Genomic DNA, 115,343 nt, shown 5'->3' on the forward strand with positions numbered 1-115,343 from the left:
AGGATGAAATCATCAATCTCTGGGCACTCGAACCTAAATAACCTAATCGCTCACTACAAACGAAAAAAGAGCGGCGGATGCGCTGATCGATTCAGCCTGTCCGTCGCTCTTATGTTGTATAGAACTATTCGTCAATACTCGCTTATGGGAATTCAATCTCAATATTATCTGTTAACACGTCGGTGTAGCTGAAGCAGACACGTTCGAATTTATTCTCGTGCTGATCCAACTCCACCACAAACACTGCCGGGTAAATCTCGCTCAACACACCGTGACGCGTCGTAATGCGGCGACGTCCCGTTTGCTGAGTTACTGCGATACTTTGACCTTTCTTGTCACTCAAACTTGCTTTAATTGATGCAATTGTCTGTGGCATGGCACTCACTCCCTGTATAACAGTATACCAGCCACTTGTCAACCTGTCAATACCATTAAACAAGCATCATGTCAATAACTCTTTTTGCATTATTTTCAAAAAAATGAGTGTCCAAAAGCCTCGCGATTAGCCGACTATTGTCTTCGTGTAGAGGTAATCCATATCGTGCGGACCATCTGGGAGTTCGCGAACTTTTTCATAACCGTATTTCTCATACAAACCTTCATGTTGCGTCATCAGATGCGCTTCTTTTTCACCTTCAGACAACAAGTACGCTTCAGCAGCTGTGATGAACGCTTGCGATAAGTGACGGCCACGATAATTTGGATCGACGTATAACATCGAGATGAATTTATCGTATTCAGCGACTTCGATGTAGTCCTTCTCCGTCAAGTTGAAGAAGCCAACGAAATTGTCACCTTCGACAGCATAGAACGGGCGCGAACTTTCACCGAATTTTTCGTAGTAGGTATCCGTCGATAATGTCTTATACAACATCTTAGCGGCACCCCAGTCGATGGTCGATAAATATTCTAAATACGCTTTGTCTGTTTCTTTATCTTGAAATTCTTTGATATCCATTCAAAAGCCTCCTATCGCTTCAGAAATGCGATCTGATGTTTGCCAGTCACGTTTGCTAGCGTCGCAAAATCCTGGATAGAGAGACGTTCAGCGCGCAATTTTGGATCAATGGTTGCCTCTTCCAGCGCTGTACGGAGCGTTTCTTCTTGCGCTTTGTCAGTCAGACCACTGCGCAAGTTATTCCAGAGTGTCTTTCTGCGATGTGCAAACGCTGTGTATACCATGTTAATGAAGTGCGCTGGATTGTCAACAGAAACTATCGGCTCTTGGCGACGTTTCAAGACGAGAATCGCTGAAGTTACCTTCGGACGCGGTTTGAAAACCGTCACTGGTACACGCTGTGCGATATGCGCTTCACAGTAGTAGTTCATGATCACTGTGAGCGAGCCGTACGCTTTGCTGCCGGGTTCTGCGGTCAATCGATCGGCAACTTCCGACTGCATCATCAATGCGAACGTGTCGATCTTATCCGTCGCCTCCAACAAGTGGAAAATGATCGGCGTCGTGATGTAATACGGCAAATTGCTGACGACAGCGAGTGGCCGTCCGGGATCGAATTGTTCTTGAATATCCGTAGCGACATCGGCTTTGAGGATGTCCTGATGTTTCACGGTGAGATTGTCGAAGTCAGCGAGTTCGTTTTCGAGTACGGGAAGGAGACGCTGATCGACTTCATAGGCGAGCACTTGATGTGCGTTCAAACAGAGCATTTCAGTCAAAGCGCCGATCCCCGGACCGATTTCAATCACGTTGGTCTCCCGATCGACTCCGGCTGCTTCGATCATATCGATCAAAATCTGCGGTTCCATCAAGAAATTCTGCCCCAAACTCTTCTTTGCATCTAAGTCATAGCGCGAAAGAATTGCATTCGTTCGTGATGGTGTCGCGATATATTTCTGTGGTTTCATGATGCATCAACCCCCTCGTCGTAATGTGCCATGATAGCCTCTACTTTCGCCCATTCAATCTGGAAGAGATAGAGGCGTTTCGCCAACTGTTTGCCGTTTGTATGCCCGATATGCAGCGCCTCACAGAGGTAATCGCGACGGCGTTGTGCGTCGGGTAGCCCTAAGAGCCCCAAGTGATAGAGCTGTTGTGTCGTCGGTGCGGGAACGAGGCGATCGTCTGGTGAAATGACATCGTAGACGTCAGCGAGTGCGCGCTGTATGGCTGCATCTGAGGCATGTTCGACACCGAGACTCCCCTGATGCGCCGGTCTGGCTTCTTCCGACGTGAGAAAGGCGTGCTTCGCTTCTGGAACGACGTCAGCGATCTTGCGTCTGAGTTTTGTTCCTGAAACGTCCGGATCAGTAAAAATAATAATCCCAAAGCGATCGGCCGCCATTTCAATTTCTTCGAGCACTTCATCGGATAAGGCGGAACCACGCGTTTCGATCGTCATCACATCGTACAATTCCAAGAGGCGACGCGTATCGTCTCGCCCTTCAACAACGATCACTTCGCGGATTTTCGGCTTCTCAGTCATCGTTTCGGACAAATCCTTTCTCCTCGTCGTAGTAAATCTTGAACAGATCGCAAGCATTCTTGTACGTCAGTGCTGCGATGTCTTCATAGCTGGTATCACGAAGGTCAGCGAGCAAGTTGCAGACGAAGCGCACGTTAGCTGACGTATTGCGTTTACCACGTTTCGGTTCAGGTGAGAGGTACGGTGAATCGGTTTCGATCAAGAGACGATCAGCCGGCACGATTTTAGCTGCTTCTCTGATGGCTTTTGATTTCTTGAACGTTAGTACCCCACTGAATGAAATGTGCATGTTGAGATCGAGGAATTTCTTCGCCCATTCTGGGTCATCACCGAACGTATGCATGGTTCCGCCGATCTCTTCGACGTGTTCATCTTTCAAAATGCGATAGGTATCGTCGTTCGCATCGCGTGTGTGGATGATAATCGGCAGATGACGTTCGCGCGCCATCGCAATCTGACGACGCATGACACGTTCCTGAACATCATGCGGTGCCGCCTCCCAGTGATAGTCGAGGCCGAATTCACCGAGCGCCACGACCTTTTCCGAGTCGAGATATTCTTCTAGCATTTTCTCAATTTCAGCATTATAGTCCCCAGCAACTTCCGGGTGCCAGCCGTACGATGCGACCATGTCTTTATTTTGGTGGACGAGTTCGCGCGCACCGGGCAAGGTATCGGTGTCGAAACCGATAATGTTCATCCCAGATACTCCGGCATTGCGTGCGCTTTGTATGACTTCCTCGCGGTCTTCATCGAAATCGTGCGCGTTAAAGTGCGTATGCGTATCAAATAACATTTTCTGATTAATTCTCCTTAGATAAAACGAAAACCGGAACAAACGCCCGGTTTTCAGTGCTTATTCGTATTTAGTTTACCCAAGACGGCTACCGTTCGGCAAGTTATCTGGAACAATCACAACGCGAACATCATCGCCATCTTCGATTGAAAGGATCATCCCTTGAGAGATTTCACCACGCATTTTACGCGGTTTCAAGTTACCCACAATGATAACTTTCTTCCCAATCAATGCGGATGGGTCCGGATACCACTGACGGATACCGGAGAGAATTTGACGATCCTGGTTATCGCCAGCGTCGAGACGGAATTTCAAGAGCTTATCCGCACCTTCGACGGTATCTGCATCTTTAACTTCAGCAACACGGAGTTCTACTTTGTCGAAGTCATCGTACTTGATCGCTTTGAGGTCAGCGTCGAGCCATTCGGTATCTTCCGGATCCCAGTCATCTGCGACTTCTTCGTTCGCGGGGTTTACCGTCATCTGGCTCTGGATGTAGGCCACCTCTTCTTCCGTATCGAGACGTGGGAAAATCGGTACACCTTTAGAAACAACCTGCGTGCCTTTAGGATATAGACCAATTTCAGCCTGATCCAGCGCAGAGTTTTCCGCTTCGAAGTCGAGACCTAATTGTTCAAAAATCTGTTTTGGCGTTTCGATTAGGACCGGCTGAATCAAGATCGCAACGATACGCAATGCATCGACGAGGTGATACATAACATCAGCGAGTTTGTCCTTGTCGTCTTCGTTCTTCGCAAGTACCCAAGGCGTGGTTTCGTCGATGTACTTGTTGGTGCGGGTAATAATCTTCCACACGTTATCCAAAGCGTCCGTAAACTGTAAGTTATCCATACCTGCACGGTAAGCAGCGACACTTTCTTTGATGACTGCTTCGAGTGCTTCATCTTCCGGTGTTAATTCACCATCGTAGCCGATCACCTGACCATCGAAGTATTTGTTGATCATGGATACGGTACGGTTTAACAAGTTACCGAGGTCGTTGGCGAGATCGTAGTTGATGCGGTTGATGAAGTTTTCAGGGGTGAAGACACCGTCCTGACCGAAGCGGACTTCGCGAACGAGGTAGTAGCGTACTGCGTCCAAGCCGTAGCGTTCCACTAACATTTCTGGGTAGACGACGTTCCCTTTAGATTTAGACATTTTACCGTCTTTCATCAAGAGCCAACCGTGACCGAAGACTTGTTTCGGCAATGGCAAGTCGAGTGCCATTAAGAGAATTGGCCAGTAAATGGTGTGGAAACGTACAATTTCCTTACCTACGATGTGGAGATCGGCTGGCCAGAATTTCTGATAGTTGGTGTCGTCGTCCTGCCAGAAGCCGAGTGCGGTGATATAGTTCACCAATGCGTCGATCCAGACGTAAACCACGTGTTTCGGATTAGATGGAATTGGAATTCCCCAGTCGAAACTGGTACGTGTGACGGAGAGATCTTCGAGTCCCGGTTTGATGAAGTTCGTGATCATTTCTTTCTTACGAACTTCTGGTTGAATGAAGTCTGGATGTTCTTCGTAGTATTTAAGCAGACGATCCGCATACTTGCTCATCTTGAAGAAGTAGGACTCTTCCTTCACGAGTTCAACTTCGTGTCCGGATGGTGCGACCCCACCGATCACGTTACCGTCATCATCACGGTAGACTTCTGCCAATTGTGATTCCGTGAAGTACTCTTCGTCTGATACGGAGTACCACCCTTCATATTCACCGAGGTAGATATCGCCTTTTTCAACTAAATATTCAAAGATCTTCTGAACGGTTTTTTCGTGGTAGTCATCCGTCGTACGTAAGAATTTGTCGTAGGAGATGCCCATCGTTTTCCAGAGTTCTTTGATGCCGACAGCCATTTCGTCGACGTATTCTTTCGGAGTGACGCCTTTTTCTTCGGCTTTCTGTTCAATCTTCAGTCCGTGCTCGTCCGTTCCTGTGAGGAAGAACACGTCATAACCCGTCAAACGTTTGTAGCGGGCGATGGTGTCCGCAATCACCGTTGTATAGGTATTACCGATGTGTAATTTACCGCTTGGATAGTAGATCGGTGTTGTTAAATAATAAGTTTTTTTGTCAGCCACGAATGAGTGCCCCTTTCTCTGATATACGATAGTCAAATTATAGCATACTGTCACGCCGACACAGCATGGATTATCGTTCGCTGGCGATCATTTTTCACGAAAAAAAGCCGAGAATGTACTCTCGACTTTTGTTAGTTGATTAATCGTTGTCTGTTAAGGTCATCAAGAAATATTTCTTCTTCCCGCGACGGACGACGAAGTATTGGTTTTCGATCGCTTGATCAGCAGTCACTTCGAAATCAGTGTCTGTGATACGCTCCCCGTTCAACGCGATAGCACCGTTCGTAATATCTTCGCGCGCTTGGCGTTTGGATGAAGATACGCCGTAGTTCACGAGGAAGTCGACGAGTGATGTTGTTTCGCGCGGTACGGTAGCGCCCGGCATGTTGCCGAAGCCTTCCTTGATCTGACTCGCGGTCAAGGACTTGATGTCACCAGAGAACAATGCCTCCGTAATCGTCAACGCTTCCTGTAAACCTTCTTCACCGTGAATGAAGCGTGTCATCTCTTCTGCGAGACGTTTCTGTGCTTCACGTTTCCACGGTTCGTTCTCGACTTTTTCAGCGAGCGCGTCGATTTCATCCTTTGTGAGGAAAGTGAAGTATTTCAAGTAGCGAATGACGTCGCTGTCGAGCTGGTTCACCCAGAATTGGTAGAATTCGTACGGTGAAGTCTTCTCTGGATCTAACCAAACTGCACCGCCTTCTGTTTTACCGAATTTAGTGCCGTCTGATTTCAAGAGTAACGGAATCGTTAGACCGTATGCCGGCGCATCGCTACCTTCCACCTTGTGGATCAAGTCGATACCTGCCGTGATATTTCCCCATTGATCTGCACCACCGATCTGAAGTCTAACATCCTTTTCTTGGTAAAGGTGTAAGAAGTCGATCGACTGGAGGATCTGGTAAGTAAATTCGGTGTAAGAAATCCCCACCTCCAAACGGGAAGCGACGATTTCCTTATTCAACATGGTATTGACGTTGAATAATTTTCCGTAGTCACGCAAGAATTCCAATAGCGTCATACCTGCTGACCAGTCAAAGTTATTGACCATTTGGAAGTCACCCTCGTTACGCATGAAGAGTTTCTTCATCTGGGCGGTCAATTTATCCGCATTATGTTTAACTTGTTCGATCGATTGTAGTTTACGTTCTTGTTTTTTGCCGGAAGGATCCCCGATTGCACCGGTCAATCCACCGATCAAAATAATTGGGTGATGACCCGCAAGTTGGAAACGTTTGAGGATCATAAACGGAATCAAGTGACCAATGTGCAAGGAATCCCCTGTCGCATCGACACCACAATACAAGGTAATATCATGCTTCTCGATATAGTCGTACAATCCTTCGGCATCCGTCTGCTGATTGATTGCACCGCGCCATTCTAGCTCATCAATTATATTACTCATGTATGTTCCGCCTTTCATTATTCAATGTGTCAAGTATACGTAATCTGTCAGAATCTTGTCAATCAAGCATGGCTACCATTCTTCGTGGTTCCACATCATGCCATCGAGTTCGCCCTCCGCCTGTTTAATTCTTCGGTCGAGTTCCTGAATGAGACGCTCGGCCGCTTCGAGATAGGCGATGGTTTCGTAGTCATTCGCTTGCTGTTTCGCACGTTCGAGGAAGTCTCTGCGCCAATCGTTTGTCTCGCTCATTCTCCCGCCTCCTGCCATTTAATCTCTTCGCGTAAGTCATCGAGATGTTCGAGTTGATCCTGCATCGCTGTCGTGAAAGCACTCGCAATCATGGCCTGATCACCGAGCACTTCATCATCCAACGCATCGATGTGATCGAGTATCTGCGTGGCTTTTTGTTGGAAAGAGGGCTGGCGATCCAAGAGAAGGTGCTGGTGGAAAGCGACCAGTTTCTCACGACGCGCCTCATCCGTCATGTACATGTATTGGGAGAGGACAAACGGCGCGACATAATTGAAATGGAAGTGGTGTGCGATTGCTTCGAACGGTTTCAGAATCTCAGACAGGCTGAATCCCTCGCGTCCCCCCGCTCGATAAGCGGCTTCCGGTTGACCAACGCTAATAATGACACCGAAATCTTTCGCTGCATCCATCTGTCTGAGCTGACGTGTGAACGTTTCATCGAATACCGCCTCACACCACTCGGAAATCATTCCCGGCGCCTGATACCAATAGAGCGGAAACTCTAGAAATACACGATCCGACGCGAGAAACTGCTGTTGATAGTCTTGAATCTGCTCAGCTGTCGGTGATTTTTCGATTGCTATATAATCTACCGCTTTTGGTACGCTTGTCTTCAGGAATTGATGGCTCGCTGAATTTTCGATTTCTGGATGCCCACAAAAAATCGTGACACGCATGTTATGTTCCTCCTCTACTTTTCGTTCCTCCATCATAACAAAAAACGCACGGCGTGACCGTACGTTTTCATGCTAGGAGGATCGTTGAAGGCTTAATAATCAAAGACTGGTACTTGGTTATCTTTGGAAGCCTCTTTGATGATATCTGCGGTTTCTTTTGTTTGGAAAGCTTCGACGACTTTCTTGTAGTTTTCGTTATCTTTGTCGGCAGCACGTGTCGCAATGATGTTCCAGAACGGTTCGGTTCCTTCGCTCGGTTCAACGTAAACCGCATCCGTAATGGATAACCCCGCTTCAATGGCATAGTTATTGTTGATAGCTGCGAGCTGTACTTTTGGATCGGACTGTGTTTGTGGCACCTGTTGCGCTTCGATCGGTTGTAATACAAGGTTCTTCGGATTTTCGATCACGTCATCTGCAACGGTTGGGAATTGTGCATCCGGATTCAACTTGATCAAACCCGCTTTTTCCAAAACATGCAAGCCACGCGCTTCGTTTGTCTTGTCGTTTGGCAGGGTCACGGTTGCACCGTCTTCAAGATCATCGAGTGACTCGATCTTATCCGAATACAATCCCATCGGCTCAACGTGAGTGTCACCGATGCTCACTAAGTCATCGCCATATTCTTCGTTCCAGTTGTCCAGATATTGAACCGTCTGATACGCGTTGATATCCAATGAACCGTCAGCGAGCCCTTGGTTAGGTGAAACGTAGTCTGTGAACTTCACGATTTCGAGATTGATCCCCTGATCTTTCACGACGTCCTTCACGTGTTCCCATGCTTCCTGCTGATCGCCAACCACACCGACTTTAACAGTGGCTGAGTCGCCACCTGCCAAGCCACAAGCGGTCAAAACAAATACGGTAAGGGCGGTTAATAAGGTGAATAACAATTGCTTTTTGCGTTTCATGAGCGTTCCTTCTCTCTTTTGATATTGTGTAGTCATTCTATAGTGTTTTTCAGAGGTGTTTTATGCTAAATACGATCATGAATGATCAATTTTAACGATCATCACATTATTTCCTAATAATCAAATACAGGAATGCGGTTATTCTGTGAAGATTCTTTGATAATTTCCGCCGTTTCCTTCGTCTGGAACGCATCAATAACCTTTTTATACGTTTCATTGTCTTTATCTTCGGCGCGTGCAGCAATCACATTCCAGTATAGTTCAGTACCCTCGTCTGGTTCTACAAAAACGGCATCACTAATGGATAGTCCCGCCTCAATCGCATAATTATTGGTGATGACAGCGAGTTGGACTTTTGGATCAGACTTCGTTTGCGGTAATTGCTTCGCTTCAATCGGTCGCAAGTTCAAATTCTTCGGATTCTCAATGACATCGTTAGCTGCCGTTGGGAATGCTACCTCTGGATCTAATTTAATTAAGCCGGCTTTTTCTAACACTTGTAATCCACGTGCTTCATTCGATTTGTCATTTGGTAACGTGACTGTCGACCCCTCCGGCAAATCATCGAGTGAAGTCACTTGATCGGAATATATCGCCATTGGTGGAAAATGCGAGTATCCGAGGCTGATGAGATCATCACCATATTCCTCATTCCAGCTCTCTAGATAGGCACTGTGTTGGTATGAATTTAAATCCAACGAGCCGTCCGCGAGTCCTTGATTTGGCGACACATAGTCCGTAAATTTAACCAGTTCCAGATCAATTCCCTGATCTTTCAATACATCCTTCACATATTCCCATTCATCTTGTTGGTCACCGACTAAGCCGATTTTGACCGTTGCATTATTTGATAAGCCGCACGCTGTAAGTGTGACTAAAACAACAACTGAAAATAACAGAACAAATAATCTTTTCCCTCGCTTCATCATGATTCCTTCTCTCTATGGATAAATTTCTATCCATTTTAGCCAGTTTTGAAGGTCATATTTTCAATGAGTCCGATAACATTTGATCAATTTTTTCGATCAAAGAATTTCTGCTTTCACTCGTTAAATTTTTGTGTTACATTTTATAACATCAGAGAGGGACTTGGACTTTTTCTCTTGATTTTAATGTTAGAAACGAGGTCACTTATGGAAAAACATTTCACAGCCGACGATATCCGCAAACAATGTCAGGAAAAGAACGTACATTACGTGCGTCTCGCTTTTTCTGATGTGAACGGCACACTCAAAAACGTGGAAATTCCGATCAGTCAGTTGGACAAAGCACTCGACAATAAGCTCATGTTCGATGGGTCATCGATCGAAGGTTTCGTTCGTATCGAAGAATCGGATATGTATCTCGTCCCTGATTTAGACACGTTCCTCGTCTTCCCATGGATGGCGAGTGACGACCGCTCTATCGCCATGTTACTCTGCGATATCTATCTACCTGACGGTAAGCCGTTCCCGGGCGATCCGCGTGGTAATTTGAAGCGTATGGAGAAGAAATTACACGACAATGGGTTTACTGACTTCAATCTCGGACCGGAAGCTGAATTCTTCCTGTTCAAGTTGGATGAACACGGTGAACCGACCACAACGTTGAACGACTACGGCGATTACTTCGACCTCGCGCCTGTCGATCAGGCAGAAAACGTTCGTCGTGAAGTCGTCTTAACATTGGAGGAACTCGGATTTGAAGTCGAAGCTTCCCACCATGAAGCCGCATCCGGTCAGCACGAAATCGACTTTAAGTATGCGTCAGCCGTTGAAGCCTGCGATAAAATTCAGATCTTCAAATTGATCGTTCGTACCATCGCACGTCGTTTCAACTTACACGCAACCTTTATGCCGAAGCCGATCGGAAATATCGCTGGTTCTGGAATGCACTGTAATCTCTCCCTATTCACAGAGAAAGGTAACGCCTTCTACGATGAATCGAAGGAACAAGGGCTCTCGACCCTCTGTTATCAGGTGATGGCGGGGCTACTCGCACATGCTGAAGCGATTACGGCAGTTGGTAACCCAATCGTCAACTCCTACAAGCGTCTCGTTCCTGGTTACGAAGCGCCAGTTTACATCGCTTGGTCAACGCAGAACCGCTCACCGCTCTTGCGTGTGCCGTCTGCTCGTGGTGAATCCACACGTGTCGAAATCCGTTCCATCGATCCAAGTGCGAACCCATATCTCGTCATGGCTGCCTGCATCGGTGCGGCATTAGACGGTATCGAAAACAACATCCCTGTACCGGATGAAGTTGGCGACAATATCTACACTATGTCAGATACCGACCTCGAACAAGCTAACATTCGCCAGCTCCCACGTTCACTCGGTGAAGCAGTCATCGCACTAAAAGGTGATGAAACCATCAAAGCCTCACTCGGCAAACATATCACTTCGAACTTCTTAGTAGCGAAAGATATCGAGTACAAAGACTACCAGCAACAAGTCACTCAGTGGGAACTCGACCGCTACTTGAAACAATACTAATATTATCAACCTAACCCATACAAAAACTGCCGGACACATCACAACGATGCGCACGGCAGTTTTTTGTTTAGTCATTAAATTAACGGCGGTCGTTATTCCCAAACAGCACCACAACACGAAGCAGTGACAATAGGCTAGCAAAGACTGCCGCAACGTATGTCAACGCCGCCGCTCTGAGTACTTTGCGCGCATATGGTAATTCATCTTCTGCTAAGATGCCTTCTGATTCCAACACCTTCATCGCACGGCGAGAAGCGTTGAATTCCACTGGCAAGGTCAACACTTGGAAGACGAAACCGAGTGAGAATAAAACGATACCGATGTTGATCATGGTCTGATTCCAACCGAGCAATACCCCAAGCATGAGGATGATCCAGGATGACTGCGTCCCAAAGTTCACGAGCGGTACGAGACTATTTCTAAAACGCAGGAAGAAATAACCTTCGGCGTCCTGCATGGCGTGACCACATTCGTGGGCAGCCACACCGACTGCGGCGATTGACGTCGCACGTGCGGTTGACTGTGAGAGCTTCAACTGCTTATTGCGTGGATCATAGTAATCACTCAAGTTACCGCCAACCTGACTGACGCGAACATCCGTAATGCCGGCTGCTTGTAGCAGCTCTTCCGCAACATCTGTCCCGTTGTAGCCCGCGTTATTGGTGTACTGATCGTACTGATTGAATGTCCGATTCACATTCCAACTGGCAATCCCAGAAATAATCATACCGATCAGGATGAAAATCATTGTCGGATCAAAAAAGTAAAAAGGACTGATCATGTGTCTAATAACCTCCTTGATTCACCATTACATTATCTCAATAAACCATTATAGCATTTTTTGAAATCAGATAACCAATAGCACGTACGGTTTAACGTTTATTTAAGACTTAGCCGATAAGCACTTGAACCATCAACATCCCTAAGTTGAGCGCTCCGATCATGCCCATCAATGGCCAGATGAATTTCACCCAGCGGTCATAGGTAATATTAACCATCGCGAGTGATGCGAGAATCAATCCGGTTGGCGCAATGAAAGCGATGAGTCCCTGACCAAAGTTGTAGGCGGAAATGATCGCAGCAGTTGAAACGCCGACTGGTGCAGCGAGTGGTGCCATGATTGGGATCGAAAGCATCGCGAGTCCGGATGAAGATGAGATGAAGAACCCGAGCACGATAAAGATCAACAACATGAAGACAATGAACAAGATTGGATTCATGTTGTTCACGATATTACTGAAGAAGTAGAGAATCGTGTCGGATGCCATTCCCTGTTCGAGAACGATGTTGACCCCGCATGCTACCCCGATAACGAGTGCCACACTCAGCATGTCAGCAGCGCCGCTGACGTAGGCATCGATACCGCGTCCAGAGACGAAGATCATCACGATGGAGCTGGCGAGGAAGAGTGCGGTCATCGTGTCGAACAACCATTGATACATCACGAGGCCCCAGATGAGGATTAAGAATGTGATCGCAAAGGTCAATAGCGTTAATTTCATCGGACGCGTAAATTCGAGGTTAGCTGGATCATCTTGCTGAAATTCGGCCTGGTGCTCCTCATATTGGTCGTAACAGATCGAATTAGATGGATCCTCTTTAACCTTTTTCGCGTAACGAAGAACGTAAATAATGGAGATGATGACACCGAGCAGTAAGGCAATGCTTCGAATACCGAGACCTTCATTCAGACTGATCCCTGCCGCATTCGAGGCAATACCAACTGAGAAGGGATTAATGGTCGAATACATCGTTCCGATCATCGAGTCCAGGTACACTGTCGCGATACAGGTCATCACATCATATCCCGCGGTGAGGAAGAATGGCATGAGGATTGGGAACAAGGCGATGATTTCCTCGGCGAAACCGAATGATGTCGATACTGTCGTACACCCCGCTGATCGGCGCTTGTAGAAATTCTTTGATGCCTTGCGGTTGTTGATCGACCTATTCGTACGTATCAAGAATCGCGACGGCTTTGTTGATACTGCTGTCCAAAAACTTATCTAAACTCCCAGAACCCCCGAATTCATCGAGTGTTTCTTGAGTTGCCGGATGGTTCTCTGTCTCGCCATTCGGCTGTGTCACTTCAAATATTTCACTCTCTGCATCATACGCGAGCTTGGCATACGAACCCGCCGGAATGATCGCTGTGAGTAATGATGCGAAGACAAAAACAATGAATAATACCGTCAGCGCGGTCGGAAAACTGCGCTTTTTCTTCTTTTGTACTGCCATGTCTGGTTTCCTTTCTAAAAATTGACATACAAAAAGAGTCACTCTCTACCTCACTTTATTCAAGCCATTTCAGTATGCCTTTGTCAGTAAAAAGAGATATTTCTCTCATTATTAAAACTTCCGTTAAGTATAGCATGATGTGCCCTATATTGTCAGTATCTTTTGAAGGACGATCGATTGTTTAAATTTTCGTTTAATTATCGCACGTGACGGCGCTATTTCTTTACTGTTTCACAATATTTCGTTATATTGGAGAACGACTAGTTTTTTTAATAAGGGAGATATTATGAAGAAACGACTGCTTTTATTAATCGGTATGTCGACGCTCTTCCTAGGCGCATGTGGCGCACTAAAAAGCGGCGATATGCATTCAGATATCGATACAATTGCCCAGCAAATCAACTATATTCAAGCAAACGAACAAACGCTACAGCAGGATTTCGAAGCGGATATTGAATCCAATCCTGAACTGGAAACATTGGGGCGCGAGAATGCACGTGTCTACAAGAACCTCAATGAACGCCTAGACGCTGTGGCTAATGCCAACGAAAATTTGCAGGCGTTAAAAGAAACAACGGAACAAGTACAGAGTCAGAATTCGATGTTCAAATCCACTTCTCGTGATACCATTCGCGCGATCGAGGATTATTTAAAGAATTACCGTTCTCTACTCGACGAAGAACAGAAGTATTACCAGTCGCTCGCTGGTGATGAAGCGACCGCTGCAACGTTTGAGGACACTATTCAAACGTTGAATACCAAGCACAAAGATGTTCAAGAACAACTCAAGAAACTACAGAAAAAGATCGACAATCTGAGAGATGCGATCGCACGTGAGGAGGAAGCTCAGGATGCCTAATCAGAATAGTCCACGTCCACCGCGTCGTCATCAGAAACCGCTGCGTCCGAACGGTAAGCAACCACGACCGACGAAATCACAGCAGTCGAAACCGACAAATACCAAAAAACCACCGCGTCAGACACAACCGAAACAGCAGAAACAAAAGCGCCCGATTGTGTGGTGGCATGTCTTAATTCCCGTGCTGTTAATCTTGGCACTGATTACTGCGGTTGTCTTCGCGACAGAAAATCCAATCTCTAATCGCCTGATTGGACCAAAACCTGCGGATACGCCGCGCGCTAGCTCACTCTCTGAAACAGAGATTGCGGTCAATGAAGAACCCCTGCTAGCAGTGCCAGATCAAAAACCGACAAAATTCTATCATCCGAATGATGTGAATATCGCTTACCCTGAAGATGGTGTGAAGGGAATCTATCTCTCCGCTTACGGTATGGGTGTTCCTGAAGTCTTAGAGCGCAACCTCGACTTAGTATCCAACACTGGCTTAAACAGTGTCGTTATCGACGTGAAGAGTGACTGGGGGTCCATCGCCACCGACCTCGATGTCGATAATCCTGAAATCCAAAATAACGTCGATAAAACCTTCGATGGTAAAGAGATGTTGAAGCGTCTCGAACAGGATCAGATCTATCCGATCGCCCGTATTACGACGTTCAAAGACAACACGATCGTTGAAGACCATCCAGATTGGAGTTTTCGCGATAGTTCCGGTAACGTCTGGCAAGATGCAGGTGGTCAGAGCTTCTTGAATCCTTTCAATAAAGATGTCTGGAAATACATCGTCGAAGTCGCAAAAGGTGCCGCACAACTCGGTTTCCAAGATATTCAGTTCGACTACGTCCGCTTCCCTGAAGGTTTCGAAGGTCTAGCGACTGATCTCGATTACGATATGGGAGACTACGCCGAATACGGTAAGGATAGCGTTGAAGCACGCCAGCATGCGATCGCTGATTTCTTAAAATATGCGAATCAAGAACTCCGAAGCTACGGCGTACAGATTTCTGCCGACTTGTTCGGATACGTAGCGACGGCGAAGAGTGCACCGGGTATCGGTCAGAACTACCTCTGGATGGCCGATAACGTTGACCGTATTTCCGGAATGATCTATCCGAGTCACTGGCAGGCAGGCGACTTCGGGTTCGATGCACCGGACTTAGAGCCGTACGGTGTCGTCAATGAATACATTCAAGTCGAAAAAGCCGTCCTCAGTGAACTCGACGGCGACCAAACGCACAAGCCGCGTCCGTGGTTACAGTCGTTCACCGCAGACTATCTCCCGAGCGGTACGTACATGACCTATGATGAAAAAGCCGTTCAGGATCAGATCGACGCGCTCGCCGACAACGATGTTCACGAGTATCTCCTGTGGAATGCGAAGAATGAATACTTCCAGAATGTCGATTACGCTAAATAATCATTAACGATTTCAACTGAAACCGCACGTCCTAGGATGTGCGGTTTTCTTAATGTCTTCTTAAGGTTTTGCTAAGGAATTCCTAACCTTTAAAAATACAATCCATGATATACTATAAGTGGTTGGACACGGGTTCAACAGGAAAACTAAAAGGAGGTTATGATGATGACACAAACCAATCATCGCAGTCGTCGGTTCGCATGGCTCATCGGGTTGGTGGCATTGTTCGCCATGATCGTTTCACCTGTCGTTAAGGCCGATAAAGTCCAAATTCAGCCGATGTTTACGTACGGTGAGAGTTTGACTGCATCACAATTTGACGAAACCAAGCGCTTGTTGAAGGTAGAAAACGGTACGGAAGAAATTCAAGTTCGCATCAACGAATTGAATGACTTACTTCACGACAACTATCCATATAATCAAGTGTACTCGTCATCTTATATTACACCGGCTAACAACAACGGTGGCGTGACGGTGAACATTTTAACACCTGATACGATTACCGCCATTACACCGCGTCAATACGAGAATGCGGCAATTACAGCTGGTGCGGTTGACGTGAACATCGACGTCGCATCTGCTGTCCCTGTCGATGGTTCTGGTGCCCTCGCTGGTGTCTACAAAGCCTTTGCATCATCTGGACACGCACTCGATCAACAATCCGTCGAAGTCGCTCAGGATGAATTGGAAACCGCTGCACAGATTACCGAAGAGAACCAAGATAAAGACGGTTACTCTGACGAAAACTTGAACGCAGCGATCGCCGACATCAAAGGTCAGATCCAAGAATTCAAGGACCAAAACGGTGGCGATATCTCCATCGACCAGATCCAAGTCATTGTGAATAACGTTGTGAATAACTACAACTTGAACAACGTATTGAGTGATGAAAACATCGCACAGATTCAACAATTGATGCAACGCTTCAGCGAAATCGAATTATCAGACGAGCAGAAGAATGCCTTGAACCAATTAGGTGACCGCATTCGTAGCGCTGGTAACGACATCGCTGACAAAGCGCAACAAGCGTGGAACGACCTCGATGACTCCCAAAAACAAGAAATTAACGGTATTTGGGATCGCATCGTTCAAATCTTCCAGGACATCTGGAACAGCATTATTAGCATCTTTCAATAATTAACCAAAACAAAACGCACGTGCCTAAAATGACGCGTGCGTTTTTGTCAGCTTTTATTTATGATACGGTTCGTTGTTCATGATGCGGAACGCACGATAGACCTGTTCCGTTAAAATCAGTCGCATGAGCTGATGTGGATAAGTCATTTTTCCGAAACAGACCCTAACGTCCGCGCGCTGATTGACGGCTTCTGACGTTCCGAGCGAACCGCCGATAATAAAGTCAATCGTACTCTGTCCGTACGTCATACTGTCCTGGATTTCTTTCGCGAATTGTTCAGAAGTCATGAGCTTCCCATCAAGTGCGAGGAGCACCACCTTATCGCTCGGTTTGATGGCGTTGAGGATACGTTCCCCCTCCACATCCTTAATCTGCATCTCTTCCTTTTCGCTCGCATTCTCAGGCGTCGGCTCATCCTTCACCTCTACAATTTCGAATTTAGTATAGCGACTCAGGCGTTTACTATACTCCGCAATCCCTTGCTTGAGGTATTTTTCCTTCAATTTTCCCACGACAATCAAGCGTATTTTCATTTTACTCCCTCTCTTATTTTCTTCACAATGATTTATGCACAGGGTTATCAACAACTGTGGATTAAAAGTCCTATTCCGACGCATTTTCATAAATATTTTCATAAATAATCCACATTATCCACAATTTCACCACAAGTTATGCACACCTGTGATTAACTTTTAACCTTGATCTGATGCGATTTTGGTATTTTCATCCCATTTTCTGTGGATTCACAATCAAATCTGTGTATTATTATTCCACAACTGTGTACAAATAAAAAACCGAGTCATATGGCTCGGGTGTCACTTCATTGATCATTAACATTAATTCGCTTGACCAGTTGCTTCCTGCTGCATCGGTTCAAGCTTGACATCAACGGTCTCTTCCTTACCTTCACGGTAAAGCGTCAACTTAATCGTTGCATTACTATCCTGGCTGTAGAGTTTCTGACGCAATTGACGTGCGTCTTTGACTTCTTCGCCATCAACCTGTGTAATCACGTCGTAGTCCTGTAAGCCAGCTTTTTCGGCTGGTGATCCGGCCTGAATGTTGCGGATAACGACACCGTTCTTGATGTCCTGCGGCAAGTTGAGGACGCTCTCCTGTTCTCTCAACGGCACTTGGTAGAGACTCATCATGCTGATACCGAGCGCTGGACGGATCACACGTCCGTTCACTTCGAGCTGTTCGATGATACCGCGCGCTTCATTGATTGGAATTGCAAAGCCCATCCCTTCAACCTTATCGCTCGAGATCTTCATCGAGTTGATCCCGATCAACTGACCGGATGAGTTCACTAACGCCCCACCGGAGTTTCCTGGGTTGATGGCAGCGTCGGTTTGAATCGCTGTAGCCGTCCAATCTGAACGACCATCGCCATCGATATCGGTAGGCACCTGACGATCTAAACCAGAGATGATCCCGGTCGTGACAGTCGATGCGAAATCAGATCCGAGTGGCGAACCGATCGCAATCGCAGGTTCACCGACTCTGAGTGAATTACTGTCCCCAAAGTCAGCCACTGATTTGGCGTATTCTTCAGGAATCTTCATAACCGCTAAATCCGTCCATGGATCCGTACCGACTAATTCCGCACGGGTCTGTTCGCCATCTGCCAAGATAACCTCTAACGCATCACTACCGGAAACTACGTGATTGTTGGTGACGATATAGGCGTTGCCATTTTCAACCTTGTAGATGACCCCACTACCTTCAGATGCCGTCTGATAGTCAGTTTCACCGTTGTTGTTATCGCTATTGCCGTCTGGACGTACGAAACTGAAGAGATCATAGGCATCGCGGTTTTCGGAGAGGTTTTCAACTGAAACGACCGCACCGCTGACGCGATCGACAATACTTGAAACATCCGTTGTCACATCGAGCGCGACACTCTGACTGTTGCCGCCGTTACTGCCGTTTTGGTTATTCTTCAAACGATCGGCAATGAGCTGATCGATTTTTTCTTCCGATGGCATGTTCGGCTGCGTATAGTGTCCGACAGCGTAACCGCCACCGCCGACCAGTACCACACCGAGCAGTGCCCCGATTAATGCCGGTGTCCACTGTTTAACGTCATTCTTCTTTTGTTTTTTATCTTGATTATTGTTTTGGTTCATTGATTGTTCTGTTGTTTCTGAGTGTTGAGCATCTGTTTGTTTTTCAGGCTCAGTATTACGATTCGAATCTGCCATGTGGCTCTCCCCCTCATTGAAGATTTCTACTTTCTTATTCTACACATTTTCGATTAAAAAGCGATCGCTTCCGGCATTTTTCGCCAATACTTAACCGAAACTTTAAAATAAAAGAGGCGCTGAACGCCTCTTTGTACGTTGTTTACAGTGTGTAGAGTGCAGTCGGTGCCTCGGGATCCGTGTCGTATAGTTCGAGGGCATCACCCACTGCGATATCATGCTCCGCAAGCACACTGCTGACGGTCTGCGAAGCAATCTGTTTCATATTGTTTTCCTCGGATAGATGACCGAGATAGACGCGTTTCGTCTTGTCGCCGATCATTTCACTCAGTGCTTCCCCAGCATCCTCGTTGGAAAGATGACCGGTATCACTGAAGATACGCTGCTTCAAGTGCCATGGATAGCGTCCCATGCGAAGCATATCCGCATCGTGGTTACTTTCCATCAAGTAGGCATCACAGTTCTTGAGGAAACCTTCCAAGCGTTCGCTGACATAGCCGAGGTCGGTCAGCATGGCGAACTGCTTATTGTCTTTCTGGAAGCCGTAGAACTGCGCCTGTGCGGCATCGTGACTGACACCGAAACTCCAAATATCTAAGTCGCCGAGCGTCAATACTTCACCGGGAGAAAGGATTTCTTTCTGTTCCGGTGCGATCTTGCCGCATTTTTCACCAATGGCCTGCCAGGTCGGCCCATTCGCATAGATCGGCATCCCATAACGGCGTGCCATCACACCGAGCCCTTTGACGTGATCGGAGTGTTCATGCGTCACGAGAATGCCATCGATATCTTCGGGTTTACGGTCGATCTGACTGAGCAGATTTTCGATTTTCTTACCGCTCAATCCGGCATCGACGAGTAATTTTTGTTTTGGTGTCTCAATATAGGTTACATTTCCGGTACTACTCGATGCGAGCATCGATACCCGTATTGAAAAATCTTTTTGATCACTTGTATCCAAAGATCCTGCCCCCTATGTTGCGTGTTATTTCTTTTGATTGAGTTCTTTGAGTTGTTTATTGTGGATCGGCTCAAACATACTAATTGTCGGATGATGAGCGACAATCCCCAGTTTATCCATCATAGCATATTGCTTACGATTTGTATTGGTTGCCCAACTGTAGACGTAGTCCATCGCCCAACCTTTGATCGACTGCTGTTTCATTGGTAACTGCGCGAGATACTGCTGGAAGTGGCGTTTTAATTGAATACCGTTCGCAGTATAGATCGGGAAGAGGAACATCTTCCAAACGATCATCAACAACAACCATAATACTAAGACCAACGGCTGCCATACGCCCTGTCCTGCGGTTGTTGTGAGGATGAAGGCACTCACCAAACCAACCACAACAATCACCATCACGAGCCACCATAACGCCGCGTAGATGCGATTACCCGAGCGATCATAGACCTGTTGTTCCTGTAATTGCTGTTTGAGTTGACGCTTGATCGTCGTCATCAAACGGCGAAAAGCTTTCTGCGGTTTTTCGGCTGTGCGACTCCCGTAAACCATCTGTCGATAGGAAACTTCCTGCGCCCCTTCGAAACGATCGATGTATCGGAGTACGGACAGTTCCGGTGCGGTGTGGGTATTGCGATTGCGTACGCGGAAATAAGCATCAGAAATATTACCCACTGCATCATATTCGAAACGCATCACGATATTCTCTTCGGCCACTAATTGGAACAACAGTAACCAAAAGAGTGACGGTTCAGAATACTTACGACGTGAAATGTAAGGGAGGATCGCTGGCGTTTGCACATCCTGCTGATACTGCCACTGGTTGAATGCGTCATTGGCCGGACGGTGCTGTAGTTTGCGATGCCACAATAGAATGGTATACAGTCCCACAATCGCTGTTACCACCCAGAAAATAATCCGACTCACCGTAATCTGCCACTGCTTCTGATCAGCCGTTTCTTGATTCACATCCGCAATATGCTGTGCGATCTGCTCTCCTTTGGATTTTGGCCCTTCCGTTCGGCTATCCGGAATCAATGACGTCGGTGCGACAATCATCAATTCACCGTTCTGATCCGCTTTGACATCATAAGCCGTCACCTGAAGCGTCTGATCGTCTTTCCATTCGGCTTGGTAGTGGGCTAAGCCTTCGATGAGATAATCTTCTGGATTGACATCAATATCGCCGGGAAAATGGAAGGTAATCTGCGCTTCTCTCAGATCATACGGCAAGCTGAAAAAAGGATATTCGAGAATTGCTTTGTCATCGTATTTCACCCAAGCTGCCAGCCAATTGGTCTGATAGGTGACGGTCTGTGTTTCGTTCGCCATCGTGTTGTAGAGTGTAATGAGATAGTCGCGTCCCTGCTGTGTGGTATTGAACGTTCCCACCGCCGTATTCGTACTCTGCGCAAACGGAAACGCGTCCTGCTGCCCTGCCGCCTGCATCGCGACTGAGACGTCGGTCGCTTCCTGACTGTCATTCATCACGATCCGATGGGTGAGCTGATCGACTTCCTCATCGATCGTATAGGTCACTTTTTCGGTCAGTTTCAAGCTACCGTCTTTTGCCATTTCCACATTTGCCTGATAGCCATCCACCGTTTCGCCATTTGCGGTGAAATGTGCGGGTATCAACCAAAATAATCCCACTAACACTAAAAAGATTGACCATTGTTTTTTCTTCATATCTGTCACCCACCTTCCTAATCCGCTGTAATCTCTTCGTTCGCTTCTTCTGCTGCCTGTTCCGCATTCGTCGCTTCACTCGGATCGTTTTCGTTTCTCACGATATTACCCTTGATACCATCCACATAGAACTGGTTCATATTGCCATCTCTTTCGGTGCCAAGCAGTAACCAGACTGGACGATAAACGACGATATCATCGACTGTAAGCATGTCCTGATAGCCGCTCTTCGCCTGATACAGCGTCAGATCCTGCACAAAACGTCCAGATACTGAGAGATTATTGATCGCCTGCTGTGTGGTGACCATTGGCTGTTCGGGACCTTCCGACTTAATATCGGAAACGTGTGTCATCTCAAAACTGGTGATCCGTTTCTCATTATCAACATGGAAAATCAATTCTGCCGTCTGATCGAGGAATAGTTGCTGAGCATCGACTTTCTGGCCGTAATAGATACGGCCCTGTTGCTGGTCATAGAAACCGAAAACGTAATCTTCCGCATACGGAATATGGCCTGCTTGAATCCACTCATCGAGCGCTTCACGATCTGTTGCTTTTAACTGGTAGGGATCCTTGTCATCGGTACCGGACAACTGTAACGTATCATTGATCTGACCAGAGAGACGATAGTCGTCTTGTGAGGTTTCTACCTCATCAATGGCGCTATTTTCATAGTCGCCCGCTTCAAATGTATCACGTTGCGCCGAACGCATCGTAATCTCCGCGACGTCATCACTCGGATCGAACGCTAGATTGATATTTTCCGATAGCGAACTGTTCGTCAAACGCCCCTGACCATCGGATAGTAGCGACTGCTCACTGTCCTGATCCAACAAGACATACACTAGAAAAAGGTTCAACAGTAGGAAACCAATAATAAATAGATATTTAATTTTTTTGAGATCCATAATTTACTGCGCCTTCTTTTCTAAATTCGTGTCAATTGTCTGGCCGTTGTCGGTCGCTCGCGTCTGCAGATCGGTGCGTTGATTCAAATCGATCACATTACCTAATGTCTGATATTCGCCATCGATTGCAACGAGCCAGGTCGGAATCAGATCAATCAAACGGTCGGAAGCGGTACTCGGCTGCCAGAAATAGCCGATCGTCACATCTTCAATCTGATCATTGGTGTAGCCGTTACTATTAAGTGCGAGTAGTACATCCTTACCGGCAGGCAGCTCATAATCCACGGCCAAGTCACTGATCGGTGTTTGTACCGATAGTTTGGAGAATTTAATACTCAACACATTTTCCGATTCTGTCGCGATCGAAATTTTCGAAACGTTACGTTCCCCGAAAATCGGAATTCCATTGATCAACTGTCTGAAAATATCCGACTGCGACTGGCGGTCACGATCATCGAAATGCCAAGCCTGACCGGCAGAATGTACACGTTTAAGATTGGTTTCGGCTTCTGTGATGATCTCACGCTGTTGCGCCTCATCACCTTCGTTACGATACTCGACTTCGAGTGTATTATTATCGATCGTCAAATTGCGTTTATCGGCATAATATCTGGAAATCTGTGCATCGCTGTAATCGTGCACTTCTTCCTGCGTATCGAAGAACGTATTCAATAATTCCGAATTCGAACGCTGATCCATAATGTAACGCAACAATGGAATACGCTGCTGCTCCCGATGCAAATAAATGGTACGGCCTTTCAAAATTGCCTGATCGACCTCTTGGAAAGAGTCCGCATGATCCGTCACCGTCCCTAACCACTGGGCTGCCTCAGCTGGCGCATTGAACGTCAGTACCGAATCATCAATGTCATTGATCAAATACAGTTCCTGTCGACTCGGAAGGTAGCCCAAACGATTAAAAGTGCGATCGATCGATAAGGCATTATCGGCTTCATCATCCGTCTGTGCATCGCGGAAAGCAATTAAAGGCGTATCTTGTGAGAACTCCATCTCAATATAATCACTCTGATCGGCAATCGCGAGATGAAAATCTCCCACGCTATCTTCATTTCCAGAGGCTGTCAGCGGTTGATTGAGCACTTGACGTAAACCACCGTTCATTTTTTCGAGCAGTTCGGTGTCCATTGATTCCTCGAACACCCCGTTCGTATAGTAGACGATGCTGTCCGCCCCAAAAATCGTCGACAGTTCTTCCGCTTCGAACTGCGTCGTTTCTTGATTTTCAAAGACGCTAATATCGCCTGCCATCAGTGTACCGTCCGCCTCATTACGTCGGATAGGCACAATGGAGCGATGAAAAATTAAAAATGTCAGCGCTAAGCTCATCACAACTAATAAACAGAGGATGAGCATGGTTAATCGGTGCCATAATTTTTTCATTCTTTCCAATCGCCTCCTCCGACTGATGGATCATACGGTAGAGAAATGTAGAAGGTTGAACCGCGATTCTCGATACTGTTGACCCAGATCTTACCGCCGTGAAGTTCAACCACTTCCTTGGCGATCGAGAGCCCGAGTCCGGTGCCTCCTTGTGAGCGGGAGCGCGCCTTATCGATACGATAGAAACGATCAAAGACGTTAGGGATCTCCTGATGCGGAATCCCGAGCCCCTGATCCTGAATACTCAAGATTACTTCATTATGCGTAGTCATCAATCGTACGGTGATACGACCGCCATCCGGTGAATATTTCACCGCATTATTCATCAAGTTATCGATCACCTGCGTGAAATGGTCCTGATCGGCTTCAATCCAAACGGGATCATTGCTTAACTCGCGACTGAGTATATAATCACGCGTGCTGTATTCTTCGGTTTGAAGAATCATATCGAAGCGATCGAGAATATGGTCGACGAGTTGATTCAGATCCAATAGTTCAATATTCATCTGTTCGCGTCCGTCGTCGATACGCGACAAGCTCAGTAAGTCGTTAATCATACGAATCATACGATGCGTTTCAGTCTGAATTACATCGAGGAAACGTTTCGCCAACACTGGATTGTCAATCGCGCCGTCCTGCAGTGCCTCTGTATAACTGTTCACACTCGTCAACGGTGTCCGTAATTCGTGCGACACGTTCGATACGAACTGCCGGCGATCCGCTTCGATCTTCTGACGTTCGGTAACGTCCGTGAGTACCCAAACAACCCCGCTGATATAGCCGGAATCGCGTTGAATCACGGAGCATTCGCATTTAATAATCGAATCATTACCCTTGGCATCCTGCACATCGATCATGATTTCCTTATCATTATCCAAAAGCTCACTGTAGGTATAGATGCCTTTGAGATTTAAGGCATCGAGGATCGAACGTCCGGTGACTTCTTCTTCGGTTTTTTGTAGTAAGTCTAAGGCGCGGCTATTGGTCAGAATGACACGGTTACGACGGTTCGTCGCAATCACGCCGTCACTCATATGTTTCAAGACCGAATCGAGACGTTGGCGCTCGGATTCGGTGAGCTCGCGCGCTTCCTTGATACGGTATGCCAGATAATTGATCGCATTCCCCAACTGACCGATCTCATCGTTGCTGCGCACCTGAATGCGTTTGGAGTAGTCACCTTCTGCGATATATTCAATCTGCTTCATCTCTTCTTGGATCGGCTTCGTAATACCGCGCGAAACGAGAACGGTGATAATAATCATCGCCAAAATCGCCATCCCGGATACCGAAAGGAAGATGATAATGATTGAATTAACCTGATCGTAAATACTTTCGATATTAACCGTCAGTGAGATAACTCCGCTGACCATACTGATATTCTCTGGTGAAAAGACAGGCACGACGTATTTCTTCAAACGAATGCCCTGCTGTTCATCGAACACTTCTCGGCTCAGCTGGGTTCCGGAATAGATCGCCTGATCGACCATTCGATTGCCCGCATACTGACCGATTGCTGCGGGGTTCACCGAATTATCTGTCGCCAACAAAACACCGGTCGGATCGAGCACTTGGACTTCAATAATATTGTTAACGGTGAAGCGATTCACCGTATTGTTGAGCTGATCGACCTGATCATTCGACAACTGCCCCTCATTATCCGGCTCCATTAATGGTTGAATACTTTCCTCTAAGAAACCGAGCTGATTGTTTACCTGCGAGTCAAAATTATCGAGAATTTCGCGCTCCACTTCGCGCATGAAATATACGCCGAAGAATAACAGGATCAAAACGAGTAATAGAACGAAAATACCAGGGAGCTTGAAGGTCACCGAGTCGAAGAAGCGGATGCGTTTATTCTGACGCTCCGCTGCCATTAGTCTTCATCCTTCGCACTGGCATCCTGCATGTAGTAACCGACACCGCGGCGCGTCATCAATAACGTTGGATGACCGGGATCATCTTCGACTTTTTCACGGAGACGACGCATGGTCACATCGACGGTACGCACATCCCCGTAGTAATCGTATCCCCAAACCGTTTCTAATAGATCTTCACGTGAAATCACGGACCCGAGTTTCTGAGCGAGATAGTGTAAGAGCTCGTACTCACGATGTGTGAGTTCAATCTCCCGTCCATCCTTGATGGCGGTATAAGCATTCTCATCGATCACCAAGTTACCGATAACGATCTCATGGCTACCCTCTTCTTCCGCATTGGCCGCAGATTCCGTCTGCACGGTGTAACGACGCAAGTTCGCCTTCACACGTGCAGAAAGTTCACGATTGGAGAACGGCTTCGTCATATAATCGTCCGCACCCATCTCGAGGCCGAGCACTTTATCGATTTCTTCACCCTTTGCCGTCAACATGATGATCGGCACCTGGCTCACTTTTCGAATGTCACGACAGACTTCGAGGCCGTCCTTCTTCGGCAACATGACATCGAGTAAGACGAGGTCCGGTTGGTATTCCGCGAAGACTTCGAGTGCTTCCTCACCATCATAAGCTTTTCTAGTCTCATAACCTTCTTTTTCCAAATTAAACGCAATAATATCAGAGATGGCTTGTTCGTCATCCACGACTAATATTTTTCGCATATTTACACCTCGTTATTCGTTCTTCATTCTTTATTTTCACATTTTTTCGCTACTTACGCACTCTACATTCTACCGTAAATCAGAAAGATTGTGTACAGCGCTATCACTCGGCATTCAGCGTATACAAAAAAGCCGAAGCGTCCTGCTTCGACTTTCTGTTATTCAGTATCGTATCGGGGTAAATACAACATGAAACTATTATGACATGACTACAAGCGCATTGCGAATGTTGGTGTCCAACCGTTGTTGATGTTAGATACTTCGACAACGGATTGTGGGTTTGGTGCGTGGATGTAGTCGCCGTTACCCATAGCGATTGCTACGTGGTATGGGCTGTCTCCCCAGAAGTACAAGTCACCTGGTTGTACTTCATCAAAGCTGATACGTTGACCAACTGTTGCCTGTTCGTAAGTCGTACGTGGCAATTGAATACCGTGTTGTGCGTAAACGTACTGTACTAAACCTGAGCAGTCAAAACCAGTACCTGGTGTGCTACCGCCCCAAGCGTAACCCGTACCCAGGTATTGCATTGCTGTACCGACAACGCCACCTGCACTAGGTTGAGCCATTTGCTGTGCTTGTTGTTGAGCCTGAGCAGCGGCTTGAGCGGCTGCTGCTTCTGCTTCAGCGCGTGCTTGTTCTTCGGCACGTGCAGCGGCTTCTTGAGCTTCACGTTGTGCTTGAGCTTCTGCTTCTGCCTGAGCCTGTGCTTCGGCACGAGCGGCAGCTTCTTCTGCTTCACGTTGTGCTTGAGCTTCTGCTTCTGCTTGAGCCTGTGCTTCAGCACGAGCGGCAGCTTCTTCTGCTTCACGTTGTGCTTGAGCTTCTGCTTCTGCTTGAGCCTGTGCTTCAGCACGTGCAGCTGCTTCGGCTGCTTCGCGTTCAGTCTCTTCCTTAGCAGCTTGTTCTGCTTCTGCCTGAGCCTGTGCTTCGACTTCTGCTTCAGCATCGATTTCAGCTTGTGCAGCTGCTTCTTCAGCTTCTGTTGCGATCAAGTGCAAGTTCTGACCACTGAAGATGAAGTCGCTGATCAAGTTATTCAATTCACGTAATTTTTCAACAGAGATGTTGTAACGTTCTGCGATTGATGACAAGGAGTCACCTGGTTGTACAACGTATTCTTCAGAAACTTCTGCATCGTCAACAATAACGTCTTCAACTGGTGCTTCTTCTTCAACTTCTTCAGTTTCTTCGACTACTTCAGTGTCGTCAGCAACAACAGTTTCAACAACTTCTTCGTCTGCGTCTTCTTCAACAACTGTTTCTTCTGGTGCAGCTGCTGCTTCGATATGAGATTCTTCAACTAAAGCTTCAGAAGTGTTAGCGAAGCCTGCAGTCATTTCGCCTTTTTCAGGTGAAACGAGCAATTCCTGACCGACTAAGATCAAGTCGCCAGATAAACCATTCCATACTTGTAATTGTTGTACGGATACACCGAACTGTGCGCCGATCTTAGATAAAGTGTCACCAGCTTGGACAATATATGTACGTTGACCTTCAGTAACATCAGTCGTTGCTGATTGAACTTCAGCGACTGGTTCTACTGGTTCAACTTCTGGTGTGTTAACTTCTAATGTGTCACCAGCGATAATCCAGTTGATGTCTTCGATCTGGTTGTCATCGCGTAATGCTTCAACTGTTGTGTTGAATTGTTCTGCTAATTCAGAGAGTGTGTCACCAAATTTAATCGTGTACGTTTCAGCATTGGCGAAGTTTTCGCTCTGAGTTGCGGCTAAAGCGGCCACAGTTGCGAGTGACGTTCCTAATACTGTTTTTGTCGTGCGTTTCATATTCTTGCTTTACCCCCAAGTAAAAATATCTAAAGTGTATTATATAGAGTTGCATGCTAGCTGTGGTAACAGGAACATTACAAATTATTACAGTTCACCGCCCACTTATACGAAAAAAGTGCTAATTATTGTATTTTTTTATTATTTTCAACCAATTTAAAAGTTAAAATTTCTATAAACTTTGATATTAATAGATTTAGGGTGCGAACATATGTACGTAACTCTTACACCCTTTTCATCGACTTTGTTACCAAATTGTAATATTTAATAGCCAAAAAAAAACGCCGAGCCACTTTTTGCGGTTCGACGTTTTCACTTTATGGCGCTATGCCATGCTATTGGTTATCAATTATTTTCAGAATCATCAGTAATCACTGAATCATCGAGCTGTGCCTGTGCGCGTTTGTCTTCCAAACCGTGTGCTTCCAAGAAGTCTGCGAATGGTTTCAATCCTTGAGCGTCGTAACGTTCTTTAACTTCGTTAACCTCTTCATCAGGCGTCATACGAGGGTCTAATTTAAGAACGTGTTTGCCTTCCAATGGGATTGGACGTTCAGCAGCCACTTTCGCATCGATCAAGACAGTCTTGCCGGCTTTGCTGTCAGCAACAGCTTTCTCGAAGGTTTCTTTCAATTCAGAAATCTCAGTAACTGTGTAAGCAACTGCGCCCTGTGCTTCTGCCATCTTCGCGAAGTTTTCGTCTTCAAGGAATACACCGAAGAAGTTATCGTTTAAGTCTTCCTGTTCATCCCTAATAAATCCGAACTGTTTGTTAGTGAAGACAACGTTGATGATTGGCATCTTGTATTGAACCTGAGTCGTGATTGCTTGTGGAACCATCATAAATCCACCGTCACCGGACAAGCTCCATACCTGACGATCTGGGTTGTCGTACTGTGCAGCAATTGCACCTGGTGCCCCATTACCCATGGTTGCGAAGATACCAGACGTTGCCCAGCTGTTCTTCGGCGTCATGCGCAAGTGACGAACGGATGTCTGTGTGACGTTACCAACATCAACAGAGTACATTGCATCTTCATCGGCTACTTCGTTGATGGCATTGTATACGTTGAAGTATTTCAATGGACCATCGGACTTCGTTTCGATGTGGTCGAGGTATTCTTTCCAGTTCTTGATGTTGTCTACGTTAGCATCGTACCAGTCAGATTGTTCAACAGCATCAACTTTTTCAGTTAATTGACGCGTCACTTCACCAGCATCAGCGAGGAAGGCAATATCTACCTTCTGACGTTTACCAAGACGGTAAGGGTCAATATCTACCTGAATGACGTGTTTGAAGTTGTCGTACAAGTGCATTGCCTCAGTGAACGGGAAGTTGTTTCCGAGGATCAAGGCAACGTCAGCTTGAGGGAATGCTTCATTGGCTGGTTTCCAGCTGACACGCGCAGCAGACCCTAATAACGCTTCATAGTTGTAGTCGAAAGTATCAAAGTTAATCCCAGTAACGGCGATCGGTGCTTTAATCTTCTGTGACAATTTAACAACGTCTTCACCAGCGAATCGTGTCCCACGTCCAGCGTAGATGATTGGACGTTCAGCGTCGTTCAACATCTCAACAGCACGTGCTAAGTCGTCTTCGTCAACTTTGTACGTGACATTCTTTGGACGAGCGTTTGCGGAGGTAAAGAAGGAATCTTCGTCGATTTCTTCCCAACCAAAACTTACCGGTACTTCGACAACAGCTGGACCGCGGTTAGCGTAAGCCGCACGGATAGCTTCATCGAGGACTTTTGGTAACTGTTCAGCAAACATTACACGACGGTTGTAAACAGCAACGTCGACAAAGTAAGGGTTCTGGTTGAATTCTTGGAACCCATCTAAGTTTAATTCGCTCAATTTACGTTGACCAACGATAGCTAACATTGGTACACCATCGTATTTAGCATCGTACATTCCGTTGTACAAGTGTGTCGCACCAGGACCAGCTGATCCTAAAGCAACCCCGAGTTTACCAGAGAATTTGTACTGCATTGCGGCAGCTAAACCACCAATTTCTTCGTGACGAACTTGAATAAAGTCAATGCGGTCTTGTTCTTTTTCAAAAGCATCCATCAAGGAATTCAAAGAACCTGCTGGTAAACCGTAGACGCGTTCAACGCCCCAGTCTTCTAGGACACGTAAACCGGCAACCCATGCATCGATTTTTCCCATAACTCATACTCCTTTTCTGTTATCACTTACTTACCATGAAGTTTCATGATACGCTAATAGTACCAGAAATCTCACAATTGTGAAACCTTTACAGAATTACACAATTATCTAGGTAATTAACAGTGACGAGTATGCGCTTTAACCGTTAATTTGTCAAACTTTATCAATCGAGGAAGATATGGAATTACCAAAAACGTTCAAAAATAAATATTGTGAATTATTAGCAAGCGATTATGACATATTCGCTGATGGACTTCAAGCTGGCGATGTTGTCAGTGGCTTTCGCGTTAATCCGCTGAAACCCGACTGGCAGACGTTCGATCAACGGATGCAAGAGCGCTTCACTGCATCACCGTACGCCCCGCACAGTTACTACGGCAAAGTCAATGGTAATAGCCCCGAACATCGCGCGGGTTACGTCTACAGTCAGGAACCGAGCGCTTCACTCGTCGGTACTGTAGCCGACGCCAAACCGGGAGAGCGCGTGTTAGATCTCTGCGCAGCACCCGGCGGTAAAACAGCCGCCCTCGCCTTCGCCATGCAGGATAAAGGCTTGTTAGTAGCGAATGAAATCATCCCGAAACGTGCGAAAATACTGAGTGAGAACGTGGAACGTTTAGGACTGACACATACGATCGTTACGAACAACGATCCTAAGTCGCTGAGCGAAGCTTTTCCTGCGTTCTTCGACTGTATCGTTGTCGATGCGCCTTGCTCTGGCGAAGGGATGTTCCGAAAGAATCCAACTGCTGTGGATGAATGGTCACTAGAGAATGTAGCGTTGTGTGCAGCGCGTCAGTCCGATATCTTAGCCGATGCGATTAAGATGTTGAAACCGGGTGGTCGATTGATTTATTCGACCTGTACGTTTGCTCCGGAGGAAGATGAGCAACAGATCGATCAGCTATTGGATACGACCGGTCTCGTCTTAGAGGACATTGCACTCGACGATATCCCGCACGATCACGGTCGTCCGGAATGGGGCACACATGCCGAACTCAACAAAACGATTCGACTCTGGCCACATCGTCATCACGGTGAGGGGCATTTCATGGCGAAACTGCGTTTGCCGGATCATGGTGAGACTGTATCCGAACAGCCACGCTTTCAATCTGCGGCATTGAAACATCAGGAGCAAGCGCTCATCGATGACGTACTCGATGATCTGCATATCGCGCTCCCTGACCACAGCCACCTGCATCATCAGAAACAGCATGTCTACCTTATCCCTGATACCTTTGTCGACCTGCCAAAAGGGATTCGCGTGCGTCGTCTCGGACTCGAACTCGGTGAACTGAAGAAGAATCGCTTCGAACCGAGTTTTGCGTTCGCGATGGCGATTAAAGCGATCGATGCGGTCAATACTGTCGAACTTTCTTTTGACGAATGGAAACAGTACATTCACGGCGATGTTATCAAACATCCCGGTGATAAAGGTTGGCGCCTCCTAACCACTGGTGGTATGCCGGTGGGCTTTGCGAAACAGACTGATAAATTACTGAAAAACTTCTATCCAAAAGGGTTACGCACCCTCATTCAATAGCACACAAAAAGAGATGACGCACAATGCATCATCTCTTTTATTTTTCTTCAATAATAACGACCGCTTCAGCGGTAGTGTCGGTATGGGTCAAACTGATGTGCGCGACGTATTTGTCGTTGTCGATCAGTGTCGTCTCAAGCACTGGCGCACCGGAAGATTGATTCAACACGCTGACCTCTTGAAAGCCGTGATGCGGAAAGACACCTTTCTTGAGCGCTTTCCCAAACGCTTCCTTCACCGCCCAGCGTCCCGATAAATATTCGAAGCGACGTTTATCACTCTTGATGGTTTGGTAGTGTTGGTACTCTTGTTCAGACAATACGCGCTGTGGGAACGTTGGTTTACGTGTCACCATGTCCTGAATCCGCGCAATGTCGACTAAATCCACACCAATCCCTAAAATCGCCATGCTTTACGCCCCCTATTTGATCTTGAAGGATGCGCTCGCTTTTTTCGGACTCGACGTCTTCTTATTCTTGTTTGCCGGTTGTTTCTTCAACTGGTTGTTATGACTCGAGTGGTGGCGTTTTGGTTTATTTTTATTATTGTTGTGCTGTGGTTTATTGTTTTTCTTAAACGATGATTTCTTGCCGGATTTGCCTTTATGGTGCCCTTTACGCGCCATACGTTTCGGTTTCAATGGATGATCCGGTGAGATTTTAACTTCCTGCCCGTAATCTTTGATCAAACTGTGCAAGAGTGCCGTCGCTAATTCTTCATCCGTGTAGGCGTTCATCAAGGTATCGATCGCCTGTTCGTATTCGCGAACGTTCTCCCATTCGAGCAAACCCGCAACGTCCTGAATCGCCTGGATGACTTGTCCAGAGAGCGATTCATTTTCCGTCGGTGGACGCAATGGTGACATCTGTTGCTTGGTGAGTTCCTCGATCGTACGCAGGTACCCCATTTCCTGACGGTCAACGAAGGTGAGCGAGAGTCCGCTGTGCCCCGCACGCCCCGTACGTCCGATACGATGCACGTAACTTTCAGGATCTTGCGGGATGTCGTAGTTGTAGACGTGGGTCACACCGCTAATATCAAGACCACGAGCTGCCACATCCGTCGCAACCAGGATATTGAGTTTCTTCTCCTTGAACTGGGACATGACAGAATTGCGTTGGTGTTGATCTAAATCACCATGCAAGCTCGCTGCAGAATACCCGCGCGTTACGAGTCCTTGCGCAATCTCTGCCACGCGACGTTTCGTACGTGCGAAGACAATGGCGAGTTGCGGGTGATGCACATCGAGGAAACGAGCAAGCGTGTCGAATTTTTCCCATTCACGGCAACGTGTGTAGTACTGATTAATGTTTTCAGCCGTTAGCGTCTGCTTTTGAATCTTAACGTGGACAGGATCGGTCATGAACTGGTCGGTGAGGCTTTGAATTTCTTTTGGAATGGTTGCAGAGAATAGGAGTGTCTGGCGTTTCTCAGGCAACGCAGCCATAATTTTACGGATATCGTCGATGAATCCCATATCCAACATTTCATCCGCTTCGTCCAATACTAATGTCTCCACATGATTCAATTTCAATGCCCCACGTTCAATCAAATCGATCAAACGTCCCGGTGTTCCGACGACGACCTGTGTTTGGTGTTGCAATTGGTGGAGTTGTTTACGGATGTTAGCACCACCATAAACAGTTACGATGCGCACATCCTTCAAATGACCCAAGCGATAGAGTTCTTCGCCATTTTGGATCGCTAATTCACGCGTCGGTGCGATGACTAAGGCTTGTGGGTAGTCATTTTCAACGTCAATCTTTTCAAGTAATGGCAGACCGAAAGCGGCTGTTTTACCGGTTCCTGTCTGTGCTTGACCGAGAACATCGCGTCCGTCGAGTCCCGGCTGAATCGTCTGCGCCTGGATTGGGGTGGCTTCTTCAAACCCCATCTCATCCACGGCCTTTAATAATGGCTTTGAGAGTTCAAATTCCTTAAACTTCATACCATACTCCTCTCTGTTTGTTCTTTCTGATATTAAAAAGTCGAACATCCGCACATGTTCGACTTGTTTTCGTTGTTTTCATGGCTCAATACCAGTATACGCTAAATATGACTTTTTCGCTAAAGGGGTTTTAATATTCAACTGACCCACACTACGAATACCAGATAATCCTCCGATATCATCGATAATAAAATCGTGTGCTCTTACTACATACTCTAAACTAAAGTATTCCATTTTATTTATCTTTCAAGCGTTCAAAGACATCAATATTTTCCTCAATCTGCTGAATCAGCAGTCTATATTCACGTTCTTCGATACACAATTCTTCGTTAGTATGCGTTGTCTCTTCAGCCATTAAAACCTCCTAAATATGTGAGAATGGTTTTGTTATGCCTCGGATTGATCGATTTTTAAAGCTTCAACCACCGCAATTAAGTTCATACCGTGGCTGCCTTTAACTAAGACTTGATCGTATGGCTGGATATCGGACTGTAAATCTGCGATCAACTGATCGAGATCACTTTCATAATAGCGCAAAGCTTCTGTTGGGTATTGGCTGTCCAATAATTGTTCCGCTAGGGCGCGCATTTCGTGTCCGATGACATAGACACCCTGGAAACGATCGAAATCGATGTGATCACCGATTTCGCGGTGTAGCGACTCGCTGTATTCACCGAGTTCTAACATATCTCCAAGTACCAATAAACGACGACCGTTCGCCGCGCGTGTCGGCAATGTCGCAAAGGTATCGATAATCTGACGCATCGCCGATGGATTCGCATTATAGGTATCATTCAGAATTTCACTCTCGCGAATCCCTTCCACCCACTGCATGCGGTTCGCTGTCAATTTGAAGTTGCACAAGCTCTCCGTCACATTTTCGAGTGAAACACCTAACAAGTACGCCACTGCACAAGCTGACAAGGCGTTTTTAACGTTGTATTTACCGACTACCGGGATAGTTAATGTTTCCTCTGGTGACAAATTCACATTGAAGCGCGTCTCGAACTGATCATTATCGATGTTCATCGCATACACATCTTCATCCTCGTCGAGACCGACATGAAGCTGCTCAAACGGCTCATCGCGTTCCGGCATATATTTCGGAAGCAGTGGTTCATCACCTGGATAGATGAGCGTACCGCCCGGTTTCAACCCATCGACAATTTCGAGTTTCGCCTTCGCAATATTGTCACGCGAACCCAAGTATTCGATATGACTTTCCCCGATCATCGTAATAACGGCAATATCCGGTTCAGCGATTTTACTCAATTCACTAATTTCGTTTGGACCAGACATTCCCATCTCAAGCACCATCACTTCTGTTTCTTCTGGTGCTTGGAGGATCGTCATCGGTAGCCCGATTTCGTTGTTGTAGTTACCTTCTGTCTTGTGCACGTTAAATACACCGGACAAAGCGGCCGCTGTCATGTCTTTTGTGGTTGTTTTTCCAGCAGAGCCCGTGATGCCGACGACTTTTACGTCTAGCATTTGAATATACGCGTGTGCGAGATCCTGCAGGGCTTGCAAGGTATCGTCGACTTGAATCGCTGCAACACCAGTATTCATTTCCGAAAATTCGTGACTGAAAAGCACGGCTTTCGCACCATTCGCAATGGCACTGCCGATAAAATCATGGCCATCACGTTCGCCCATCAACGGCACGAATAAATCACCGGGTTGTACTTTTCTGGAGTCGAATTGAACACCTGTAATTTCATCGTGTGCGAGCGTTGATGTATAGTCAACGGCTTTGACGGCACGCGCAACGGTACATATTTCGAGCGGTTTCATTACTGTTTGCCCCCATCAAAACTGAGTTCGTGGTATGTTTCGTAACGTTCGAGTGCGAGGTCGATTAATTCATCCAAAATCCCTGCGTAAGTTTTGCCGGTTGCTTCCCAAAGCATTGGGAACATACTGATCGTCGTAAATCCTGGCAAAGTATTGACCTCATTGATGTAGATGGCATTACTCTTCGTCACGAAGAAGTCACAGCGAGAGAGTCCAGAACCGTCTAAAACGCGGAACGCGCGAGCAGCGTAGTCCTGCAACTTCTCAACCATCTCTTCAGGAAGATCAGCTGGAATTTGAATTTTAACGGTGTCGTCAACGTATTTGGATTCGTAATCGTAGAAGGCTTGTTCCTTCACGAGCTCACCAGGGACGGAAACTTGTACGTCGTCGTTACCCATTACAGCAAGTTCGATTTCGCGCGCATCAACACCCTGTTCGATCAATAAACGACGGTCGAACTTGAGCGCTTCTTCGATTCCTTCAGCGAGTTCTTCACGGTTGTTAACGACGGAAATACCGACACTGCTTCCCATGTTTGAAGGTTTCACGAACAATGGGTAAACGAGCTGTCCTTCGATACGTGTGATCGCCTGTTCGCGTTCAGTTTCCCACTGGTAGCGTGTCAAGGCAACGAATGGCACCTGTGGAATCTGTGCTTCACGGAATAGATATTTGGAGGTGATCTTATCCATACCTGCGGAACTTGCTAAGACGCCACACCCTACATAAGGTACGTCCAACGTCTCGAACAAGCCCTGAATCGTGCCGTCTTCACCATTTGGACCGTGCAACAATGGGAAGGCGATCGTTCCTTCAGTCAACACATCACCCGGCTTAACTAATTCACCGAAAGATACACCTTCGGATTCCTGACGATATGCCATGTGATCAGAAACTTCAAGGTAAAGGTTGGTATCTTCTTCGAGTGGCTGTTCTAAAACGTCACCGCGTAGCCATTCACCCTGCTTGGTGATATAGATCGGTTGAACGGTGTATTTTTCATAATTCAGATGTTGTTGTACAGACATTGCTGTTAAAACGGAAATTTCGTGTTCGGGGCTCTTGCCACCGTAGATCAAATTTAATTTCATGTTATCCTCCAAAATCGTCACCTTCGAACGTTGTTTCCAATTGCCATTCGCCACTCGTTGCATCATAGCTCAGATAGCCAATCTGTTCATTCTCCGCAATGGAATCCTCAAACAGATCCGCTGAGCGATCCGCCACGAGATACAACGGCATCGTTGTCACCGTTCGATAGTGTACATTCGAAAAGTCAATCACTATACCTTCACTGAGCAACGGTCTGAGCTGCTCCATCACTTCACGTCCCGGTCGTTTCACTTCCAGTTTTTTCTTCTGTCGATTGCCACCGATCAGACTGAAATAACGCGAAATACCTTCCGTCTCACGTGAGGCGACCATCTCTGCCAAACGATAAGACAACTGATTCAGAAATTCTGAAATGCGTCGATAATAGACTCTGAGCATATCATTCGGCTTCGGTAGGTAGGCATAATCATTGCGTAACTTATAAAAGAAAGGTGAATGCCAACTACGTGTCATATGTCTGAGATACAATAATTCAGCAATCTCAGCGGGCGTGAGTTGATGTAAGAGTTCGTCAGACACATAATCCACCCACTTGACCGACTGATCGGGATGTTCTAACTGGCGCCTGAAGAACGTAGACACTGCTGCCTCTCCACGAATCACAAAGAAACGTGTATATTCATCATACTCAGCTTCCGGTGCGTCACCCGACAACAATAAGATGTTCTTAATTGGTCGTTGCATCGCCCGTTGAAAATTGACTAATCCAATGCCCCGTGAATCAACTTGATTGGTTGAAAAATCAGCTAATACATATAGGTATTCCCGGGTCAATCGGTTCACCCCACTTTCCTATCTTTTTCATTCTATAATACCAGATTATTAAGAAATTTTTTCAAAAGATTTTCTAAAGAGTGTTATGATAGCATACGCAATCGATGAAGGAGGAATGATGTAGATGAAATTACATGGCTTACCTTTCCAAAAGCCTGAACATACACACCTCAGTAAACAGAATATTAAAGGACGCTATACGGTTGCTGAACTCCCGATCGCGTACCACAACCTATTAAATCAAACGCATAACGGCGGATATACTTCGCCGAGCATGGTCCTGACAAAACAACCGACCAAGGATAGCTTAAACGGACTCTATGTTCCCTATATTGCAGGACTCTACACAGAAACGCCGGATCAACCGTACCTGATCCCTAATCTACTCGATCAGCCGTCCTTTCGTTTTAACGACGCCGTATCAGAGAACGAAATTATCTTTTATGAGGATCACGATCGTGTGTTGACGTTGAACTACGCGGATGCGCCGCTCTCAAACATGCCGCGTGTGGACTACTATGAATTTTCAACGGGGCGTCATTTCGAAGTGGCGCCTACGTTCCAAGCGTTTCTCGATCAGTTTGAAGAGCGCTACTACCAGTTGCCACATCCGTCACTGGACTCGTATCATCGGGCGAACGCCGCCTTTATCCACTGTCACTCACACCAAGAATATGAGCGATTGCTTGACCGCTACGAAGGTAGTCACCTCAGCAGCGAGTGGCTCGATCTGTGGCAGCACACACATAAAAAAGCACCGACCTTATCGTAATGACGAAGCAGTCGGTGCTTTGTTTTAGTTATTATGCTTTTTCGAAACCTTCAATGACATCTTGTGGAGCTTCTTCGTATGGTGTGGTATCGACGAGTTCCGCTTGAACGATGTAGCGGAGCGAACCGTCCCAGTTACAGGTCATCAAGGTGACAATCGGATTACCGTCTGGCGATACCCGATTCATATTCACGAGATCGATACGTGTCGGCTGCACCATTTCAGCGAAATACGTTTTGTATTCGTATACTTTGTCGAGGTCGGTCAGGTAAACCTTGTCGCCAGCTTTGGTGTTATTTACCATATCTGTCAACAGGAGATGTGGCCCGACAATCGACATGTTATGAGAGGCAAGTGGATAGTTTCCTTCACCCATACGCTGTTCAGGATAGAACGTTCCGGCACCTGAGAGTAAGGCGCTCTGGCTGAGTCCGGCGATAATCGATACGGACGCTTCTTGCTCCGGCATGTAGACGGCACCGAGCACGTTTAATTGATCTTTACCGCTCTTGATACGTTCGCGCGACTCACGCACCTGTTCTGGTGTGGCGGTAACAACATCATTATGCGTATAGGACGCATTCGTAGCCTCCTCCGTATTCGCTGCAATCTGTTCTGTCGTGTAGTCTGTAATGGTCGTTTCACGTTGATTGAGCCAAACGTTGAAACCTGGGGTGAAGTTATAGATAATCATCCCAATACCGACCACCAACATCGCAATGCCGAGCCAATTATACCAACGCCATTTCTTCATAAAAAGATGTCCTCCTCTACTTACTTAAATACAGTATAGAGAAATCGATCAGATCTGCCAATAATTGTTACGCAATCTTAATCGTTTTGTTTCTTTTCGTGATCTTCCTTCTCTGTGAGGACGCCGTCTTTCATTTCTAAAACGCGGTCACAGTAGTCGACCAAACGAATATCGTGCGTAACCATGATAATGGCCTTGTTTTTGCTTTTGGCTTCTTCGGCCAAGATTTTTACCACTTCAAACGCGCGATCCGTGTCCAAGCTGGCAGTCGGTTCGTCCGCCAAGATGATGGCTGGATCGTGGTATAGTGCACGCGCAATGGCAACACGCTGACGTTCCCCACCGGAGAGATCTTCCGGGTATTTCTTCTTCAAGTGATCAATTTCTAATTCTTCAAATAAGTTGTTATCGTGTTCGTTTTTCTTATCGATTTTGTCGACCAGAACGAGCTGTTTTTCCACCGTTAAAAACGGAATCAAATTCGACGCTTGTAGAATAAAACCGAGCTCGTTGAATCGCATTTTGGTGCGTTCTTTGTTGCTCTTTTCGCTGAAATCGTGATCATTGATACGCACGGTCCCTTCAGATGGCGACTGCAAGCCACCAGCGATCGTGAGGAAGGTACTCTTTCCCGAACCGGATGGACCAATGATCGCAACGAATTCACCCGCTTCAACCTGAAGATTCGTTTCTTTCAACGCCTGAATGGTTTCGTCTCCATCTTTGAACGATTTGGTGACATTTTTGAATTCTATAGCACTCATCTTTTTCCTCCTATCCGATCGCATCGAGTGGATCGACTTTGACAACAGCGCGTACTGAGAATAAAGCACCGAGTACGGCAAACAGCACCATGATGACACTAACACCGAGCGCAAACATCATGTTCAAGTAGAACGGTACCGCCGCTGGTAACACGGCGCTCGTTCCAATCGTCAATAAGAAGCCGAGTGCAACACCTACCACGACGAGGATAAACGTCTGCGCAACAACGGACTTCGCAATGTACCATGTGGAGATCCCCTGCGCCTTCATGACACCGAAGATATCCGTCTTCTGCATAGTGAGCACGTAGATGAAGATACTAATCACGATGGCTACAATTACCACGAGGAATACGATCATGAAGGTGAACGTCATATTCTGCGCGCTGTAACCCGGAAGCGACTGGATAAAGTCTTTAATCGGCACAATATCGACGTCTTCGCCCGCTTCTGTCACTTCCCCACGCGTTACGACCGCACTGATGCGCCCATTTTCGCTATCGTCCTTACGTTCAAAGCGCACCTGCTGGAAGGTTGGAAGAGACACGTAGGCGACCGGTGCCACACTGAATTTCGCATTATCGGTAAAACCGACAATTTCTAATTCTTCATCGGTGTTAGACATCTCGAGTTTATCGCCGATTTCAAACCCGTATTCCTCGCGCATCGATTCATCGACGACCGTCTGATTATCACCATCGAACATCTCCCCTTCGATAATATTCGGCGCGATAAATTCATCCTTATTAATCCCAAAGAGGTTACCGTTGATATCTTCGCCTTCGTCGGCCTGTTCAGTGCCTTCCTTTGGTGCAAATACCGCCTGTGTCTGACCGAGTGCTGCTTTTTCATCAGCTTCGATCTCATCCTCGTCCTTCAACTGTAAGACGGATAGACGAATATTTTCGTTGATACCGTCTGAGAGTACAATATTATCCGCCTCCCATTTATCGACAGCCGTGCGGTTTTCCTGCGCTAACCCGTCTGCCAGCCCTACGAGGAAGAATACTAAATACGAAATCAAAAACATTAATCCCACAACTAAGAAGTATCTCAGCTTGGAGTGTTTGATTTCATTAAGTGCTAAAAACATAACTCTGACTCCTTACTCTAACGATCAATTGATTCACAAAAAAGCCAGCCCGTTGAAAGGCTGACTTTTGAAATAAAGTGAATAATCTAAATGGATTATTCGCTGTCTTTTTCGCTTGTAAACCCGTATTTCTTGTTGAAACGGTCAACAACACCATCGGCCTGCGTGAATTTCTGACGGCCGGTGTAGAATGGGTGTGAGTCGGAAGAAATTTCGACACGGAGTAATGGATATTCATTACCGTCTTCCCATTCGACTGTTTCATCAGAAGTCTTCGTAGAACCAGACAAGAATTTGTAGCCTGTCGTGGTGTCCATAAATACGACCCTGTGGTAATCTGGATGGATTCCTTGTTTCACTATGATTCTCTCCTTTGCGCCCTGAATATCTCTCAACCCAGAGATTATTGTTACATAACAGAGCAATCTTAACACGTTAAGACGTGGAAAACAACCTTTAAAATTGAAAAATCGGTATTAATATTCTCGTGTGGATACTTTTTATTTTCTCCCCATAGCTGACAATTTTTAAATTAAATAAATCATCAATGAAGTCACTACTTTCAATACCCCCTATTCCATTATTACCTACTTTGACCTATTTCAATCATTAAGAAATTCAAAAATTTACCTCGCTATCTATTTTTGATTTAATAAAAACATGGTATCTTAGAAGTTGGTATTTTTTTAAGAATATCAAGTATATAGGTAGAGGGGTATGACAATGAAGCGTGGTTTTGATACAGAGAAGTACCTGAAAAATCAATCCGAGCACATTTTGAAACGTGTGGAGGGTAAGGATAAACTTTATCTCGAGTTTGGTGGCAAATTGGTCGGTGACAAGCATGCGAAGCGCGTGTTGCCTGGCTTCGATGAGAATGCCAAGATGAAGTTGTTACAGACGATTAAGGATAAAGTGGAGATCATCATTTGTGTCTACGCTGGCGATATTGAAAACAACAAAGTTCGCGGCGATTACGGCACCACCTATAATGAAGAAGTTTTGCGCTTGATTGACGAATATCGTGCGTACGGTATCCCTGTCAACAGCGTATTAGTGACGCGTTACAGTGGTCAGGCGAATGCGAAGACATTCATGCGTCATCTAACCAATCGCGGCATTAAAGTTTATCATCACGAAGCGATCGACGGTTATCCAACCGATCTCGATAAGATCTTCGGTCCGGAAGGCTTCAAGAAGAATGTCTACATCGAAACCACACGCCCTGTTGTCGTTGTTTCTGCACCGGGCGCGAACAGTGGGAAGCTTTCTACCTGCTTGAGTCAGATGTATCACGATCATGAACGCGGCGTACACTCCAGTTATGCAAAATTCGAAACGTTCCCAGTATGGAACTTACCACTGAAACACCCCGTGAACATCGCGTACGAAGCGGCAACGGTCGACATAAACGACACCAACATGATCGACAGCTACCACTACGATAAGTACGGTGAGGTTGCCGTCAACTACAACCGCGATATTAACCTCTTTCCAATCATTCGTCGTATCTTAGAAAATATTTCATCCGATGAAGAAATGTATCATTCCCCAACTGACATGGGGGTAAACCGTGTCGCTGATGGGATTATCGATGATGAGGTCTGCCGTGAAGCAGCCAACCAGGAAATCATTCGTCGTTTCTTCAGCGTGGAGAACGACTTCAAGAAAGGACTTCTCTCCGAAGATGTGCGCCGTCACATGCGTATTATCTTAGAAGAAAGCGGACTGCACGAAACTGATCGCAAAGTCGTTCAACCCGCACGTGACTACGCGAAAGAGATTGCGGAACGTTTGGATACGGACTCCCCTGCCGTGATGGCCCTCGAACTCGATGATGGGCGTATCGTGACCGGTCGTACCAGCGATGTTATGGATGCCTCCGGAGCAGTGATCATGAACAGTTTGAAAGTCCTCGCAGGGATCAATGATGAAATCGATCTGTTAGCGCCGATGGTATTGAACACCATTAAATCCCTCAAACAAAACGGTCTCAAAGATCATAACCGTATCTTGACCGCGCACGAGTTATTGATTGCGCTCGCAATCAGTGCGTTCACCAACCCGACCGCGAAACTCGCATACGACCAACTCGTAAACCTCGAAAACACACAAGTCCACGCCACCTTTATCCCAGCGCAGGACAACATCAAAACCTTGAAAGACCTCGGCATAGACATTACGAACGATCCGGTCTACAGCGGTGAAACGTTGTACTACTAATTTTTTTAAATAATTACTCTAAATCAAAAGCCAGCCGACGAAAAATCAGCTGGCTTTTTTTGTATCTCAGTTTAGGCAATTAATCCCCAGACACCACCGACAATCAGTAACCATAGCGGCATGGCGAGAACGGTGAGCGGTGTGGTGACAATGGCTGCTTTGGAGGCGAGTTCGGCTGAGCGATTGTAACTCATCGCATAAACGATCGGCACGTTTCCGGGCGGTGTCGCCATCAGTAACGTCACTGTCTGCGCTGCCACGCGGTTAAACGCTAATACTCCTGTCTGTTGTACTGCCATCATGACGAGCAATGTGATCAGCGGTGCACCGACTAATTTCATGAACGTAAAGTAATAAATCTCACGGTTCGAAGTGGTTTTGGATTGCGTACTTGTTGCAATCTGGATACCAATCATGAGCCAGGCGAGTGGCGAGGAAAGCCCTGCAAGTAGTTCGAGCGGATGATAGAGCCACGGTAACGTCTGATCGATCCGAAAGATACTAACAGATGCTCCATCCACAATTGTTTGTGGCATCGCCCCCTGCGCGACCCACAGAATGACGCCGACAATGGTTAGGATGGTCGTCAAATTTCCAAAGATTTTGCGGACATTGTCACTGCTGATCGCAAGTCCACTCATTTTGACATAGGAATACGAATATAGCAGCACGCGAAAGGCGATGTTGTAGAGGTTCACGATAATGACGGCTTCCGTCCCGAAGAGTGAGCGAACGATCGGTAGACCGAATAAGGTCATCGATCCGAAAACGGTGAGTTGCGAAAACATGACTTTCGTATCTTCTGTCTCGTGGCGATACAACAGCGGCATCACCACCAACAACAGTGGAAAGACGAGGAACCCGAGCACCAGCACACTGAAACTATGCTGAATCCATTCTCGATTGATGTCGGTCATGAATGCCGTAAACGCCAGCGCCGGTACCGCCAGATTCAACAGCACTTTGCTGAGTTCCTGACTCGTTTTCGTGGTGAACAGTCCCCCCTTCGCCCCTAGAAAACCGATACCGATCATAATCAGTGTCGTCGCGAGCGCATTGAGCACCCCACTCGCTAAACCCATCTGCAGTAATCCATCCACATGATCCCCTCCATACCGTCATTGCTACTCTCCATCTTAGCTATCCCAAGTGTTAGGCGCAACGTTTATTCGGATTTTTGAGAAGTTTCGTCAGTCACGTTATAATGGGCGTGAATGCTAAGAATTATAGGAGGAAACATACATGGCAGAAGTAGAAAGTTTTACCCTGAATCATGATGATGTGAAGGCACCGTACGTTCGCGTTGCCGGCAAAGAAGAAGGTCCAAAAGGCGATAAAATCACTAAATTCGATATTCGCCTCTGCCAGCCGAACGAAGAGGTATTGCCGACTGAAGCCGTACACACGATTGAGCACATGTCCGCTGCCTACATCCGTGATTACCTCGACAACGTGATCGACATTTCACCAATGGGTTGCCGTACCGGATTCTACGCGATCGTTTGGGGCGATGATCTGGATACGGAGCAGATGGCAGTTGTCTACTCCAAAGTCCTCAACGACATCCTCAACAGCTCATGGGATGACGTGCAAGGTACTGAACGTCAAACATGCGGAAATTACCGCGATCACTCCCTCGACGCTGCACAAGAATGGGCGAAAAAAGTCTTAGACCAAGGATTCAGCTCCGATCCATTCGAACGCAAAGTCGTCACCGTTGATTTCGATCGTTAGTTAGACTAATCCCAGCTACAAGTAAAAAATAAATACTTTCCATTCAAAAAATCCTCTGGCACCCGCAATGTCTCGCATGGTGTGCTAGAGGATTTTCGTGTGTATAGCGCTATTTTAAGGCTTAGCGACGTTTCTTGAAGGCAAAAGTAGAGCCAACACTGATCAACGCTAAGCTCAAACCTAAACCTACTGTGGCACCCGCAGTTTGTGGTAATTCAGTCGTTGTCACTGCTTTAGCTTTCGGTTCATTTGAGGTCATCGTTGAGGCTTTAACCTGTGCGAAGGCAACTGCGTGTCCACCAGGCAAGCGCTGGCTATCCAAACGTGCTGTCGTACCTTGTGATGTCCCCGCTGGCAACACTGCACCAGTATTGCCTTGGTTTACTGTATCATCCTGTACCGAATCAGTAGATAGTTGTCCTCTGTGTCCCGCTACATCTTTATCGGTATCGAGAGGATCAGTGTCCGTATCAAGATCATCGGTTGCTGCATTAACATCGCCATCTGGTGTCGCCGCTTCATCATCTTCATCGTCAGGCGCTTCCACATCTTCTTCCGGTGCTGGTGTCTCTGACTCATCATTTTCAGTGTCGGAATCATCAGATGCATTCTCATCTGTGTCTGTATCATCCGATTCGTCATCCTGGGTGTCATCATTCTCATTCTCGTCTGTCGGCGGTGTGACTACACTATCGCCACCTTCTGTTTCATCCTCATGTGAATTATCTTCAGCATACGTGTTGTGGTACGGTGTCGTGATTTCGATAGTTCGCAAATCGAGGTTGAAGTCGTTCTCGTTATTGCCGGAGTGTTCGAAGAGGATCCCGTACTTACCTTCACTGATCGGGGCAATACTGTTATAAGCGTATTTACCGCCTTGGATCTTTTGGTGCATGACCCAATTAAATGTACCATCAGCATTCACTTCAGCCAGGTGAACCGTTCCGTTCGTCCGACCCGGACCACTCGCATTGGCGATGATGAGGTATTCTTTGCCGTCAATCATCGTCTGCAGGGCATCGAGCTGGACGTAGACTTCTGGGATGTCATCGAGCGTTTCGATCGTATCCTCCCAAGTTTCTCCGCCATCTTTGCTGGTGGCCATGGCGACATGTCCGGTGCGATTACGCATAAACATTTTGAGATCGCCGTTATTTAATTGCACAACGGTCGCTTCGGAGTTTTCAGATGCTTTGTTGTCCATCGTCTCAGCCAAAAGCACCGTGCCGTTTGCTAAGATACGGCCATCGTTCGCTGCTTCACCGCGATGCCACGTTTCACCGTGATCATCTGAATAAATCACTAACGATGATTGCGAACCATTGAGATGATCTTTCGCGGTACGGTTGGTTGTATACATCGGTACAATTAAGCGTCCTTTGTGTGCACCGGTGTGAAGAACGGTGCTCGCACCTGGACCGACCCCAAAGAATTTCATCCAGTCTTCACGGATCTGTGGCGTAATATCGCGCGGCCCAGACCATGTCTTCCCGTCATCATCACTGTAGGAAAGCCAGATATAGTTGATCGGTGCAATCTGAAATGGGCTCTTCGTATTCGTACGGAAATAAACGTTCCCGATCTTTTCATCGTTTTGGTAGAGATCCCCGAGTGTGTGCGCCGGCGCTTCGGCTTCAGTGATCACGCGATAATCCGTCATTTCACCAGCCGGCGTGTAAACAACACCTTTTTCTCTGACAGTATACGGTACTTTTTCACCTATTTTATAGAGGTTGAGGTAGAATTCCCCGTCAACTTCCGTATAGGCCGCCGTACTCGGATCGATATCCCAGATTCCCTGGATCTCTGGCATCATGTCGTAGAGGGCAAAAATACGCTTTGTTTCCGGATCTTGAATCAATGCAGAGTCGATATTATAGGCACTGTCTGTGATACCCTTGTGTGCGGAATCTGGATTAGTCGGTAAGTCAATAATAGCCTGCGGATCCTCCCACGTTTTGCCACCGTCTTCACTGCGGCGTGCGACAATATTGATGTCACCCCAATCGGCCGAGTGATTCACACGTTGGTCACCACTCGCAATTAACGTGCCATCGACTGTCTGAATCATCGCTGGAATGCGGTAACCGAAGACACCTTCGCTGTTTTTCTGTTGGCTCTTGCCCGCCTCGAACACGCGTGTGCCGAGACTGACATTCATCGCATACGTTGCTTCGTCATCAGCAGGTGCAGTGGGCACATCCGCATCTGTTTCAGCTGCTGGTACCGGTTGAACAGATGCTTCATCCGCTGCAGTCCCTGGCACAGCCGTGCTATCTACAGTATCACTTGCGTCTTCACTCGCCACAACTGTCGCTGGTGTCGTCGTTTCTGTCAGTTCAGCGGCTTGAACATGACTGAGCGCTTCACTCAATGCGAACGTGCTCAGTGCTGTTGCTGAAAGCATCCCAAAAGTTGTCAATTTACGCCGATTTGTCATCATAACCGCTCCTTACTATTTTTGTAACGGTTATATTTTATCAAAAATAATAAGCGTTTCCATAACAAAATACAAAAAAGGCACAAACACTGTGCCTCTTCGCTATGTATTAAAAGAATTTCTTGCCGAAAATCTTGCTCATTTCGTCGCGCGCGTTGTCCGCTTCCTCCTGCGTAGCTTGACGCATGGCAGCTTTTTGCTGTTCCGTCAACGTGTCATCGGATCCAAGCACTTCAGAATCATCGGTGCTTTCGGGCGCCGGATATTTCTTCGCATTCTTTTCGAGTTTTTTCTCGATAATGTCTTCGATATCCATGTCGAGGTTGTCCGCCAACATAAAGGCATAGATCAAGACATCGGCGATTTCCTCTTCCAGATGTTCGCGATCCTGATTCCCCTCTTCGGGTGTTTTCCACTGATAAATCTCTAGTAATTCAGCGGCTTCCAATGATAGGGAAAGGGCTAAATCTTTTTCGTTGTGATTTGGTCGCCAGTTGCGCGCGTCACGGAATCGATTGATATCCGCCATAACTGATTCTAAACTCATTCGTCTGCCTCCGTCTGAATGTCTTCGAACTTCACATCAATGATATTTGGCACATCATTTGGATTGAGTGCCACTGCTTTACCGACTTCGCCCGCGCTGAAGGCGATCTCATCGTGGGCAAGCATCGATTGATCCATCACGGTCGGGAGTTCCTTCTTCATCCCAATTGGGGAACAACCACCGTGCACATAGCCGGTTAATGGTTCGAGATCGCGCTGTTTCAACATGTGGACGTTCTTTTCGCCAACGATGGCGGCCGCTTTTTTCAGATCTAATGAACGCTGGCTCGACACCACAAAGACATAGTTATCACCGGATTTTCCGACGGTGACGAGCGTCTTGTACTGTGGCATCGGGCTATCCGGCGTATCGAGTTCCTTCCACAGATAAGGGGTGTAATTAATATCGTGCTGTTCTAACAGTCGCATGACATTGGTTTTTTTGTCTTTTTTGCTCACGAAATTCATTCCTTTCTCTGAGTTGGTGTTACGCCTATCTTAGTCTGATTTACGCGCGTTGTCCAAAAATGCGGTCACGTTCTGAATGAGCTGTTCGTTCGTCTTCACACGGCGCAATTCACGGAGAATGGTTTCCGTGTTCTCTACTGGGTCATCCGTCATCGCCTTGCGCATTTCCCAAACAACGTTCTGTTCTTGATCGCTCTGAAGCAAGTCATCGCGGCGTGTGCCCGAACGTTTGACATCGACCGCTGGGAAGGTGCGACGTTCGGAGAGTTCACGGTTCAGGATCAATTCCATGTTACCGGTACCTTTGAATTCTTCGTAAATCACATCATCCATGCGAGAGCCCGTTTCGATCAATGCGGTGGCGAGTACGGTCAAGCTGCCGCCATTCTCGATGTTACGTGCGGAACCAAAGAGACGTTTCGGTCCATAGAAGCAGGCGGGATCCAACCCACCGGAGAGCGTACGGCCAGACGGTGGCACGACCAAATTGTAGGCACGTGTGAGACGTGTGATGGAGTCCATCAAGAGAATCACATCTTCGCCATCTTCCACGAGGCGACGCGCACGATCCATCACTAATTCGGAAATCTTCACGTGATGTTCCGGTTTCTTATCGAATGTCGACGAAATGACTTCAGCATCGACGCTTCTGGAAATGTCGGTCACTTCTTCCGGACGTTCATCGATTAAGAGAATGATCAACTTCGCTTTTGGATAGTTAGCGGCGATACCGTTTGCGATCGCTTTGATCAACATGGTTTTACCCGCTTTTGGTGGTGCAGCGATCAAGCCACGCTGACCGAATCCAATCGGCGCGATCAAATCGATCAAACGTGTCGATAAGTTACCGTCCGCGTTTTCAAGTTGAATCTTGGTGTCCGGGTAAACCGGTGTCAACTGCGAGAAGTTTGAACGGTTATTCGTCTGTTCCGGCTCGTGACCGTTGACAGAGTAAACCTGCATCAAACCACGATTACGCTCATTATTGCGTGGTGGACGCGCCGTCCCCGTCACTAAATCCCCGCTTCGGAGGTTAAAACGGCGGATCTGCGAACTCGAGATATAAATATCATCACCACTCGGCTGGTAGCCGTTTGTGCGCAAGAAACTGAAGTCCGGACCCGTAATATCTAAAATGCCCGTGACTTTGTCATAGCTTGGATCCATATTCGGATCGTTCTGATCAGTGTCTTCCTCGCGCTTGTGATAGTGTTTCTGCGGTTGTTCGTAATGTTGCTGGTCATCATCGTCGTTCTGCTGGTGACGGTCGTCATCTGATATCGCATTGTAGACGCGTTCCTGTGCATTGTATAATGCGACAACAAGATCTTTCTTCGCTAATTTACTGTAGTAGGGAATTTTGTATTTCTTCGCAAAAACAATCAATTCCACCATACGCAAATTCTTGAATTGATCGAGGGTGAGACGCTCATCTAAATCGATATCGAATTGGTTTCTGTTTGTCATTCATTCACACTTTCTAGTCGTCAACGAGCTGAATATCAGCACCGAGTTGTTGGAATTTACCTTGAATATCGTCGTAACCACGCAAAATATGGCTAACTTCGTCGATGATAGTTTCGCCATCTGCGATCAGACCAGCTACCACTAAAGCGGCACCGGCGCGCAAGTCGGAGGCGGAGACGCGTGCCCCGTGAAGCGTTGCTGGGCCTTCGATCTCAATCGCATCGTTGTCGGTCGCGATGTTACCGTTCATCTTGCGTAACTCATCGACGTGTCCGATACGTTTCGGGTAGACGGTGTCGCGAATCACCGCGCGTCCTTCTGAAATGAGGAGGAGTGGCGTGAGTGGTTGCTGGAGATCCGTCGCAAAACCTGGGTACGGCATCGTTTTGATGTTAACGTTCTTGAGCGCTTTGGTACGCGGATGTACGTCGATTTTGTCTGGATAAACATCCATCTCCACGCCCATCTCACCCATCTTGGCAAGTAAGCCGTCGATATGTTCTGGAATGACGTTGTTGATGGTCACACCGTCACCGATCGCAGCAGCTGCTGTCAGATATGTTCCTGCTTCAATACGATCCGGAATGATCTGATGAGTCACGCCGTGCAACTGTTTCACACCGTTGATGCGGATGGTTGAAGTACCGACCCCGTGAATATCCGCACCCATCTTATTGAGTAAGGTTGCTGCATCGATAATTTCTGGTTCACGTGCAGCATTGTCGATGATCGTTTCACCTTCTGCACAAACGGCCGCCAACATCACGTTGATTGTCGCACCGATACTGACCAAGTCCATGTAGATTTCAGCCCCGTGCAAGCCGTTCGGAGTGGTGAGAGAGATCCCTTCGCTCGTATCCTGAACGGTAGCACCTAACGCCTCGAAACCTTTGATGTGGAGGTCGATCGGACGCGGACCGATGGAACAACCGCCTGGCAAACCGACGATCCCCTCACCGTATTTGCCAAGCAAAGCACCCATAAAGTAGTAGGATGCGCGCAAACTCTGGATCTTTCCTTCATGCATCGGCAAATTACGCATGTCAGTCGGATCGATGGTTAACGTATTATTTTTGAAGCTACACGCTACACCGAAATCTTCCAAAATACCAATTAAGGCATGAACATCCGAAATATCCGGCACACCTTCCAAAACGGTTGGCGAATCAGCCATAATTGCTGCTGGAATAAGGGCTACCGTACTATTTTTCGCACCACTGACAGTGACTTCACCGCGAAGTGGTTTGCCACCGTGAATAATATATTTTTGCATGATCTTAAAACATCACTCTTTCTCAAATTCATTACATAATATACGCTGGTTCTGGAAATAATCTGTCATTATGAGTTATGTAAGCATGTGGTTTAGCAGTTTTCTCACCCTATGGATAAAATAATATTGTGAGTAACCGGAAAATAATTAACATACTCTACTATCTCGTAACTATATCACATTGTTTCATAAAAGTATATACAAAAAATGAGCCATACCACGAGGGTATCGCTCATTATTTTTTCATATTATATTATGCAATTTTGTGTTGCTTATTTCCCATCTGAGAGTGAACCTAAGAGCCAGCTCTTGAAGGCTTCACTGTCGATGGTGGTTGGTACTGTGACGTTAGCTTCACGGCCTGTCATCCCTTTGAGGTCGACAACCGTTTCACCGTAAGTGTATTTACCGTCTAGATCAACGACGACGTTGCATTCTGTGGTTTCGAACCATTCTGGATGGCAAAGGTATGCCAATGCAGTTGGGTCGTACATTTCCCACTGTTCGTCCGCAGTGTTCCCACGGTAAACCTTAAGCATGTTGTACATTGCTTCGGTACCGATACTGTTGTCTTTGACTTCGCGAACGTCATCGATGTACAAGGTAGCCTGTTCACCGATTTCCAAGCCAACCATGCTGACTGGCAAGCCACTGTCGAAGACGATCTGAGCAGCTTCTGGGTCACTACCGATGTTGAACTCAGTCATCACATCGATGTTACCGCGTGTGAAGGCACCACCCATCACGATGATTTCTTCGATGTGTTCTTTGACTTCTGGGAAGGTCTTCAACAACAAAGCAACGTTGGTGTAAGGACCTACTGCTAAGATCGTGATCTTTTCATCACTTTCTAGTAATACGCGGCGCATAGCAAGTACAGCCGGTTCGTCGAGTAATAATTCATTCTTCGCTTCTGGGAAGTCGTAACCGTCCATTCCGCTGTCACCATGCACGTCAGCTGCGTCGATGATGTTACGGATCAATGGTTCAGTAGCCCCTTTTGCGACTGGAATGTTTGTTTCATAGAGTGCTTGAAGACGCAAAATGTTGTTGGTCGTCTTCTCGATCCCAACGTTACCGCCGACACTCGTGAAGAGGCGGATGTCTAAGTCAGGGTTCTGCAATGCGACGGAAATCGCAATCGCATCATCAATTCCTGGGTCTGTATCAAAAATAATGGGTCGTTTAGCCATGAGATAGCCTCCTATTTTTGTAACGCGTTGTTAATCGTTGCTAAGAAGTGTTTGTCGTAAGCTTCTGGGTCAACGTGAAGTGCGACACGAACGTTTTCTTCTTCGCCTTTCGCAAGTGCTGGCAAGTTTTGAACGATGCGGCCGTACTGTTCGTCATCTGTTAAAGCGCGGAGACGGAAGGTGTCACCTTTCACCCAGTTAGGATCCAAAGCGACAGAAACCGCTAATGGGTCGTGGAGTGCACAGCCGGCTAATTCGTCGTAAGCACCATCGTAGGCTTTGAAGTAGTACGTCACGAATTTGAAGAATGCCTGTTCTGCTTCTGTACCGTGTTCCCAAGGTGCGATGTCGTTTTCAGTCAATAATGTCTGCAATGTGACATCCAAACCGACCATGGTCACTGGCAAACCGCTGTCGAAGACGATGTTGTCAGCTTCAGCATCTTTGTTGAAGTTGGCTTCTGCCACGATGCTGACATTACCTGGAACGGTCAACGCTCCACCCATGGAGACGATCCCGTGCAACTGTTTCATTGCTTCTGGATCTTTTTGGATGGCTAATGCGGCGTTGGTCAATGGACCGGTTGTAACGAATGTTAAGTCATCGCCGTATTTCTTCGCTGATTCGATAATGAAGTCGATCGCGTCGTCGTCAGAGATGTTGTTACCGGGTTCGAGGTCGATGTTACCCAAACCGTTGCGACCGTGGAAAATACCACTGGCTTCTTCCTGTACGTAATCTTCAGTGTCCGTCAATTTGTGTGTGGCACCTTTGAATACAGGAATGTCTTCGCGACCGATTAATTTCAAGATAGCGCTGGCGTTCTTTACACCTTGTTCGGTTTCAACGTTACCGAAAACGGAAGTGACACCGATCACTTCAGCATCTGGATGACCCACTGCGTAGGCAAGGGCCATAGCGTCATCAATACCTGTATCTAAATCCAAAATTAATTTCATCAGAAACCCTCCAATTAAACTGTGACGATTAACTACCTAAATTAAATAAAGAAACCGACGATTGTACCACTGAGCATAGAAACTAAGAGAGAACCACCGATCAAGCGCAAGGTGTCAGAAGCAATAACTTTTGATTGTTTCTGGCTGATTCCTTTCAAACCGCCGACGATCATACCAACTGTTCCCAAGTTAGCGAAACTAATCACGTAGGTACTCATGATGGCAACGGTGCGTTCGCTCAATGAACCCATCATTGGGGTGAACTCGCTCAACGCAACGAATTCGTTACTGAGCAATTTCGTTGCCATGACACTACCTGCAGATACGGCATCTTCCCAAGGGATACCCATGATGAAGGCAAGTGGTGAGAAGACGTAACCTAAGATTTCAGTGAAAGAAATACCAATAATTGAAATAAATGTATTGTTCAACAATGCGATCAAACCAACGAAACCGAGAACGGTCGCACTGATGATCAATACCAATTGGAACCCATCGTTGATGTAGTTACCGAGGACGGTGAAGAAGCCGTCTTTTTCGATTTCATTAGATTCAACGGTTAACGGAATGGCGAATTCATCCGCATCGTATGGTGCCATAAATGAACCCATCAATAACGTACCGAATAAGTTAAGTAATACGGCAACCACAACGTATTTACCGTCGACGATCTGCATGTAAGCACCCATTGTGGACGCGCTCACAGAGGTCATACCGAACAAACTGATCAAGAACATCTGGCGTGGTGCCAACATGTCCATTTTGTCTTTGATCGCCATGTAAGAGTTTGGCTGACCCAAGAGTGCGGTAAAGATACCCATGAAACTTTCCACTTCACCCATACCGGTCAATTTGTTAATGACCCAACCGATACCTTTTGCCGCGTATGGCAAGATGCGGGTGTACTGTAAAATCCCGATCAATGCGGAAATGAACACCATTGGCATCAATACAGCGAAGAAGAATGATCCGGACGCAAAACTGTTGTCGCCGAATACGAACGCGATCCCTTCACCTGCTTGGTTGATCAACCAGGTAAAGAATTGCGAAACGCCGTTCAATACCGTAATCCCGACCGTTGTCTTCAAACTGACAAAGGCAAGAACAAACATAATAACTAATAAGATAATGCTGCTCTTCCATTTCACTTTCGAGCGATCCATACTCATCACCCAAGCTAAGGCAGCAATAATGACGAGCCCGAGCACGCCTCTTAAAATTCCTGACATCTACCTGTCCTCCTTATTATTTCGGGAATCACTGAGAATAAAATGACTCCATCTCTTTATTATACGTATTTTGCTGCTAAAATCTATCATTTTTCATATTTTTTGTTAATTTTCTGTAAAAACGTTCGTAATTTGCTAATATTTTATTTTATATAGATGTAAAAATACGTTTTTTATTGTAAACCGACACGACGGTAGACCTCATCGACACGGGTGAGGTGATACATTGGATCGAAGGCAGTCACGATTTCTTCCGAAGTTAGGTGTTGTTGGATGATTTCGTTCGTTTCCACAAGTTCGCGGAAGTCGCGCTGTTCATCCCAGCTCTTCGCCGTCAGTGGCTGCACGAGGTCGTACGCTTCTTCACGCGATAAGCCTTTCGAAACGAGCTCAAGCATCACGTGCTGGCTAAAGATCAAACCGTGCGTCGCCTGCATATTGCGTTTCATGTTTTCTGGGAAGACGGTCAAATTCTCTAAGATATTGGTCATACGATGCAAGATGTAGTCGAGCGCAATCGTCGTATCTGCGAGGATGACACGTTCTGCGGATGAGTGTGAGATGTCGCGTTCGTGCCAGAGCGAAACATCTTCGTAAGCGGTGACGATATGTCCACGAATGACACGTGCGAGTCCCGTCACGTTTTCGGAACTGATCGGGTTGCGTTTATGCGGCATCGCACTCGACCCTTTCTGCCCCTTCGCAAAATATTCTTCGACTTCGCGGACTTCAGATTTTTGGAGGGCGCGAATTTCCGTTGCGATATTTTCAACAGTGGTAGCGATCAGCGCCATCGTTGCGATGTAGAAAGCGTGGAGATCGCGCGGTAGCACCTGTGTTGAAATTTCCTGTGCACGGATGCCCAAGTGTTCGCAGACGTATTTTTCAACGTCGGTCGGTACGTTCGCAAAGGTTCCGACTGCACCGGAGATTTTACCGGCTTCGACATCCGCTGCCGCACGTTCGAAACGCTCGATGTCACGATTCACTTCGGAGTACCAACGCGCACATTTCATCCCGAATGTGGTTGGTTCTGCATGCACCCCGTGTGTACGTCCCATACAGATGGTGTCTTTGTATTCGAGCGCCATGTCTTTGAGGACAGCGAGAAGTTTGTCCAAGTCTTCCTTAATGATGGCATTCGCTTGTTTCAGTTGATAGCCCTGTGCGGTATCTACCACGTCGGTACTCGTCAAACCGTAGTGAATCCATTTCTTCTCGTCACCGAGCGATTCGGAAACGGTACGTGTAAATGCGACCATGTCGTGCTTCGTTTCCTTTTCGAGTTCGAGGCAGCGTTCCGTCATAAACGTGGCGTTGGCGCGGATTTTTTCAGCGTCGGCTTGTGGCACTTCACCGAGTGCTGCCCACGCTTCCACTGCCAATACTTCCACCTCGAGCCAGGTGTTGTACTTGTTCGTCAATGACCAAATGTTGCCCATTTCCGGACGCGTATAACGATCAATCATGTCAATAAATCCTCCCTATTGCTTAACTAACGTAGCCGCTTTATTTTAGCATAACCACCTATTATTTTCCGTTCAAAACAAAAAGAGTGCATCTCTTCACGAGGAAAAGATACACTCCAATAGTCATCCTACTGACCGTTTAATAATTCAAGTTTGCCGCTGACATATAAGTCAACAGGGGAATTTTCGCTCAGATAGCGCGCAATAATGTCTGGCATTTCGTTTTCGTTTTTGTCGACGATATGTTCCTGATCAAAGACTGGGAAATCACCACCGCCACCCGCACGGTATTGGTTGTAGGCGATCAAGAGTTCCTGATCGTCTGTAATTTCTTCGCCTTTGAACGTTACGGATTGCACACGACTGCCGACCGGTTTGGAGACGTCAACCGTGTAGTCGATCCCCGTATAGAAGTCGAAGTTGTACGCCTGATACTTCGGTGAAATGTAGTCGGGGTTAATGCCGATCTCACCGTTCGCATCCACAATGAAGTATTCAACGTTCTTTTCAAGGATGGTTTTCAGTTCCGCTCCCGTCAATTTCGACGTCACGATCTTGTTCGGGTATGGATAGTTCTGCAGTACATCACGCATTGAGACTTCACCGCTGAAGCCTTTGACATTATCATTGAAGCCTGAGGTCGCAGAAATTTCCGTCCCCATCGTCTCCATCTGAATCTGATTGATAAAGTCGAAGTAACGGTTTCCGTGAATCTGGGCGTCGAACAAGCCACCTGTTACGACAAAGTCCTCCTTCACACTGCCGCACGGTAAGTCGAGCCACTTCTGCACGTTTGAAACAGCCGGCTTGAGAGACTCTCTCAAGCCTTCGTGCTCTGGGATTTCGCGGCAATCGATCAACTGATGCGTGGTGGTCGTCTGAACCTCACCGTTTTCATCAGTTTCAATCCTAATATCGACACGACTCAAACGGTGACCGCGTGTCCCCGGCTGCAATACCGGAATGCCATCGATCTCCGCTTCAATTTCGCGGTGTTGGTGTCCTGTAAACAATACATCGATCGGAAGCCCGCTCGTCGCAATCGCGTAGCCTTCGTTCTCACCCGTTGCGGTTTCCGTCGGTTCACCCGTTTCGGGATCGCATTCTAATCCACCGTGGTAACTCACGATAATGACATCGCAGTCGCGCTGTTCCTTGAGGTATGGTACCCAACGCTTGCACGTTTCCAAAGCTGATTCAAACGTCAACCCTTCGATATGTTCCGGTTCTTCCCAATGTGGGATGTACGCCGTCGTCATACCGATAAAGCCAACACGCTTACCCTCGATTTCCTTAATCACATACGGCTGCCCGAGTGCTGGCACACCTTGTTGATTCAAAATGTTAGCGCAGAGTGTCTGGGATTCGAATTGTTCTTTGGCGGTGGTTAAATAGTCCATCCCAAAGTTGAATTCATGGTTACCCGGCACCCAGAAATCAACGGCGAGTTTGTTGTAGACGTCGGTAATCGCTTGCGGTGTCTGTTCGATCGTGTGCTGATACGCTGCGAATGGCGAACCCTGAATCGTATCACCATTATCGATCAAAATCACCGGATGATCGCTGTGTTCGCGAATCTCCTGAATCTTCGCCGCCACGCGCGTCATACCGTAGTCTTCAAAGTGTCCTTTATTGATATCACTATCTGCCGTGAGGTAGCCGTGGATATCGCTCGTCTCTAAAATCGTTAACTTCATGCCAATCCTATTCCATTTCTAGCTGATTAATTTTTACTTTCAATAATTTGTTTGGTTTCTTCCTGTAATTCGCTTAAACCTTCCTTCACATCTTTCTTCTCTAAGATGATCTGGTCTTGAACTTTCTTCCAAGCGTCACGGTATTCGTTAGAACCAACAAATAATGATTGTGCATCAGCGTATTCTACTTCTTTAGCTGGTGCTTGATAGAGTGGATTTTCATCCAAGAAGTTTTGGTAGACGTCGCTGTCGATACCTTCCTGAGTGACTGGGCTGTAGCCAGAAGCGATCGCCCATTCAGCAGTTTTGTCCGGTTGTAACAGGAAGTTCATGTACGCAACAGCCGCTTTTTGTTCATCTTCGGAAGCTGTTTGGAAGACAACTAAATCGTTACCTGCTAAGAGTGTCAATGGGTTGCCGTCGCCGTAAACTGGTAATTCTTCAACTGACCAGTTCATGTTGTTTTCTTCAGCGAGCGGTTGAATGTAGCTAGATCCTGCAGAGGACCCGAAAGCAACCGCAATTTCACCACGTCCGAATGGTGTCGTGATGTAGCCGTCTTCACCAGCTGTACGTGCCCAGCCAGCTTCAATACCGTCGACAACGAATTGCATTGGTTCAACGGCTTGATCTCCACCTAAGTCAACCGTCTGTAAGTCTTTAGAAATCCATTCAGCACCGTTCTGCATCGCCATGGTTTGTACTTCCATGTCGACACGTTCTTCTAATCCAAGCGTTTTACGGTCATCGCCGTTTTCTTGCATCATCTCACCTAAAGCTTTGATATCTTCCCAACTTTGTGGGACATCAACGCCGTATTCGTCCAAGATGTCGTGGTTAACATACATCACACGGACGGATTTGGAGAATGGCAAGCCCATCATTTTATCATTGTAGTTTACACTTTTCAAAAATCCTGGGAAGATGTCGTCTTTAACCGCTTGATCGAAGCCATTTTCTTCGGTTAATAATTCGTCCATCGGTTTCAGTAAGTTATTTCCTGTCCAGTCCGGAATGTTTGATGGGGTAGCCATGGACATGGTTGGCAAACTACCAGAAGCACCGGAAGCCATGACTTTCTGTGTCAATGCGGTATAGTCCCCTTGACCCTGCAATTTCACTTCGTACTGATCTTGTGAATCATTGAAGTCACTGGTTAATTTCTGCAATCCTTTTTCTTGCTCACCGTTCATGGCATGCCAGAAAGTAATTTCAGTTGTTGAACCATTACCACTATCAGCCGTTGCAGCATCGCCACCGTTTGCTGATTGACCACTACCACATGCAGCGAGTAATAACCCACTCACTGCCGTTAACAAGCCGCGTTTGAAAAACTTTTTCATTCGAAATGTTCCTTTCTACAAATCGATAACACTAACTACTTACTAACCCTTTGTACCTGTTGTTGAAATTCCTTTGACAATGTATTTCTGGAAGATGAGATAGAACACCACCATCGGAATGATAACGAGTGCTGATGCGGCCATCAACAGCTCGAAGTTGGTTCCCGATTCCGTCGTGAACGCCTGCAACCCGACTGGTAACGTACGCATCTCTTGTTCGTTGGTTACCAATAATGGCCACATAAAATCGTTCCAAGACGCGATAACTTTCAGGATGATCATCGTGATAATGGACGACTGGCTCATCGGAACGAGAATTTGCCACAGGAAGTTGAAATCACTGCAGCCGTCGATCTTGGCACTATAGTACAGCTCGTCACTGATCGACTCGAAGCGCTGTTTGAGCTGGAATACAGAAAATGCACTCGCGATCCACGGCACGATCAATGCCATGTACGTATTGATCCAGTTCAAACGCGACAACGTGACGAAGTTTGGAATGATCAACAGTTCACCCGGCACCATCATTGTGGCGAGAATGGCAGTGAAAAGCACATTCTTTCCTCTGAAATTCAAGCGCGAGAAGGCGAATGCTCCGAGAATGGAGGTGATCGCCTCACCCAATGTACTGAGCCCAGTGACGATCAAACTGTTAACCAAATAACGACCGAATGGTGCCACCTGCAGCGCACGGAAATAGTTCGAAATGCGCGGCGGGATAGGCAACCAGACGGGCGGCATGGCGACCGCATCGGCTGGTGACTTCAAAGAGGTCGCCAACATCCAATAGAACGGCAGGATCATCGTCAAACCACCGATAAATAACAGGATGTGCGTAAAAATAAATTTCTTATGGTTTTTATTTTTCATCAGTCATCCTCCTATCGGTAATGAACGAAGCGACGATTGATCGCTAACTGTACTAAAGTGAACACCAACACAATCGCAAAGAGCACGATCCCCGCTGCTGAAGCGACACCGTAGTTGAACTCGGCGTAGAACTTCTGGTAGAGATAGTACACCATCGTAACCATACTGTTAGACGGTCCCGGCTGTCCGTTGAACAAAGCGTAGATCTCATCGAACACTTTGAAGTTATTGATCATCGCATTGATCGTGACTAAGAACAGCGTTGGTCCCAATAGCGGTACGGTGATATTTCTGAACTGTTGCCAGCTGTTCGCACCGTCGATCTGCGCCGCTTTGTAGTAGGTTGGATTGATGTTGTTCAACCCCACCAAAAACAGCAGGATGTTGAAACCGAGTCCTTTCCAAATCGCCATGATAATCGCTGCCACCATCGCCCACTGCGGATCAGTCAGCCACTGGATTGTATCTACACCAATCAATTGTAAGAAGTAGTTGACTAATCCGTAGTTCGAGTGATAGAGCCAACGCCAGACGATCGAGATCGCTACCGTACTAGTGACGAACGGTAGGAAGTAGATCGACTGGAAGAAGCCGCGAAATTTGCCGATACGGTTGATCATGACCGCAATCGCCAATGACAACAGAATCGATATCGGCGTCACCACGAACACATAGATAAACGTGTTCTTCAGTGCGAGGTAGAACTCGGGATCGTTGAACAAAAATTGGAAGTTCGCCATTCCCATGCTACCGACTTCACCGGTAAAGATGTTGTAGTCCTCATAGAACGCGAGCGCTAACGATTTAAAAATCGGATAAAATTTGAAAATCGCTAAGATCACCATCATCGGTACGAGGTAGATGTAGGCGCGGAAGGAGTCACCCCAACTCGCCTTCTGCTTCGTCATCATGATGGGATCACCCGCTCGCCATTTTGATCGAACCAGAGAATGCTTCCGGCATCTGCGGCCACTTGAATCTTATCGCCGACCGTAAAATCGATCACTGGCAAGTCCACCATGCGAACGATCTGTCCACCCGGCATTTCAACGCGCACTTCGCGTTCACGGGCGATATGCGAGAGGTGAACGACCTCTCCCTCAAATAATACCGCCTCATTCATTGTTGCGCGATGTAAATGCTCAGGACGGATCGCCACAGAATCGACCAATTGACGTTCAGCATCAGAGATCCCCGCATTCATCAAGAGAATCTGCGAATCGTCATAGCTGAACGTATTAATCTCAGGTGTCCCCAAGAATTCTGCCACGAAGCGATTGCTTGGATTCTCGTACAGTTCCTGCGGCGCACTCGTCTGTTGAATAACCCCTTTCTCCAGAACCAAGACATGATCTGAAATGTTCAAGGCTTCGTTCTGGTCGTGCGTAACGAAGATCGTAGTAATCCCCGTCTCTTGTTGGATACGACGAATTTCTTCACGCATTTCAATACGCAATTTCGCATCCAAGTTAGAGAGCGGTTCGTCCATCAACAGTAAGCTCGGTGATTTCGCGAGTGCACGGGCGATCGCCACACGTTGCTGCTGCCCACCGGAAAGCTGTCCCGGTTTCTTATCGAGATGTTCCTCGACACGTACCAATTTCGCGAGGCGTTCCGCCACCTCGACACGTTCTTCCTTCGACTTTTTCGCCATTTTTAACGGAAAAGCGATATTGTCTCGAACGTTCAAATGTGGATAGAGGGCGTAGTTCTGGAATACCATTCCGACTTTACGTTTCACCGCATCGAGCGATGTCACATCCTCATTGTCGAAATAAATCTGTCCGTCAGTTGGAAAAATCAATCCCGCAATCAACATCAGCGTGGTTGATTTCCCACCACCGGAAGGCCCTAAGATCGACACGAGCTCGCCATCTTCAATTGTGAAATTGATGTGATCGAGCACGCGCTTGTCCGAGCCGTCGTATACCATCGACACGTCCTTAAATTTTACTTCCACTGTTCCCCTCCTCGTTTGTATGCAAACGTTAACTATCCTTTTAATTATAGTTAATTTTTTAATAAATTCACAGTCTTCAAAAGTTGCACAAATAGCGGTATAATGTTTTTTTACGATAAAAAGAAAAGCGGGTGTGCACTAGGCATTCCCGCTTTCTGTTTTATTGATCGTGTTTGTGATATCTATTATTGTGAATTTTATCTCACTATTTCCACATACAAAAAGGACGCGATACCGCGCCCTTCATCTCACGAGAGACTATTCGTCGTCTTCGTCATCCTCATCAATGACCGTCAAGTCACCTTCGAGGCCGTCTTCTAAATCATCGTCGTCGATATCATCGCCATCTTCGCCGAGTTCTTCGAGGTCGCGACGGTAAGAACGTAATTCGTCGTCTTCGTCGTCCTCATCGCTATCGCTCTCACGGTCGATTTCATCGTCACGACCACCTTCGTAGTCGTCTTCATCTTCGTGTTCTTCATCGTACTCGTCTTCATCTTCGAAGAAGGAGTCATTGTCAGAGTGATGCACTTCGTGGTCAGCCACAAATTCATCGTCGTCCAATTCACTCACGATTTCTTCGTTGATAGCGTCAACCGGGTACCATGAACGCAATCCCCAACGATTGTCACCGAGGGAGATGAAGCTGCCGTCTGTGTTCAATTCCGTATAGAAATCCACCATACGAGCTTCGATTTCTTCCGTGCTGAGTCCGAGGTATTCCTGAATACGTTCGAGCAATGCGGAGAATTCATGAATTTCATTTGTTTCTGAGAGAATTTCGTGAGCTACTTCGATCAAGGAGAGCTCACTCTTATTTTGATCATCTAAACGTGGTAATTGCAATAGATGTCGTCCTTTCATCGTGCTATGCGCATAGTCTTTAGTTATTTTACAATAGTTTCGGGCTAGTTTTCAATTCTAACTTGTAGGATCCCGTCACATTTCCTTCATCATCCGTTAATTGGTAGGCACATTTCAAGGCTACTTCACCAGGTTCCTCACCCTCTATTTGTTCGAACTGACTCACTTCGGCTTCGAAGAACAGTGGCACATAGCCTTTTAGCGTGTACTTCACAACGTTTCGTTCCGCATCCTGAAACAGCGGAATTTTGGCGGTCATCCCCGTCGATTCGCGGGTAATTTCCATGCCTTCGTTCGGCGTAATCTTCAACTTCACAGCAACAACGGCGCCTTCTTCCGTTTTTTCTTGGTATTCGATGTAGTCGGCCTGTTTCACCCGGTAAAAACGTCCTTCTCCTTCGATTGGAAAAGTGTCCGTCTGTTTATCCTGCGTCATCGCGTTCTGCCCCGACAACGTTACTGCGATCGGTTTAATGAGTGATCGTGTCATGAATTATCTACTCTCCTTTGTCCAGCAATTATCCGCCCAGTTTGTGATAAATATGCTATACTGATAGCGTTTAGAATAGGGAGGAATTGGCATGCTTTTGAATGACTATATCACAATTGACGACACAAGTTATAGATTGGCGGTCGTGAAAAGTTTTGAATCCCAATCCTCCGTCAAGCGCACGTTCGCGATTGATGATGCGATTCTGCACCAATTGGATGATGAAACGTTCCCGAGTGACGCGGTGTTGCACTTCTGGCCATGTGAGCCGACCATTTTTCTCGGCATGCAGGATACGCGCTTACCGCATTTCCATGAGGCGCTGTCCGTCTTCCGCGATCAGAACTACTACCCACTTGTTCGGTCTTCGGGCGGACTGGCCGTAGTTGGAGATCCTGAGGTGATGAACGTGACGCTACTCTTCAATGCAAAAGCCAAGCGTCCCTCGCTCGACCAAGGCTATCAGTTTATCACAGATCTCGTGAGTCGCATGCTGGCGCCCTACCATCAGCACGTCACAACCGGCGAAGTACCGACATCATACTGCCCGGGACGTTACGACCTCAGTATCGGTGGCAAGAAAATCGCCGGTCTCGCCCAGCGTCGTGTCGGCAATGCGATCGGGGTTTACATGTATATCTCTCTCACTGGTGATCAGGACGCTCGTGCGAATTTAATTAAAGCCTTCTATGACAAAGGGAAACAAGGCGAAGAAACGCGCATCCACTATCCAGATGTCGATCCGAACGTCATGGCGACACTCGAAAATTACGCACCGGCACTCTCATCGCTCGATACATTCACCGATCAGATGCTCGATCAGATGCTCGCTATGGATGCACCGGCTGTCAGCTATATCGCACCGGAAGAAATCGACTATGCGACCTATCTCCAGCGCGAATTTCAACGCAACCAACGTCTCAAACAACAAACGGAGGGATAATGAATGACGATCAATCCAGTATTCAGTGCGATCTCTGAAAAAGTCTTCAGAGATCCTGTCCACGATTATATTCATATTCAACATCAGGTTATTCTCGATTTGATCAATACGCGCGAATTTCAACGCCTACGCCGCATCAAGCAACTCGGCTATGCGAGTTACGTGTTCCACGGTGGGTTCCACAATCGTTTTAGCCACTGTCTCGGCGTCTATGAAATTGCCAGACATATTACGAGCCATTTTGAACGCAATCATCCGAAAACGGCAGAACGGACGGACGGTTGGGATAGCCGCGAAAATTTGGTGACATTGTGTGCAGCGTTACTCCATGATATCGGACACGGTGCCTTTTCGCACACGTTCGAGCAAATTTTTGAGACGGATCATGAAGCGATCACGCGAGAAATTATCCTGAACGAGCATACCGAAGTGCATCAAGTGCTCGCGGGTGTCAGCAGCTCGTTCCCGAACGAAGTCGCTTCGGTCATCAACCATACTTATCCGAATCGTCAGGTCGTACAGTTGATATCCAGCCAGATCGATGCGGATCGCATGGACTACTTGCTGCGCGACTCCTACTACACGGGCGTGAGCTACGGCAAATTCGACCTCACGCGTATTTTGCGGACGATACAGCCATATGCGGACGGTATTCGTTTCAAAGTCTCCGGCATGCATGCGGTCGAAGATTACATCGTGAGTCGCTATCAGATGTACATGCAGGTGTACTTCCATCCAGTCATCCGCAGTATGGAAATTTTACTCACACAGCTCTTAAAACGTGCTAAAATGCTATATCCAGAACATCGCACCTACTTCAGAGAAATGTCACCGTTTTTGGTGCCGTTTTTTGAAAATGATTGGACGCTCGCAGACTACTTGAACCTCGACGATTCCGTCATGGAGACGTACTTCAAACAGTGGTTAGAGACGAGCGATGATCCTGTGTTGACCGATCTCGCCAAACGTGTGCTCGATCGTAAACCGTTCAAATCAGTGATTTTTAAGCCAGAAACACAAGAACATGCCGTCATCGATCTGCGTCAGACACTCGAAGCACTCGGCTACGATACGACTTACTACTTCGCCTCGCACCAAGCGTTCGATGCGCCGTATCATCCGGAACCGGACACGAAAGCAGATGCGAAGCCGCCGATCGAATTGATCGAGAAGGATGGCACGGTCCACGAACTCTCGACGTTGAGTCCGCTCGTTCAAGCGTTCAGCGGTCAACGTTTCGGTGACGCACGCGTCTTTTTCCCGAATGAACTCGTGTCGGGATCACGTGTGGCGGAGAACATCATGTTGGATCAACCGCTCAGTCGTTTCTGGGCGCTCACCCGTCAAGGCAAACTACACACTATTGATTAAGGAGGCACCCTGTTGCACAAGCCGTTAATCCAAACGTCCTCGCCTGAGATGCAGGCACTCACAAAGAAAAATCATGCGCGTGCCCAGCGTCTGTCCGATCCGTGGCAGACGTATTACTTGCAATGTCAGGCCTATATTTATTTAAATGCGGATCTCACGCTTGCTAATGAGCAGGAGTTAGCGAAACTGATCCGTCGTCTGGAAAATGCCCAAGCACATGGTATCGAACCAGAAGTCAAACTCAAACGTCAGCCGGAAGCTTACGGACGCGCGATCATGCGTTATACGAAAACCAATCAACCGCTCGTTCATGCAACCTCTGTGGCGAAAACAACAGCCATCTTCATCGGATCGGTGCTGTTTTTATACGCACTCTTCCAAGCGATTCGTGGCGGTTTCTGGTACGGCAGTGTGGCGGACGGTCTCTCAATGCCCGTCCCGATCAGCATTCTCGGCCTTTCACTCCAGACGGCGCTCGGTTTTCTCGCTGCCACGTTATTCGCACAGTGGCTCTTCCACTCCGCATTCGGTAAGCACTGGAAGCAGACGTACAATATCATTCGTATCGTCGGACTCGCTGTGACGGCGATATTCTTCGTGATTTTGCCGTTTCTCACGCTCTACTATCGCGTGTTCGTGGTTGAAGTACCCGCCTGGTTAATCTTCGGTATCGCATTGATCCTGTTATTGATCAAGGTATTTACCGATTATATTCCAGTCGCTGATTATATTCAGAATTACATCGATAATCGTGCCCGCAACGCTGAAAAAATCAAAAAAGAAAAAGCAGCCATCAAAGCGCAAGCCGCTACCACTGTCGAAGTGACGGCTGAAGAAGGCACTGCAAAAACTGATGACGCAAACGAAACTGAAGCTGAAATATCAGAGATTGATACTGAAACAACGGAAAATACAGACGATGAATCCGTAACTGAATCAACTGATGTCAGCGACACTGACGTTACTGAGAAGGCAACAGACGAAGACGTGACTACTGAAGAATCAGACACTGAAACGAGCGTTGAAACCACCACAGAAGAAATCAGTGCTGACAAATTAGTGTCAGCGGATGACGAAGCTTCAGACAAAGACGATAACTAAAAGTGATCCATTACTGACTGATGAGCAACCAAAAAATGGTTTTCATCAGTTTTTTTTGCATACAAAAAGCGCACTGAGCCAGAACGATGGCTTTCGTGCGCTAATGTTTGGGATTGTCCGAAATTTGAATACTGTTTTGATTAAACTTATCTATTTGTGCTCGCTTTTTTGCCTGGTGTTGCGTCGTCAGTTTTACTCGCTTGAACGCCACCGTTTTGGCTCAAGAGATCACGAATTTCCGTCAACAATACTTCTTCGTTAGAAATGGTTGGTTCTTCGACAACCTCTTCGTTACGGTGACCAGCATTCTGCAATGCACTGACACCCTTCACAATAAAGAATAATACCAATGAAATAATCAAGAATGAGATTACAGCGTTCACAAAGTTACCGACACCGAATGTCGCACCCATGAATTCCACGCTGTAGCCAGAGAGGTCGATCTGCCCCAACACAACACCGATCAATGGCGTAATCAAGTCAGATACCATGGAGTTAACGATGGCGGTGAACGCAGATCCCATAACAACCCCGATTGCCATATCGATAACATTACCTTTTGCGATAAAGTCTTTAAAATCCTGTAACATTTTTCTACTTTTCATCCTTTCTCAAGTTATTGATACACGGATAAGCCTAAAAATAATAACACTAAAGTCATGGCTAAGTGAAGTTTTCTATGCATAAATAATAATGCGACGTATTCACGCGTGCCATTGACGATCCATCGCTTGAATTTGGTCGGCGCCCCGACACCACTCATGCGATACATGCGCTCCATATTACTATAAATTTGGCTACGATATAAGTGAAAAGTGTTAGTAATAAAAACGGCATGAACCGTATCAAGATTATGCTCGCGCTGTTTCACAATCTGTTTCGCATAGTAGAAGTTCCCGTGCGTATCTTCGGCTTGTTCTTCCATCAAAATTTTTTCGGGCGGCAGGCCTTGTTTGATCAGATAATCACGCATCACCTCAGCTTCAGTCAGGGACATGCCCTCGGTAGTCGCCGCCCCAGAAACGATGACATATGGCACGTGCTGATGGAAGAAACGTTGGCGTTCAACGTAAGCGAGCGCCGTATCGAGACGACTCTGCATGGTATGACTCAAACGACCGCTCGGATTGATGCGCGCCCCCAACACTAACACGTAATCTTGTCGTTCCTCATTCGAGAAGAGCCAGAGCCTGAGTGTATTAACGAGAAAATTGACGAGAATCAGTCCGTAGTAGACGAGCACATAATCAGAAACGTGCAACCACTCGTAACGCTCGAAAAAATTCCCAAATAGCAGGAGATAATAGGTCACCATGGCGGTCACCATCAAAATTAAGGCGAGAATTAAACCGAGTGTCAGCTGCAAGGGATTTTCCTCGGAGCGATAGAGCGCGAGTGCGGAGAAAATCATTAAAACACCAACCACTAAGACGAATATCGGCGCGGTATAGCGAACGACGATATCCATCGTATCGATCACAGCGGTAACGAGCGGATGTTCTGGGCCATACATCGACTGTCCAATCGCATAGCTCAGAATCAATAGCCCGATACTCGCAATCCACGTATCCCATAAGTTGCGCGGTGCGACGATCGCTAGCGATAGCGCCACTAATATTAATAGCGTAGCGATTAAATATAACACGTGACGCCTCCTTATTCGCTGTCATCACTAAATATGGTGATAGGCCGCATACACGGTCTGTTTCGGCACTTGATTACTCTTAGCGACACGTTTGATCGCTTCTTTGGGTTTGAGTCCTTCGTTTTCGATAACCCACGCCACCTGTTCTTCATACGGCAAATCGTGCTGTTCAGCGAGATCATCCACAACGACAGCATGAGCATTCCCTGAAACAAGCAGACAGATTTCGCCTTTAACTTCCTTGACGTCGTTACTGTAATCCATCAACTCTTGCAACGTGCCACGATAGAACATCTCATATTGTTTTGTGAGCTCACGCGCTACACAGGCATTGCGATCCGCACCAAAAACAGCTGCACAACGTTTCAGCGTATCTTTCAACCGATGCGGCGACTCGTAAAAAATTAGGGTATCCTGCGCATTCTGATAGCGCTCCAGCAACTCCCGCGCCGCTTTTTTCTGACGAGGGAGAAATCCGACAAACGTAAAGTGCTCGCCGGATAATCCCGAAGCCACCAGTCCAGTCAACCCCGCATTGGCACCGGGGAGTGGGACTACAGGAATTTCTTCACGAACGCAGGCTTCGACCAGCGCTTGGCCGGGATCGGAGATAATCGGCATCCCCGCATCACTCACCTGCGCGAGTACAGCGCCATTTTTGAGGCGTTCGATCACTTCCGGCAGGCGTTCTTCGGTATTGAACTTGTGGAAGCTCTGCATCGGCGTATCAATCTCAAAATGTGTCAATAATTTGCGCGTGTGACGGGTATCCTCAGCTAAAATGAGATCCGCATCACGTAACGTATCGATCGCACGGAACGTCATATCTGAAAGATTGCCGATCGGTGTCGGTACGAGATATAAACAGCCAGTATTGGCTTCGTCGTAACTTTTTTGGATAAACACGCCTAATCTTCCCCTTCTACTGGTAAATCGATACGTTCTGGATTCTGATAACTGATTTGTTTCACGCCGTGTTCTCGCAGCACCTGTTCCTTCTGCTTGCGCGAGAGGCGTTTGAATCTCGCCTCCATGGACATGGCGTCGTGCTTCGTCTCATATGCTTTCGTCAGTAGCATGTGACACGGTCGACGCCGTTTCGGTTTCGTATACTTGGCGCCACGTCCCGTCGTGTGTTCCTGCTCACGACGATCCGGATCCGTGGTGTAGCCGGTATAGAGCGTCCCGTCCGCACAGGCGAGCACATAAGTGTAATAGTACTTAGGCGTTGCCATAGAGGATCGCCTTTGCTTGTTCGGTGTATTCCTGCGTCTTGTCCGCGTAGACCGTGATTGGTGATAAAATCTTCGCTCCGTTCTCACGTCCCGCCTTCATCCATTCTACCAACATCGTATTGGCTGGTTCCCCCGCGCGTGGATAAATGAACTGCAGCCGACGCATCCCGAAGCCGTACTGATCCGCGAGGCGTACCATTTCTGTCAGGCGTTCGGGACGATGGACGAGGCAGAGTTTGCCCTTGTCACGCAGTAAATAAGCACTCTGTTCAAAGACATCAGCGAGCGTCATTTCAATCTCATGACGCGCGATCGCTCTCTGTGTGTTCGTATTGATTTTGGACGCTTCGAAATGCTTGAAATACGGCGGATTGCAGGTGATCACGTGGATACTGTTCGGCGGATACATACCCTTTGTGTCCTTGATGTTCGCGGTATGAATCTGAATCTGATCCGACAAGCCGTTCACTTCGACCGTACGCGTCGCCATATCCGCAATACTCGTCTGTAATTCGATACCTTCAATCTGACCGGCTGTTTTTTCTGACAACATCAAAAGCATCGCACCCGTCCCGGTACAAAAATCGATCACCCGTTGATTTTTGGGTGATCGCACATGCGCAAAACGACCGAGAAACATCGTATCTGTCGACAACGCAAAGGTCGCATCGCTTTGAATAATCTTTAAGTCGCTACCCGGTAAATAGTCGAGACGTTCGCCATCCTTGAGGGTAACGTCGCTATTGTTCATTTCTTCTTGGAATGTTTCCATTGTAAAATCTCCAAACAGAACATACACTGCTCATCGTTCTCACGGCGCTGACCGTAAGAAATATTACAGATGTGATAGCCATCCTCGTAGATATTCATGAGGTTCTGCAATGCCGGTGTCAGTGTGTCCTTCTTCTGCTGTTGGTTTTCCTTCTCGGCTTCAGCCGTTAATTCCTGCACACGCTCTCTCAAATAGCGATTCTCGGTTTTGAGATCCTGATTCTCAATCACCAAGGCGCGCCATTCTTCGATCAAGGTGCTCGTCTCTGACGTCATCTGTGTCAGATTATCCTGCCATTGATCGAGTTTCTCAGAAATTTCTTTCGGTGACATGCTGTCCCCTCCTTTCACGCGTTCGTTTGCCATACGATCAAGACGAAATACTCTAATGCTGATTGTACACTGACATTCGCAGAAATCATACGTTTTGCTTCGGCGATCGCATGGAGTGTCTGTTCTAAACGTTTCAATGTTAATTTAGCCAGCAGTTGCTGATAGTTCGCTGCCAGTGACGGTTGAAACAGTGTCGTTTCCGAGAGCCCGCGTTTTAGCGTCAATAGATCAGCCACATATAGCGACAAAATATCCAACAAACGCTGATTGACCGCGCGTTCCTTCGATAACGGCAACCAGACGCTCGTCACTTCGATAAATGCGCGCGGATCGCCTGCTAAAATTCGCTTCAACCACGGCCACGCTTTGTCGCGTTGTTCCGCCATGATTTCGTCTTCATCGAGTGCTTTGGCGGTTTCAATATCTTCGGTCAAAGCTGTCAGCAACGTTGCGCGCTGTTCCTCAATGCCGTCTGCGACGAGCGTTTGAATCAGCATCTCACGATCAAGCGGTTCGAAGTGAATGATCTGACAGCGCGACTGGATCGTTTGGAGAATTTGATCGAGATGCGCGGTTAACAGAATAACCATCGTGCCGGGCGTCGGTTCCTCCAAGAACTTCAGCAAGCTGTTCGATGCCGCCTGATTCATCTTCTCGGCTTCGGTGATGACGAATACTTTGTTTTCACTCTCAATCGCAGAGAGTGACAATTCACGCTTAATCTCACGCATCTGGTCAATTCTGAGCGTTTCGCCGTCCGGTTTGATCCAGTGTAAGTCACCGTACTCCTGATTCAGCACGCGCTGGCAGTTCGCACATTCACCACACGGTTTGTCCACTTCCGTACAGAATAGCATCGCTGCCATGAACTGCGCCATCTCCGCCTGTCCAACGCCCGTCGCACCTTCTAAGAGATAGGCGTGGCCGAGCCGTTGATTCTTCCCGACTTGACGCATGCGTTCCGTCAATTTCGGCTGTTTTTCAGCAATCGGAAAAGCTGTCATCAAGCGTGCTCACCCTTTCCACAAAGGCGCGAGCTGTGCTTTGAGAATCGCTAAGGCTTCCGCCTGCATCGCTTCTGGCGTCTGCATCGCATCGATCGCATGAATACGCGCTGGTTCCTGATCGAGTAGGTATTCATAGCCTGAAACAACCTTTTTATGGAAAGCAATCGCTTCGTGGTCGAGACGGTTCTGATCCGACTCATCGCGGTTCGCCTGAATACGCGCGATGCCCTCCTCCGCTGAAAGCATACATGTCAACGTCAAATCTGGTTCCAGACCGTCCGTTGCGAATTGATTGATATCGATAATTTCCTGAGCGCCGATATCACGACCGAACCCCTGATAAGCGACCGAACTGTCAACGAAACGATCGGAGAGAATGACTTCACCGCGTTCTAAAGCGGGAATGACCTTTTCGGCTAAGTGCTGACGACGGCTCGCCGCATAGAGGAGCGCCTCCGTGCGTACGTCCATGGCGGTGTTTGCCTTATCTAGGATGACATCACGAATCGCTTCTGCAATACGCACGCCACCCGGTTCACGCGTGGTAATCAAAGAGACAGTGAGTTGCTCTTGAAGTTTTGGCACAATGCCGTTGAGTAGGGTCGTCTTCCCAGAACCATCCGGCCCCTCCAACGTGATGAAATATCCAGGATATTGATCGTGTGCTTTCATAGTTCTCGCCGTCCTTCCAATGCGCGATGTAGCGTCACTTCGTCCGTATATTCGATGTCGCTCCCGACCGATAAACCGTAAGCGATGCGAGTGACTTTAATACCTGCCGGTTTGATGAGGCGTGCGAGATAGGTTGCGGTCGCTTCGCCTTCTGCCGTCGCATTCGTCGCTAGAATCACTTCGGTAATCGCCTCATCCTGCAATCTGACAAGCAGTTGGGAAATATTCAGATCGTCCGGTCCCGTCCCCTCCATCGGTGAAAGGACACCGTGCAATACATGGTAGCGACCGTTATAATCCTGCATGCGTTCCAACGCCATCACGTCGCGCGAATGTTCAACCACCATGATCTTATCCGCTTCTCTCGATTCATCGCTACAGATGTCACACGGATTGCGATCGGTAATCAGTCCACAGACTTCACAATTGTCGAGCTCACGCTTAACATCGACAAGCGCATTCGCAAACTGCAGCACTTCGCGTTCATCCATACGCAACGTGAAGAACGCCAAACGTGCGGCGGTTTTACTCCCAATACCAGGTAATTTCTGAAAACTAGCGATCAAACGCGCAATCGGTTCTGGATAATCCAAACCGCTCAGTCCTTCCTACTAAATCCCAACAGTGCTGATTCGTTCGCTTAGAAAGGCATACCTTTCGTGAATTGACCGAATTTGTTTTGTGTTTCCTGATCCACTTTTTCGATCGCTTTGTTCGTGGCAGCGATGATCAAGTCTTCCAACATTTCTGGGTCTTCAGGGTCCATCGCATCCGGTTCAATCGATAATGCTTGCACTTTCTTTTCACCGTTAACGGTCACTTTTACCATGCCACTTGGGTCTTTAGCGGTGAATTCTTTCTTTGCGAGTTCATCCTGCGCGTCCGTCATCTGTTTTTGAAGTTTTTGTGCTTCTTTCATCATTTTCTGCATGTTCATCATATTATTTGCCATCGTTAGTTGCTCCTTTTCGTTTATTTTTTCGTTTTATTTATCAATTAATCATCAACAACGTTTACATTGTCTACACCAAAAAGCGAAGTGAGCGGTTCAACCACCTGTTCCGTTTCGTCCGGCACATCGAAGGTTTCACGTGTTTCATCGGTGGATGTTTCAGCAGATTCACCCGCTGATTCGTCCCCCGTCAACTGATCGCGCGTTCCATCTTTGAGTGCTTTGACATAAGTTTTACGTGCTTCCTGCCACTGCTCCGCCGTCAAAACCAGCATTTGCTTCGCATGACCGAGACGCTGTTCGATCTGTTGTCTCACAGTTTGCTGGATCTCCGTATCCTCAGAAACATTGCGGCAGAACGTCGCATACTCAAACGATAACACGAAATAATCCTCGCTCGCAGCGACCGGTTCTGTCTGCTGTAAGAGCGTGCGCTGTACCTTTGAAAGGTTCTCAACCAATTCCGGCCACAACGCTAAAACATCGTTTCGATCCTTCTTCGTCGCCTGTTCCAACGTGCGGTAAATCAATGGGAAGTTCGGTTCGAAGTCTTTGCCGCCTTTGGTACGACTATTGCTCTGACGCGGTTTGGTGGGCTGCTGAGGTGCGGTCTCCCCTGCTGTAACACCGTTCGCCTGTAGCGATGCGATCGTCTGTTTGAGTGATTCGAGTTCACGTTGAAGGGCGGTCACCGTTTCATTATCAGCGGTAGATTGTCCCGTTGTCGGTTCGGTATCCTCCGTCAGATTAATCGTCGCCACTTCCAAATAAATCACCGGCTGCACGCTGTACTGCATGTCATAGCGCGCCTGTTCCAATTGCTGCATCACACGGTAGAGGAACGCCGTATCAATGGTACGCGCTAATTCATAGAAATCTTCATCGTACCCTGAGAGTAACTCCTCCTGATTCTCCGCCTTGGTCGACTGCGCTAACAAGAGATCACGTGTGAAATACAAGAGTTCCTCTACGAATCGCGCCGGTTCACGCCCCGATTGGATCGCTTCACGCAACATTTTGAGCGCCGTCTCTGTATCGGACGTATATAGCGCATGCATGTAAGCTATCTTCTGCTGACTACCGAGCGCACCGGTGAGCTCTAGTGCGGACGCCTTCGTCACCTTATCACTGGTGAATGAGAGTAACTGATCCAAAATACTGAGCGCATCACGCATCCCACCGTTTGCGGCATGAGCAATCACGTCGAGCGCTTCTGCTTCGTAATCAATCCCCTCTTCGTCCAAAATCAGCTGCATACGCGCCACTAATGTTGGCTGATCGATACGACGGAAATTGAAACGCTGCGTCCTAGAAATCACAGTCGCTGGAATCTTCTGCCATTCCGTGGTCGCAAGGATAAAGATGACATGTGCAGGCGGTTCTTCCAATGTTTTCAATAACGCATTGAACGCTCCCGACGACAGCATGTGCACTTCGTCGATGATGTAGACTTTATTTTTCGCTTCGGTCGGCGCATAGCGAACCTTATCGCGAATATCGCGAATTTCATCGACCCCATTATTGGAGGCTGCGTCGATCTCAATCACATCGCTCAATACGCCGGACGTAATCGCCCGACAAATCTCGCATTCATTGCACGGTTCGCCGTTCGTCTGGTTCGGACAGTTGACCGCCTTCGCTAAAATTTTCGCTGCACTCGTTTTCCCCGTACCACGCGGACCTGTAAAGAGGTAGGCGTGACTGATCTTATCGCTTTCGACCGCATGTTCTAACGTCTTTGCGACCGCATCCTGTCCGACCATCTCGTCAAAACGCTGCGGGCGCCATTTTCGATACAGTGCTTGATAGCCCATTCCCATACTCCTTCCAAAGATCCTTTCGGCATACTGCTTCATTATATCAGATTTTCAGCATCTCTGACATCGGATCGCTCGGTGATTTTTGGTTTGAATCGCTGGTTTTTCTTGCCAAACAGACCCACCCATGATATGATAATCATTGTCGTTAAGACCGCACGGCAAGGTCGATGACGTGAACCGGGTCAGATCCGGAAGGAAGCAGCCCTAAGCGACCCGTCTTCTTGTGCCGTGCGTTAAAAGACTGTAACCGGCGAGCAGCAGAGCGTTGCTCGTCTTTTTTATTTTCTAAAATTGATTGACAGTTCCAGGAAACTCGACTATCCTATCAAAGAATATATTGCACTGACCGAAATACTTTAACGTTGTCCCGTGAGGCAAGGAAGTTAGTCGTTGGTGATACTTTTTTGTGTATCGCTGTCTTTTTACGCTATCAACCGCCCGGGATCATTCCCGGGCTTTTTTTATACCTTGAAAGGAGTCGCAATGAATAAAGAATTATTTGTGGCATTGGATTTCAATACGGAAAACGAGCTGGACGCGTTCTTGAAGAACTTCGAAGAACATCCGATCCCCGTTAAGATTGGGATGTCTCAGTTCTACATGTCCGGCCCTAAAATCGTGGAAGAACTCTCCGAACGCGGGTTCCCGATTTTCCTCGATTTGAAGAGCCACGATATTCCGAACACCGTCTACCTCGCGATGAAACAGCTCTCGCAATATCCAATCGAGATGGTGACGGTCCACTGTATGGGTGGGCAGGAGATGATGGAAGCTGCCGTTGAGGGTACGAATACCGGTCCTTACCGTCCGAAACTGATGGGTATCACACAGCTCACTTCAACCTCTCAGGAAATGATGACGAACGATCTGCGCATGAATGGCGAACTGCTCGACAGCGTCGTACATCTCGCCAAACTCGCACAGACGAGCGGTATGGACGGTGTCGTCTCCTCCGTACTCGAAACGCGCGCGATCAAACAAGCGACTGCTGAAGACTTCCTCAGCTTGACACCGGGGATTCGTCTCACTAAGGAAAAACACGACGATCAGACCCGTGTCGCTACCCCACAAGAAGCGAAGGCTGCTGGTGTCGATTACCTCGTCGTCGGTCGTCCGATTACCCAAGCCAAAAATCCTGTTGAAATGTACAACCACTTCCTCTCCGCATGGCGCGGGATGGATGCAGAATAATTCAGAGAAAAGGAGATCATCATGACTGAACCAATGAACGAACGTACCGCCCGCCTCTTACTCGAACACAAAGCGGTCTTACTCCAACCCAGCGATCCTTTCACCTGGGCGAGTGGTATCGAAGCACCAATCTACACGGATAACCGTCAATTATTGAGCTACCCAGACGCCCGTCGCGAAATCATTGATGGTCTGGTCGACTTAATCGAAACGCACTACCCAGAAGCAACCGTGATCGGCGGGACCGCAACAGCCGGCATCCCACATGCCGCATGGATCAGCGAAAAGATGAATTTGCCGATGGTTTATATCCGAGGCAAAGCCAAAGACCACGGACGTAAAACGCAGATCGAAGGGCATTTGAATCCAGATAATAAGTTAGTTATGATCGACGACTTGATCTCAACAGGTGGTAGCGTCCTCGAAGCCGCCAAAGTCGCTGCAGAACACGTCGAAGTGTTAGGTGTTGCCAGCATCTTCACCTATGACTTCCAGTCTGCGGATGACAACTTCAAAAACGCCGGACTCACCTACCACTCCCTGAGCGACTATCCAACACTCGTGCACGTGGCCGAAGCGGATCACCTTTTCTCTGCTGAAGAGATTGAAAAATTAAACCAATGGCACCACAAATACGGCCGTCCCGGTTCGGATGACTAGAACGAGGCGCCATCATGACTAAAAACCAAATCAAGGCCGTTGTCGGCAGTATCATCGCTTCGGGAACCGACGACTTGAACGTCATGTTCCTTTCTTTCGCTATGTCGGAGATCATGTCGGAATTCATGCTGTCGGGGGCACAAACGGGATTGATTGCTACGTTGACGAACCTCGGCATGCTCGTCGGTGGGATGCTGTTCGGGATTCTCGGTGACCGCCACAACAAAATGACGATCCTCAAAATCACGCTACTCATTTTCTGTTTGGCGAGCGGCGGGATCGCCTTTGCGCCGAACATCACGACCATCTACATTCTCCGTTTCATCGCCGGCATCGGTGTCGGTGGAGAGTACGGGATCGCGTTGAGTATCATGGCGAACATCGTCCCACTCCAGAAGATGGGTACCGTTTCATCCTGGAACGGTGTTGCCGGTCAGGTCGGTTCGATCGGTTCCGCCATTCTCGCCGGTTTGTTCGTGCCATCACTCGGCTGGCGCGGCCTCTTCCTCTTCGGTCTCGCACCATTAGTCTTGGTATTGTACCTTCACTTCGCAATCGACGATGAAGCAACGTTCCATCCCGAACCGCAACTCGCAACGGGAAACAGTCACCTCTTGACTGCGTTCAAGGCCTTGTTTGCGAATGCGAAAGTCGGTTATCAATCCGTCGCACTCATGCTGATGACGACGGTTCAGATTGCCGGTTACTTCGGAATGATGAACTGGCTCCCGACCATCATGCAACAACAGACAGGCGCGAGCGTCACGAATTCATCAATCTGGATGGTCTCCACCATCGTCGGCATGTCGATCGGCATGCTCGTCTTCGGACGTCTCCTCGATCGCGTTGGCCCTCGCATCATGTTTGGCACATTCCTGATTGCGTCCGCTATCACCGTGTTCTTATTCAGTACCCTAGAGAGTAACTGGTCGATGCTGATCGGTGGGACAATCATGGGATTCTTCGTGAACGGGATGTTCCCAGGATACGGCGCCGTCGTAAGTCGTATCTACGACAAGAGTATCCAAGCGACCGCCAACAATATCATCCTTAACGCGGGACGTGCGGTCGGTGGCTTCTCCTCTGTCATCATCGGCTTCATCATGGAAAAGAGCGGCGTACCTACCGTTATGTTGTTCCTCTCGATTCTCTACCTCACAAGTTTCGTCGTGATGTTGAGGATCCCAGCGTTGAAGCGTCGAAACTTCACCGCCTTCTTAAATCAGTAAAATTTACACTAAACGAAAAGCGAGTAGCCACTGGAGCTACTCGCTTTCTTTTTTGTTTTAATTCGTTTGAGCTTTCATTTTTTCTTCATCGAAGTCGGCGTGGAAGTCGTAATCATCCAACCTGCGCACCAAGAGCACCCCATCGCCTAACGGTAAGGTCGTAACACTCAAATGCGGATGTTCAATGACCGTATCCAACAGCCAATTCAGTTTCTTATGGATATTTTTCACGCGGCGCGGAATCTCTTCCTTCGGTGCGAACACCGTTCCCGCTTGGAAAATATCATCAACCAGCAGCGTACCACCGACTTTCAATGCGTCCATACAGTACGGGAAGAATGAAAAGTATTTCTGTTTCGCTGAGTCCATAAAGATAAAATCATACTGCTTCTCAAGTGTCGGCAAAATATCCGCCGCATCGCCTTCAAGTTGCGTGACTTGATCCGTCAGTTCGAGCGTTTCAAACGTCTCACGCGCTTCCTCAATCATGACATCGTAACGATCGATCGTATCAACGTGACGTTCGGAATGTCCGTAAGTCATCACTGAGGCGGAATAGCCGATCGCCGTCCCAATTTCTAGAATTTCCTTCGGTGCCACCACACCGAGGAAAAAATCCAAAAACACCGCCGTTTCATGTGGAATAATCGGTACGCGGCGTTCATTCGCCTCGCGTTCAAGCGCATCAAGTGGCGCTGCGAAACGCGCTTGGCGATGACGCATAAAATCCAAGACGCGCGATTCCACAATCGGACGATCCATCATTTCGTTTAAGCGTGATTTTGATTCAGTCATCATGACTCACTTTCTCTATTCTTCATCCACAGCATCTTCAGTGGCAACTTCATGCGGTTCATGGATAACTTCCAATTCACGAATACGGCCATTCTCAACGAGCGTCGTCGTCAACTTGTAGTCACCAATCTGAACGCTCTCCTGCTCGTGATCTTCTGGGAAATGTCCCAAAATCTCGATCACGTAACCAGCAATCGTATCGGATTCATCACTCACGACTGCGGTCTGGAACGCTTTATTGAAATCGTTGATCGCCAACTTCCCACTGATCAATGTCTTCTTGTCGGTCAATTTACGGTACTTCATCGTTTCGACATCGTACTCGTCTTCGATATCCCCGACGATCTGTTCCAACAAGTCCTCCAAGGTCACGATACCGACAACCCCACCGTATTCATCCTTCAAAATCGCCATGTGCTGATTCTGACGACGGAATTCGAGCAGTAAGTCATCGATATAGATCGTTTCAGGTACAAAAAACGCTGGTTTCGCTAATTTTTCTAGATCTAAACGTTCAAAACCGACCCGGTTCGCGGAACGGAGCACGTCTTTGGAGTGGATAATCCCGATCACATCGTCCTTATCGCCACGGTAGATCGGAATACGTGAGTACGGCGCACTCAAGATGGTCTCTAGATTGACTTCTTCATCATCTTCGATATCGAGCATCAACGTATCGGTACGTGGCACCATGACCGCTTTCCCGAGCTTGGTATCGAGGTTCAATACTCCTTGCATCATGCGGAATTCGTCCACATCCAAGGCACCATCTTTACGACCACTTTCGATGATTTTTCGCATTTCACGACGCGTTAAATGTTCTTCGCGGTAGGTAAAATCGATCGGCGTCAACTTCTTCAACAAGTTCGTCGATGCCGTCAATAACCATACGAACGGCGCGAAAATCTTCTTCACGATGAGAATCGAACGCGCCGTCGCCAAACAGTACTCTTCTGGGAACTGAATCGCCACTTGTTTCGGGAATAATTCCCCGAACACCAAGGAAATGTACGACAAAATCAACGTCACTACTGCGGTTGCTAATGTGCGCCCAAACGGAATATCTGCCATGACCGGCGCTAAATAATCGACAAACGTATTCGCTGCTGATGCAGAGGAGAAGAATCCTGCGAAGGTAATCCCTACCTGAATCGTCGACAAAAAACTGTCCGATTCAGACAGCAACTCATCCACGCGTTTGGCCTTCTTATTGCCACCCTGCGCCATTTCTTTGATTTTGGATTGATCAACGGACACAAACGCCATTTCAGCGCCTGCCAAGTAAGCATTGATCAACGTCAATACGAGAATTAATATAATTTGCCCGATAATAGACGAGGCTCCGGGGTCTTCCATGATGCTCATTCGCTCCTTAACGACTATAGATTGATACAATTAATTCCTATCATACCAAAATTACACAAGGTTTTAAATATTAATCTTCTAACCACGCATGCCAAGCATTAGAAATTTTTGGTTGAATCCAGCCAAACATTGCGTTGTATACCGTATTCAAAACCGTCGCGATCCCCCAACTAATCCCAAAAATCACTAACGCAAAACCGATCGCTCGCAATGTGAAATAAGGGGCATTCGGGGATAAAATGCGGTCCACCAACGCGCTATCGTGCAGTAATTGGCGAACCATCGGATGCTCGTGGACGAGATAGACACCGAACACGTGCTTTGCCACATAATTAAGCGGCTTATTCACGAACGGCTTCATCGTCTTGAACCCCATAAACAGCCCGTACGTCATGAGTACCGTCGTCCAGTGATTGTAGTGAATAAACATTGGATTCTCAGTGAACTGATACATTACTGCAGAATAGGCACCGAGACCAAAAAACAACGCAAAGTACAACCAGCGCTGTTTGAAATGAATGGCGAGAGAATCATATTTGCGAATATAACCACCAATTAAATATAAAAAGATAAATGATGATAATCCATAACCACTGCCAAACCCCATATTTTCAATACCAGTAATCGGTTCCCAGATAGAACCAATCACAAATAAAATAAAAATCAGCGAAAAAGCGGTATCTGTACTCGTTTGATTAAGAAAAAAGTTGAGGTAAGGCACGAGTAGATAAAGGATCGCGTACATGGTGATAAACCAGTAGCGATCAAGCAGAATCGGCAGTATATTTTGAAGCAGTGATTTAATGGTAATCGACTGAATACCAAGCACAAACATCACGCCGCTGATAATCACTGCAAAAAAGCTCACTTGGAAAAACAGTTTGAACCAGCGCGCCATCTTTCGCGTGCTCGTCACCATAAAGTAACCAGAAATCATCACAAATAGATTCACACAGATCATCGATAACGTCTGCAGATACATAAAAGCGTGTGGCAACTGGTATAGTGATTCATCACCTGTGATATAGTGCGAATTGACATGCAGGAATACGATCATCAACATCGATAGAATACGTAAAACTTCAAAATTCGAGACGCGTTCTTTCATTGTTCTCACCTCTAATCAAAATGATGTCAGTTTATATCCCGATTGTACCAAAATTTCAGCATGAAACTTTAGTGAAACGACTGAGAAAATGAAAGTTTTTACCCTTCCCGCTTCGGCTTTCTAGAGTTCCTTTTACGTTTAGCGCGCAGGGCTTTGAAGAAGTCTTTCATTTGTTTTTCGCATTCAGGTTGCAGAATGCCTGGGGTGACATCGGCTTGATGATTGAGGCGTTCATCAGTGGTGAGGTGATACAGGGTATCGCAGGCGCCAGCTTTCGGGTCAGTGGTGCCGTAATAGACGTGGCGGAGTCGACTCAGAACGATGGCCCCAGCACACATGGGACACGGTTCGACGGTGACGTAGAGGTCGCAGTCTTCGAGTCGCCAGTTGTCGAGTGTGCGATTGGCCTCCTGAATCGCCAGCATTTCCGCATGCGTAGTCGCCTGATTGGTTGTTTCGCGTGTGTTGTAGCCGTGGCCGACAATTTCACCATCCTTCACGATTACCGCTCCGATCGGCACTTCCCCGATCGCCTCAGCTTTTTCGCCTTCTCTGATTGCCTGGCGCATCCATTGTTCGTGTATTGTTTCTGTCATGATTACTCCATTCCACAAAAAAATCGGGGCACTAACCCCGACTTCTGTATACTTAGTGATTTCGCGATTAAGCGAGACCTTTCAACCATTCACGGACGCTATCTGGAATCTCGTCGATATCCACTTTGTCAGTGACTTTATCTGCTGTTTTCAACGCTTTATCTGTAGCTCTTTCAGCTTTTTCTTTGATATCTGCGTCTTCAAGTTTTTCGTTCACTTTATCGCTGACTTTGTCGATCGTGCTAGAGATCACGTGGTCTGTGCTTTCTTTGTGGTAAAGGACAGCACCGACTGCAGCAGTGACTGCAATAGCGCCCAATGCGATCAATGAATATTTTTTCTGTTCGTCGTTCATCATTTTACCTCCTATAGGTGGCACATATTATCTAAACTATGCCTATCTTACTAACCTCGAATTAAAAAGTCTACTCCCCAATGCCAATTAATTGCTCGGCTGTTTGCGTTTCTTCGCTCGAGCCGTCTTCATGTTCGACATCGAAGTACAATTTACCGCTACGAACACCGATTTTGACGGTGTCGCCGGCCTGGACTTTATTATCGAGGAGGAGTTCGCTCAGTGAATCTTCGACGTGCGTCTGGATGTAGCGACGAATCGGACGCGCACCCATTTCCGGATCGAAGCTGTCGTTCGCAATCTGCGTAATCGCACCACCAGTAAACTTGATGGTGATGTCGCGTTCCGCCAACTGTGCTTCCAACTGATCGGTGAACTTGCGAACGATATCGCGAATCTCTGCCTGTTCGAGCGTCTTAAAGACGAGCACTTCATCAAGACGGTTCAGGAATTCTGGGCGGAAAGTGCTCTTCAACGCTTCCTGAATGCGACTACTCATTGTTTCGTAGTCCATGCCTTTGTTTTGGCCGCCGAAGCCGACAATTTTATCATCGCGCAGTTCAGTCGCCCCGATGTTTGAGGTCATGATGATGATCGTGTTGCGGAAGTCGATGCGGCGTCCCTTGCTGTCTGTGATATAGCCATCATCCAAGATCTGTAGTAAGAGATCGTAGACATCCGGGTGCGCCTTCTCCACTTCGTCGAAGAGAACGACACTGTACGGGTGCTGACGGATTTTCTCGGTAAGCTGACCGCCTTCCTCAAAGCCCACATAACCCGGCGCTGACCCAATCATACGGCTCGTGCTGTATTTCTCCATATATTCGGACATGTCGAGACGAATGATGGATTGTTCAGAGCCGAAGAGGGTTTCAGCGAGTGTCTTCGCCAGTTCGGTCTTACCGACACCAGTCGGCCCCAAGAACATGAAGGAACCGATCGGACGGTTAGGATTACCGATCCCCGTACGCGAACGTTTCACGGCACGCGCCACGGCTGTCACCGCTTCGTCCTGACCTTTCACACGCGCATGCAAAGTCGATTCCAAACGCTGGAGACGTTGGTTCTCCGTTGCCGTCAATTGCGCAACTGGAATGCCCGTCCAGGAGCCGATCAAGATCGCAATATCTTTGTCATCGATTGACAATGATTTCGTCGTCCTGCGCTCCTTCTTGTCAGCGAGTTCCTGCAATTCATTGCGTAAGCGCACCTGTTTGTGGTGGGTTTCAGCTGCTTTGTCGAAATCACGTGCGATAAAGGCTTTTTCTTTTTCGTCATTGAGAGCACGAATTTCGCGTTCGAGCTGGGCTTTTTCACCACGTACCGATGACTGTACACCTTCGTTCAATCGTTTAGTTGCGGCGGCTTCATCGATCACATCGATCGCAGAGTCCGGCAAGTAACGATCAGAAAGGTAGCGATGGCTCAACGTTGCAGCTGCTTGAATGGCTTCATCAGTAATCGTCACCTTGTGGAAGTCTTCGTACGCTTTACGGATCCCTTCGAGAATTTCCACCGTTTCCGATTCACTCGGTTCTTCTACCAATACTTTGGAGAAACGACGAGCGAGTGCGGAGTCTTTCTCGATGTATTTCTGGTATTCATTCAACGTCGTCGCACCGATCACCTGAACACTACCGCGAGCAAGCGCAGGTTTCATCAAGTTAGAGGCATCAATCGCTCCTTCTGCGCCACCTGCACCGATCATCGTATGCAATTCGTCGATGAAGAGAATTACTTCGCCATCCGTTTCGACTTCTTCGATCATTTTCTTCACACGATCTTCGAATTCGCCACGATATTTCGTTCCAGCAACCATCGATCCCATATCCAAAATCATGAGGCGCTTATTGGCGAGTGTATCCGGCACTTCACCATTCGCGATACGCTGTGCGACCGCTTCGACAATAGCGGTCTTACCGACGCCCGGCTCACCGACCAAGACTGGATTATTCTTCATACGACGGCTCAAAATCTGCATGAGACGACTAATTTCTTTGTCGCGTCCAACCACTGGATCTGCATCACCATGTGCCACACGTGCGGTCAAATCCTTCGCGATACTATCCAATAGTGGCGTCTTCGAATCACTCTTGTTGGACTGATTGCCATCGATATGTCCGCGCCCCTTCTTCATCAAGACGCTCGGGTTCACACCAATCATTCGGCAAATTTCGCGGTACACTTCCGCCAAGTCAACTTTGAGATTGCGCATAATACGAACGGCGAGCGTTTCTTCGCTGATTAATGCGAGTAAGATATGCTCCGTTCCAATCAACGTCGCATCTAACATCTGTGCGATCGTCTGTGCAATCACTAAAATCTTGCGTGTCTTCGGCGCATAATTCGGTTCCCCAAAGCGGTTCGTCGGGCTGGTAGATGTCCCATAACCGCTCAAGTAATCGAACTCTTCCACCATTTCCTGATAGCTTGGCAAGAATTTCTGCAATACTTCCTGTGCGACACTACCCTCTGCTTGGTAAAGGCCTAATAATAAATCTTCTGATTCAATGGTACGGTGATTAAATTGTTCAGCGACCTCAAACGCATGTTCCAATGCGGCTGTCGCTTTTTCAGTATAAACGTCGTGACTCATCCGACCACTCCTTATTCTTGTAGATTAACGGTATTTCAAACGCTCGATAATATGCTTCAAAATGATTGCACGCGCTTGATTCGGTCTATCGATGGATTGCACGATCGCATCGTCCACTGCGGCACGCATGATGAATGCTTGCTTCTCATCGATTAATTGCTTATGCGTCAGATTTTCGATCACAGCATTTGCATCTCTCAGAGAAATGCTGTCTTGGATCATCAAATTAATACGATCCAAATACTCTGCCTCATCGACAACTTGTAATTTCATAATGCGAATATAACCGCCACCACCGCGCTTACTCTCGACAGCATAGCCTTGTTTCGGGGTAAAGCGCGTATTAATTACGTAATTGATCTGCGACGGTACACATTCGAAACGATTCGCAATCTCACTGCGTCGAATCTCGACATCTGAAGCATCGCGCAAAACATCTTTTAGATAACTTTCGATAATATCAGATATATTCCGCTTTTGCATAATTCTCAACTCTTTCTATGAGATTGACTAACTTTGACTAATATCATTGTACCGTGTTTTTGTGACTGACGCAATTGTTTGAGATGCCATCAGTTAATGTAGAAACACGATCACTTAATAAAAAACAGCCCAAGCCAGAAAGCTTGGGCTGTTAGATTGTTCGTTAGTTATTAACGCTATCGGCTTAGTACCAACCGTTTGCGTTCCAGAATGCTAAGGCTGCATCCCATGAACCGTAACGACCAGCAACGTATTGATCAGCTACACGTTCTTGGTTAGCTGGTGAGAAGTCACCATTCAAGTAGCTTGCGTCTAATTGGTAACGACCGATGTAACGTCCGTTACGTGCGTCGTAAGAACCACCGGATTCACGACTAGCAATGATTTCTTTTGCGCTACCACCTTGAACTGGTGCTGCTTGAGGTGCTGGCGCAGGAGCTGGTGCAGCTTGTTGTACAGGTGCTGCTTCTTGTGCAGGTGCTTCCTGAACCGGTACAGTTTCAACGTGACCGTTTGCTTCCTTAACTTCTACAGAAGAAACTTTTTCGTTCGCATCGAAGTTGAACGTTAATTCGTTACCTGGGAAGATCAAGTTTGCGTTTTCGATGTTGTTGAATGCTGCCAACTGGTTAACGTCTACACCAGCAGCTTTAGCGATAACGCCTAAGGTGTCACCGTATTTGATAGTGTAAGTTTTGTTGCCGTCTTCTTTTTCTTGGAAGTCTGCTTTAACCTGTTCTACAGTACGTGCTTCCCAAGAGCTTGCTTCGCCGTTAGCCTGTGCATTGGCAACTTCACCGAAGTTCAATGCAATAACTGTAGACAATGCAACTGTTCCGCCAAGTAAAACCTTACGTAAATTCATGTTAAATAAAACTCCTTTTTCTTTTGCTATGATTCTAGATTTTCTGCACGTCATTTGCGTGCCTCTCATTTCGACAAAAAGTATACTATCACGGTCATTTGGGTTTGTGGGGAAATCTGGCGAACTGTCAATGACCTTTAACCACACTGTGAAAGTTGTTGTCTGTATGCAACGTTTTGCCGTTTTTTGTAATGTTTCTGTAACTTTTGTGATATTTCACGCTAATTTTTCTGTTTTTCCTTGTTTGTGCAACCTTTCTCAATCTGGATAAACTATTTTTTTCATACTACAATAGGTGTAATACATTCGGCGCGTCATCTAAAACCTAGCATTTCACAACCTAATTTATATGACAGCGCCGTTTTTACATCTCAATCATCTATATAAAGGAGGGCTACCATTGCCAACACATCTTTTTACTTCAGAATCTGTAACAGAAGGACATCCGGATAAAGTAGCTGACCAGATCAGCGATGCGATCCTCGATGCCATCCTCAAAGAAGATCCGAACGCACGTGTGGCGTGTGAAACGGTCGTTAATACCGGTCTCGTCTTCGTTTTCGGTGAATTATCAACGTCCGCCTATGTAGATATCCAAAGCATTGTGCGAGACACCATTCGCCGTATCGGTTATACTGATGACCTTTACGGTTTCGATGCCGACCACGTGGCTGTGATCGTCTCTCTCGATGAACAGTCCGGTGATATCGCACTCGGTGTGGACGACGCACTGGAGACACGTGGCGATGCATCCGCCGAAAAAGAAATCGGTGCGGGTGACCAGGGAATCATGTTCGGCTATGCGACGGACGAAACTCCAGAATATATGCCGATTCCGATTGCGTTGAGTCATCGTCTCGCTCGTCGTCTCGCTGAGGTCCGTCACCAAGGGATCCTCGACTACTTGGGACCAGACGGCAAGACGCAAGTTACCATCGAATACGACGAAAACAACCAAGCGCTGCGTGTCGACAGTATCGTCATTAGTACGCAACACAAAGAAAGCGTCACGCTCGACGAACTGCGTCCCGACATTATTCGTGAAGTCGTGAAACCGGTTATCCCTGAAAAATGGCTCGATGACGATACCAATCTCTACATTAATCCAACTGGTCAATTCGTCATCGGTGGTCCAGTTGCCGACTCCGGACTGACCGGACGTAAGATCATCGTCGACACTTACGGTGGTGCGGCGCCTCACGGTGGTGGCGCCTTCTCCGGTAAGGACTCCACCAAAGTTGACCGCTCCGCTAGCTACATGGCGCGCTACATTGCGAAAAATATCGTCGCTGGTGGTTTCGCCCACAAGTGTGAAGTGCAGTTATCCTATGCGATCGGGGTTGCACATCCAATCTCAATCAGTATCGACTGCAAAGGTACGAGTGACCATAAGGAAGAAACTCTCATCAAGGCCGTCCGTGAAACGTTCAAACTCACACCGCGCGGCATGATCGAATCACTCGGACTCAACCAGCCGATCTTTAGTCAGACGGCGGCTTATGGACACTTTGGCCGTACCGACGTCGATCTTCCATGGGAACGCACCGATCAAGTTGAGAAACTCCAACAGATTCTAAAGACATTGTCTTAGTTTTAGTAAGGAGGCGAATCGATTGAAGTTTCTATTCCGATACGTTAAACCGTATCCTATTCAATTATTACTCGCACTCTTTGGTTCCATCTGTTTTGTGATTGTACGTTTGGGGTTACCAACCTTACTCTCCTACATTATTGATGGTGCATTAGCCAATCAGTCTCAGAGTCAGTTATTCATGTTCATCATGCTGATGTTATTCATCGTCTTTCTCGGTTTGGCTGGACAGCTGATGTCACGTTTCTTCGTCAGCAGCCTCTCCAACCACATCATCAAAGACTTGCGTGATGACGTCTACACCAAAATCCAGCAACTCTCACTTCACGAATTCCAGTCGCTCGGTGTGCCGTCGCTCTCTACACGTTTGACGAACGACGCCTTCCTGCTCATGCAGTTCTCAATCATGCTGCTCGGGATGGGACTCACCGCACCGATTATGATTATCGTGAGTATCTTTATGATCTTGAGACTCTCCGTACGCATGGGGCTCTACATCTCTCCTGCGCTACCGTTGATTATCCTGATCATTATCTTAATCGTTAAAATCACGCATCCGCTCTCACAAAAACAACAGCGCGGACTCGATAAGATCAACCGTATCCAGCGTGAAAACATCACGGGATTGCGCGTTATCCGTGCCTTCAACCGTGAACCGTACCAAGAAGAACGTTTCGAAGAATCGAACGAAAGCTACCGTAAAATTTCAACCAAGCTCTTCCAAATCGTGGGAAGCTCCCAGCCGGGGTTCAACTTCATCACGGAAATTGGGATTGCGATGGTCATCTGGCTCGGTGCCGGACAAATTTCAGCCGGTAATCTTCAAGTCGGTGACGTGGTCGCCTTTATCGAATACGTCTTCGAAGCGCTCTTCTCACTGTCGCTCTTCTCAACTATCTTCTTGATGTATCCGAGAGCGGCGGTTAGTTCTGAACGTCTGCAGGAAATTATCGATATGCCGATTTCGGTTCAAAATCCCGAAAATCCAAAAACGGAAACAGACGGCAGCGGACGCCTCGAGTTCAAGAACGTCTCCTTCAGTTACCCGGATGCGGATGAACCGACCTTACGTGACATTTCCTTCTCTTCCAAAGCAGGACAGACGATCGCCTTTATCGGATCGACCGGTTCAGGAAAATCAACCATCGTGAAGTTGATTCCGCGTTTCTACGACGTGACGAAGGGACAGATCCTACTTGACGGTGTCGATATTCGCGAGCTCGATCTCAAAACCTTGCGTGAAAAGATCGGTTACACCCCGCAGCGCGCCAACCTCTTTACCGGAAAGATTTCCGATAACTTGCGCTACGGTAATGCGACAGCAGACACGGCGGATCTCTCTCGTGCCTCAGATATTTCTCAAGCTGCTGAATTCATTTCGCGTACACCGAGCGGATTGGATACGCACCTCTCAGAAGGTGGAAATAACCTCTCCGGTGGTCAGAAACAGCGTCTCTCGATCGCACGTTCCATCATCGGTGAACACGAAGTCTACGTGTTTGACGATAGTTTCTCTGCCTTAGACTACAAGACGGACGCAACCGTTCGTGCCAAATTGGCAGAAGAAACGAAGGATGCGACGACGATCATTGTTGCGCAGCGTGTCGCAACCATCATGCATGCGGATCAGATCATCGTCTTGGATCAGGGACGCATCGCTGCCAAGGGGACGCACAAAGAATTACTCGAAACATCCGACCTCTACCATGAGATCGCTGCATCGCAATTGAGTGAGGAGGAATTAGCCAATGCCTGATCGTGAACATAAAAAGAGCGTCTTCTACCTCTGGGGACGTCTCTGGAACTACATCAAAGCATATCGTCTCAAATTCTTCGTCTCACTGTTCAGTATCGTGGTTATGACGATCTGTAACGCGATCCTGCCCGCCGTTCTCGCACTCGCTACGAACGAGCTCGCCCGCAATGTGGCGGATATCGCTCGCGGTATCCCGGGCGCTGCGATCAACCTGCCGTATCTCGGTCAATTGACGATCGTCTACATCATCATCGCAATCATTTACGTGATTTCGCACCTCAACGGTCAGTTGATGATGACAAACGTCATTCAAAACGCGATGTCCGACTTGCGTAACGACATCTCACACAAAACCAACCGTATCCCAGTAGCGTACTTCGATACGTTCCAGCTCGGTGACATCCTCAGTCGTACCACAAACGACGTGGACGCCGTCGCAAACGCCCTCCAACAGGCGATCATTCAGGGACTGATCTCCGGACTCACCTTCCTGTTCAGTTTCATCGCCATGTGGTTCCTCAGCGTGAAATTGACGCTGATTATCGTTGTGACGCTGGTCATCGAATTCATTGCGATTCGTACCTTAACGCGTCTCTCGCAACCGGTATTCAAGAACTTGCAGAACAGTTTGGGCAACTTATTCGGTTTTATCGAAGAACAGCTCTCCGGTCATACTGAAATTCGTGCTTACAACCATCAACAGGATAGTATCGAAGAATTTGAAAAGCACAGCGCTGCTCTCCAACGTTACGGTAGGCGTGCGGGTTTCCTCTCTTCCATTACACAACCGGTATCGAACTTTATCTTCAACCTCGCATACGTGGTCTCAACCTTAATCGGTGGACTCCGCGTGCTCGCCGGAACGTTCACTGTGGGTAGTCTGCAGGCCTTCGTGATCTACATCATGCAGATCAACGGACCGATCAACGCCTTCATGCAGGTGTTAGGACCGATCCAGAGTGCGATCTCTGCGACGGAACGTATCTTCGAATACCTCGATCAAGAGGAAGAAGTGCAGATTGAAACCGATGAAGAACTACCAAAACCAATTCGCGGTGCGGTCGAATTCGACCACATCAAATTCGGCTACAATCCGGACAATATCTTGATGAACGACATTTCATTCAAGGTTAAACCGGGACAAACCGTGGCAGTCGTCGGGCCGACTGGTGCCGGTAAAACGACATTGATCAACCTACTCATGCGTTTTTACGATGTCCTAGACGGTGCGATCAAAATCGATGGCGTCAACATCAAAGACATCTCGCGTCACGAACTCAGACAGCACATGGGCATGGTGCTTCAGGATGCTTGGCTCTACACCGACAGCGTGATGGAAAACATTCGCTTCGGTGCTCTCGACGCTAAGGACTACGAAGTCATCGATGCCGCGAAGGTGGCGAACGTTCACGACTTCATTACCACCCTGCCGAATACGTACGACATGATGATCAATGAAGAAGGAACGAACGTCTCACAAGGTCAGAAACAGCTCATGACGATTGCCCGTGCAGTCATCTCTGATCCGGACATTCTGATCCTCGACGAAGCGACCTCCTCCGTCGACACACGCCTGGAAAAACTCATTCAGGAAGCGATGGATCGTGTCATGGAGAACCGTACCAGCTTCGTGATCGCGCACCGTTTGAGTACGATTAAGAATGCGGACGTCATCCTCGTTATGCAGAACGGTACCATCACTGAACACGGTACTCACGACGAACTGATGGCAGAGAACGGCTTCTACGCCGACCTCTACAACAGTCAGTTCAATCAGGATCAACCTGCCGACATTCATATGAGTTATTAATATATACACTAATCAAAACTGATGGGAACAGCTCTCATCAGTTTTTTTGTGCATATAAAAAGCACATCATCGAGTGGATGCGCTGTATTAATGTTGGATTCTAAATGTCTATTTGTCATCTTCGCTAACGAACGTGTTGTACAGTAATACTGAAAAGAGAATCGTCGCAATATAAATAAATGTTAAACGCCAGGTTTCCATGCCGGCATTTCTGAACAAGAGTATATAATTAAAAATCAGGAAACCTACACACATCATTCTGGAAACATTATTCTGCATAGAAAATCACCTTCAACTAATTCTGCTTCTTTAATTGCTTATGAATGATTACATATAGAATATACAAAACGCTATAAATCGCGAGAAAAGACAGCAGATCAATCCATAAATTACTTAAATCAATATGATTAGAAAGAATATCCTGAATAATAAAAGCAACCGCTAGCAATCCAACATCGACAAAAAAGGGCGTACTATCCATGAAAAATCATCCTTTCTGAGTATCTATCGTATCAATGACTACGTTTCTGATTCCAGGCGAAAAATCCCCACATGATAAAGAAATAAAGTAAACCACTAACGACAACTTGCACGAATGTGTGGTTCGTTTCTGAACCAAAAATCCTATTGAAAATGATATTCATCACTATAAACATCACAGCTGCGATAGCAGAATTAACAAATGGTTTGGTATTGCGTGACATGGTAAATCCCTTCTTCCTACTGATATGATAGCGTACTCACAGATGTGTAACACAACTGTTCGTGAAACAACATGATAGTGTGCCTGAATGGCAATTTTTCTTATATTCTTAAAAAACACACCATATTATCTGATGACAAATATGATGTGTTCTTACATTAATAATGTATATTTACTAAAATGTGACATGCTAGTGATTGATTATTGACGGATACGTTTTTGATTTCTTGAAAAGTACAACCACATCACTATGAATAACACAGCGCCACATATTCCATAAGATACAAGTAAGTGTTGAAGATCTGATTCAAAAAACAGTAATGAGAATATGAACCCTGTTTCTGTAGCGATAATAGTTGTAATTATCGCTGCATATCCTGCATGTAAATTCTTTAGCATTGTAGTTACCTTCTTTCATTGGTATAAAACTAACTGCACTCTTGGTCAATCAATCTTATCTTGATTAAGAAAAGCATTTTTTAATTGGCATAACCGCTGGATACTTTCTATGATTCCCCGGATTATTAGTGATAAAAGGGGCTCCCCAAGGCATTTCCCAATAACATTCTTGATTGTTCATTGTGCCACCACTGATATGAGCGAGTTCATTTTTACTCAATATTTTACTCAATAGTTTAAATAATTGTTGATTATTCATTATTTTTCTCCTTATAAAAACAACAAATAATATAAAGATCGCATTCTATCATTTTATTAATGGTACTATGCGACCTTCATCATAATATTGATCTCCTCACAATTAGATAAATTTCTTTATATTACCACCAGCAAGTACCAACATATCCTAAAGTATTACCAATAGCACCGCCGATACCACCATTAACAGCAGCTTTTCCAGCACCGCCCCAGCTACATTTAACACCGATAACCAACTTCAATTCATCAGCAGAGAGTGTTTGATAGTTGTTTGCAACTTTTACGTTTTCCATGGTAATTCCTCCTATTCATATCTATTACTGTACTAATCGCAATGCATTAAAGATGTAACCGTTCATCGATGATATGTGTGCTTCTTTAATACACTGTTATAGTAATAGATTCTAGGAGCTACAACACAACTGTTCGTGAAAAAATTCATTTTAGTTCATTAAAAGTATCTTTTGTGCTATTTATACGCAATTTCAACCACTAAGGAACAGTAACATTATCAACCTGCCCTAATTGCTTTTTGATGTTTGGCCTTTTGAATTTCTGTTGCTAGCTGTCTGACACGACGTCCCGGGATTCCTTGCTCTAATCCATTGAAGAAAACGATGACTTTGCGTTTACGATCGACATAATCGACCTTCAATGGATTGATAATCAGGGCACGTCCGACTTTCATGAAATGATGGTCGCTATCTTTTGATAAAATATCCTTCAAACTGCCGTACAGATGCGCCGACCCTTGTTCTCCCATCAATAATAAACGGTGCGAGGCTTCGTCACTTTGGATGTACAGGATTTGATCGTAAGGTAATTGAATCCCGCGCCGTTGTTGGTAATGATAGTTGAAGATTTCACTTGTTGGTGTCTGGCGCTCACATACATTTCTACCGTGCATCTGCAGTGTATGTGTGAGCGCGTCAGTGATTTTATCTCGGAAAACTACTTCTGATTCGTCTTTCGGGATGAAATCGTACGCCTTAACGTGAGATTCAAAGGCGAGTGGCATCATATTCGAGTGGCTTGTGATGAACACAATATCCCCGTATGAATCGATCTTCCGAATCTCCTTCGCTAATTGAATGCCAGCTTCTGGATTACCATCAATATCGACATCCAGTAGGTACAAATCGTAGGTATGCATCGCATCAAAATAGTGTTTAAATTCATCAATATGCGCGAAACATTCTAATGGTCGCACGCTATGATTAGCGACGCGATACCTCTCAACAATCGCATCAATTCGATTCTGATGGAGCAATTCATCTTCTACCGCTGCAACACGAATCATCGTCCTCTCTCCTTTCAACATTCAGTGTCTGTGTAAAATCTGTGTCTCCGATATGTGTCTGAAGCATCACATTCGGTAATTGCCCCATTAATTGATCCACATTTGCTAGTCCAATTCCGCGCGAATCGCCTTTTGTCGAAACGCCCTGATACCAGATCTCTCTTTGATTGAGTGGCTGTCGTTTTCTAGTATTACGTATTCGTAGCGTGACCCCCTCAGATTCTTCGAATAAGGCAACTTCAACTAACGGCTTCTCCGCTTCTACTGCTGCTTCAATCGCATTATCGAGTAAAATATCAATAATGCGAACAATTGATAATTCATTATCCGTAATATTTGGAATCTGTCCCATCACTTCTAACTGAAACGGCACCTTCAAATTCTTCGCCTTCAACATTTCATACGACAATGCATTGCGAACGCCGAGATCCTCGATATGACCGAGATCAAACGCTGTATATTCAATCGACTGTAATTGATCATTCATCGGTGTGAAAAGCTTATGGTAAACGGCCTTAACCTGCGCCATATCGTCACTCTCTACTGCTGATCCCATCGCACCGACTATGCCAGAAATATCATGACGGAATCCACGAATCTCATCATATAATTGACTCAAATAATCGAGATCGACGGATAACGCGTGATTCTGATTCTCTAACAATTGGCGATGCTGTGTATCGATAAACTCTCGTTGTTTGGATTGAATGTACAATAAGAGCATCAAAAAACCGAAAAACACTACAATCGCAGCTGACGTATCGTACACATCACCATTCGGCACCCCTAAGAAATAAAGCGACGATGCAGTTAAGAACAATCCCATCAAACCAAGTAATACCGGCCATGTCCGACGAATGATGTTCTGACACGCTTTGGATTCTAGTAATTCATAATCGATCTCTAAGTAACTAAATATCCTCAATGCGATTATCATCGCTAGCAATGTAACCACTAAATCTAAAAAATCATACAGCGCAAAATTAATTTCAAGATTAACAATTAATTTATTTAAGACTGTGTAGATGAAAAAAGAGATATACTCGAAGGACAATAGTGTGTAAACACTATAAAACATTGCTATCTTCTTTGTTTTACCGAGGTAATGATAAAACTCCCAGAAATAGACAACCGGTATACTCAAATAGGTAATCAATAATGGTGAAAAATAGCCAGCGAGTACATAGACTAAAATCAATCCAATCCATCGTTTTTGTGCGAGAAACTGTTTATCAATTTCTCTGCCTAGATAAATTCGTGGCAAAAAGCGCGCAATTGTTGCGCATAAAATTCCTATAAATTCTAACATATTACTAAATTATCTTTTAGGTAATGAGCAAATGCCTATTTTAGTACATTGATCATATAAATATGACATGAACTTCCTCCCACCAATAATCTGACGCAATTCTTCGGTTGTTAATTCTCTCATGTTACTAACTTCCTTTCTATTGACTAATTAATTGTTGATATAATCCAGATTGTTTAGCTAGTTCGTCCGGTGTGCCTTGCTGTACGATATGTCCGTTCGCCATCACATAGACGTGATCGCAACGCGCGGCGATACTCAACCGATGCGCGATAAAAATCAAAGTGCGATCCGTCGCGAATAAATGATCGATAATCCGGTGTTCCGTTAAAACATCCAAGTGACTGGTGCTCTCATCGAGAATCAAAACGGGTGCTTGTGTCAGTAACGAACGTGCGAGAACTAGGCGTTGTTTCTGCCCACCGGATAATTCTGAGCCATTCGAAGATAACGGTGTCTCCAATCCGAGTGGTAGCTGCTGGATCGTACCCAGCAACTCAACGTTTCTCAGCGCCTGCCAAATCTCCGATTCATCTACCTCACGTTCTATGCCGAGTGTTAAATTCTCCAAAATCGTTCCGCTGAAAACATACGGTTCCTGAGAGACATAGTGAATCAATCGTCGGACTTGATGTTTCGTATGCTGTGTTGCAGGGATATTATCAATCCTATACTCTCCCTCTTCCGGCTCATAGAAACGGACAATCAATTTGGCGAGCGTTGTTTTTCCCGACCCCGATTCACCGACTAAGGCTATTTTACCTCCTTTTGGAACGGTTAAGGAAATATCTGACACAATATCTTCGCTATAGCCGAAACTAAAATGAACATGATCAAGTGTTAACTGTTGATTGAAGGTGGCATTAGCTACCTGCTGCTCTTCTTCATCCGCGAATTCCGATTCAACGCGGTATACTTCGCTCAGGCGATCATTGGCGACCTGCGCTTTCTGCCACTTGGTTTGTAAGTTGATGATGTTTTCAAGTGGATTCGTGAAGTAGACGAGTAATACGTTAAACGCTAGTAGTTGACCGACAGAAAGCGCCCTTCTGATAATGAAACGTGAACCGAGCCACAGAATCATGACATTGAGGATAAGGTGGAGCAATGTTTTGAGACTAGTCTGTACGTTTTCAATCGTGAAATAACGACGGTTCGTTGATAGTGTTCGCTCAAAATTTGCTTTGATTTTTTGATAATTTCGTGTTTCACTCGCTAATGATTTGATGGATTCAATCCCTGTTAAGTCATCAATGACCACCGAGGAGAGCTTCGCATTGCTTTCCATTGCCTGATGATTTAAGCGACTGAACGGCTTCATAAATCCAAAAACGATCACACCGTACAGCGGCAAGGCGAGAAAGCTGATCCCAAATAATAATGGCTGTTGAATAAATAGGATGATGGCGACGATGGCTGCCATGGAGACATCCAAAAAAACCGACAATACCGCGCTCGCTAGCGCATCAATGATCGTGCTCGCATCATTGAATCGCGAGACGATCTCTCCCGTCTTTCGCGTCGCAAAGAAAGACATCGGCAATTGAAGGACGTGATGCAAGTAGGACAATAGCACGTCTACAGATAAATGCTGACCGAACCGCACGAGTAACTGCGACTGTATGAAAGACAACCACTGCTGCATGAGGTAGGCGATCACTAATCCAAGAGAAAGCGTACCGAGTAGCCCGAGCATCTGATTCGGAATATAACGATCGATGATTAGCTGCAGGTAGTACGAACCGAGGATATTAATAAGTGTTACAACTAGCGTGATGCCTACGATGGTGCGATCAGACCTTTATGTTTCAGGAGGGCAGGCATAAAGGTCGTCAAATGATGCTTCTGCTCACCTGTTTGCTGGTTAAACGCTTCACCTGGCTGCATCAATAACGTGATGCCCGTCCATTCTTTGGCAAATTGTTCAGTGGATAAAGTGGCTAGCCCTACACTCGGATCGGGATCCGCAATGTGGACGGCGTCTTGATCACAGCCGGTGACAACGTAATAGTGCAACAGTTGGCCTTGTTTAATGACGTGTGCGATAAAGGGATATGGGATATCCGCCTGTTCAAAGAGCGACATGTCGGCTTGAATCGCTTGAACCTCAAATCCGAGCTGTTCTGCCGTTTCCACGAGTCCGAGCGCTGTCGTCTCTTCCTGCGTGGTCTTTGGGTCTTTGCGAGTTGTCGCAGTGATTCCAGCGAATAATAAACACCATAGTTCTCCAGCATCATCGCTAGACATGCTACACCGCAGTCGTTCTCATCCACCTGTTCGCGGTAATATTTCTTCTTGAATTTCATATTTATTTCTCCCCCCTTGTCTATTTTTAAGCCTATCATAGCAACAATCATCTAACACAACTGTGCGTGATTTGCATAAAAGTGTGCGCCAATGACATAACTTGTTTATCCTAGTTTTCATTCACGCACAAAATAATGTTTTTTCACGAACACATCCTCCACTTATAAGAATTCAAGTTATACTAATATTAGTCTATAGCGATTACCTTTTACAATTCATTAGGAGGATAAATATCATGATGACTCAATACAAAACGTTATCTCGCAGCGAACTAAAAAAGTTTCAGGTGGCGCGATTCCTGCCATAGTAGGATTTGTAGGAGGCGCTATATATGATTATTTAGCTGGAAAAGGAACTGCAAGCTGCCAGAAAAATCCTAATCAATGGTACTGTGTTAATTTCAATTAATAAATAGTGGGTGATTCTAATGAAATGGATTCATTTTTTGATTCCTTTCGTAATTTGGCAAATGTCTTCATATTTGATTGAAAAATCATTTCCAAATTTAATTCCAAATGATTTGATTTATCTCTTTATTGATTTTCTTTATTTCATAGTAGTTTTTTACATCTATTCATGGGTTATCAAGAAACTATTTGGGAGGGATATTTATGAATAAAGCTGTAATACTGTTAGATAAACAAGTACTAAAAACTATTAAAGGTGGTGGAACTTGTGCCTTTTTCGATGTAGGTTGTATGGGTAGAGAAGCTCTTTCGAAAATTGTAAGAGATAATGCTAATCGAAACAAAAATCAAAAAGGATTACCAAAATGTCCACCAAGTTCACAATTACCAGGAGTACCAGCTTGTCATTTATAATTTCTGAAAAGGCAATCGCTAATCGACGGCGAAATGTTTAAATGAATGTTTGAGAATAAGCAAATAAAACTGATGGAAAGCAAAAAATAGCTTCCCATCAGTTTTTGCGCGCACAAAAAAGCCCCGAGAAACAACAAGGTGCTCCTCAGGGCTCTCTGATATTACCTAGCTAACGGGATTATTTACCTCATTCAGCTAATTTTTCTACGATTGTTTTGTCAAATGCTGGTAAGTCAGCTGGTGTACGGCTGGATACCAAGTGGTGTGCTTCATCGACAACAACTTCTTCATCAACGAAGGTTCGCCGGCGTTCTTCACGTCAACACCAACTTGTTTCACAGCAGTAATGGTTGTACCTTTCAAGACATCAGCATTTACCAATAACTATGGACCGTGGCAGATCATGATTAAAAGGAGTATTTTATGAGCAGGAAACTAAAAACCTTTATCCTATTACTCCTTAGTATTATAGGACTCAATGTTATAGTTCCACCTTCTACGCAAATAGTATACGCTACTAGCACGAATGATATTTCTATTCCAGAAAATACTTTTCGCGATTTATCTGAAGAAGATATGGTATTAGTTTTAACTGTTAGTTGCGCCAGTTAACGACTGTGTCGCATTTGTCATTCCCATACCATTTCGAACTGCACATCGGTTATCAGCTCGATGGCGATCACGTTCACGTCAAATACAGCGTGATGAATACTAACGACGATGAAATGTCGTTCTCGATTGGCGCACATCCGGCATTTAATGTGCCACTCGCACCAGGCGAAACCTTCGATGCAGAGTTTATCCTCGAACCGTTTTAATCGATCACATTCTATCAATGGCACAAAAAAAGCACGTCAGAAATGGCGAGCTTTTCAGTTAATTTTTAATGACTAATAATTAGTCTAAAATCTTGTGTGTAAATTCGTCGAAGATCTGGCCACGAGACTTCAAGTAGTCAGCAGAGTGTTCAGAAACGGTGTTGTCTTCATTTAACGTCGTGCTGAAGTTCAAGTACATTTCTGGTTGAGGCATAGCAACCATGTCAAGGAATACTAATGACTGACGGATTGAGTGATTTGATAGCATTCCACCCGTACCTGAAGTAGAACCAGTCGCAATCAATGCTGGCTTACCAGCCCAAACGTTTTCGCCAACTGGACGAGAAGCAATATCCAATGCATTCTTCAATGCAGCTGGGATGTTACGGTTGTGTTCTGGAGATACGAAGATGAATGCATCTTGTTCAGCAACAGCTTTACGGAATTCAGTGTATTCCGGGATGTCCTTCTTGTCGTAGTCTTCGCTGTAAAGTGGCAACTGGCCGATCTCCAAGTATGTTACTTCTGCATCCTCTGGCAAACCAGCGATGATACCTTTAGAAACTGCACGAGAGTAAGATCCTTCACGTAAAGAACCGATAATTACACCATATTTCATTAGTAAAAACTCCTTCCAAATAAATGTCTCATTCACTTACTAAAGTATAGTACTATATTTTAGTAAGCATGTAAAGCACTAAATTCAACTTTTTTGGGGAAAATATTTGAAAGCCCTACGCATGCGATTTTAGCTCATATTGTATCAATTGTCACGATACGTATCGATCGGCTGATTATTGGCATCTTTCCACTCTCGCCAGCCGTCTGCCGCATTCCCAATAACTAATGCGGCCGCCGATGATGGTGAGCTACAGACCACATCCTCCATTAAGACATTGTTCTCAATTCTGGCTGTTTGGCAGATCGCGGGAGCTTTGGAGGCAAAACTTGGCGCGAGCGGCGCGCAGATACTGCCCTTCAGGACCGTAAACGTCCCATTCTTTACAACCGCTCTGCCTTCAACACAGCCGTCAAAGCGTTTAATACGCCGCTTGAGGTGATATTCTCCCTCAGATAAGTGTGCGAAAGCTTTGCGTGAGGTCGCCTCCGCGGCTTCCTCGAATGTCGCATCCTTCGTCTGATTTTCGGGATAAATCTGCTGACCGTCGAATGATGACAGCAACGAAATCACTAAATCCACATCCAGCGCAAACAATTCCGTATCCGCCACACGGCTCTTATTGAAGATTTGGTGCAGTAACTGCTCCTTTTCATCATACTCATTCACTGCAATCGCAAACTTGCGCTTGAGCCCCGCTACATTCGCGTAGCCGTTCTTTTCCAAGTGGTTCATGCGCGTTTCGAATTGGCCAATTCCGGTCTTGCCGATCTTGATCAGCCCGTTTACCGCGGATGTCATAATGTAGATGATACCTTTAGTCATATTTAACTCGCCTTTATTCGTTTTTATCTATCATATAAGATTTATTGCACTTTAAAAAGTATCTTTCAGTCAATCAGCTGCATCCAACAAAAAAGACGCCTCCCTGGCAGTTAATCACTGTGCACAGAAGCGTCTGAAATGTTTAATTAATATCAGCAATTTTGAAGCCATTTAAATGCTCCCAGCATAATCAGAAAGAACACTCCCCCGCTGACGAGCAGGTAAACAATTAGATGTGTTGTGTATGCTTCGAAACATAATGCTGAACCGAGCGAAAATAATACGAAAATCACTGTCGCTACTGTCGCTAGCGTTACCGGCTTCGCATGTTGTAACCTTTCAATAACCTCCGCTTTGTTTCCTAATACCTTCAGCATACAGTAGTATGCCCTACTGTCGGACAACTGCACGTAGAAAGCCATCATTCTGTACATTAATGACATATTTTTAGCATTTCGCGAGCTATTATGGTTTTTTAAGGATTATTTTTCTCAGGATTGGCGATGCTATATTTTATCTCTTGAATGGTCTTATCCACATGTGTGAGATGCCGGCACGAAATTTCTTGTTCAATGTTGTTATTAAACACAATGACTTTGCGCTTACGATCAATATGATCAACGGCTAATGGATTGATGAGGAGGAATCGACTAACTCTGATAAAGTGATGTCCGTTGTCTTTCTCTAGGATGTCATTAAGGCTTCCATAAAATTACATGCTCCCCTGCTGACCCATGAGTAATAGGCGATGCGATTCTTCCATATTTTGAATGTATAAAATTTGGTCGTAAGGTAGCTGTGCGCCTCTGCGCTGGCGATAGTGATAGTTGAACAACTCGTCTGGCTTTTTCATCCGCCGACAAGTATTCATACCATGCATCTCGAGCGCATGAGACAGCGATTCATTGATCTTGTGCTGAAAATCTTTTTCCGGTAAATCTTTCGCAATAAAGTCATAGGCCTTCACGTGCGATTCAAAAGCGAGTGGCATCATATTTGAATGACTCGTTATAAATGCAGACGTTCGTTTTTTGATCACATACGCAATAAAGGGGGTAGGGCACGTCATTGTACTGAAACAATGACATATCCGCCTGAACGACTCGCACATCGAGTCCTAGAGTCTCAGCGGTTTCCACTAATCTCAGTTCAGTCGTCCCCTCCTGCGTGGTTTTAGCTTGCTGTCGTAATGTGGCGAGTGAATAGTAGCTTCCGTAATAGTCCAATATCATTGCGAGACACGCGACATCACAATCGGACTCATCTACTTGTTCGCGATAATATTTCTGTTTAAAAGCCATTCATGTCACCCCCCACACACTCCTAATTGCGATTAACGTAGCAGAAAATCGTGGTGAGCAGCACAACTCAAATGCACGAAAAGTGTGCACGAAGAGCAGATGTTTTTACGTATACAAAAAGCCCTCAGAATTAACGAACTAATCCTGAGGGCTTCGTCTGATATGATTTAACTAAAATTATTTAGCCCATTCAGCTAATTTTTCTACGATTGTTTTGTCAAATGCTGGTAAGTCAGCTGGTGTACGGCTGGATACCAAGTGGTGTGCGTCATCGACAACAACTTCTTCATCAACGAAGGTTGCGCCGGCGTTCTTCACGTCAACACCAACTTGTTTCACAGCAGTAATGGTTGTGCCTTTCAAGACATCAGCGTTTACCAATAACTGTGGCCCGTGGCAGATCGTGAAGGTTGGTAATGATTTCGCAAAGATGTCACGAACGAATGCTAAAGCATCGTCGTCTGCACGCAATGCGTCTGGGGAGTATCCACCAGGTACCAACAATGCGTCGAAGTCATCAGCTTTCACATCTTTGAAGGATGCTTCAGTCGTTACGACTGTACCTTCAGTTTTACCAGTCACTTCAGCGCCTTTTTCAGTACCGATAATTAATGTTTCGTGACCTGCCTGTTCAAGTGCTTTTTTTGGTGCAGAGAATTCACTGTCTTCGAATTTGTCTGCTAATACAATTGCTACTTTTGCCATGTAAAGAACCTCCTTAACGTTCATTTCATGTTGTCTATCTTTGACCTTAACAAACTTATCGACACTTGGCAAGTCAAAAAACTCCGCTAGCTCTGACTCGGTAGGTAGGACAGGCCGAAACATATCGATTGTGACGCATGGTTGAAGTAATCTTTGATAACTTGGAAGTAGATGCGCTGTTGCCATGTTAAACGCGATTGATGAGCAACGATGATTTGTGAAAAATCACGAACAAACATTCCCAACTGCCCTTAACTTGCCGTTTGACCGAGAGGTTTTCGCTTCAATGGCACTAATACCTCGCTAACACGCGCCTGCATTTCTAAATACCCGGCCGTCTGACCATCAGCGAGCGATTGATCGAGTAGCTCGAATAACTCAATGATTTTTAATTGGTCTGAGTTCATGGCGGCTCCCTCCTTTATAGATCGACATAGATCGACCATCTATTCCACAGTGATCATAGTCTTTGAAATTGTCAAAAATAATAGTGAAAAGATTAACTTTTGGTAACGGATGCATATTATTTTTTGATATGAAACCGAATTCTTTTTTTCTGTGATTTTCGCGTTACAATGAGGATATCGTCAAGAGCGCATTGGTTGAAAGGATGATACAAATGGAAGACTTGAAACATGCATTCAAAGACACCCTGCTAGTGATGGGCGGCATTTTTCTGCTCGTGATTCTCGGTGAGTTACTACTACCGATTAATTTCTTTGCAAACTCGTTCTACTATTTAGGCTTTGCGATCGTTTATTTTGTAATCAAATTCGTCAAGTATAGGAATTATTGAGTACTATTCTTATTCTGATCTATAAATAGAATTTAGAGGATATGCATGGTTTGTCTTTTATGAAAATTTCCAATAAAGACAAATTATAATATTAAAAAGCATATGAATAACGAAACTAACCACTTGATACCGATTACATTATATGTTAGTTTGAAGATAGTATGTAGCATATGGGTCAACTAGAAAAAAAAGATCTTTTATGAAACATGCAAAATTACTTGTCTTAAGTTCTGTTGTGATCATTAATTTTTCAACATTATGCTAGTTTACCTATGAAGCACATGCGTCAGAAGAATATCCTGAGGAATCTATAGAAGAAACTAATTTTTTATCATCAAATAGACAGCAGGATATCATTGATTTTTATAATGGAGAAACTGATACCAGAGCTATTTCATTTTCAAATCAAGAATTATTTAATGAATTACAAGCAAATAGTATCGATATATATGATATTTTGACACAAAAGGAAGTGGAACAGGCTATTGCTGAAGATAGCTCTCTTACGCACGCAGCTGGTCAAACTCAAGTTGTATCCACAGGCAAGTACACATGGACATTATATTTATCATCAACCTACACTAAAATTTTTAAATATGGTGGACAAGCTGCAGGAATTGTATTGGGACTACTATGGTTTAGTAAAACTGGGGCAGTACTAGAATTAGTAGGAATACCCTTGTCAGAATTAGATACTAGTAGAGGGATATATTTAAACTTGAAGAATATCAATATTCAAGGCGCTCAACCTTCAATTACAGTAACTGGTTGGGGATATCAATAGGTGATTTCATGAAGAAAATACATCAATTTTTGTATAACATACCTGAACTAATAAAATTACTAATTATCGCGATTCCGCTATGTATGAGTTATTTTTATACATTGGAATTAGCTTCATATGAGCATATCACTTTTTATTCTTTTCTATTCTTCATTGTTGCTGTAGTTATTGGCATGATGATTAGAAAACCGAAAGAATAATACTAACTGATCTCCCAAACTTGAAAAGTAAGGGAGATTTTTTCTGAGGGATACTACATGCGATATGTTAGTGTATTTAAAGTATCACGTAGCTGAAAGGAATAAAACAATGATAGTATCTGCGACCATTAGAAAAATATTCGCTACCGTATTTTTCATTTTGCTATTATTTGCCATTGTTTTAAAAGATATCAATTCGATTTGATTATTCGGCATTGCCACAAATCTTATTCTCCCACTGCAATTTAATCATTATAAAATACTAAATAGTTCGCTACTTATTATTGGTATCTTATTTTATGTTTTAATGCATTTTGAAATGATACAGCCTAGTCTCATTTTTAGTATTATCTTTATTATCAGTTATTCTGTTTTTTAATCTTTTTCAATTACGTCAACATCACTAATTTTGTGTCCTATTTCTCATTGACTTCATCCGAAAGTTCACCTATAATAATTAGGTCGCAGTAAATAGATGTGATGTTACGGAGAATTAGCTCAGCTGGGAGAGCGTCTGCCTTACAAGCAGGATGTCGGGGGTTCGATCCCCTCATTCTCCATTAATGATTCGTTAGCTCAGTTGGTAGAGCATCTGACTTTTAATCAGAGGGTCGGGAGTTCGAGCCTCCCACGAATCATTTTTTATTTTGCGAGAGTGGCGGAATGGCAGACGCGCTATCTTCAGGCGGTAGTGTCTAGTAGACGTGAGGGTTCAACTCCCTTCTCTCGCATTAATAGTTGACGTGTGAGACGGGCGTTTCTGTGTGGGAAGCGTCCGTTTTCTTTAGGAGGAGCGGTAAACGATGTCATTAGCGACGGTGATTATGATCATCGCGATTTTAATTCCGATTATCGGGCTGATCAATTATTTCAACACCAAATCTCAAAATACAAAATCAAAATCTAAGAAAAAATCATCCACTAACTCTCTGCTTTCACTGCCAGTCGGACTCATCCTCCTGCTGGTGGCATTCATGTTGCAGGGGAACGGCAATTCACCGTCCGAAGTTTTCTATAATCCGGAACCTGGAACCTTGCAGTCGCAATCATCGGGAAGTAATAGTGGTTATGGGACAGCGCCGAGTGGAAATAGCAATACCAATCAATCAGCCACTCAGGGGCAATCGCCCGTTGAACTTTCTGGTAACGAAAAACCAGATCAGATCACTATCCCGGATGTGCCGGAGGGTGAGACTTATGTCACCGTCAATAACAATATCCCCTACTTCACCAATGCGGATCTCACCGCGACTGAACCGTATGCGAACTACGGCGCGCTCGATCATTTAGGTCGCGTGACCGTTGCGGATGCGCTACTGGATGAAGAATTGATGCCCGCCAATGAACGCGGACAGATGGATGGCAATATTAAACCGACTGGCTGGCAACAGAACAAATACGATAGCGTATCCGGTGGCTGGCTCTACAACCGCAGTCACTTGATCGGCTTCCAGCTCGCCGGTAGCGAAAATGAACCCGAGAATCTCATGACCGGGACACGTTGGTTCAACGTCGAAGGCATGCTGCCGTTTGAAAACTTCGTCGCTAACTACATTGAGCAGACCGGTAACCGCGTGCGTTACCGCATCACGCCAGTATTCGAAGGCAACAACCTACTCGCTTCAGGGATTTTCATGGAAGGTTTCTCCATCGAAGATAACGGCGAAGATCTCTGCTTCAATGTGTATGTACCAAACCGACAACCGGGCATCACCATCGACTACTCCGATGGTAGCAATCATGAATAACATAACAAAACGGGAACCGTTAATCACAGCTGTGACTAGCGATTCCCGTTTTTTCATACTTATTTTATTTAATGGATGAGTCTTCGATGTCGAGTCCTGGGATGGCATCGAGCATAAGATCGGAAAACTCACCATTGCGATACTGGGTATCAGCGTAAGCACCGATCATCGCCGCATTATCTCCGCAGAGTTTGAGTGGTGGGATGGATAATTTAACGTTCGGATGTGCCTCAATTAACGCCTGCTTGAGTCCCTGGCGCAGTCCGGAATTGGCCGCAACTCCACCAGCGAGAAGGAGCTGTTTGACCGGATACTGGTCGATCGCGCGCATCGTTTTCGTCACTAAGGTTTCCACCACAGCTGCTTGGAAACTGGCTGCGATATTTTCCTGAACGAGCGTTTCACCGCGTTGTTCAGCATTGTGGCGATGGTTGATGACTGCCGACTTCAACCCACTAAAGCTGAAGTCGAAGTTCTCTTCCACAAGCATTGGGCGCGGATAATCGTAAGTATCCTCCCCGATCTGTGCGAGTTCATCCATCTTTTTGCCGCCTGGATACGGCAAGTCGAGTACGCGGCCGACCTTGTCGTAGGCTTCGCCGACCGCATCGTCGCGCGTTTCGCCGATGGGTTCAAATACACCGTCCTCCGGCATATAGATGAGTTCCGTATGCCCACCGCTGACCACCAGCGCCATCAATGGGAATTGGAGCGGTTCGACGAGCTGGTTCGCATAGATATGCCCTGCGATATGATCCGTTCCGATGAGTGGTTTGTTGTGTGCGAAGGCGAGTGCTTTCGCTGCAGTGATGCCGATCAAGAGTGAGCCGACGAGACCCGGGCCTTTCGTAACCGCAATCGCATCGATTTCATCCCATATTAATTCAGATTCTGCCATCGCCGCTTCTAACACCTGACTGATTTTCTCAACGTGATGACGCCCCGCCACTTCCGGCACGACACCGCCGAAACGCATATGACTCTTGATCTGTGTGGCGATCACGTGGGATAAAATCGTCTGTCCGTCCTTGATTACGGCTGCTGAGGTTTCGTCACAACTCGATTCAATCGCTAAAATAGTTGCCACAACGCTGCTTCCTTTCTATTGATTATAAAACGCGCGCATCAATAACGCGTCTTCCTGATTATCTGTGTAATAGTCGGCGAGGCGATCTACCACCTGAAAACCATGACTCTTGTAGAAGCGCTGCGCCGCACGATTGGTGAGGCGGACTTCCAACGTGATGATGTCACGGTTGACCGCACTAAGCTGTTTGACTGCCTGGTCGAGGAGAATCGTTCCGATCCCTTTGCCCTGTTGGTTAGGCATAACCGCTAAATTGGAGATGTGAAGGTCGTTTTGATCCTTGCGACAACCGATAAAGCCGACGAGTTCGCCCGCGATAAATGCCTGAATGTAGAACGTCCGCGGATTCATGGCGATATCCTCAAAAAAATCCATCGCCTGCCACATCACTTTATCGTCGTAGGCCAGATGTTCAAGTTCGACCATGTCTTCGATCAGTGAGGGGGAGGACTTCGAGAGTGTGAGCACGAGTTCCTGCCCATTTCGAAGCGGAATCACTGTCTCGGATAATGCCAACTGCGTATGCAAAGGTGGCGTCAGTAATCGCGCCCAATTTGCGCGAATATTGGCTCGGATTTTTTGGATTTTTCGCTTAATACGTTTAGTCCACGCGCTCAACGTACTGACCGTCCTCGCCTGTCACCTGTTCGGGGTTCTTAGCCGCCCACTGTTCTTCGGCTTCCGATTGTTTCAAATACGTTGGACGGAAAATCGCTGCGTCTTCTTCAGCGAGTGGTAAACGGTAGAACTGAGACGCTTGAATGACGCTGTCTGTCCCCTGCAGGCAGACCGCACGTTCACCGAATACTTTGCTGATCGCATCCTCATAATCGGCGATTTCTGGACTGACGAAGTATACCGTCTCGAGGGCTGCGCTGTCTTCAATCACTTGTTTGAGCCAATCATCGAAGCTAAAGTAGCCTTCATCTAGCGTGTCGAGCTGATCACCTGTCTTTTGGTAGCTACCCGCAAAAACCGTACGACGGCGGGCATCGAGGAAGGTATAGATCCGAGCATTATCTGCGCGCACATTTGCGGTCAGTGCGGCGAGTGAAGAGAGGCTGTATAGCGAGAGGTTCAGATCGCTCGCGAGCGTTTTGGCGAGGGTGATGCCGATACGCAGACCGGTATAGGAACCGGGACCTTTCGTAACGATGACTTCATCAAGCATCGCTGGCGTCCAGTTGATCGCTGTCATCATATTGGAGATGACGGGAACGAGCTGCTTGGAGTGCTTGATCTTCGTATTCGTCAACGTTTCCGCGCGTACGATCCCCTCTTTGCGGTCATCCTCATATTCCACGAACGCCACGCTCATCGCTGTTGCTGATGTATCCAACACTAAACTTTTCACCACGAGACCTCCCAAAACACCTAAAAATTCCTATCCATTCTAACAAATCCACCCGATCGTTACAACGCGCCTCCTTTTCATTCTGTGCATGGTTATGCTATGCTACAACAGTTAACGCACAATTGGAGGTGACCGCAATGGATGAATTATTACCACGTATTAACGAACTCGCTAAAAAACAAAAAGAAGGCACACTGACTGACGAGGAAAAAGCTGAACAGCAGAAATTGCGCCAGGAATACCTCAGACAGTTCCGCGCCAGCTTCAAATCCGTATTGATGAACACGAAGGTGGTTGACCCGGATGGTAACGACATCACACCGGAAAAACTCAAACGTGAAAAAGAACGTCGCAAACACCCACGAAAACCGAACGAGAAATAAGAAAAGACGAAAGTCCTGAATTGGCTTTCGTCTTTTTTGATTACATGCTTAATATCTCCTAATAATTCTCACTTTATACAAGAAAACGTTTTCTTTTATGTTTGATTTATGTTATATTGTAATTGTCAAAGACTTACAAACACCCTACTTAATATTTTAAAAGGAGTATTTTATGAGCAGGAAACTAAAAACCTTTATCCTATTACTCCTTAGTATTATAGGACTCAATGTTATAGTTCCACCTTCTACGCAAATAGTATACGTTACTAGCACGAATGATATTTCTATTCCAGAAAATACTTTTCGCGATTTATCTTAAGAAGCCATGATATTAGTTTTTACGGCTATTGATGAAATGCCACAGGACATGTTAGATGAGGGTGATCAAGCAGAAATTGATGCCTATATGCTCAGTAAAGAAATTGATTTACATTTTGTAAATGAATCTCAACTTAGGAGCTTTTGGGGATGTGTAGACGCTGTAACGTGGGCAGTAGGAACTACTGCTGTTGGTGTAGGAATGCTTGCAAAGATCAAAAAATTTGTTTCTGATGCAGGAGGGATAAAAGCTGCAGCTACTGCTCTTATGGCCATTGCAAGAAATGGTTTTTCTGCTGAAAACATTTCAAAATTTGGTGCAGCGCTGGTTGAAACAAGTTCTGTAATCTCAAGTTCTGTAATCTTAGGAATTAAAGAAATTAAAGGTGAATGCTTTGAATAACAATATCAATAATCTACCTATCCTGTTGTTCATTATTTATCTGCTAGGATACATTTTCTATTCAACAGATTTGCTAGCCTTAATATGTATTTCTCAAATTTTTTTAATCGAAAATATCGTTAAAGATAAGAATCGATTGATACATTACGGCGAAGTGATTATTGGTATTGCCTCATTGATTCTCTTTATTTCTAACTTTCTCAATGGAGGGTAAGCGCCATCCCATTGTCTATTGCGCACAGTATTTGATTCAGAGAAACTGTGCGCTTTTTGTATGCACAAAAAACTGATGAAAAACAGTTTTTTGTTTTCCATCAGTCAAATTTGTTTATGAACCGATAACTCGAAGACAGCTATCGTCAGTTTCTATCGTTTTATCCTCGCCACCAGTCATCGAATACCGTAATCGGTAGGTGACGTTTGTGGGCGGATTTCATGTAATGTTGTTCGATTATCTCCGCATCGGAAGCCGAGATAACTTTACCTTCGAGGTAATTATCGATAGCTTCATACGTGACACCGAGCGTTTCCTCATCGGGTTGCTGCGGTTTATCCTCTTCTAGATCGGCCATCGGAATTTTTTCGTAGAGTTCCGGTGGGCAATCGAGCGCTTCAAGCATGGCGCGTCCCTGACGTTTGTTGAGGCGCCAGATCGGAGTGAGATCGGCGGCACCATCACCGAATTTCGTGTAGAACCCAGTGACGGCTTCGGCCGCGTGATCTGTCCCCAAAACAACTCCCGCATGCGCACCCGCAATCGCATACTGCGTGATCATGCGCTGACGAGCTTTGATGTTGCCTTTGTTGTAGTCAGAGATCGTTTCGCCGGCTGCTTTGAGGCTTTCGACCTGCGCATCGACGGCCGGTTTGATATTCACGGTACGTACCACATCCGGCTGGATAAAGTCGAGCGCTTTAGTCGCATCGTCATCGTCAGCCTGCACACCGTAGGGCAGGCGCACCGCGATAAACTGAACGTCACGTCCCGAATCACGCAGGCGTTCGACCGCAAGCTGAGCAAGTCGCCCCACTAATGTGGAATCCTGACCGCCGCTAATGCCGAGCACGAGCGACTGTACAAAATCGTACTGATTGACATAGTCGACCATGAGTTGAATACTCTTTTCAATTTCAGCTTTTGGGTCGATACTCGAAGCGACACGGAGTTCTTGACGGATTTCTGATTGTTTATTCATGATGTTTCCTTAGTTTTCGCTGTTTTTCTGTGCAACGTGTTCTCTGATTACCTTGATGCTTGCCATCTTCAAGTCATACAATTTCTGTGACAAGTCAACCGGGTAGGATTCTGGGTTCAGGATACGTTTGTATTCGTCCCACAAATCGTCCAAACGATGCGTCGCGTTCGCTTTGATGTCGTCGAGTTCTGGTTTGTCGTAAACCAATTTCCCGTCTTCCATCACAGTCTGAAGCAATGGACGTGCGTGGAAATTTTTGACCGTCTTGTTGATGTAGGTGTAGGTCGGATGGAACATAAAGAGTTCGCTGTCAGTATCGATCGTTTCGTCCGCCAAAGCGATGTAGTCCCCTTCAGACTTGCCATCGTCACCACTCGTGATACGCCAGATCTGTTTACGTCCTGGTGTCGATGTCTTGACCGGTGAGGAGGAAATCTTCATCGTTGGCACCATTTCACCGTCTTCGTTTTCGATCGCAGCCATCTTGTAGACACCACCGAGCGCTGGTTGATCGTGGCCCGTAATAATACGTGTCCCGACACCCCACGAGTCGATCTTCGCGCCCTGCATTCTGAGGTTCAAGATCGTTTTTTCGTCGAGGTCATTCGAGGCCACGATAATCGCATCTTCGTAGCCTGCTTTATCAAGCATTTCACGGACACGTTTTGAAAGATAAGTTAAGTCCCCGCTGTCCAAACGTACCCCGATAAAGTTAATCTTATCGCCGAGTTCATCTGCCACACGAATGGCGTTCGGCACACCGGAGTTCAATACGTCGTACGTATCCACTAAGAACACGCAGTCGTGATGCGATGTGGCGTATGCTTTGAACGCGCTGTAGTCGTCACGGTAGGCCTGAACTAACGCATGTGCATGGGTACCAGAAGCTGGGATGCCGAGTGTTTTACCCGCGCGGACGTTACTCGTGGAATCGAACCCACCGATGTATGCTGCACGTGTTCCCCAAACGGCCGCATCCATTTCCTGTGCACGACGGGAACCAAATTCCATAATCGTGTCGTTCGGTGCCACACTGCGGATACGCGCTGCTTTGGTAGCGATCAATGTCTGGAAGTTGATCACATTCAAGATCGCCGTTTCAATCAACTGGCAATCGGTTAACGTCCCTTCGATCTGCATCAACGGTTCATTCGGGAAGCAGACCTCCCCTTCGACCATGGAACGCACGGTACCAGTAAAGCGGTAATTACTCAAATATTCCAAGAATTTTTCCGAGTAATCCTGCGTTTCACGCAAGTATTCGATATCTGTTTCAGTAAACGTCAAATTCTCTAAATAGTTGAGTACGCGTTCCAGACCGACGAAGATGCCGTAACCATTTTGGAACGGATTTTCACGGTAGTACGCTTCAAAAATCGCACGCTGTTCGGCTCTACCTTCATCGAAGTAGACCTTGATCATATTAATTTCGTAGAGGTCGGTGTGAAGCGCCAACCCGTCATCTGGATATAATGTCATTGATGAGTCCTCCTTGAGTCAACACATCGTAAAAAGTAATCTGTTATAACCCTTACATTGTATCACTTTTCACTGATAAACAGAAAACTCTCGCTCAGAGCGAGAGTCAGTCAATTAGTCAATAATTTTAATGCCCATACCTTTGATATCGGCCTCTGTCACGATATGTGGATTTTCCTCATCCACCCCGCTACTGGAGACTTTTTCGAAGAGAATCTTCACGGTCTGAAGCATAATCTTCAAATCGAGAATCAAGGAATAGGTCTTGATATAGATGAGGTCGAAGTTCAATTTACTATTGAAGTCGGTCGCATATTTCCCGTAAACCTGTGCGTACCCGGTCAAACCGGCTTTCACGCTGTGGCGGAGGTAGTAGTACGGATTCTCCTTCTCGAACTGATCGACGAAGAACGGACGTTCCGGACGCGGCCCGATTAAGGACATGTCGCCCTTCAAGATGTTGAAGAGCTGCGGCAATTCATCGATGCGGACGGCACGGATAAAGCGCCCGACCGGTGTAATACGGTCATCGTGGGCACGCGCAATAATCGGTCCCGTCTTCTGTTCGGAGTCGGTGTACATCGAACGGAATTTCAAAATATCGAATTCCTGTTCACCGAGCGTGATACGCACCTGACGATAAAATACCGGCCCTTTCGAAGTCAATTTGATCGCCAATGCTGTCAACAACATAATTGGTGACGTCAAAATAATCATAATCAAGGAAACGACAATGTCGAAGACACGTTTGATCAGTGCCTGATCGCTCGGAATACGGAAATCGCTCGTTTCGATAATCGACTCATCCTCGAAGTTCATGATATTTGGGCTCACCATCACTAAGTTCTCGAACTGCGAGTTGAGGAACAGCTTCTTACCTTCACGCATTAATAACGAGTAGATATTCAGCTTTTCATTTTCATCAATCGCAGAGGCGAGGTAGACGATATCGATGTCGTCGAGGTGATGGCGCACATTTTCGTAGTAGTTCGAGGTGACAACGTGCGTCACGATATGGCGCGCACTCTTACTGCTTTGGAAGTTATAGACAGCGGCGTACACCTTCGACTGTTCCCCAACGATCATGATCCGCTTCGTCGATGAATAGCGACGATATACGGTAAAAATCAACCAGCGGAACAGATAGAGTAGGAGCACGCTGACTAAGAATTCGATCAAAATCACCGAGCGCGGGAAGGCAAAACTGCGACTAACGAAAGACAACACCATCGTTACCCCAGCTAGTAACCCCTGAGTAATAATCGTGATGAAGAGCAGATCTCCCTTCGTCTTATTGTAGAGGACGTAAATCCCGGACAATAAGTTAAACACGATGAAAATCAAAATGATCCACGGCACCAATTGTTGGAACGCCATACCGTTCTGACGCGGAATATAGCGACTCTGGAACCGAATTAAAAACGACAAAATATATGATAAAAAGAGTATGAGCGATTCAGCTGCGCAGATCACCATACGCACCCAATTCGTCCACTCTCCATTCTTCTGCATAGTGAAACTCCTCCAAAAGAGCTTTCGACCGCAATGGATCGTAGCGATTCAAAATATACAGAGCTATTTTAACATAGCTAATTCTGATTGCCCCGTCTGTCTGTTAAAATTTTCCTTAAAATTAAAAAAATCGGTAGTTTTCCTACCGATTTCATTCGTTATTCAACTATTTGCCATTGTCGAAGAAGTAATATTTACCGTCTCCCGCACTGTCCGTCTTCACTCGACCATCGCTCGGTGCTTCCGGTTTTGGCGCCGGTTGTTCTGGCTCTGGCGCTGGTGCCGGCGTTTCCGGTTCCGGTTGTGGCTGTTCTGGTGCTGGCGGTTCCGGTTGTAGCTCAGGCTGTGGTTGTGGATTCGGCTGCGGTGCAGGTGCCGGGTTACTTGGTTGTTGTGGCTGCGGTTGTGGCTGTTGCGGTTGCTGCGGAAGCGGTACCTGTGTACGTCCCGTCTCCTCTGCCTGCTGTTGTATCTTCTGATCGCTATCCTGGTTCACACGTTCATTCTCTTGTTGAACCTTTTCACGCTGTGCTTTGATAGCTTCTTGAATTTCTTTGACACGATCTTCCGATTCGTTCGCTGCTCGTGCTTCCTGTTCTAAACGTGCCGCAATCTGATCACTCAACGTGCTGTATGAATTCAAGATGAATGATTTAAGTTTCTTCGCTAAGAGCTTATTATCGAGTTCATCAACGCGCGCTAACAGTTCTTGAATCCGTTCATCGAGTTCTTCATAGGTCAAGTTATTGTTCGATTCCAGCTGCTTCACTTTTGCTTGGAAATCATTCGACGTCTTGAGTTGCGTCGTTCCTTCATCGACAATCTTCTTCACCGATGCAAAGAACGGATCATCTTCCTTACCCATCTGATCTGAAAATTTGTTTTTGAAGTTTTTGAGATCTTCGGCTTTCGTATCGTCAGAAATCACGACCAACCCGGCAATCTCATCACCGTTAATCGGTGGTTCACTGTCCGCCGTCTCGAAGTATTTATCGAGGAACGTTAACGCTTCAAAGCGCTCCTCAGCATCCACCATCATCGCTTCGACGCCTGGTTTCTCTTCATTACGATCGTTCAGCTCATCGACCGCCTGGCGCACCTTGGTGACTTCCGATTCCTGAATACCCTTCTTCAAGAATGTACTGCCGTCCTCAAAGTACAGCGCTTCGATCTCCTTCTGGACATTCTGGGCTGCTTTCGTTTTCGTCTCCTGATGCAAGTCGACCTCCTGCACGGCTGCATACGCCCCTGCACCG

114 protein-coding genes, 3 tRNA genes, 1 other RNA gene and 3 pseudogenes (2 of these 121 cut by a window edge) are annotated in these 115,343 nt (G+C 46.4%); 29 read left to right on the top strand and 92 right to left on the bottom strand.

Annotated features, from left to right (window positions below; all coding sequences use genetic code 11):
• Nucleotides 1-41 carry the 3' end of a C39 family peptidase gene (locus tag ACWOEX_RS04245; protein WP_455298243.1) on the top strand. Its footprint begins 697 nt before the window's first position, so the window shows 41 of its 738 coding nt (coding positions 698-738); the start codon falls outside the window, past its left edge; it ends in the stop codon at nucleotides 39-41.
• Between the two features lie 101 nt (nucleotides 42-142).
• Here ACWOEX_RS04245 and ACWOEX_RS04250 read toward each other — a convergent pair whose 3' ends face one another.
• The 11 genes from ACWOEX_RS04250 to ACWOEX_RS04300 all read right to left on the bottom strand — a co-directional run bounded on the left by ACWOEX_RS04250 (nucleotide 143) and on the right by ACWOEX_RS04300 (nucleotide 9,508).
• A complete protein-coding gene (locus ACWOEX_RS04250) occupies nucleotides 143-376 on the bottom strand; it encodes a Veg family protein (RefSeq protein WP_455298244.1) in 234 nt (77 codons plus the stop codon).
• Nucleotides 377-502: 126 nt separating this feature from the next.
• The gene (locus ACWOEX_RS04255) at nucleotides 503-958 is read right to left on the bottom strand and encodes a GNAT family N-acetyltransferase (protein ID WP_455298245.1); all 456 of its coding nucleotides are present in this window, start codon (nucleotides 956-958) and stop codon (nucleotides 503-505) included.
• 11 nt (nucleotides 959-969) lie between these two features.
• Entirely contained in the window at nucleotides 970-1,866 is an 897-nt protein-coding gene (gene rsmA / locus ACWOEX_RS04260; RefSeq protein WP_455298246.1) for a 16S rRNA (adenine(1518)-N(6)/adenine(1519)-N(6))-dimethyltransferase RsmA, read from the bottom strand.
• On the bottom strand, nucleotides 1,863-2,456 hold the full coding sequence (gene rnmV / locus ACWOEX_RS04265) for a ribonuclease M5 (RefSeq protein WP_455298247.1): 594 nt from the start codon (nucleotides 2,454-2,456) through the stop codon (nucleotides 1,863-1,865). Before rnmV ends, rsmA begins: the two co-directional genes overlap by 4 nt.
• Entirely contained in the window at nucleotides 2,437-3,240 is an 804-nt protein-coding gene (locus tag ACWOEX_RS04270; protein ID WP_455298248.1) for a TatD family hydrolase, read from the bottom strand. The genes rnmV and ACWOEX_RS04270 overlap by 20 nt, the downstream gene beginning before the upstream one ends.
• 75 nt (nucleotides 3,241-3,315) lie before the next feature.
• A complete protein-coding gene (gene metG / locus ACWOEX_RS04275) occupies nucleotides 3,316-5,328 on the bottom strand; it encodes a methionine--tRNA ligase (protein WP_455298249.1) in 2,013 nt (670 codons plus the stop codon).
• Between the two features lie 139 nt (nucleotides 5,329-5,467).
• Complete coding sequence (gene tyrS / locus ACWOEX_RS04280; RefSeq protein WP_455298250.1) at nucleotides 5,468-6,736, bottom strand: tyrosine--tRNA ligase; 1,269 nt, start codon at nucleotides 6,734-6,736, stop codon at nucleotides 5,468-5,470.
• Between the two features lie 72 nt (nucleotides 6,737-6,808).
• Nucleotides 6,809-6,988 carry a hypothetical protein gene (locus ACWOEX_RS04285; RefSeq protein WP_455298251.1) on the bottom strand — a complete coding sequence of 60 codons (180 nt, stop codon included), beginning with the start codon at nucleotides 6,986-6,988 and terminating at the stop codon, nucleotides 6,809-6,811.
• A complete protein-coding gene (locus ACWOEX_RS04290; protein ID WP_455298252.1) occupies nucleotides 6,985-7,668 on the bottom strand; it encodes an NAD(P)H-dependent oxidoreductase in 684 nt (227 codons plus the stop codon). Before ACWOEX_RS04290 ends, ACWOEX_RS04285 begins: the two co-directional genes overlap by 4 nt.
• A gap of 92 nt (nucleotides 7,669-7,760) precedes the next feature.
• Nucleotides 7,761-8,579 (bottom strand): MetQ/NlpA family ABC transporter substrate-binding protein, encoded by an 819-nt coding sequence (locus ACWOEX_RS04295; RefSeq protein WP_455298253.1) that lies wholly within the window; start codon nucleotides 8,577-8,579, stop codon nucleotides 7,761-7,763.
• Nucleotides 8,580-8,692: 113 nt separating this feature from the next.
• Nucleotides 8,693-9,508, bottom strand: a complete 816-nt coding sequence (locus tag ACWOEX_RS04300; RefSeq protein WP_455298254.1) for a MetQ/NlpA family ABC transporter substrate-binding protein — start codon at nucleotides 9,506-9,508, stop codon at nucleotides 8,693-8,695.
• 204 nt (nucleotides 9,509-9,712) lie between these two features.
• On the opposite strand from ACWOEX_RS04300, the gene glnA reads away from it, so the two are divergent.
• Complete coding sequence (glnA, locus tag ACWOEX_RS04305) at nucleotides 9,713-11,053, top strand: type I glutamate--ammonia ligase (RefSeq protein WP_455298256.1); 1,341 nt, start codon at nucleotides 9,713-9,715, stop codon at nucleotides 11,051-11,053.
• Between the two features lie 79 nt (nucleotides 11,054-11,132).
• Here glnA and ACWOEX_RS04310 read toward each other — a convergent pair whose 3' ends face one another.
• The 3 genes from ACWOEX_RS04310 to ACWOEX_RS04320 all read right to left on the bottom strand — a co-directional run bounded on the left by ACWOEX_RS04310 (nucleotide 11,133) and on the right by ACWOEX_RS04320 (nucleotide 13,291).
• The gene (locus ACWOEX_RS04310) at nucleotides 11,133-11,834 is read right to left on the bottom strand and encodes a zinc metallopeptidase (protein WP_455298257.1); all 702 of its coding nucleotides are present in this window, start codon (nucleotides 11,832-11,834) and stop codon (nucleotides 11,133-11,135) included.
• Between the two features lie 109 nt (nucleotides 11,835-11,943).
• Nucleotides 11,944-13,017, bottom strand: a complete 1,074-nt coding sequence (locus tag ACWOEX_RS04315; protein ID WP_455298258.1) for a YfcC family protein — start codon at nucleotides 13,015-13,017, stop codon at nucleotides 11,944-11,946.
• On the bottom strand, nucleotides 13,001-13,291 hold the full coding sequence (locus tag ACWOEX_RS04320) for a hypothetical protein (protein ID WP_455298259.1): 291 nt from the start codon (nucleotides 13,289-13,291) through the stop codon (nucleotides 13,001-13,003). Before ACWOEX_RS04320 ends, ACWOEX_RS04315 begins: the two co-directional genes overlap by 17 nt.
• A gap of 286 nt (nucleotides 13,292-13,577) precedes the next feature.
• On the opposite strand from ACWOEX_RS04320, the gene ACWOEX_RS04325 reads away from it, so the two are divergent.
• From ACWOEX_RS04325 to ACWOEX_RS04335, 3 genes are all read left to right on the top strand, one after another.
• A complete protein-coding gene (locus tag ACWOEX_RS04325; RefSeq protein ID WP_455298260.1) occupies nucleotides 13,578-14,150 on the top strand; it encodes a YkyA family protein in 573 nt (190 codons plus the stop codon).
• Entirely contained in the window at nucleotides 14,143-15,567 is a 1,425-nt protein-coding gene (locus ACWOEX_RS04330) for a putative glycoside hydrolase (RefSeq protein ID WP_455298262.1), read from the top strand. Before ACWOEX_RS04325 ends, ACWOEX_RS04330 begins: the two co-directional genes overlap by 8 nt.
• Nucleotides 15,568-15,726: 159 nt before the next feature.
• Nucleotides 15,727-16,704, top strand: coding sequence for a DUF1002 domain-containing protein (locus ACWOEX_RS04335; protein ID WP_455298263.1), 978 nt, complete (start codon nucleotides 15,727-15,729; stop codon nucleotides 16,702-16,704).
• A gap of 54 nt (nucleotides 16,705-16,758) precedes the next feature.
• On the opposite strand, the gene rlmH is transcribed toward ACWOEX_RS04335, so the two are convergent.
• The 10 genes from rlmH to spxB all read right to left on the bottom strand — a co-directional run bounded on the left by rlmH (nucleotide 16,759) and on the right by spxB (nucleotide 30,429).
• Nucleotides 16,759-17,238 (bottom strand): 23S rRNA (pseudouridine(1915)-N(3))-methyltransferase RlmH, encoded by a 480-nt coding sequence (rlmH, locus tag ACWOEX_RS04340; RefSeq protein ID WP_455298264.1) that lies wholly within the window; start codon nucleotides 17,236-17,238, stop codon nucleotides 16,759-16,761.
• Between the two features lie 303 nt (nucleotides 17,239-17,541).
• The gene (locus ACWOEX_RS04345; protein WP_455298265.1) at nucleotides 17,542-18,909 is read right to left on the bottom strand and encodes a S1C family serine protease; all 1,368 of its coding nucleotides are present in this window, start codon (nucleotides 18,907-18,909) and stop codon (nucleotides 17,542-17,544) included.
• A gap of 142 nt (nucleotides 18,910-19,051) precedes the next feature.
• Entirely contained in the window at nucleotides 19,052-19,828 is a 777-nt protein-coding gene (locus ACWOEX_RS04350) for an MBL fold metallo-hydrolase (protein WP_455298488.1), read from the bottom strand.
• A gap of 66 nt (nucleotides 19,829-19,894) precedes the next feature.
• Entirely contained in the window at nucleotides 19,895-21,559 is a 1,665-nt protein-coding gene (locus tag ACWOEX_RS04355; protein ID WP_455298266.1) for a DUF2207 domain-containing protein, read from the bottom strand.
• A 17-nt stretch (nucleotides 21,560-21,576) separates the two neighbouring features.
• Complete coding sequence (gene yycI, locus ACWOEX_RS04360) at nucleotides 21,577-22,467, bottom strand: two-component system regulatory protein YycI (protein WP_455298268.1); 891 nt, start codon at nucleotides 22,465-22,467, stop codon at nucleotides 21,577-21,579.
• Nucleotides 22,468-22,470: 3 nt separating this feature from the next.
• On the bottom strand, nucleotides 22,471-23,868 hold the full coding sequence (yycH, locus tag ACWOEX_RS04365) for a two-component system activity regulator YycH (RefSeq protein ID WP_455298269.1): 1,398 nt from the start codon (nucleotides 23,866-23,868) through the stop codon (nucleotides 22,471-22,473).
• Nucleotides 23,865-25,745, bottom strand: coding sequence for a cell wall metabolism sensor histidine kinase WalK (walK, locus tag ACWOEX_RS04370; protein ID WP_455298270.1), 1,881 nt, complete (start codon nucleotides 25,743-25,745; stop codon nucleotides 23,865-23,867). The genes yycH and walK overlap by 4 nt, the downstream gene beginning before the upstream one ends.
• The gene (gene yycF, locus ACWOEX_RS04375; protein ID WP_455298272.1) at nucleotides 25,745-26,467 is read right to left on the bottom strand and encodes a response regulator YycF; all 723 of its coding nucleotides are present in this window, start codon (nucleotides 26,465-26,467) and stop codon (nucleotides 25,745-25,747) included. The genes walK and yycF overlap by 1 nt, the downstream gene beginning before the upstream one ends.
• Before the next feature lie 209 nt (nucleotides 26,468-26,676).
• Nucleotides 26,677-28,257: a LysM peptidoglycan-binding domain-containing protein gene (locus ACWOEX_RS04380; RefSeq protein ID WP_455298273.1), complete on the bottom strand. Its 1,581-nt coding sequence runs from the start codon at nucleotides 28,255-28,257 to the stop codon at nucleotides 26,677-26,679.
• Nucleotides 28,258-28,602: 345 nt separating this feature from the next.
• Entirely contained in the window at nucleotides 28,603-30,429 is a 1,827-nt protein-coding gene (gene spxB / locus ACWOEX_RS04385; protein WP_455298274.1) for a pyruvate oxidase, read from the bottom strand.
• A 178-nt stretch (nucleotides 30,430-30,607) separates the two neighbouring features.
• On the opposite strand from spxB, the gene ACWOEX_RS04390 reads away from it, so the two are divergent.
• Nucleotides 30,608-31,972 (top strand): RsmB/NOP family class I SAM-dependent RNA methyltransferase, encoded by a 1,365-nt coding sequence (locus ACWOEX_RS04390; protein ID WP_455298275.1) that lies wholly within the window; start codon nucleotides 30,608-30,610, stop codon nucleotides 31,970-31,972.
• Nucleotides 31,973-32,009: 37 nt separating this feature from the next.
• Here ACWOEX_RS04390 and acpS read toward each other — a convergent pair whose 3' ends face one another.
• The 5 genes from acpS to ACWOEX_RS04415 form a co-directional block, all read right to left on the bottom strand.
• Nucleotides 32,010-32,381: a holo-ACP synthase gene (acpS, locus tag ACWOEX_RS04395; protein ID WP_455298276.1), complete on the bottom strand. Its 372-nt coding sequence runs from the start codon at nucleotides 32,379-32,381 to the stop codon at nucleotides 32,010-32,012.
• Nucleotides 32,382-32,393: 12 nt separating this feature from the next.
• Nucleotides 32,394-33,920: a DEAD/DEAH box helicase gene (locus tag ACWOEX_RS04400; RefSeq protein ID WP_455298277.1), complete on the bottom strand. Its 1,527-nt coding sequence runs from the start codon at nucleotides 33,918-33,920 to the stop codon at nucleotides 32,394-32,396.
• Between the two features lie 387 nt (nucleotides 33,921-34,307).
• Nucleotides 34,308-35,714 (bottom strand): UDP-N-acetylmuramoyl-tripeptide--D-alanyl-D-alanine ligase, encoded by a 1,407-nt coding sequence (locus ACWOEX_RS04405; protein WP_455298279.1) that lies wholly within the window; start codon nucleotides 35,712-35,714, stop codon nucleotides 34,308-34,310.
• The gene (locus ACWOEX_RS04410) at nucleotides 35,714-36,808 is read right to left on the bottom strand and encodes a D-alanine--D-alanine ligase (protein ID WP_455298280.1); all 1,095 of its coding nucleotides are present in this window, start codon (nucleotides 36,806-36,808) and stop codon (nucleotides 35,714-35,716) included. Before ACWOEX_RS04410 ends, ACWOEX_RS04405 begins: the two co-directional genes overlap by 1 nt.
• Before the next feature lies 1 nt (nucleotide 36,809).
• Nucleotides 36,810-37,604 carry a hypothetical protein gene (locus ACWOEX_RS04415; RefSeq protein ID WP_455298281.1) on the bottom strand — a complete coding sequence of 265 codons (795 nt, stop codon included), beginning with the start codon at nucleotides 37,602-37,604 and terminating at the stop codon, nucleotides 36,810-36,812.
• Nucleotides 37,605-37,728: 124 nt separating this feature from the next.
• Between ACWOEX_RS04415 and ACWOEX_RS04420 the strand changes: the two genes are divergently transcribed.
• Nucleotides 37,729-38,376 (top strand): SMI1/KNR4 family protein, encoded by a 648-nt coding sequence (locus ACWOEX_RS04420; protein WP_455298282.1) that lies wholly within the window; start codon nucleotides 37,729-37,731, stop codon nucleotides 38,374-38,376.
• A 31-nt stretch (nucleotides 38,377-38,407) separates the two neighbouring features.
• On the opposite strand, the gene ACWOEX_RS04425 is transcribed toward ACWOEX_RS04420, so the two are convergent.
• The 4 genes from ACWOEX_RS04425 to ACWOEX_RS04440 all read right to left on the bottom strand — a co-directional run bounded on the left by ACWOEX_RS04425 (nucleotide 38,408) and on the right by ACWOEX_RS04440 (nucleotide 41,346).
• Nucleotides 38,408-39,130 (bottom strand): class A sortase, encoded by a 723-nt coding sequence (locus ACWOEX_RS04425; protein ID WP_455298283.1) that lies wholly within the window; start codon nucleotides 39,128-39,130, stop codon nucleotides 38,408-38,410.
• Between the two features lie 77 nt (nucleotides 39,131-39,207).
• A complete protein-coding gene (locus ACWOEX_RS04430) occupies nucleotides 39,208-39,894 on the bottom strand; it encodes an ABC transporter ATP-binding protein (protein WP_455298284.1) in 687 nt (228 codons plus the stop codon).
• A gap of 10 nt (nucleotides 39,895-39,904) precedes the next feature.
• Nucleotides 39,905-40,987: an ABC transporter permease gene (locus ACWOEX_RS04435; RefSeq protein WP_455298285.1), complete on the bottom strand. Its 1,083-nt coding sequence runs from the start codon at nucleotides 40,985-40,987 to the stop codon at nucleotides 39,905-39,907.
• Between the two features lie 95 nt (nucleotides 40,988-41,082).
• Nucleotides 41,083-41,346 carry a type B 50S ribosomal protein L31 gene (locus ACWOEX_RS04440; protein WP_455298286.1) on the bottom strand — a complete coding sequence of 88 codons (264 nt, stop codon included), beginning with the start codon at nucleotides 41,344-41,346 and terminating at the stop codon, nucleotides 41,083-41,085.
• A gap of 358 nt (nucleotides 41,347-41,704) precedes the next feature.
• Between ACWOEX_RS04440 and ACWOEX_RS04445 the strand changes: the two genes are divergently transcribed.
• Nucleotides 41,705-43,210, top strand: a complete 1,506-nt coding sequence (locus tag ACWOEX_RS04445) for a DUF1846 domain-containing protein (protein WP_455298287.1) — start codon at nucleotides 41,705-41,707, stop codon at nucleotides 43,208-43,210.
• Between the two features lie 71 nt (nucleotides 43,211-43,281).
• Here the strand turns inward: ACWOEX_RS04445 and ACWOEX_RS04450 are convergent, their stop codons facing one another.
• The gene (locus ACWOEX_RS04450; RefSeq protein ID WP_455298289.1) at nucleotides 43,282-44,310 is read right to left on the bottom strand and encodes an AEC family transporter; all 1,029 of its coding nucleotides are present in this window, start codon (nucleotides 44,308-44,310) and stop codon (nucleotides 43,282-43,284) included.
• Nucleotides 44,311-44,452: 142 nt separating this feature from the next.
• Between ACWOEX_RS04450 and ACWOEX_RS04455 the strand changes: the two genes are divergently transcribed.
• The gene (locus tag ACWOEX_RS04455; protein WP_455298290.1) at nucleotides 44,453-44,944 is read left to right on the top strand and encodes an S-ribosylhomocysteine lyase; all 492 of its coding nucleotides are present in this window, start codon (nucleotides 44,453-44,455) and stop codon (nucleotides 44,942-44,944) included.
• Nucleotides 44,945-45,065: 121 nt separating this feature from the next.
• On the opposite strand, the gene ACWOEX_RS04460 is transcribed toward ACWOEX_RS04455, so the two are convergent.
• The 16 genes and pseudogenes from ACWOEX_RS04460 to ACWOEX_RS04535 all read right to left on the bottom strand — a co-directional run bounded on the left by ACWOEX_RS04460 (nucleotide 45,066) and on the right by ACWOEX_RS04535 (nucleotide 63,212).
• Nucleotides 45,066-47,384, bottom strand: a complete 2,319-nt coding sequence (locus ACWOEX_RS04460) for an exo-alpha-sialidase (RefSeq protein WP_455298292.1) — start codon at nucleotides 47,382-47,384, stop codon at nucleotides 45,066-45,068.
• 250 nt (nucleotides 47,385-47,634) lie between these two features.
• Nucleotides 47,635-47,913, bottom strand: a pseudogene (locus ACWOEX_RS04465) (nucleotide pyrophosphohydrolase); the annotation flags it as partial.
• 14 nt (nucleotides 47,914-47,927) lie between these two features.
• A complete protein-coding gene (locus tag ACWOEX_RS04470; protein ID WP_455298294.1) occupies nucleotides 47,928-48,389 on the bottom strand; it encodes an aminoacyl-tRNA deacylase in 462 nt (153 codons plus the stop codon).
• Between the two features lie 39 nt (nucleotides 48,390-48,428).
• A complete protein-coding gene (rho, locus tag ACWOEX_RS04475; protein ID WP_455298295.1) occupies nucleotides 48,429-49,865 on the bottom strand; it encodes a transcription termination factor Rho in 1,437 nt (478 codons plus the stop codon).
• 13 nt (nucleotides 49,866-49,878) lie between these two features.
• Complete coding sequence (locus ACWOEX_RS04480) at nucleotides 49,879-51,138, bottom strand: UDP-N-acetylglucosamine 1-carboxyvinyltransferase (protein WP_455298297.1); 1,260 nt, start codon at nucleotides 51,136-51,138, stop codon at nucleotides 49,879-49,881.
• Between the two features lie 272 nt (nucleotides 51,139-51,410).
• Nucleotides 51,411-52,331: a ribonucleoside hydrolase RihC gene (gene rihC, locus ACWOEX_RS04485; protein ID WP_455298298.1), complete on the bottom strand. Its 921-nt coding sequence runs from the start codon at nucleotides 52,329-52,331 to the stop codon at nucleotides 51,411-51,413.
• An 11-nt stretch (nucleotides 52,332-52,342) separates the two neighbouring features.
• Nucleotides 52,343-53,290: a nucleoside hydrolase gene (locus ACWOEX_RS04490; protein ID WP_455298299.1), complete on the bottom strand. Its 948-nt coding sequence runs from the start codon at nucleotides 53,288-53,290 to the stop codon at nucleotides 52,343-52,345.
• Between the two features lie 41 nt (nucleotides 53,291-53,331).
• Nucleotides 53,332-54,519, bottom strand: a complete 1,188-nt coding sequence (locus ACWOEX_RS04495; protein WP_455298301.1) for a NupC/NupG family nucleoside CNT transporter — start codon at nucleotides 54,517-54,519, stop codon at nucleotides 53,332-53,334.
• Nucleotides 54,520-54,692: 173 nt separating this feature from the next.
• On the bottom strand, nucleotides 54,693-55,988 hold the full coding sequence (gene purB, locus ACWOEX_RS04500) for an adenylosuccinate lyase (RefSeq protein WP_455298303.1): 1,296 nt from the start codon (nucleotides 55,986-55,988) through the stop codon (nucleotides 54,693-54,695).
• 128 nt (nucleotides 55,989-56,116) lie between these two features.
• A complete protein-coding gene (locus ACWOEX_RS04505) occupies nucleotides 56,117-57,685 on the bottom strand; it encodes a bifunctional metallophosphatase/5'-nucleotidase (protein ID WP_455298305.1) in 1,569 nt (522 codons plus the stop codon).
• Nucleotides 57,686-57,711: 26 nt separating this feature from the next.
• Complete coding sequence (locus ACWOEX_RS04510) at nucleotides 57,712-59,028, bottom strand: ABC transporter substrate-binding protein (RefSeq protein WP_455298307.1); 1,317 nt, start codon at nucleotides 59,026-59,028, stop codon at nucleotides 57,712-57,714.
• A gap of 42 nt (nucleotides 59,029-59,070) precedes the next feature.
• Nucleotides 59,071-59,898, bottom strand: coding sequence for a carbohydrate ABC transporter permease (locus tag ACWOEX_RS04515; protein ID WP_455298308.1), 828 nt, complete (start codon nucleotides 59,896-59,898; stop codon nucleotides 59,071-59,073).
• 11 nt (nucleotides 59,899-59,909) lie between these two features.
• Nucleotides 59,910-60,809 carry a carbohydrate ABC transporter permease gene (locus ACWOEX_RS04520; RefSeq protein ID WP_455298310.1) on the bottom strand — a complete coding sequence of 300 codons (900 nt, stop codon included), beginning with the start codon at nucleotides 60,807-60,809 and terminating at the stop codon, nucleotides 59,910-59,912.
• Nucleotides 60,806-61,858, bottom strand: a complete 1,053-nt coding sequence (locus tag ACWOEX_RS04525) for an ABC transporter ATP-binding protein (RefSeq protein ID WP_455298312.1) — start codon at nucleotides 61,856-61,858, stop codon at nucleotides 60,806-60,808. The genes ACWOEX_RS04520 and ACWOEX_RS04525 overlap by 4 nt, the downstream gene beginning before the upstream one ends.
• Nucleotides 61,859-62,116: 258 nt before the next feature.
• On the bottom strand, nucleotides 62,117-62,704 hold the full coding sequence (gene rpoE / locus ACWOEX_RS04530; protein ID WP_455298313.1) for a DNA-directed RNA polymerase subunit delta: 588 nt from the start codon (nucleotides 62,702-62,704) through the stop codon (nucleotides 62,117-62,119).
• A gap of 46 nt (nucleotides 62,705-62,750) precedes the next feature.
• Nucleotides 62,751-63,212: a DUF1934 domain-containing protein gene (locus tag ACWOEX_RS04535; RefSeq protein WP_455298314.1), complete on the bottom strand. Its 462-nt coding sequence runs from the start codon at nucleotides 63,210-63,212 to the stop codon at nucleotides 62,751-62,753.
• Between the two features lie 91 nt (nucleotides 63,213-63,303).
• Between ACWOEX_RS04535 and ACWOEX_RS04540 the strand changes: the two genes are divergently transcribed.
• Genes ACWOEX_RS04540 through ACWOEX_RS04550 form a run of 3 tightly spaced genes read left to right on the top strand, consistent with a single transcriptional unit; the run spans nucleotide 63,304 to nucleotide 66,627 of the window.
• A complete protein-coding gene (locus ACWOEX_RS04540) occupies nucleotides 63,304-64,155 on the top strand; it encodes a lipoate--protein ligase family protein (RefSeq protein ID WP_455298315.1) in 852 nt (283 codons plus the stop codon).
• A gap of 30 nt (nucleotides 64,156-64,185) precedes the next feature.
• Nucleotides 64,186-65,526: an HD domain-containing protein gene (locus tag ACWOEX_RS04545; protein ID WP_455298490.1), complete on the top strand. Its 1,341-nt coding sequence runs from the start codon at nucleotides 64,186-64,188 to the stop codon at nucleotides 65,524-65,526.
• Between the two features lie 12 nt (nucleotides 65,527-65,538).
• Nucleotides 65,539-66,627 carry a hypothetical protein gene (locus tag ACWOEX_RS04550; protein ID WP_455298316.1) on the top strand — a complete coding sequence of 363 codons (1,089 nt, stop codon included), beginning with the start codon at nucleotides 65,539-65,541 and terminating at the stop codon, nucleotides 66,625-66,627.
• A 146-nt stretch (nucleotides 66,628-66,773) separates the two neighbouring features.
• Here ACWOEX_RS04550 and mscL read toward each other — a convergent pair whose 3' ends face one another.
• Genes mscL through dnaX form a run of 11 tightly spaced genes read right to left on the bottom strand, consistent with a single transcriptional unit; the run spans nucleotide 66,774 to nucleotide 75,056 of the window.
• On the bottom strand, nucleotides 66,774-67,217 hold the full coding sequence (gene mscL / locus ACWOEX_RS04555; RefSeq protein WP_455298317.1) for a large conductance mechanosensitive channel protein MscL: 444 nt from the start codon (nucleotides 67,215-67,217) through the stop codon (nucleotides 66,774-66,776).
• A gap of 26 nt (nucleotides 67,218-67,243) precedes the next feature.
• On the bottom strand, nucleotides 67,244-68,272 hold the full coding sequence (locus ACWOEX_RS04560; RefSeq protein ID WP_455298319.1) for an ElyC/SanA/YdcF family protein: 1,029 nt from the start codon (nucleotides 68,270-68,272) through the stop codon (nucleotides 67,244-67,246).
• A 27-nt stretch (nucleotides 68,273-68,299) separates the two neighbouring features.
• On the bottom strand, nucleotides 68,300-69,178 hold the full coding sequence (rsmI, locus tag ACWOEX_RS04565; protein ID WP_455298320.1) for a 16S rRNA (cytidine(1402)-2'-O)-methyltransferase: 879 nt from the start codon (nucleotides 69,176-69,178) through the stop codon (nucleotides 68,300-68,302).
• Nucleotides 69,179-69,180: 2 nt separating this feature from the next.
• Entirely contained in the window at nucleotides 69,181-69,507 is a 327-nt protein-coding gene (locus ACWOEX_RS04570; RefSeq protein WP_455298321.1) for a GIY-YIG nuclease family protein, read from the bottom strand.
• On the bottom strand, nucleotides 69,494-70,279 hold the full coding sequence (locus ACWOEX_RS04575; protein WP_455298323.1) for a tRNA1(Val) (adenine(37)-N6)-methyltransferase: 786 nt from the start codon (nucleotides 70,277-70,279) through the stop codon (nucleotides 69,494-69,496). Before ACWOEX_RS04575 ends, ACWOEX_RS04570 begins: the two co-directional genes overlap by 14 nt.
• Nucleotides 70,255-70,611, bottom strand: a complete 357-nt coding sequence (locus tag ACWOEX_RS04580; protein ID WP_455298325.1) for an initiation-control protein YabA — start codon at nucleotides 70,609-70,611, stop codon at nucleotides 70,255-70,257. The genes ACWOEX_RS04575 and ACWOEX_RS04580 overlap by 25 nt, the downstream gene beginning before the upstream one ends.
• A 14-nt stretch (nucleotides 70,612-70,625) precedes the next feature.
• Nucleotides 70,626-71,615 carry a DNA polymerase III subunit delta' gene (gene holB, locus ACWOEX_RS04585; protein ID WP_455298492.1) on the bottom strand — a complete coding sequence of 330 codons (990 nt, stop codon included), beginning with the start codon at nucleotides 71,613-71,615 and terminating at the stop codon, nucleotides 70,626-70,628.
• A gap of 9 nt (nucleotides 71,616-71,624) precedes the next feature.
• A complete protein-coding gene (gene tmk, locus ACWOEX_RS04590) occupies nucleotides 71,625-72,290 on the bottom strand; it encodes a dTMP kinase (RefSeq protein WP_455298327.1) in 666 nt (221 codons plus the stop codon).
• The gene (gene recR / locus ACWOEX_RS04595; RefSeq protein WP_455298329.1) at nucleotides 72,287-72,883 is read right to left on the bottom strand and encodes a recombination mediator RecR; all 597 of its coding nucleotides are present in this window, start codon (nucleotides 72,881-72,883) and stop codon (nucleotides 72,287-72,289) included. Before recR ends, tmk begins: the two co-directional genes overlap by 4 nt.
• 47 nt (nucleotides 72,884-72,930) lie before the next feature.
• Nucleotides 72,931-73,242: a YbaB/EbfC family nucleoid-associated protein gene (locus ACWOEX_RS04600; RefSeq protein ID WP_455298331.1), complete on the bottom strand. Its 312-nt coding sequence runs from the start codon at nucleotides 73,240-73,242 to the stop codon at nucleotides 72,931-72,933.
• Between the two features lie 44 nt (nucleotides 73,243-73,286).
• On the bottom strand, nucleotides 73,287-75,056 hold the full coding sequence (dnaX, locus tag ACWOEX_RS04605; RefSeq protein WP_455298333.1) for a DNA polymerase III subunit gamma/tau: 1,770 nt from the start codon (nucleotides 75,054-75,056) through the stop codon (nucleotides 73,287-73,289).
• Between the two features lie 156 nt (nucleotides 75,057-75,212).
• Here dnaX and ffs point away from each other — a divergent pair.
• The 4 genes from ffs (at nucleotide 75,213) to ACWOEX_RS04625 (ending at nucleotide 78,142) form a co-directional block, all read left to right on the top strand.
• Nucleotides 75,213-75,300: signal recognition particle sRNA small type (gene ffs / locus ACWOEX_RS04610), an RNA gene on the top strand.
• A gap of 245 nt (nucleotides 75,301-75,545) precedes the next feature.
• Nucleotides 75,546-76,253 carry an orotidine-5'-phosphate decarboxylase gene (pyrF, locus tag ACWOEX_RS04615; RefSeq protein WP_455298335.1) on the top strand — a complete coding sequence of 236 codons (708 nt, stop codon included), beginning with the start codon at nucleotides 75,546-75,548 and terminating at the stop codon, nucleotides 76,251-76,253.
• A gap of 21 nt (nucleotides 76,254-76,274) precedes the next feature.
• Nucleotides 76,275-76,913 carry an orotate phosphoribosyltransferase gene (gene pyrE, locus ACWOEX_RS04620; protein WP_455298337.1) on the top strand — a complete coding sequence of 213 codons (639 nt, stop codon included), beginning with the start codon at nucleotides 76,275-76,277 and terminating at the stop codon, nucleotides 76,911-76,913.
• A 14-nt stretch (nucleotides 76,914-76,927) separates the two neighbouring features.
• Complete coding sequence (locus tag ACWOEX_RS04625) at nucleotides 76,928-78,142, top strand: MFS transporter (protein ID WP_455298338.1); 1,215 nt, start codon at nucleotides 76,928-76,930, stop codon at nucleotides 78,140-78,142.
• A gap of 57 nt (nucleotides 78,143-78,199) precedes the next feature.
• Here ACWOEX_RS04625 and ACWOEX_RS04630 read toward each other — a convergent pair whose 3' ends face one another.
• The 8 genes from ACWOEX_RS04630 to apf all read right to left on the bottom strand — a co-directional run bounded on the left by ACWOEX_RS04630 (nucleotide 78,200) and on the right by apf (nucleotide 86,305).
• On the bottom strand, nucleotides 78,200-78,940 hold the full coding sequence (locus ACWOEX_RS04630; RefSeq protein WP_455298340.1) for an O-methyltransferase: 741 nt from the start codon (nucleotides 78,938-78,940) through the stop codon (nucleotides 78,200-78,202).
• Nucleotides 78,941-78,952: 12 nt separating this feature from the next.
• Nucleotides 78,953-80,293, bottom strand: coding sequence for a hemolysin family protein (locus ACWOEX_RS04635; protein ID WP_455298342.1), 1,341 nt, complete (start codon nucleotides 80,291-80,293; stop codon nucleotides 78,953-78,955).
• A gap of 79 nt (nucleotides 80,294-80,372) precedes the next feature.
• On the bottom strand, nucleotides 80,373-81,410 hold the full coding sequence (locus tag ACWOEX_RS04640) for an acyltransferase (RefSeq protein ID WP_455298344.1): 1,038 nt from the start codon (nucleotides 81,408-81,410) through the stop codon (nucleotides 80,373-80,375).
• A gap of 98 nt (nucleotides 81,411-81,508) precedes the next feature.
• On the bottom strand, nucleotides 81,509-82,006 hold the full coding sequence (tadA, locus tag ACWOEX_RS04645) for a tRNA adenosine(34) deaminase TadA (RefSeq protein ID WP_455298345.1): 498 nt from the start codon (nucleotides 82,004-82,006) through the stop codon (nucleotides 81,509-81,511).
• Between the two features lie 67 nt (nucleotides 82,007-82,073).
• Nucleotides 82,074-82,364, bottom strand: a complete 291-nt coding sequence (locus ACWOEX_RS04650) for a hypothetical protein (protein WP_455298346.1) — start codon at nucleotides 82,362-82,364, stop codon at nucleotides 82,074-82,076.
• Between the two features lie 67 nt (nucleotides 82,365-82,431).
• Nucleotides 82,432-84,957: an ATP-dependent Clp protease ATP-binding subunit gene (locus ACWOEX_RS04655; RefSeq protein WP_455298348.1), complete on the bottom strand. Its 2,526-nt coding sequence runs from the start codon at nucleotides 84,955-84,957 to the stop codon at nucleotides 82,432-82,434.
• 24 nt (nucleotides 84,958-84,981) lie between these two features.
• On the bottom strand, nucleotides 84,982-85,440 hold the full coding sequence (locus ACWOEX_RS04660; protein WP_455298349.1) for a CtsR family transcriptional regulator: 459 nt from the start codon (nucleotides 85,438-85,440) through the stop codon (nucleotides 84,982-84,984).
• A 184-nt stretch (nucleotides 85,441-85,624) separates the two neighbouring features.
• Nucleotides 85,625-86,305: an aggregation-promoting factor gene (gene apf, locus ACWOEX_RS04665; RefSeq protein WP_455298350.1), complete on the bottom strand. Its 681-nt coding sequence runs from the start codon at nucleotides 86,303-86,305 to the stop codon at nucleotides 85,625-85,627.
• Between the two features lie 400 nt (nucleotides 86,306-86,705).
• Between apf and metK the strand changes: the two genes are divergently transcribed.
• Genes metK through ACWOEX_RS04680 form a run of 3 tightly spaced genes read left to right on the top strand, consistent with a single transcriptional unit; the run spans nucleotide 86,706 to nucleotide 91,462 of the window.
• The gene (metK, locus tag ACWOEX_RS04670) at nucleotides 86,706-87,896 is read left to right on the top strand and encodes a methionine adenosyltransferase (protein WP_455298351.1); all 1,191 of its coding nucleotides are present in this window, start codon (nucleotides 86,706-86,708) and stop codon (nucleotides 87,894-87,896) included.
• A gap of 22 nt (nucleotides 87,897-87,918) precedes the next feature.
• Nucleotides 87,919-89,652 (top strand): ABC transporter ATP-binding protein, encoded by a 1,734-nt coding sequence (locus ACWOEX_RS04675; RefSeq protein ID WP_455298352.1) that lies wholly within the window; start codon nucleotides 87,919-87,921, stop codon nucleotides 89,650-89,652.
• Entirely contained in the window at nucleotides 89,645-91,462 is a 1,818-nt protein-coding gene (locus tag ACWOEX_RS04680; protein ID WP_455298353.1) for an ABC transporter ATP-binding protein, read from the top strand. Before ACWOEX_RS04675 ends, ACWOEX_RS04680 begins: the two co-directional genes overlap by 8 nt.
• A gap of 512 nt (nucleotides 91,463-91,974) precedes the next feature.
• Here ACWOEX_RS04680 and ACWOEX_RS04685 read toward each other — a convergent pair.
• From ACWOEX_RS04685 to ACWOEX_RS04715, 7 genes and pseudogenes are all read right to left on the bottom strand, one after another.
• Nucleotides 91,975-92,166, bottom strand: coding sequence for a hypothetical protein (locus ACWOEX_RS04685; protein WP_455298354.1), 192 nt, complete (start codon nucleotides 92,164-92,166; stop codon nucleotides 91,975-91,977).
• A 462-nt stretch (nucleotides 92,167-92,628) separates the two neighbouring features.
• Entirely contained in the window at nucleotides 92,629-92,823 is a 195-nt protein-coding gene (locus tag ACWOEX_RS04690) for a bacteriocin (protein WP_455298355.1), read from the bottom strand.
• A 121-nt stretch (nucleotides 92,824-92,944) separates the two neighbouring features.
• The gene (locus tag ACWOEX_RS04695; protein WP_455298356.1) at nucleotides 92,945-93,115 is read right to left on the bottom strand and encodes a hypothetical protein; all 171 of its coding nucleotides are present in this window, start codon (nucleotides 93,113-93,115) and stop codon (nucleotides 92,945-92,947) included.
• Between the two features lie 218 nt (nucleotides 93,116-93,333).
• On the bottom strand, nucleotides 93,334-94,122 hold the full coding sequence (locus ACWOEX_RS04700; protein ID WP_455298358.1) for a DNA-binding response regulator: 789 nt from the start codon (nucleotides 94,120-94,122) through the stop codon (nucleotides 93,334-93,336).
• Complete coding sequence (locus ACWOEX_RS04705) at nucleotides 94,094-95,431, bottom strand: GHKL domain-containing protein (RefSeq protein ID WP_455298359.1); 1,338 nt, start codon at nucleotides 95,429-95,431, stop codon at nucleotides 94,094-94,096. The genes ACWOEX_RS04700 and ACWOEX_RS04705 overlap by 29 nt, the downstream gene beginning before the upstream one ends.
• Nucleotides 95,432-95,440: 9 nt before the next feature.
• Nucleotides 95,441-95,554, bottom strand: a complete 114-nt coding sequence (locus tag ACWOEX_RS04710; protein WP_455298360.1) for a ComC/BlpC family leader-containing pheromone/bacteriocin — start codon at nucleotides 95,552-95,554, stop codon at nucleotides 95,441-95,443.
• A gap of 16 nt (nucleotides 95,555-95,570) precedes the next feature.
• Nucleotides 95,571-97,737: pseudogene (locus tag ACWOEX_RS04715) on the bottom strand (peptide cleavage/export ABC transporter).
• A 612-nt stretch (nucleotides 97,738-98,349) separates the two neighbouring features.
• Here ACWOEX_RS04715 and ACWOEX_RS04720 point away from each other — a divergent pair.
• On the top strand, nucleotides 98,350-98,559 hold the full coding sequence (locus ACWOEX_RS04720; protein ID WP_455298361.1) for a hypothetical protein: 210 nt from the start codon (nucleotides 98,350-98,352) through the stop codon (nucleotides 98,557-98,559).
• 204 nt (nucleotides 98,560-98,763) lie between these two features.
• On the opposite strand, the gene ACWOEX_RS04725 is transcribed toward ACWOEX_RS04720, so the two are convergent.
• Nucleotides 98,764-98,940: a hypothetical protein gene (locus tag ACWOEX_RS04725; protein WP_455298362.1), complete on the bottom strand. Its 177-nt coding sequence runs from the start codon at nucleotides 98,938-98,940 to the stop codon at nucleotides 98,764-98,766.
• Nucleotides 98,941-99,185: 245 nt separating this feature from the next.
• Here ACWOEX_RS04725 and ACWOEX_RS04730 point away from each other — a divergent pair, with 245 nt between their 5' ends.
• On the top strand, nucleotides 99,186-99,377 hold the full coding sequence (locus tag ACWOEX_RS04730) for an aldose epimerase family protein (protein ID WP_455298364.1): 192 nt from the start codon (nucleotides 99,186-99,188) through the stop codon (nucleotides 99,375-99,377).
• A 79-nt stretch (nucleotides 99,378-99,456) separates the two neighbouring features.
• Here ACWOEX_RS04730 and ACWOEX_RS04735 read toward each other — a convergent pair whose 3' ends face one another.
• From ACWOEX_RS04735 to ACWOEX_RS04770, 8 genes and pseudogenes are all read right to left on the bottom strand, one after another.
• On the bottom strand, nucleotides 99,457-99,996 hold the full coding sequence (locus tag ACWOEX_RS04735; RefSeq protein WP_455298366.1) for an NADPH-dependent FMN reductase: 540 nt from the start codon (nucleotides 99,994-99,996) through the stop codon (nucleotides 99,457-99,459).
• 144 nt (nucleotides 99,997-100,140) lie between these two features.
• On the bottom strand, nucleotides 100,141-100,821 hold the full coding sequence (locus tag ACWOEX_RS04740) for a DUF4357 domain-containing protein (RefSeq protein WP_455298368.1): 681 nt from the start codon (nucleotides 100,819-100,821) through the stop codon (nucleotides 100,141-100,143).
• 475 nt (nucleotides 100,822-101,296) lie between these two features.
• Nucleotides 101,297-101,521: pseudogene (locus ACWOEX_RS04745) on the bottom strand (LytTR family transcriptional regulator DNA-binding domain-containing protein); the annotation flags it as partial.
• 12 nt (nucleotides 101,522-101,533) lie between these two features.
• A complete protein-coding gene (locus ACWOEX_RS04750) occupies nucleotides 101,534-101,815 on the bottom strand; it encodes a hypothetical protein (protein ID WP_455298370.1) in 282 nt (93 codons plus the stop codon).
• A complete protein-coding gene (locus ACWOEX_RS04755) occupies nucleotides 101,796-102,122 on the bottom strand; it encodes a cysteine peptidase family C39 domain-containing protein (RefSeq protein ID WP_455298371.1) in 327 nt (108 codons plus the stop codon). The genes ACWOEX_RS04750 and ACWOEX_RS04755 overlap by 20 nt, the downstream gene beginning before the upstream one ends.
• A gap of 177 nt (nucleotides 102,123-102,299) precedes the next feature.
• Complete coding sequence (locus ACWOEX_RS04760; protein WP_455298373.1) at nucleotides 102,300-102,827, bottom strand: type 1 glutamine amidotransferase domain-containing protein; 528 nt, start codon at nucleotides 102,825-102,827, stop codon at nucleotides 102,300-102,302.
• 86 nt (nucleotides 102,828-102,913) lie between these two features.
• Complete coding sequence (locus ACWOEX_RS04765) at nucleotides 102,914-103,066, bottom strand: hypothetical protein (protein ID WP_455298374.1); 153 nt, start codon at nucleotides 103,064-103,066, stop codon at nucleotides 102,914-102,916.
• Nucleotides 103,067-103,078: 12 nt separating this feature from the next.
• Complete coding sequence (locus ACWOEX_RS04770; protein WP_455298376.1) at nucleotides 103,079-103,234, bottom strand: hypothetical protein; 156 nt, start codon at nucleotides 103,232-103,234, stop codon at nucleotides 103,079-103,081.
• 212 nt (nucleotides 103,235-103,446) lie between these two features.
• Here ACWOEX_RS04770 and ACWOEX_RS04775 point away from each other — a divergent pair, with 212 nt between their 5' ends.
• The 6 genes from ACWOEX_RS04775 to ACWOEX_RS04800 all read left to right on the top strand — a co-directional run bounded on the left by ACWOEX_RS04775 (nucleotide 103,447) and on the right by ACWOEX_RS04800 (nucleotide 106,355).
• Entirely contained in the window at nucleotides 103,447-103,623 is a 177-nt protein-coding gene (locus tag ACWOEX_RS04775) for a hypothetical protein (RefSeq protein ID WP_455298378.1), read from the top strand.
• Between the two features lie 472 nt (nucleotides 103,624-104,095).
• Nucleotides 104,096-104,407, top strand: a complete 312-nt coding sequence (locus ACWOEX_RS04780; protein ID WP_455298379.1) for a hypothetical protein — start codon at nucleotides 104,096-104,098, stop codon at nucleotides 104,405-104,407.
• A gap of 687 nt (nucleotides 104,408-105,094) precedes the next feature.
• Nucleotides 105,095-105,167: transfer RNA gene (locus tag ACWOEX_RS04785), tRNA-Val, on the top strand.
• 5 nt (nucleotides 105,168-105,172) lie between these two features.
• Nucleotides 105,173-105,245: transfer RNA gene (locus ACWOEX_RS04790), tRNA-Lys, on the top strand.
• 11 nt (nucleotides 105,246-105,256) lie between these two features.
• Nucleotides 105,257-105,338, top strand: a tRNA-Leu gene (locus tag ACWOEX_RS04795).
• A 72-nt stretch (nucleotides 105,339-105,410) separates the two neighbouring features.
• Nucleotides 105,411-106,355, top strand: coding sequence for a DNA/RNA non-specific endonuclease (locus tag ACWOEX_RS04800; RefSeq protein ID WP_455298381.1), 945 nt, complete (start codon nucleotides 105,411-105,413; stop codon nucleotides 106,353-106,355).
• Nucleotides 106,356-106,419: 64 nt separating this feature from the next.
• Here ACWOEX_RS04800 and tsaD read toward each other — a convergent pair whose 3' ends face one another.
• Genes tsaD through tsaB form a run of 3 tightly spaced genes read right to left on the bottom strand, consistent with a single transcriptional unit; the run spans nucleotide 106,420 to nucleotide 108,796 of the window.
• Nucleotides 106,420-107,442 carry a tRNA (adenosine(37)-N6)-threonylcarbamoyltransferase complex transferase subunit TsaD gene (gene tsaD, locus ACWOEX_RS04805; protein WP_455298382.1) on the bottom strand — a complete coding sequence of 341 codons (1,023 nt, stop codon included), beginning with the start codon at nucleotides 107,440-107,442 and terminating at the stop codon, nucleotides 106,420-106,422.
• A gap of 15 nt (nucleotides 107,443-107,457) precedes the next feature.
• A complete protein-coding gene (gene rimI, locus ACWOEX_RS04810) occupies nucleotides 107,458-108,060 on the bottom strand; it encodes a ribosomal protein S18-alanine N-acetyltransferase (protein ID WP_455298384.1) in 603 nt (200 codons plus the stop codon).
• Nucleotides 108,044-108,796, bottom strand: a complete 753-nt coding sequence (tsaB, locus tag ACWOEX_RS04815) for a tRNA (adenosine(37)-N6)-threonylcarbamoyltransferase complex dimerization subunit type 1 TsaB (protein ID WP_455298385.1) — start codon at nucleotides 108,794-108,796, stop codon at nucleotides 108,044-108,046. Before tsaB ends, rimI begins: the two co-directional genes overlap by 17 nt.
• A 137-nt stretch (nucleotides 108,797-108,933) precedes the next feature.
• Here tsaB and ACWOEX_RS04820 point away from each other — a divergent pair, with 137 nt between their 5' ends.
• On the top strand, nucleotides 108,934-109,179 hold the full coding sequence (locus tag ACWOEX_RS04820) for a DUF896 domain-containing protein (protein WP_455298386.1): 246 nt from the start codon (nucleotides 108,934-108,936) through the stop codon (nucleotides 109,177-109,179).
• Nucleotides 109,180-109,504: 325 nt separating this feature from the next.
• Nucleotides 109,505-109,900: a hypothetical protein gene (locus ACWOEX_RS04825; protein WP_455298387.1), complete on the top strand. Its 396-nt coding sequence runs from the start codon at nucleotides 109,505-109,507 to the stop codon at nucleotides 109,898-109,900.
• 374 nt (nucleotides 109,901-110,274) lie between these two features.
• On the opposite strand, the gene nadE is transcribed toward ACWOEX_RS04825, so the two are convergent.
• The 4 genes from nadE to ACWOEX_RS04845 form a co-directional block, all read right to left on the bottom strand.
• A complete protein-coding gene (nadE, locus tag ACWOEX_RS04830) occupies nucleotides 110,275-111,096 on the bottom strand; it encodes an ammonia-dependent NAD(+) synthetase (RefSeq protein WP_455298389.1) in 822 nt (273 codons plus the stop codon).
• Nucleotides 111,097-111,105: 9 nt separating this feature from the next.
• Nucleotides 111,106-112,575: a nicotinate phosphoribosyltransferase gene (locus ACWOEX_RS04835; protein ID WP_455298390.1), complete on the bottom strand. Its 1,470-nt coding sequence runs from the start codon at nucleotides 112,573-112,575 to the stop codon at nucleotides 111,106-111,108.
• Between the two features lie 114 nt (nucleotides 112,576-112,689).
• The gene (locus ACWOEX_RS04840) at nucleotides 112,690-114,087 is read right to left on the bottom strand and encodes a sugar transferase (RefSeq protein WP_455298391.1); all 1,398 of its coding nucleotides are present in this window, start codon (nucleotides 114,085-114,087) and stop codon (nucleotides 112,690-112,692) included.
• 166 nt (nucleotides 114,088-114,253) lie between these two features.
• On the bottom strand, nucleotides 114,254-115,343 hold the 3' portion of the coding sequence (locus ACWOEX_RS04845) for a hypothetical protein (protein ID WP_455298392.1). It continues 65 nt past the right edge of the window; 1,090 of the gene's 1,155 nt are visible here — the last part of the coding sequence; its start codon lies off the right edge, out of view — the gene reads right to left on this strand; it ends in the stop codon at nucleotides 114,254-114,256.

It is taken from the genome of Aerococcus vaginalis, from assembly GCF_053762225.1.

Coding starts and splice junctions, on each gene's coding strand:
- ACWOEX_RS04250 (WP_455298244.1), bottom strand. CDS start 376: ATGCCACAGACAATTGCATCAATTAAAGCAAGTTTGAGTGACAAGAAA.
- ACWOEX_RS04255 (WP_455298245.1), bottom strand. CDS start 958: ATGGATATCAAAGAATTTCAAGATAAAGAAACAGACAAAGCGTATTTA.
- rsmA (WP_455298246.1), bottom strand. CDS start 1,866: ATGAAACCACAGAAATATATCGCGACACCATCACGAACGAATGCAATT.
- ACWOEX_RS04270 (WP_455298248.1), bottom strand. CDS start 3,240: ATGTTATTTGATACGCATACGCACTTTAACGCGCACGATTTCGATGAA.
- tyrS (WP_455298250.1), bottom strand. CDS start 6,736: ATGAGTAATATAATTGATGAGCTAGAATGGCGCGGTGCAATCAATCAG.
- ACWOEX_RS04285 (WP_455298251.1), bottom strand. CDS start 6,988: ATGAGCGAGACAAACGATTGGCGCAGAGACTTCCTCGAACGTGCGAAA.
- ACWOEX_RS04290 (WP_455298252.1), bottom strand. CDS start 7,668: ATGCGTGTCACGATTTTTTGTGGGCATCCAGAAATCGAAAATTCAGCG.
- ACWOEX_RS04295 (WP_455298253.1), bottom strand. CDS start 8,579: ATGAAACGCAAAAAGCAATTGTTATTCACCTTATTAACCGCCCTTACC.
- ACWOEX_RS04300 (WP_455298254.1), bottom strand. CDS start 9,508: ATGATGAAGCGAGGGAAAAGATTATTTGTTCTGTTATTTTCAGTTGTT.
- glnA (WP_455298256.1), top strand. CDS start 9,713: ATGGAAAAACATTTCACAGCCGACGATATCCGCAAACAATGTCAGGAA.
- ACWOEX_RS04310 (WP_455298257.1), bottom strand. CDS start 11,834: ATGATCAGTCCTTTTTACTTTTTTGATCCGACAATGATTTTCATCCTG.
- ACWOEX_RS04320 (WP_455298259.1), bottom strand. CDS start 13,291: ATGGCAGTACAAAAGAAGAAAAAGCGCAGTTTTCCGACCGCGCTGACG.
- ACWOEX_RS04325 (WP_455298260.1), top strand. CDS start 13,578: ATGAAGAAACGACTGCTTTTATTAATCGGTATGTCGACGCTCTTCCTA.
- ACWOEX_RS04330 (WP_455298262.1), top strand. CDS start 14,143: ATGCCTAATCAGAATAGTCCACGTCCACCGCGTCGTCATCAGAAACCG.
- ACWOEX_RS04335 (WP_455298263.1), top strand. CDS start 15,727: ATGATGATGACACAAACCAATCATCGCAGTCGTCGGTTCGCATGGCTC.
- rlmH (WP_455298264.1), bottom strand. CDS start 17,238: ATGAAAATACGCTTGATTGTCGTGGGAAAATTGAAGGAAAAATACCTC.
- ACWOEX_RS04345 (WP_455298265.1), bottom strand. CDS start 18,909: ATGGCAGATTCGAATCGTAATACTGAGCCTGAAAAACAAACAGATGCT.
- ACWOEX_RS04350 (WP_455298488.1), bottom strand. CDS start 19,828: ATGCTCGCATCGAGTAGTACCGGAAATGTAACCTATATTGAGACACCA.
- ACWOEX_RS04355 (WP_455298266.1), bottom strand. CDS start 21,559: ATGAAGAAAAAACAATGGTCAATCTTTTTAGTGTTAGTGGGATTATTT.
- yycI (WP_455298268.1), bottom strand. CDS start 22,467: ATGGATCTCAAAAAAATTAAATATCTATTTATTATTGGTTTCCTACTG.
- yycH (WP_455298269.1), bottom strand. CDS start 23,868: ATGAAAAAATTATGGCACCGATTAACCATGCTCATCCTCTGTTTATTA.
- walK (WP_455298270.1), bottom strand. CDS start 25,745: ATGGCAGCGGAGCGTCAGAATAAACGCATCCGCTTCTTCGACTCGGTG.
- yycF (WP_455298272.1), bottom strand. CDS start 26,467: ATGCGAAAAATATTAGTCGTGGATGACGAACAAGCCATCTCTGATATT.
- ACWOEX_RS04380 (WP_455298273.1), bottom strand. CDS start 28,257: ATGAAACGCACGACAAAAACAGTATTAGGAACGTCACTCGCAACTGTG.
- spxB (WP_455298274.1), bottom strand. CDS start 30,429: ATGGGAAAAATCGATGCATGGGTTGCCGGTTTACGTGTCCTAGAAGAC.
- ACWOEX_RS04390 (WP_455298275.1), top strand. CDS start 30,608: ATGGAATTACCAAAAACGTTCAAAAATAAATATTGTGAATTATTAGCA.
- acpS (WP_455298276.1), bottom strand. CDS start 32,381: ATGGCGATTTTAGGGATTGGTGTGGATTTAGTCGACATTGCGCGGATT.
- ACWOEX_RS04400 (WP_455298277.1), bottom strand. CDS start 33,920: ATGAAGTTTAAGGAATTTGAACTCTCAAAGCCATTATTAAAGGCCGTG.
- ACWOEX_RS04405 (WP_455298279.1), bottom strand. CDS start 35,714: ATGAAACCGCTCGAAATATGTACCGTTGCGCGTGCCGTCAAAGCCGTT.
- ACWOEX_RS04410 (WP_455298280.1), bottom strand. CDS start 36,808: ATGAAATTAAATTTGATCTACGGTGGCAAGAGCCCCGAACACGAAATT.
- ACWOEX_RS04420 (WP_455298282.1), top strand. CDS start 37,729: ATGAAATTACATGGCTTACCTTTCCAAAAGCCTGAACATACACACCTC.
- ACWOEX_RS04425 (WP_455298283.1), bottom strand. CDS start 39,130: ATGAAGAAATGGCGTTGGTATAATTGGCTCGGCATTGCGATGTTGGTG.
- ACWOEX_RS04430 (WP_455298284.1), bottom strand. CDS start 39,894: ATGAGTGCTATAGAATTCAAAAATGTCACCAAATCGTTCAAAGATGGA.
- ACWOEX_RS04435 (WP_455298285.1), bottom strand. CDS start 40,987: ATGTTTTTAGCACTTAATGAAATCAAACACTCCAAGCTGAGATACTTC.
- ACWOEX_RS04445 (WP_455298287.1), top strand. CDS start 41,705: ATGACAATGAAGCGTGGTTTTGATACAGAGAAGTACCTGAAAAATCAA.
- ACWOEX_RS04455 (WP_455298290.1), top strand. CDS start 44,453: ATGGCAGAAGTAGAAAGTTTTACCCTGAATCATGATGATGTGAAGGCA.
- ACWOEX_RS04460 (WP_455298292.1), bottom strand. CDS start 47,384: ATGACAAATCGGCGTAAATTGACAACTTTTGGGATGCTTTCAGCAACA.
- rho (WP_455298295.1), bottom strand. CDS start 49,865: ATGACAAACAGAAACCAATTCGATATCGATTTAGATGAGCGTCTCACC.
- ACWOEX_RS04480 (WP_455298297.1), bottom strand. CDS start 51,138: ATGCAAAAATATATTATTCACGGTGGCAAACCACTTCGCGGTGAAGTC.
- rihC (WP_455298298.1), bottom strand. CDS start 52,331: ATGGCTAAACGACCCATTATTTTTGATACAGACCCAGGAATTGATGAT.
- ACWOEX_RS04490 (WP_455298299.1), bottom strand. CDS start 53,290: ATGAAATTAATTTTGGATTTAGATACAGGTATTGATGACGCTATGGCC.
- ACWOEX_RS04495 (WP_455298301.1), bottom strand. CDS start 54,519: ATGTCAGGAATTTTAAGAGGCGTGCTCGGGCTCGTCATTATTGCTGCC.
- purB (WP_455298303.1), bottom strand. CDS start 55,988: ATGATTGATCGTTATACGCGTCCGGAAATGGGCAACATTTGGTCATTG.
- ACWOEX_RS04505 (WP_455298305.1), bottom strand. CDS start 57,685: ATGAAGTTAACGATTTTAGAGACGAGCGATATCCACGGCTACCTCACG.
- ACWOEX_RS04510 (WP_455298307.1), bottom strand. CDS start 59,028: ATGAAAAAGTTTTTCAAACGCGGCTTGTTAACGGCAGTGAGTGGGTTA.
- ACWOEX_RS04515 (WP_455298308.1), bottom strand. CDS start 59,898: ATGAAAAATAAAAACCATAAGAAATTTATTTTTACGCACATCCTGTTA.
- ACWOEX_RS04520 (WP_455298310.1), bottom strand. CDS start 60,809: ATGATGACGAAGCAGAAGGCGAGTTGGGGTGACTCCTTCCGCGCCTAC.
- ACWOEX_RS04535 (WP_455298314.1), bottom strand. CDS start 63,212: ATGACACGATCACTCATTAAACCGATCGCAGTAACGTTGTCGGGGCAG.
- ACWOEX_RS04540 (WP_455298315.1), top strand. CDS start 63,304: ATGCTTTTGAATGACTATATCACAATTGACGACACAAGTTATAGATTG.
- mscL (WP_455298317.1), bottom strand. CDS start 67,217: ATGTTACAGGATTTTAAAGACTTTATCGCAAAAGGTAATGTTATCGAT.
- ACWOEX_RS04570 (WP_455298321.1), bottom strand. CDS start 69,507: ATGGCAACGCCTAAGTACTATTACACTTATGTGCTCGCCTGTGCGGAC.
- ACWOEX_RS04575 (WP_455298323.1), bottom strand. CDS start 70,279: ATGGAAACATTCCAAGAAGAAATGAACAATAGCGACGTTACCCTCAAG.
- ACWOEX_RS04580 (WP_455298325.1), bottom strand. CDS start 70,611: ATGTCACCGAAAGAAATTTCTGAGAAACTCGATCAATGGCAGGATAAT.
- holB (WP_455298492.1), bottom strand. CDS start 71,615: ATGACAGCTTTTCCGATTGCTGAAAAACAGCCGAAATTGACGGAACGC.
- tmk (WP_455298327.1), bottom strand. CDS start 72,290: ATGAAAGCACACGATCAATATCCTGGATATTTCATCACGTTGGAGGGG.
- ACWOEX_RS04600 (WP_455298331.1), bottom strand. CDS start 73,242: ATGGCAAATAATATGATGAACATGCAGAAAATGATGAAAGAAGCACAA.
- dnaX (WP_455298333.1), bottom strand. CDS start 75,056: ATGGGCTATCAAGCACTGTATCGAAAATGGCGCCCGCAGCGTTTTGAC.
- pyrF (WP_455298335.1), top strand. CDS start 75,546: ATGAATAAAGAATTATTTGTGGCATTGGATTTCAATACGGAAAACGAG.
- pyrE (WP_455298337.1), top strand. CDS start 76,275: ATGACTGAACCAATGAACGAACGTACCGCCCGCCTCTTACTCGAACAC.
- ACWOEX_RS04625 (WP_455298338.1), top strand. CDS start 76,928: ATGACTAAAAACCAAATCAAGGCCGTTGTCGGCAGTATCATCGCTTCG.
- ACWOEX_RS04630 (WP_455298340.1), bottom strand. CDS start 78,940: ATGATGACTGAATCAAAATCACGCTTAAACGAAATGATGGATCGTCCG.
- ACWOEX_RS04635 (WP_455298342.1), bottom strand. CDS start 80,293: ATGGAAGACCCCGGAGCCTCGTCTATTATCGGGCAAATTATATTAATT.
- ACWOEX_RS04640 (WP_455298344.1), bottom strand. CDS start 81,410: ATGAAAGAACGCGTCTCGAATTTTGAAGTTTTACGTATTCTATCGATG.
- tadA (WP_455298345.1), bottom strand. CDS start 82,006: ATGACAGAAACAATACACGAACAATGGATGCGCCAGGCAATCAGAGAA.
- ACWOEX_RS04650 (WP_455298346.1), bottom strand. CDS start 82,364: ATGATGAACGACGAACAGAAAAAATATTCATTGATCGCATTGGGCGCT.
- ACWOEX_RS04655 (WP_455298348.1), bottom strand. CDS start 84,957: ATGAGTCACGACGTTTATACTGAAAAAGCGACAGCCGCATTGGAACAT.
- ACWOEX_RS04660 (WP_455298349.1), bottom strand. CDS start 85,440: ATGCAAAAGCGGAATATATCTGATATTATCGAAAGTTATCTAAAAGAT.
- apf (WP_455298350.1), bottom strand. CDS start 86,305: ATGAATTTACGTAAGGTTTTACTTGGCGGAACAGTTGCATTGTCTACA.
- ACWOEX_RS04680 (WP_455298353.1), top strand. CDS start 89,645: ATGCCTGATCGTGAACATAAAAAGAGCGTCTTCTACCTCTGGGGACGT.
- ACWOEX_RS04685 (WP_455298354.1), bottom strand. CDS start 92,166: ATGTCACGCAATACCAAACCATTTGTTAATTCTGCTATCGCAGCTGTG.
- ACWOEX_RS04690 (WP_455298355.1), bottom strand. CDS start 92,823: ATGAATAATCAACAATTATTTAAACTATTGAGTAAAATATTGAGTAAA.
- ACWOEX_RS04695 (WP_455298356.1), bottom strand. CDS start 93,115: ATGGAAAACGTAAAAGTTGCAAACAACTATCAAACACTCTCTGCTGAT.
- ACWOEX_RS04700 (WP_455298358.1), bottom strand. CDS start 94,122: ATGATTCGTGTTGCAGCGGTAGAAGATGAATTGCTCCATCAGAATCGA.
- ACWOEX_RS04705 (WP_455298359.1), bottom strand. CDS start 95,431: ATGTTAGAATTTATAGGAATTTTATGCGCAACAATTGCGCGCTTTTTG.
- ACWOEX_RS04710 (WP_455298360.1), bottom strand. CDS start 95,554: ATGAGAGAATTAACAACCGAAGAATTGCGTCAGATTATTGGTGGGAGG.
- ACWOEX_RS04720 (WP_455298361.1), top strand. CDS start 98,350: ATGAATAAAGCTGTAATACTGTTAGATAAACAAGTACTAAAAACTATT.
- ACWOEX_RS04735 (WP_455298366.1), bottom strand. CDS start 99,996: ATGAAATATGGTGTAATTATCGGTTCTTTACGTGAAGGATCTTACTCT.
- ACWOEX_RS04740 (WP_455298368.1), bottom strand. CDS start 100,821: ATGACTAAAGGTATCATCTACATTATGACATCCGCGGTAAACGGGCTG.
- ACWOEX_RS04750 (WP_455298370.1), bottom strand. CDS start 101,815: ATGATGCCACTCGCTTTTGAATCGCACGTGAAGGCCTATGACTTTATT.
- ACWOEX_RS04755 (WP_455298371.1), bottom strand. CDS start 102,122: ATGGCTTTTAAACAGAAATATTATCGCGAACAAGTAGATGAGTCCGAT.
- ACWOEX_RS04760 (WP_455298373.1), bottom strand. CDS start 102,827: ATGGCAAAAGTAGCAATTGTATTAGCAGACAAATTCGAAGACAGTGAA.
- ACWOEX_RS04765 (WP_455298374.1), bottom strand. CDS start 103,066: ATGTTTGTTCGTGATTTTTCACAAATCATCGTTGCTCATCAATCGCGT.
- ACWOEX_RS04770 (WP_455298376.1), bottom strand. CDS start 103,234: ATGAACTCAGACCAATTAAAAATCATTGAGTTATTCGAGCTACTCGAT.
- ACWOEX_RS04775 (WP_455298378.1), top strand. CDS start 103,447: ATGGAAGACTTGAAACATGCATTCAAAGACACCCTGCTAGTGATGGGC.
- ACWOEX_RS04800 (WP_455298381.1), top strand. CDS start 105,411: ATGTCATTAGCGACGGTGATTATGATCATCGCGATTTTAATTCCGATT.
- ACWOEX_RS04820 (WP_455298386.1), top strand. CDS start 108,934: ATGGATGAATTATTACCACGTATTAACGAACTCGCTAAAAAACAAAAA.
- ACWOEX_RS04825 (WP_455298387.1), top strand. CDS start 109,505: ATGATATTAGTTTTTACGGCTATTGATGAAATGCCACAGGACATGTTA.
- nadE (WP_455298389.1), bottom strand. CDS start 111,096: ATGAATAAACAATCAGAAATCCGTCAAGAACTCCGTGTCGCTTCGAGT.
- ACWOEX_RS04835 (WP_455298390.1), bottom strand. CDS start 112,575: ATGACATTATATCCAGATGACGGGTTGGCGCTTCACACCGACCTCTAC.
- ACWOEX_RS04840 (WP_455298391.1), bottom strand. CDS start 114,087: ATGCAGAAGAATGGAGAGTGGACGAATTGGGTGCGTATGGTGATCTGC.